Source organism: Rhizobium sp. SG2393 (assembly GCF_042610495.1).
Classification (GTDB): Bacteria; Pseudomonadota; Alphaproteobacteria; order Rhizobiales; family Rhizobiaceae; genus RU20A.
In genome coordinates this window covers 55,528-170,870 of record NZ_JBHGAP010000006.1, presented here as the reverse complement: position 1 = coordinate 170,870, position 115,343 = coordinate 55,528, and the positions used below count along the sequence as shown (strand labels likewise).

Below are 115,343 nucleotides of genomic sequence, written 5' to 3'. Positions count from 1 at the left end.
CAGGAGGTTTGCGGTTCAGTAGCCGCGCGAACGATCGATGAGACCGATCGGGTCGCGTCCGGAGAGATGCAGGCGGATATTGTCGATGACGGCGCGGGCCGCCGATTCCGGCTGGGTCACGCTGGCAATATGCGGGGTGAGAATGATCTTCGGATGCCGCCAGAGCGGATGATCGGCCGGCAGGGGCTCCGGATCGGTGACATCGATCATGGCGGCGGCGATGTGGCCGCTGTCGAGGGCCGCCAGCAGTGCTGCCTGATCGAGCTGCGGGCCGCGCCCGACATGGATGAGGGCCGCACCATGCGGGAGTTTCGCAAACAGCGCGGCGTCCAGAAACCCGCGCGTTTCTGCCGTCAGCGGCAGCAGGCAGACGAGAATGTCGGTCTGGGCCAGCATCGTCGCAAGCCCGGCCGCGCCGTGATGGCAGATCACGCCCTCCATGGCGCGGGGGCTGCGGCTCCAGCCGGCGAGCGGAAAGCCGAACGGCTTCAGCCGCTCAAGCACGGCCTCGGCCAGCATGCCGAGGCCGAGAATGCCGATGCGGCGGTCTTGCGCCTGCATCTGCGGCAGGGGCGACCACAGGCCCTGCCGCTGCCGGTCGAGATAGGCGGGCAGGTTGCGGTGCAGCGCCAGCGCGGCGAGCAGCACATATTCCTGCATCATCCGCACGATGCCGTCCTCGACCATGCGCACGACCTTCACATGCCGGGGAATGGCCGCCAGATCGAGCTGATCGACGCCTGCGCCGATGGAAAACAGGATGTCCAGATTGCGGTAGCGCGCCAGATCCGCAGGCGTCGTCCAGGTCAGCAGATAGCGCACCGCGTCGGGATCGACGGTCGCCGCATCCATGCGGAAGGGGATGTCGGGCAGGGCGCTTGCGAAGGCCTGCGAAAACACCGCGCCGCGTTTTGCATCCGAATTGAAGAGGAAGGTCATTGGTTTTGCTTCCTTATGCCGCGCAGTGTGCACCCAGCGCTTCGAGGAAGCGCTGGCAGGCAAAAAGTTCGCTTTCGAGAATGAACTCGTCCGGCTTGTGGGCGCGGCCGATATCGCCGGGGCCGCAGATCAGCGCGTCGATGCCGGCGGCCTGATAGAGCCCGGCCTCGGTGCCATAGCTGACGGCGCGAAGCGGCGTTTCGCCGGTCAGCTCTTCCACGAGAGCGGCGAGCGGGCTTTGCGGTGAAAGCGCCAGCGCCGGATAGGCGCTCATCTCCTCCCACGCGATAGCGAAGCCCTGCGCGCGCAGGGCCTCCGCCGCCGTGCGGATGGGGCCGAGCAGTTCGACGGGATTGACGCCGGAGATGGCACGCGCCTCCAGTTCCAGCGTGGCGAGGTCGGGCACGATGTTGACCGCCTTGCCGCCGGCCATCACGCCGGCCTGCAGGGACGAGTAGGCGGGCTCGAAGGCGGCATCGAAGGGCCCTTGCGTCAGGCGCGCCGCCTGATCGATTGCCGCATTCAGCACGTCTGCCATCGCGTGGATCGCGTTGAGGCCCAGATCGGGCCGCGAGGAATGGCCGGCGCGACCGCGGATCGTCACCCGCGCGGCGGCCTTGCCCTTGTGGGCGAGCACGGCGCGCATGTTGCTGGGTTCCCCGATGATGGCGCCGAGCGGTGGCGCGCACAGATCCGGCAGCCGCGCGATGAGATGCGGCACGCCCCGGCAGCCGGCCTCCTCGTCATAGGAGAAGGCGAGGTGGATGGGGCGCTTCAGCCCCAGCGCGGCGAGGCGCGGCACGGCGGCGAGCGCTGCGGCGAGGTAGCCCTTCATGTCGGTCGTGCCCCGCCCGAAGAGCCGGTCTCCCTCGCGGCGCAGGCGGAACGGCGGCGATGTCCATTCGCCGGGGGCGGCGGGCACCACATCCATATGGCCGGAAACGATGTAGCCCGGCACGTCGCGCGGTCCGAGCGTGGCGAAGAGATTGCAGCGGTCGCCTTCCGGGCCGGGCAGCACGGTGGCCGGAATGCCATGGCGGCCAAGATAGTCGACGATCCAATCGACGATTGCGCCGTTCGGCATGCCGACGACGCTGTCGAAGGATACCAGCTTTTCCAGAATTTCGGTTGCGGTCATGGTTTTCCCGATGCGGCCTCCGGCCGTCTGTGACATGGTTCGCCAGGTCGCCAGCATGGCGCTTTTCGGCGGGATTGCGTGCCGAAGCCGCGCGGGTTTTGGTTGAATCTTGTGTGTCGCGGTCGCTTTCGAGCAAATTCTGCGGCGCTTGCGGCTTTATCATCGGCGCATTGTCCGGCACGATCGCGGATAAGGCGACAGGCTTGAGCGTGCAGGAACGTCTTTCGAGGATGGATCGTGGTTGATACGGCAGGCCCCGGCGAAAAAATCCAGATCGATGCCTTCGCGATCGCGATCGGCGCGGTCGGGCAGGCCGATCTCGCGCAGTTGCACGCGCTGTCCATCTCGGTCGGCTGGCCGCACCGGGCCGAGGACTGGCAGTTCCTGCGCGCGGTCGGCGAGGGCGTGGTGGCGAACGACGAGATCGGCCGCATCATGAGCTCGGCCATGTGGTTTCGCCAGTCGCCGGAGCTGGCGACGATCGGCATGGTCATCACCTCGCCGCGCCTGCAGACGCAGGGAACCGGCCTGTGGCTGATGGAATATGCGCTGCGGGATCTTCACGGGTCGAACCTCAGGCTGAATGCGACGCGCGCCGCCCAGCGGCTCTATCTCTCGCTCGGCTTCAAGCCGGAAATGAAGGTCTATCAGTGCCAGGGTCTCGTCACCCGCGTGCCGGATGACGTGGCGGCCGCCGGCACGCTGCGCGCCCTGGAAAGCGCGGATCTGGCGGCGGCGGTGGCGCTGGATGCGACCGCCTTCGGCGTGCCGCGCGCCGCGCTCCTGGAAAAGCTCTTCGGCCAGTCGCGCGGCTACGGCCTGTTTCGCGACGGCCGGCTGGTCGCCTTCGCCCTGTGCCGCCGCTTCGGCCGCGGCCATGTGGTGGGGCCCATCGTTGCCGCCGACGATGCGGATGCGCTCTGCGTGGTCACGCCGCACATGCGCGACCACAAGGACACGTTCCTGCGCCTCGACACCCATTTCGGCAGCGGCGCCTTCGCCGTCGAGGTCGTGCAAAGCGGCCTGACCGTCTTCGACACCGTGCTGACCATGTCGCTCGGCAAAACGCTTGCGGATTTCGCACCGGAGGCGCCGGACGCCCCGCGCACCTACGGGCTGGTGAGCCAGACACTCGGCTGACGTGACGGGACGCCGCCGCGTCACGCCGGTCTCTCTGGAGAACAGACGCGATCGTGCCGCTTTTTCCGGCCCGACCAACGACCACGTCAACGCCAGGAACGCTCACGTCATCGACGAGGCGGGATGCAGCTTGAGATCCGTTTGCCCGAAGTCGTTGCCTTTGAAGAGCAGGGGCGCCTTGGCGATGGCGGAAACGGCGTAGGAAAAGCAGTCTCCCATATTGAGACTTGCCGGATGCTGCCCCTTGCCAAAGCGACGGAAAGCGTCTTCGGCGGCGCGGTAGTGCTTCTCGTCAAACACGACAGTCGTCACGTTCGCAGTTTTGGCAAGCTGCTCAACGATGCTGGCGGCACTCGCGAAACCTTTGCCCGTAAGAACCATTCGTGCCTCAAGCAAGGTTGGCCAACCGATAATCACCGGCTCACGTCCCATCAGTATTCTGAAGGTCTCCGCCTCTGGCTCCCTCATGGATATCGCAACAACGACAGAGGTATCGACGGCGATCATATCGGCAGACCGTTCTCGTCGTAAAACTCGTCGTGATTGGAGGTCGTGCCGGCTTTGATATTTGCCAGATCCTTGGCAGCCAAGTCCCACACAGCGTCCATGGGATAGCGGACGCTGCCGGCACGCAGTTCCTGATCATAGCGTTCAAGCGCAATTTCGACGAGCCGGTTGATCGGCTGGCCGGTACGGCGGGAAAGCGCATGGGCCAGCTCGCGCGCCTTGCTGCTGCGGATGGAAAGCTGCGGTTCGGACATCGCTCGTCTCGCTGTTTGGACCCGCTGAACATAGGTCTTCCGGACGGTGATGGCAACAATCACGCCCGAGCCATCTCATCATCGATAAGATTTAGTTATCGGCAGTGAATACCTTGAGCCACGGTCGGGTCGTCTGTTGAACTCTAAGTGGCACATGGATTTCGCTTAACGAATCCTTTACCATAATTTCAATGTCTTATGATCTCACGAAAATGCCCGTTCATGCACTCCTGCGGCCTGTCTCCGACGCCGCCGTGGCGCTTGTCCGGCTCGATGAGCGCCTCCATCGGTCCCCCGTCGGCGGAGGGCTTGTCGAACGGTCTCACTTTCTCGATGCGCATGCCTCGCTCTGGGTGGATGGCGAGCTCGTTCATCTCGAGGATCTTGTCCTGCATGATGCGCTGCGCGACATTCGTGCGCCGACCCACGAACTCACCATTGCCCGCGACATTCTGAAAACCCGACGGCGCATCGCCGCGCATCCGCCGGGCTGGGCGCTGTCGGCCGCCGGTCTCGCCTCGTTGCGCGGACGGGTGACGGCACCGGCATCGCCGGATGGCGATACGGTGCCCCTGCCGGAGGAAGAGATGGGCGTGTCCGCCGCACCGGCCGCGCATGGGCAGGTGCAGGATGCGGAGGCCGACGAACTGGATGACGCCTTCGCGGCAATCGACGCTGTGCTCGCCCGCTCCGATGCCGCCATCGAGGAGGCCAGGGCGCCGGCGGGCGCCCGAAGCGCAACCCACAAGGATCCCCTGGTCTACGACCTTGATTGGGATGAGGACGAGCGTCTGGAGGCGTGGCGGGACGTTCTGGCCCGCGTCCAGGATTTTCCGCCGGTGATGCAGGCGGTCGTCGCTCTCGATGCCTGGAACGAGATCGCGGTGCTTCAGCATGCGCCTTGGCTCGGGCGCCTGCTGGCTGCCTCTCTCCTGCGCGATGGCGGCCTCACGACCGGCGACCATCTCGCCGCCATCAATCTCGGGCTCAAGGCCATTCCCGTCGACCGGCGCCGGCATCGGGATCGGGAAACACGACTGCTGGCGATTGCCAAGGCGATGACGATCGCTGCCGAAACGGGGCTCAAGGAACATGATAGGCTGGCACTGGCGCGGCAGATGATGCAGCGAAAGCTCGCGGGACGTCGGACGTCGTCGAAACTTCCCGAGCTTGTCGACCTCGTCATGGCGCGGCCGCTGATCTCGGCCGGCATGGTGGCGAAGGCGCTGGACGTCACGCCACAGGCAGCGCGGCGGATCGTGCAGGAACTGGGGTTGAGAGAGATGACGGGCCGGGGGCGGTTCCGGGCTTGGGGGATCATGTAGGGCCAGCCGCCGCGCATCCTTGGTGGCGCGGACACATCAGGGCACAGGATCGAACATCACGCTGGCCGGATGGCGCAGCGCCGCCCGTGCCGGTTTGAGGGGCGAGGGCTTTCCCGTCGGGGATGGGCGCTGCCAAGCGGGTCTCGGCTGAAACGGGATGTGTGCCGCTGCTGTTGCAAAGATGGACGAACCCGTTGCAATGGGCCAGACTGCGATCTCGAAACAGGGGCGGAAAGCCCGTGGGGTGGGATGCAGGATCGGCCCGATGGGGTGTCCCTGATCCATTCTCCAGGGCTTCGACGCGGCGAAAGGAGACCCCATGGCGGGACGGCTTGACGGAAAGGTGGCGCTGATCAGTGGGGGCGCCGGCGGTTGCGGGCTGGCCGCGACGGAGCTTTTTGCGCGCGAAGGTGCCGCAGTCGGGATTGTCGATCTCCCGAAGAGCGAGGGTGCGGCGGTTGCGGCACGGCTGCGCGCCGACGGCTACCGGGTGGCCTTCGCGGCGGCCGATGTTTCCGATGAAGGACAGGTGGCCGCGGCCGTCGCGGCGATTTCGGCCGAGCTCGGCGCGATCACCGTGCTCTTCAACCATGCCGGCACCATCATCATCGGCCCCTTCCTGGAAACCAGCGTTGCGGACTGGGACCGGCTGATGGCCATCAATGTGCGCAGCATGTTCCTGATGACGCGCGCCGTTCTGCCGCAGATGATCGAGGCCGGCGGTGGTTCCATCGTCTGCACCTCCTCGATCTCGGCCGTCGCGGCGACCCCGATGGAGGTGGCCTACAACACGACGAAGGGCGCCTGCCATATGTTCGCCCGCGCCATCGCCGTCGAATTCCGGGATCGCAACATCCGCTGCAATGCCGTCTGCCCCGGCTTCATCCAGACCGCGCATGGCCAGCGCGAGGTCGAGGAACTCACCCGCCATGGCGTGGATGTCTCCGAGGCCGCCATTGCCGCCCAGCAGGGCCGCATGTGCCGGCCGGACGAGGTGGCGAAGGCCGCCCTTTATCTCGCCAGCGACGAGTCGAGCTTCGTCAACGGTGCGCATCTGTTCGTCGATAACGGCTTTACCGCGGTCTGAGGAGAAGACGATGGGTCTCGAAAAGGGTGGCATGTGGCGCAACTGGGTCGGCAACCAGTATTGCGTCTCGCAGTTCAGGGCGACGCCGGAGACGGAGGCCGAGGTGGCCGAACTCGTGCACGAGGCCAACCGGCGCGATCTTGCCGTGCGCGTGGCGGGATCGGGACATTCCTTCACGCCTGTGGTGGGCACCAACGGACTGCTTCTGTCGCTGGAAAGGCTGCGCGGCGTTCAGTCGGTCGACAAGGCGCGCCGGCAGATCACGGTCGCCGGCGGCACCCGCATCAACGAGATCGGCAGGACGCTGAAGGAACACGGGCTTTCGCTCACCAACCAGGGCGACATCGACAGCCAGGCGGTCGCCGGCGCCTTCACCACCGGCACGCACGGCACGGGCATCACGCTCGGCAATCTCGCCTCCTCCATTGCCGGCATGCGGCTGGTGACGGCGAGCGGCGATGTGCTCGACATCGATGGCACCGACTTGGACCTGCTGCATGCTGCCCAGGTCTCGGTCGGTTCGCTCGGCATCATCTCCTCCCTGACGCTGAATGTCATGGATGCCTACAATCTGCATGAAAGGCTCTGGCGCGACGATTTCGAGACCTGCATGGAGCGCCACGACGAACTGGCCGCCAACCACCGGCACTTCGGCTTCTTCTGGTGCCCGGTTCCCGAAAGCCGGCATCTCTACTGCCTGCCGGATACGTCGGCTGTCTCCTCGACCAGCAAGACCGCCGATGTCTGCGAGATGAAGGTGATGGACATCACCACGGCCGCGCCCATGGAAAGCGAATTCGAGAAGATCGCCTATAGTTCCGAGGTCTATCCGATCGAATATGTCCCGAACTTCGTGGAGCTCGAATATGCCGTGCCGCTGGAGCACGGCAAGGCCTCGATCCGCGCCGTGCGCGAGCTGATGCTGACCAAGCACACCAATTGCATCTACCCGATCGAATACCGCTTCACCGCCGGCGATCCCGCCTGGATGAGCCCGTTCCACAAGCAGGACAGCATCACGCTCTCGGTATCCGGCGGCCCCGGCATCGATTACTGGGCCTTCCTCAAGGATGTCGATACCATCCTGCGCGGCTACAATTCGCGTCCCCACTGGGGCAAGATGCACTTCCTCGACACGCAGGACGTGACCGATCTCTATCCGCGCGCCGATGATTTCCGCCAGCTGCGCCGCAGCCTTGATCCCAAGGGACGGTTCCTTAACGACCATCTGCGGATGCTGCTGGGGTAGGAGGTAGAAAACAAAGGCAGGAGCATTGCCCGCTGCCGCCTGCGTATGAACGAGCCCTCAACCTTAGGAGAACGCGTCCTTCGGCAGCCTTTTCACGAGGAAGTCGGTAAAGCGGCGGACCTTCGAGGCGATGTTCCTGTTGTCGGGATAGACGGCATGCACGGGAATGGAGCCAATCGTCCAGTCCTCCAGCAGGCGGACGAGACGGCCGGACCGGATTTCCGGCCCGATCTCGAACATCGGCAGCAGCGTGATTCCGGCGCCGGCGAGAGCCACGTCCCTGAGTGAGATTCCGTCATTGGCGAGATAGCGCGGCACGATGGGAATGCGCAGCGTGTGGCCGTCCTTCCTCAGGATCCACACATTGCCCCATCGCAGGCCGGAAAAGTGCAGGCAGGCGTGGCCCGGCAGATCCATGGGCTCGGCCGGCAGCCCGTGCTTCTCGATATAGTCGGGTGCGGCGCAGAGAACGAGCGGTGAATCGCCGAGATGGCGCGTGATGAGATTGGGCTCGAGGACGATGGTGCCCCGGATGGCGAGGTCATAACCCTCGTCGATCAGATTGACCGCGCGGTGGGAGAAGGTGACGTCGATCGAAAGCGACGGGTTGCGCTTCAGGAACTCGGCGATGATGGGAGCCATGTGGATCTGCGCGAACTCGGGCGGCACGGTCATCTTCAGCCTGCCGACGACTTCCTCCTGGTAGCTGAGCGCCGCTCGCTCCGCTTCGCGGACCTGGGGGATGATGCCGACCAGGGACTGGAAATAGGCCGAGCCCGCCTCGGTCAGCACGACGGCGCGGGTCGAGCGCTGCAGCAGCCGCACCCCGAGCTTGCGCTCGAGGGCCTGAACCTGCGCGCCGACGGTCGCGCGCGACATGCCGAGCTCCTCCGCCGCCCGGGTGAAACTCAAATGCTTGGCTACGGTAATGAAGGCGGCAAGGCCTTCCAGCGGATCGAGGGATCGCATGCTCGATTTTCCAACCAATGATGCTCGATGATCGGTCTTATCATTGCCGGGCCGCCTGATAAACCGGGCGCACCGAAACCGGGGGGCTTCGGACGATGGACATCAAGGGTTCCGGCGTTGCGGCGATGAGCGAAGCCTCAGGCGTTGCGCCCGGACTTCAGTCCGACACCCGGTTTCGCAACGTGCCTGCCGAACGCCGTTCAATCCCGAACCGCGCGGCCACTCACACGATCGATCCGACACACGAAAGGAAAAAGGGAAATGACCTCGAATGCCGAAAGTCTCTGGTTCATGACGGCCCATCTGCTGGTCCACCTGAAGCAGGCGGACAATGCCGACGGCATGTCCATCATCGAGCATCGCATGGCGAAGGATTTCGCGCCGCCGCTGCACGTTCACCACAAGGAAAGCGAGACCTTCTTCATCCTCGAGGGCCGGGTGCGGTTCCAGCGCGACGGCGAGGTCATCGAGACAGCAACGGGCGACACGATCCACATGCCCAAGGGCTGCGTGCACAGCTTCCGCGTCCTGTCCGACAATTGCCGCTTCCTCACCATCACCAACGGCGCCTTCGAGACCATGGTGCGCGCCGCCGCCCGCCCCGCCGCAACGGACGGCCTGCCCGAACAGCTGCCGCCGACGCCCGAACAGCAGCAGACGCTGGCGCAGATCTGCAGCGCACATGCGATCGATCTTCTGGGCCCGCCGATCGCGTGACGACGGCCGTACGCCTGTGGGGGACCGTGTTTGGGCTTTGGCCCCAAGATGCCGCCGCAGGCGCGGTCGCTTCGATGGTCTCGAACACGGGACCATCGGTGTCGGATGATCAGGCGTGCGAGACCGGGCCGAGGCTGCGATAGAGCATATAGGCCGCGACCACGAAAATCAGGGTGGCAAAGAGGCTGTTCAGCGTGCCCTTGCGCGCCGACAGGTGCCTGGCGAGAGCCGATCCTGCAAAGCCGCCAAACGTGCCGCCCACGATGAAAATGATCGCCAGCAGCCAGTCGACATAGCCCGAGAAGGCATAGTTCAAGGCCGTCGTGAGCCCGAAGGCCGTGACCGCCACAAGCGAAGAGCCGATGGCATAAAGGATTGGCATATTGGTGGAAGCGATGAGGCCCGGCACGATCAGGAAGCCGCCTCCAATGCCGAAAAAGCCGGAAAAGACGCCGGTCATGCTGCCGAAGCCAGCCACCTTGTGAATATTCCCGCGCGAACACTGGGCGCCGGGATTGCCCTGTGCACCCCGCGCACGGAACATGAGGGCTCCGACGACCAGCATCAGCAGGGCAAACAGGATCAGCAGCTTCTCGCCGTCGATCATCTTGCCGAAGGTGGAGCCGACGAAGGCGCCGGCAATTCCGGCGATGCTGTAGATCCCCGCGCAGCGCCATTTGACGTTGCCGAGCCGTGCATGTCCGATCAGATTGGTAAAGGCATTGGCGGCCACGGCAAAGGCGCTTGTGCCGATCGCCATGTGCGCACTCGGCACGCCGACGAGATAGACCATCAGCGGCACCGCCAGGATCGAACCGCCCCCGCCGAACAAGCCGAGCGTGAAGCCGACCAGGCCTCCCGACAGGGCGCCAAGACCATATTGCAGCGGTTCGAGCATCATGATGTTATCTCCCGCGTTCAAGCGGCCTTTTTCTGGAGGCTGGGGGTTGGTCACTCACCGGTCCCTGGGGGCTCCGCCTATGGTCACCGCGCCGAAACCATCCGGTAGGCCGCCATGCCGGCGAGCATGGCGAGCGTAAACAGCACCGTTTCCCAACGGCCGGTGACGAGAGAGGCGATCGCGGGGCCGGGGCAGAGGCCCACAAGCCCCCAGCCAAGACCGAACAGGATGGCGCCGCCGATCAGCGGGCGATCGATGACGCGGCTGGTCGGAACGTGAAAGGCAGTGTCGAAGACCGGACGGGTCCGCTTGCGCTTGATCGCGTAGGCAATGGAGGACGGGATCAGCGCCCCGCCCATGACAAAGGCCAGCGATGGATCCCACGCGCCGGTGACGTCGAGAAAGGCGAGGACGCGGGCTGGATTGACCATGTCGGAGATGACGAGCCCTGCGCCGAAGAGAAGGCCGGCGAGGATCGCCGCGAGGAGCCGATAGGCCATCACGCACCTCCTGCTAGATGGCGCATGACAGTGACCGTGACAGCCGCCACGATCATGAAGGTCGCGGTGGCGGCGATCGACCGTGGCGACAGGCGAGCCAGTCCGCAGACCCCGTGGCCGCTGGTGCATCCCGATCCGAGACGCGTTCCGAAACCGACCAGCAATCCGCCGGCGACGAGAAGCAGCGGTGACGCCGTGATCGTCAGATCCGGCTGCCGGATCCAGGTGACGGCCGCTGCAGCGCCGGCAAGGATGCCGCCAAGGAAGCCGAGGCCGAGAAGCCCGGGTCGCGGGCCGGACAGGCCGACCGCGCTTGCGGCAAGGCCGGATATGCCGGCAATGCGCCCGTTCAGCAGCAGGTAGAGCGCCGCCGAGAGGCCGATGAGAAGGCCGCCCGCAAGCGGCCAAAGGACATTGAAACTGGACATGGTTAAGACCGGACCGTTAGAGGGCGTTGACGGGGATCTTCAGGTAGCGGACCCCGTTTTCTTCCGCCGGCGGCATCTGGCCGCCCCGCATGTTCACCTGCACCGACGGCAGGATCAGCTTCGGCATGGCAAGTGTTGCATCGCGCGCGGTCCGCATCGCGACGAATTCGTCTTCGCTGACGCCGTCGTGAACGTGGATATTGCCGGTGCGCTCTGCGTCGACGGTTGTTTCCCAGGCATAGGTATCGCGGCCGGCCGCCTTGTAGTCGTGGCACATGAACATGCGGGCTTCGCCCGGCAATTGGTTCAGCCGCTTGATCGAGCGGTAGAGTGTGCGGGCGTCGCCCCCCGGGAAATCGCAGCGCGCCGTGCCGAAATCCGGCATGAACAGCGTGTCGCCGGGGAAGACCGCGTCGCCGATCACATAGGCAAGGCAGGCCGGCGTATGGCCGGGCACATGCAGCACCGTGGCATCGAGGTTCCCGATCCTGAAACGGTCGCCATCCTGGAAGAGCTGGTCGAACTGGCTGCCGTCGCGCTGGAACTCGGTGCCGGCGTTGAAAATCTTGCCGAACACCTCCTGTACGCGGATGATGTCACGACCGATCGCCAGCTGGCCGCCGATCTCCTTCTGGAGAAAGGGCGCCGCAGACAGGTGATCTGCATGGGCATGCGTCTCCAGAAGCCACTGGACTTCGAGACTTTCAGATTTGACGTAATCAATAAGGGACTGCGCCGAGGCGCTGACGGTCCGGCCGGACGCAGGATCGTAGTCGAGGACGCTGTCGATGATCGCGCAGGCCTTCGACTGGGGATCGCGAACGACATGGCTGACGGTAAAGGTCGCGGGATCGAAGAAGGACGTAACATGCGGGCGCTTCTCCGCATGGCTCAGCGCTTCGCGGACGATGTGCGATGCATGGGTGAGGTGGATATCTGTGCTCGCGGTCATGGGCTTCACTCCTGTCGATGATGTAAAATACATAATTACAATAATAATGCAACAATGAATTTCTGGTGACAAATCGCCTGTATGGCGCTAATCCATTCCGGCACGTTTCCAGGAGGATGGCGGATATGGATGGGGTTGACGTCAGCCAGCCATCGCAGGCACCGACCCTGCGCCTTCACGACCGGGCTCCCGGCTTCCGGGCGCGCTCGACCGCGGGCGATCTCTCGCTGTCGGATTACCGCGGGCGCTGGCTCGTGTTCTTCTCCCACCCGGCCGATTTCACCTCCGTCTGCACGAGCGAATTCATCGCCTTCGCGAAGGCGCAGCCGGACTTCGCAAAGCTCGGTTGCGACCTGCTCGCACTGTCCGTCGACAGTCTCTACGCCCATGTTGCCTGGCTACGGGACATCGAGCGCAGTTTCGGCGTCAAGGTCGGTTTCCCCCTGATCGAGGATTCCGCGATGGTGATTGCACGCGCCTACGGGATGCTGGATGCCGGCTCGCAAAACAGCGGCACGGTTCGCGCCACCTATGTCATCGACCCAGACGGCGTGATCCGCGCCATGGTCTCCTACCCGATGAATGTCGGGCGATCGGTTGCCGAACTGCTGCGCCTCGTCGCCGCGCTCCAGACGTCACAGGCGCAGCACGCCCTGACGCCGGAAGGGTGGCAGCCCGGTGGCGCGCTGATCGAGCCGGCGGCCGCGACGATTGAGGAGGCCGAGCAGATGGGTGACGGTCCCGCATGGTATTACCGGGAGCGCAAGGCATGACGGGCAAGCCTTTGTCCTTTGATGCCATGCAGGCAAAGGCGTCCGAGGCCGCCGAGTTCATGCGTCTGTTCAGCACGCCGAGCCGGCTGATGCTTCTCTGCCATATCGCCGGAAAGGAGCGCTCCGTCGGCGAAATACAGGAAGCGCTGGATTTCAAGCAGCCGGCCCTTTCCCAGCAGTTGGCCGAACTGCGCCAGGCCGGCGTGGTGCAGACGCGGCGCGCCTCGCGGCAGATCTACTACTCGATCGCCGATGCGCGGGTGGAGGCTGTCATGACGATGCTGATGCAGGTGTTCTGCGCCACCGAGCCCGATCCGCTTGCGCCGGCGCAGGCGGCGATGCCCGCCGCCGGCGATCAGGCGGTGAAAGCCCCCGGCTACCCTGGGGAAATGGTGCACTGGGCGCGCCTCGAGGACGGCTGACGCCTTCGCCCCGGCGCTCAATGACCGGCCGGTCGTGCGGCCTCCATGGAGCCCGCCCTTATGCGATCGGTAGCCGGTTGCCGGCCTTGTCGAAGATGTGCAGCCGCTCCTTCGGCAGCCCGATGGTCAGTTGTGTTTGCGACTGGATCAGCGCGCGATCGGTCGAGAAGAGCTTGAACGGTTCGCCGTGGACGAGGAGGTGGAGGATCACGCCGAGGCCGGTCGGCTCCACCAGTTCCACCGTCGCCGCGATGCCGTCCTGCTCCGGCACGACGCTGACGTGTTCCGGGCGGATGCCGAGCGTGACCGCCTCGCCGTCGGCGGCGGGAATGCGGACAGGAAGCGGCAGGCGGAAGCCCTTCGACAGGACGACGGTGCTGGTCTCCCCGCGCTGCTCGACGCGTCCTTCGAGGAAATTCATGCCGGGCGATCCGATGAAGCCGGCGACGAAGAGATTGGCGGGGCGGTCGTAGAGGTCGAGCGGCGCGCCGATCTGCTGCACCGAGCCGGCATTCATGGCGACGATGCGCGAGGCGAGCGTCATGGCTTCGATCTGGTCGTGGGTGACGTAGACGGAGGTGGCGCCGAGGTCGGCATGCATGCGCTTGATCTCGGCGCGCATCTGCTCGCGCAGGCGGGCGTCGAGGTTCGACAACGGCTCGTCGAAGAGGAAGGCCTTCGGCTTGCGCACGATGGCGCGGCCCATGGCGACGCGCTGGCGCTGGCCGCCCGACAGCGCTTTCGGCCGGCGGGCGAGGTAGGGGTCGAGGCCGAGCTTGGCGGAAGCTGCGCTGACGGCTTGCGCGATCACATCCTTCGGGCGGCGACGCAGGCGCAGGCTGTAGCTCATATTGTCGGCCACAGTCATGTGCGGATAGAGCGCGTAGGACTGGAAGACCATCGCGATGTCGCGATCTCTGGGCCGCCGCTCGTTCACCCGCTCGCCGTCGATCGTCAGCGTCCCCGTGGTGATGTCCTCGAGCCCCGCGATCATGCGCAGCAGCGTGGATTTTCCGCAGCCGGACGGGCCGACGAGCACGATGAATTCGCCGTCGCGGATGTCGAGATCGACCTCGTGGAGAACCGAGACCGGGCCGAAGGATTTGCCGACGCGGCTGAGCGCGATGGAAGCCATGGGATTACCCTTTCACCGCGCCGGCCGTCAGGCCCTGCACGAGATAGCGTTGAATGAGCAGGAAGAAGAGGCAGGCCGGGATGAGCGCCAGAACGCCCGCCGCCATCATCTGCCCGAAATCGACGGAGAATTTCGACACGAAGGTGAGAAGGCCGACCGGGAAGGTGGCGCTCGCATTGCCCGAGATCAGCATCAGCGCAAAGAGCAGTTCGCTCCAGGCGGCCGTAAAGACGAAACCGAGTGTCGCGGCAATGCCGGGCAGCGTCAGCGGCAGGATGATCTCGCGAAAGGCGACGAACCGGCTCGCCCCGTCGATCATCGCCGCTTCCTCCAGATCCTTGGGAATGCCGTCGAAGAAGGACTGCATGAGGAAGGTCGCAAACGGCACGTTGAAGGCGGTGTAGACGATGACGAGACCCGTCAGGCTGTTGGTGAGCCCGAGCGGCGAGAGCATCTTGAAGATCGGCGCGACCAGCATGACCAGCGGAAACATCTGGGTGATCAGCATCAGCGCGACGATGGCGTATTTGCCCCGGAAGCGGAAACGCGACAGGGCGTAGCCGGCAAGCGAGGAGAGCGCCGTCACCGCAAGGGAGGTGGAGCCGGCGACGATCAGGCTGTTCTTGAAGAAGGTCGGAAAAGCGCTGTTCTCGATGACGAAGCGATAGTGATCGAGCGTCGCCTGCGATGGCCACAGGCGCACGCCCTCGCTGTAGAGCAGGTCGTTCGGCGTCACCGACACCTTGAGGAGCCAGAAGAGCGGGAAGAGCGCAAAGACGATGTAGGCGAGGATCGCCAGCCGGTGCGCGATGGTGAGGACTAGTCTGCCGGACACGGGGCTCAATCCTTCTCGATCAGGCGCTGGCGGATGATGACGATCAGCATTGAATAGGCCAGCAGCAGGATGAGCAGCACCAGCGCGATGGCTGAGGCGTAGCCGAAATCGAGCCGGCGGAAGGCCTGCGTGAAGATGTAGCTCGCCACGATCTGCGTCCGGTCGGCCGGCCCGCCATTGGTCATGACGATGATGAGGTCGGCGAAATTGGCGATCCACACGGTGCGCAGCAGGATGGTGATGGCGATGGTGGGCGCAAGGAAGGGCAGCGTGATGGAGAGGAAGCGCTGCAGCGGCCCGGCGCCGTCGATCTCGGCGGCTTCATAGAGATCGCGCGGGATGGCCTGAAGCGCAGCCAGCAGCGTGATCGCGAAGAAGGGGATGCCCCACCAGACATTGGCGATGATCGGTCCCCACATGGCCAGATGCGGATCGGCGAGGATATTGTCGGGTGCCTGGAGAATGCCGAGCGCGGCCATCCAGTGCGGCAGGGGGCCGATCACCGGATTGAAGAGCCAGGCCCAGTTGAGGCCAGCCAGAAAGGTCGGCACGGCCCAGGGCAGGAAGACGAGCGCCTGCGCGAGGCCCCTGCCGGCAAAGGGCTTGTCGAGCAGCAGCGCGAGGATCAGCCCGAAGACGAATTGCAGGAAGACCGACGCTCCCGTCCACCACAGCGTGTTGCGCAGCGCCCGGTAGAAGGCCTCGTCCTCGGCCAGCGCCTTGAAATGATCGAGCCCCACGAAGCCGCCGGAGAAAGGGTTCAGGAGCTGGATGTCGCGGAACGCATAGGAAAGCCCGAGCACCAGCGGCACCAGCATGACGGCGACGATGAGCAAGAGCACCGGCGCGCTGTAGAACCAGGGTTCGGCCGCATCGGCAAAGCGGCGAAGCGCGGATTTTCCCGCAGGCCGGGATCGCCCGGTCGATGGGTGTGACATGGATGGCTCCTCGCGCAATGGTGACCGGGAGCGCTCACGCGCGCCCGTCATCGGGATCGGCCGCGACCCCGAGGCGGTGGCGGCGCTGACGGCAGGGATGCCCGGAGGCCAATGTCTCCGGGCATCGGGTTCAGGCAAGGCTTACTTGGTGGCCAGGAACTTCTGCTGGGCCTTGGTCATGTAGTCGGCCCACTGCTTGGCGAGTTCCTCGGGCGTGATGTCGCCGAGAAGCGCTTCCTGCGAGGTCTTGATGACGAGCGAATCCTTGAAGAAGGCGAATTCTTCCAGATAGGTCGGCATCTTCGTCGGCACGGCGTCCTTGTCGGCCAGTTCCTCGAACCAGCCCTTGAACTGCGGGCTGGCATAGAAGGGGTCCTTCTCGGCCGACAGGTGCACGGGCAGCGCGCCGGTCTTCTTGTTCCACTCGATGTTCCCCTCGGGCCCCTCCAGCGTTTCGATCAGCTTCCAGGAGAGATCCTTGTTGGCCGACGACGCCATCATCGACCAGCCGGCAAAGCCGATCGTCGGGAAGGTCTTGCCATCCGGGCCCTTCGGCATGGTCATGATGCCGAAATCCTCGGGCTTCATGCGCTGCGCGATGGCGATCAGCGCATCCGGATCCTGGTCGAGGAAGGCGCAGGTGCCGGAATAGAAGCCCGCGACGATCTCGTTGAAGCCCCAGTTGACGCTGTCCTTCGGCGCGTAGCCGTTCTTGTAGAGGTCGACGAGATAGGTGATGCCCTTGACCCAGCCGGGGCTGTCGAAGGTCGACTTGCCGTCTTCGGTGAAGAAGGCGTTGGAGCCGGCCATGGAGGCGCCGAACATCACCCAGCCGTTCAGCCCGCCCGGACCGCCGCGCAGGCAGTAGCCGTATTTGCCGGGCAGGGCGGAGATCTTCTTGGAGGCGTCCGCAAAGGCTTCCAGCGTCTTCGGCGGTTCCGTCACGCCGGCTTCGGCGAGCAGCTTCTTGTTGTAGAACATGGCGCGCAGGTAGAAGCCGTAGGGCAGCATGTAGGCCGTGTTCTTCACGTCGCGGCCGAGTTCCAGGGCGCGCGGGGTAAGGCCTGCGGTGTGCTCCCACTTGGCGAGATAGGGTTCCAGGCTCTCCAGCATGCCGTTATTGGCGTAAAGAGAAAGCCAGGTATCGGGCATTTCCATCACGTCGGGCACGTCTCCGGCCGAGACCATGGTCGCGAACTTCTGGAAGGCCTCGCTCCAGGGCAGCGAGATGATCTCGACCTTGGTGCCGGGGTTGGCGGCCTCGAACTTGGCGGTCAGGCTCTTCAGCGTCTCCGTGCGCTCGGGGCTGGTGATGACTTCCACCAGCTTCAGGGTGGTGTCGGCCAGTGCCGTTCCCGCCATCAGGGTCGTAAAGACGGCGGCTGCGATCAGTTTCTTCATTTTGCTGCTCCCGGTTTGTTATGGTGAAGTCTCAAGGTGATCAGGCGGCCTTGGTTGCCACCGCGACGGCGTCGGTGATGTCGGCCCACAGCGCTTCCGTGCCTTCGAGGCCGACATGAAGGCGCACCGAGCGCGCGTCGATGCCGAAGGTGTGGGCGGAATTGGGCTGCGCCTTCTGTTCCAGCACCACCTCGCCCGGCACGATCAGGCTTTCATGCCCGCCCCAGGAGACGCCCAGCTTGAAGAGCGAGAGGTGGTTGGCGAAGGCGCGGATATCGACACCGGGCTTGAAGATGAAAGAGAACAGGCCGGATGTGCCGGTAAGCCCCGGCGGCAGGCGGTTGGCAAGGCCCGGATGGCAGACGGTCTCGACCACGTCGAGCGCCTGCAGCCGGCCGGCGATCTCCAGCGCCGATGCCTGGTGCGCCTTCATGCGCAGCGGCAGGGTCCGCAGGCCGCGAATGAGCAGCCAGGCATCGAAGGGCGACATCTTGCCCCCGAGATAGGGGTAGGCCTCGGCGCGCAGCCGGTCGATCATCGCCTTCGAGCCGGCCACCACGCCGGAGACGACGTCGCTGTGGCCACCCAGATATTTGGACGCCGAATGCACGACGAGATCGACGCCGAGCGCGATCGGGTTCTGGAAGATCGGGCTCGCCCAGGAATTATCGATGACGGAGACCGCGCCGTGCTTGCGGGCGATCGCCGCGAGCGCGCCCACGTCATGGGCTTCCATGACCCAGCTCGTCGGGCTTTCGAGGTAGAGAAGCTTCGCGCCCGTCATCGCCTTGTCGATGGCTGCTTCGTCGCGCCCGTCCACATAGGTCACGTCGATCTTCAGGCGTTTCAGCAGCGTCCCGAACAGACGGAAGGCATCGGGATAGACGTGGCGGACGGCGACGATCCGGTCGCCGGGAGCGACGAAGGAGAGCACGGCGGCGGAAATGGCGGCCATGCCGCTCGCAAAGCCGAGCGCATCTTCAGCCCCCTCCAGCTTTGCCAGCATCTCCTCGAACATGCGCACCGTGGGGTTCAGGCCGCGCGTATAGACGGGACGGACCTTCTCGCCGCGATAGGTCTCCAGCATCTCCTCATAGGTCGAGAAGGTGAAGAGCGAGGTCTGCACGATCGGCGGCACCACGGCCTCGAAGGCGTGCGGGCCATCATGCGCCACGATGAGCGATGCGAGCTCTGAGGGGTCGAAGCCTTGGTTCATTGGGACATGTCCTTGATGTCTTCCTCGACGATCGAGAGGATCTTGAGGGTTTCCTCCCGCGCCGCCTCGGCATTCCCGGCCACGATCGCGTTGAACAGCGTGCGATGGAACGGAAAGGAGCGGGCCGCGAAATCGGGACGGTCGAAGGGCTTGGACCAGAAGCGCTCGAAACCCTCGCGCATCTGCTCCAGAAGCTGGCGAAACAGGGGGTTGTGGGTTGAATCATAGATGGAAAGGTGGAAGGCGAGGTCGGACTTGCCCGAGGTCCCCTCTGCGAGGTGGACAGTCTCCATTTCCACCAGCCGCGCCTCCATGATGGCGATGTCCGCCTGGGTACGGCGACGCGCGGCTGCCATGGAGGCTTCGATCTCGATGCCACGGCGCACTTCCAGCGTCATCAGCAGCGCATCGCGCAGGCTCTGGGCGTCGATGGAGATCGGCATGTGCACGGTGGCGGCCGAAATCGGCTTCAGCAGATAGGTGCCGCTGCCCTTGCGGCTTTCGATGACGCCGAGCGCCTGGAACTTGCGCAGAACCTCGCGGATCGTCGAGCGCCCGACATTCAGCGCCACCATCATTTCCCGCTCCGTCGGCAGGCGCGACCCGGGCGCGAGGCCGGCCCGCTCCACAAAGTCCGACAGCGCCTTTTCCACCTGCACCACCCGGTCGGCGGGCGGAAGCGGCTGGATCAACGCGTTGTCGGCGGATCGCACCATGGGACACGGGCCTTCATAAATTGGTCTGACATCTTACCTATGCACTGATTTCGGCCCATTTCAAGAGGGCTGCCCGACGCGCGACGATTGGATGGCGCTTTGCCGTCCCGGCACCTCCTGCGGCCGGCAGCACGGGGCATTGCAGCGGAAGCGTTCCAGCTTCGGCGGCAGACAATTCGGCAAAAACAGAAGCATAGAGCTTTGCAGGTGATCGCGTGATCACCCGGAAGGCTTCGATGGAAAACACAACACGGACGGGATGAACCGGAAGTATTATCTAAAGAAGATGAATTCGATAATTGACGGCATCACATTCGATCCGAATTCTGTCCCGAATATCAAAGCGATTCGGGGCAGCGATGACGCGGTGCAGGACTTCCAGCGTATTTGCTGTCGCATCGCGCCTGTCGCTTTCCCTTGCCGCCAGCCTGATGACCTCGACGGCGCTGGCCGATGGCGTTCTCAGCGCCTGCGCGACCAACGGGACGGGCATTGTTTTTCTGGGCACAGGCGGCCGTACCGGCCAGATGCTGGATGACCGCAGAGGCACGAGCGGAGGGACGGGCAGTGACGTGGCCTGCGCGACGCGCGATCTGTCGCGCGCCGTCAATGTCTGGGTCAGCGGGGGTGCCGGTGCCTCCGCCCCTGCGCCGGGCGACGGCGGCGCTGCAGGCAACGTTCGGCTGGAAGCCCATGGCACCGTCTCGGCCGATCATCTCTTTGCGGTCACGGCGAGAGGCGGCGCCGGCGGCGTGTCCACCGGCGGCGGGGACGACCGCAATGGCGGCTTCGGCAATAGAGGCGGTGCGGTCTCCATCACCAATTTCGCAACCGCCACCCTCTCCTCCAGCGGCATTCTGGTGACGAGCGAAGGCGGTCCGGGCGGGGCCACGACTGCCAGCGGCGGCCAGGGCGGATCCGGCGGCTATACCGGGGATGTCTCTGTCACGAACCAGGGCCTGCTGGAGACCGCCGGCACCGCCATCGGCGTGAGGGTGCGCGGGGGTGATGGCGGCGATTATACGCCGGAGGACAATGCGATCGGAAAGGCCGGTCATGGCGGCTTTACAGGAGGTGTCACGGTAGAAAACACCGGCCGGATCATTGCCCGCATGCGCAATGACATCAGCGATTCCTACGGCATCCGCATCGACGCCGTGGCCGGCAGCGCCGGCAACGTCAAGGCGGGCTATTCCAATATCGCTGGCGATACCCGCCCGATTTCCGTGAAGAACTTCGGGACGGTCGAGACCTATGGCGCGGGGCAGGATGCGCTGCGGATCGATGCCATCGCCGGCAACGGCACGAATGTCCAGCATCGCTCCGGCAACGGCGGCAATCCGGGCGTCACCGGCGATATCTCGATCGAGAACAGCGGGACGATGTCCACCGCGGAGGCCTCCGCCGATGGCGTCGCGGTGGAATCGCGGGCAGGCGATGGCGGCAGGGGTGGTGATGACGGCGGCCAGGGCGTTGGTGGTGGAAGTGCCGGCCAGATCGACATCAGCAATGCGGGCTCAATCGTCACGCAGGGCAACTTTGCCGGCGGCGTCTATGCCGCGTCCATCGCCGGCAATGGCGAGGCGGGCGGCAATGACAGCGGCCATCACGCGGTCGGCGGCAATGGGGGCAATGGCGGCAGGGGCGGCAACGTCACGCTGACGCAGACGGGTGACGGCCGCATCGCGACGAGCGGCGACCTGTCGGTGGGCGCCCATCTCCTGTCGATCGGCGGCGATGGCGGGCGCGGCGGCGATGCCAGCGCCAGCGGCCTTTTCACGTCGCTTGCCATCGGCGGCAATGGCGGCAATGGTGGCAATGGTGGCCAGATAACGCTGACCCTTCGCGACCGGGCATCCATCGAAACGACAGGCGACCTGGCGCACGCCGTGCTGATCGAAAGCATCGGCGGCGGCGGCGGCCTGGGCGGCAGCGCTTCCGCAACCTCGGTCTTTTCCGCGGTCGCCGTGGGCGGCAGCGGCGGCCAGGGCGGCAATGGCGGAGACGTGAGGGTCAATCTTCAGAACAACGCGACGATCAGGGCGACGGGCATGCACGCGGCCGGCGTGCTCATCCACACGATCGGCGGCGGCGGCGGGGTTGGCGGTCAGGCCAAGGCAACGGCCATCAGCCCCGGCATCAGCTCCACCATCGCGATCGGCGGTTCCGGCGGCGGCGGCGGCAATGGCGGGCAGGTGACCGTCACCCTCGACGCGGGAACATCGATCGTCACCGGCACCGAGACCGCCGGGCGTGCGGCGCCAGCGGCGAGCCTGCCGGCTGCGGATGCGGCGACGGCAGCAAACGCCGCGGCGATCGCCGCGCAGCAGGGAAGCAATTCGCCCGGCCTGCTCGTGCAGTCCATCGGCGGCGGCGGCGGGCAGGGCGGCACGGCCGTCACGCAGAGTTTTTCGGGCAATCCGGTCGGCAGTCTCTCGCTTGGCGTCGCCATCGGCGGCTCGGGCGGGCAGGGCGGCGCAGGCGGTGCCATCACGGCCACGAACGACGCAGCCGTGACCACCCATTCCGCCAACTCCGCCGGGCTTCTTCTCCAGTCGATCGGCGGCGGCGGCGGCAGTGGCGGCGCGGCCGCCTCGCTCAGCGGATCGGTGGGTGGCGAATTCTCGGCCGATCTCGGGCTGGTCATGGGTGGCAGCGGCGGTGATGGCGGCCTTGCCGGCGCCGTCAGCTTGGCCGGCACCGGCCGTATCCTGACAGAGGGCGACAATTCGGGCGCCGTCATCCTGCAATCCATTGCAGGCGGCGGCGGCAATGGCGGGCGCTCCACCCATATCGGCGTCTCCGCAAGCGGTGCCGTCTCGGCCAATGCCTCGGCCGCGATCGGCGGCAGCGGCGGGGTCGGCGGGCAGGCGGGAACGCTGACGCTGACCTTCAGCGGCGACGTGGAAACGCGCGGCGCCAATGCCACGGGCCTTCTGCTGCAGTCGATCGGCGGTGGCGGCGGCAATGGCGGCTCGGCCATCAATGTCACGGCATCGCTTGGCGGTGATACGGCGATCGGGGCGAGCGCGGCGATCGGCGGAGGTGCCGGTGCCGGCGGCTCGGGTGGCGTGATCCTCGTTCACGAGGCCGGAACCGCTTTGGGCAGGATCGTCACCGCCGGCGACAATTCCAGCGGTCTCGTCGCCCAGTCGATCGGCGGCGGCGGCGGCAATGGCGGCACGGCCATCGATGTCGGCATGACCGCAACGGGCGGCTCTGCCTTCAATGCCAATGTCGCCATCGGCGGTGGCGGCGGTGCGGGCGGCGCCGGACAGGCGGTGACGATCAAGCCAAGCGGCGGGTCGATCACCACGACCGGCAATCTCTCCACCGGCATCATCGCCCAGTCGATCGGCGGCGGCGGCGGCAATGGCGGCGCGGCGGTCACGGTGACGGCCGATCTGACAAAGGCCGCGCCCACGCCCGGCAGCACGTCCAACGTCTCGCTCGGCGGCGGCGTCGCCTTCGGCGGCGGCGGTCTGGCCGGCGGCACGGGGGGAACCGTCACCATCGACAGCGGCGCCAGCATCACCACGACCGGCAGCGGCTCGCTCGGCATTCTCGCCCAGTCGATCGGCGGCGGTGGCGGCAATGGCGGCGCGGCCATCGCGGCCTCGGCCGTCGTCACGCAGAATGCGCAGAAGACCTACAGCGCCAATATCGCGCTCGGCGGCGAAGGCGGTGCCGGGGCAACCGGCGGCACCGTCACCGTAACCAACCGCGCGGATATCCTGACGGCCGGCGACCACGCGCTCGGCATCCTCGCCCAGTCGATCGGCGGCGGCGGCGGCAATGGCGGCTCGTCCACGATTGCGGCCCTCAGTCTTTCCCGCGACATGCTGTCGAAGGGGCAGGGCAGCCAGACCGTTTCCGGCAATGTGGCGCTCGGCGGCCACGGCAGCGTGGGCGGCGCGGGCGGTGCCGTCACCGTCAGCAACAGGCAGTCGATCACGACGCTCGGCGACCACGCCGCCGCCATCATCGCGCAATCCGTGGGCGGCGGCGGCGGCAATGGCGGTGCATCGCGTGTGCTGAGCATCACATCCAGTTCCGCGGCCTCGACCGATGACGGGAAATCCAAGGCGCTCACCTCCTCGGCCGATGTCTCGCTTGGCGGCAGCGGCGGCAGCGGCGGCACGGGAGGCACGGTGACGCTCGACAATGCCGGCATCATCACGACCTTCGGCCACCAGTCGGCCGGCATGCTCGCCCAGTCGATCGGCGGCGGCGGCGGCAATGGCGGGACGAGCCTGCTTCTGTCCTACACCAAGGGCAGCAAGCCCAAGGTCGGCGATGGCCCGGCGGTCACCATCAAGAGCACGGAACTCGCCGTCGGCGGCAATGGCGGCACCGGCATGCATGGCGGCACCGTCAACGCCACCAATGCGGGCTCGATCCTGACGGAAGGGGCCGTTTCGGCCGGTGTCCTGCTGCAGTCCGTCGGCGGCGGCGGCGGCAATGGCGGCACCGTCTTTGAATATGACCGCGTCTCCAAGGATGATTCCGAGGACCGCAAGGCCGTGATGGGCGGCAGTGGTGCTGCGGCGGGCGATGGCGGCGCGGTGACCTTCACCGACATCAAGGACATGAAGACCGTGATCGTCACGAAGGGCCCCCGCTCCACCGGCATCCTGGCGCAGTCGGTGGGCGGCGGCGGCGGCAATTCGGGCGTGGTTCAGGTCGTCCAGCTGATCGACAAGAAGGATCCCGACAACGCCCCTTCCGAAGGTGATGTCGAGGCCGAGGCCGTCACGCGGCTCCTGGGCGCGACCGGGGCCGGCACCGGCGGCACGGGTGGCCCTGTTAAGGTGACCGAATACGGCACCGTGCAGACATACGGTGAAAACGCCCACGCCATTCTGGCCCAGTCGATCGGCGGCGGCGGCGGGACCTTCTCCGACGTGAAGACCTATGGCGCGCAGACGGCCGTGAACGCGGCGCGCGGCACCCTTCCGGCCGGGCCGGGGCAGAGCGGTCTGAACGCCTCCGGCACCTACCAGCTCGGCTCGCTGGACGGCGCGGCGGGCGGCGCGCGCGACGTCTCCGTCAGCCTGCTGGATGCCGCCCGGATCGCGACGGTCGGCGCCTTGTCCTCTGGCATCGTCGCGCAGGCGATCAGCCATGGCGGCGGCGATGTCGCAACAGTCAGCGGCGATGATCTGTCCTCGCCGCTTGCCGGCCTTCCGACCGCCCACGGCGCCACCACGCACACGCTCTCGGCCATTCTCGGGTCGCGGGCGGTCTCCTCGCTACTGGGCACCGGCATCGTCACGGTGAAGCTTGCCGACACCGTAGCCATCACGACACGCGGCGATGGCGCACGCGGGATCGTGGCGCAGTCGATCGGCGGCGGTGGCGGCCTGCTGAGCGCCAATCACGCCAGCGCGGCCATGGCATCCTCCATTCCCTCGGCCAGCACAACGCTGACGCTCGCAGGCTTCACGAATACGGGCACGCGCGCCGATGGCGGACAGGTGGACGTCAGCGTGACGGGCGCCGGCATCCAGACATCAGGCGATTTCGCCCACGGCATGGTCGGCCAGTCGATCGGTTCCGGCGGCGGTATTGCCGGCGTCGTCCATGACGATGGCATCACCATCGGCCAGCAGACGCTCGATGTCCTCTTGGGCAGCGAAAACGGCTATCGCGACGGGTTTGCCCAATATGGCTGGGGTAGCACGGTCACGATGGTCAATACCGGCCGGATCGCAACGGCCGGCGACCAGGCCATCGGCGTGATGGCGCAGACGATCGGCGGGGGCGGCGGCGAGGTCTTCTACGATGTCGCGAGCGGTCAAGCCATCCAGCTCAATCTCGGCCTTGGCCTGGGGCATGGCATCGATGTCCGTGCCGGAGACGCATTCGTCACCCATACGGGCCTGATTGCCACCAGCGGCGATCTCTCGCATGGCATTCTCGCCCAGTCGGTGGCGGCCGGCGGCGGTCTGATGTCCATCGGCGATCTCGATCGCGTCGCGGGCGGACAGGTTTCCGCCACCTTCGGCAAGGCGGATTTCCCCTATGGCGACGGCTATGGCTCGGCCAATGTGATGCTGACGGGCGGCGCCATCCGCACGACAGGCGATCTCGCCTTCGGCGTGCTGGCGCAGTCGGTGGGTAGCGGCGGCGGCATTCTCTCCGTCAATGGCGGGAAAACCGTCACGCCGCAGATCATCCTCAACAAGGGCACGACAGGCTATGGCAGCGGCCCGGTTACCGTCCGCATGGATGCCGCAAGCCTGATTTCGACGAGCGGCACCGGCTCGCACGGCATTTTCGCCCAATCGACGACGGGCGGCGGTCTCGCCCTGCTGAACGGAACGGACGGCTTTACGACCAATGCCTATGATCCCTCGCAGCATGCCGTTGCGGGGCGTGTCTCGGTCGAGGCGGACGGTACGATCGAAACGTCGGGCGCCGGCGCGCACGGCATCTTCGCCACCTCCTCGCTTGGCCCGAGCGTCGTCGTCCAGGCCGACGAGACGCTCTCCATTCTGGGCAACCTGCGGGATGGCCACGCGAACTATGTCGGCGCCGGCCAGACATCCACCGGCAAGATCTCCGTCAGCGGCGCCGGCGCCTCCGGTATCTACCTGGTCTCCAAATGGCGTGACGATGTCGCCGTCGATGTCAGCGTCGCCGGCACCGTTGAGGCATCGGGTGAACATGGCGCGGGCATCCGCACCCAGAACACCAATGCAATGGAAGAGACGGGCCTGACCGACCTCAGCGACAGCAGCACGACCGTGACCAACCGCATCGTCGTGCGCGACACCGGCAAGGTTCTGGCCCGGGACCCGAGGACGGCGACCGACGCCATCCATATCGTCAACGGTCTCGGCGCCTACCAGCTCTCCATCTTCGGCCGCGTGGCGGCCGTCGGCGCGAACGGGGAGAAGGTGCAGACTTTCGGGAGCCTCGACAATGCCGTCTGGGCCGCAGGCCGCGGCACGGTGGACATCGCGGCCGGCGGCGGCGTCGAGGGCAGCCTGCGCTTCACCGGCGCGACGACGGTCACCAATGCCGGCGTGATCGACGGCGCGGTCGAGGGGGCCGCCGCCTATACGCTGTCCGGTGCCGCCAGCGGTGCGAGGGAAGGCGCCTCGCATTATCTCGAAATCCGCCCCCAGCAAACGGCTGCCGCCGCGATCCGGGCCGGCGAGATCACGCTCCAGCAGGGGTCGCAGATCCGCCCCTATCTCGGCGAATTCGGCACGCTCGCCCGGCCGGTCGAACTCCTGTCGGCCAGCCGTTCGCTGACCGACGGTGGCGCCATCATCGATGATACGCCGGTGCTCGATTTCAGCGTCCGCCGGGCCGGAAACCAGCTGTGGCTGGACCGGGTGAGCGCCGATTTTGCCGGTGTGCGTGATCTCTCCGCCAATGCCCGGACGATTGCCACGCTCGCCGATCCGCTCGTCGATCGCTGGATGGCGGGCGAAGCCGTCAGCGCGGAAGACCAGGCACTCCACGCGCTCCTGCTGAACGCCGCGAACCAGACGACGGTGGCCGGCCTCGACAAGGTGATCTCCGACAACACCGATGCCTCCGGCCATTTCGGTGCGACCGGCGGTCATCATGCCGCAGCGATTTCCCATATCGGCAACATCCACAGCTGCGGCACCGAATACGGCCTCTACGCCGCCATCAGCGAAAGCGAATGCACCTGGCTGAAGGGCACGCAAAGCAACAGCGAGGATCTGGCAAGCGGCACCGTCACACGCACGCGCGGCGTTTCCCTCGGCCGGCAGGTCGCCCTTTCCGAAGACTGGCGCTTCGGCCTCGGCTTCGGCTACGACGTGACCAGCCTTTCCGGCGAGACCCTGAGCGCCGACCGGCAGGGCCTTCATGCCGGCGCGGTGCTGAAATATTCGAGCGATGGCTGGCTGGCCAGCGCCGCGCTTTCAGGCTCCTACACCTGGGGGGAAGGCGAACGGGGCATTCCCTTCGCCGGCCTGACGGCGCGTTCCGAACAGGAAACGCTCGGCCTCTCCGGCCGTCTCAGGCTGGCCCGCCAGTTCGATCTCGGATCGGTCTTCGCCATTCCGACCGTGGATCTCGACATGTCGATGATCCGTGATTTCGGTTACACGGAACAGGGGGCCGGAAGCCTCGACCTCAAGGTCGATGCCAACACCGAATTTTTCGCCGACCTCCACCCGCAAATCCAGTTCGGAACGCAGATCACGCTCGACGATGGCTGGCTGCTGCGCCCCTATGTCGAGGCAGGCGCGCTCGTTGCGCTCACCGATCAGACGATGACGCAATCCTTCGCCAGCGGCTCGCTGGCCGGCCTGAAGCACAGCGTGACCTCCGAGCGCGAGGACGTGAAGGCGACGCTCGCGGCAGGCCTGACCGTGTTCCATGACGAACGGCTGGAGGTGAAGCTGCGCTACGAGGGCACCTTCGGCGAGGAAACGCGTTCGCACGCCGGAAGCATCAAGATCGGCCTGAAGTTCTAAGGCATGTCTCCTGAAAGTGTGCAGCGGTTTCAGGAAAAAGACACGCGGAAACAAGATTCTACAGGATGTCGCGTGAATCCCTGATCACGCGACATCCTGTAGTGCATTTCCGGTGACACGAGATCACCGGAAATGCTCCATCTCTTTGTTTTGACGCAGTCCGGACGCAAAACCGCTGACGCACTTTTGCTGGACGTGCTCCAATTCCTGCTCGGCAACACCTTTCCGATGCCAAAGCGGCCATGCTTCGGCTGGACACACCCTAGTAGCCGGCCTTCATGATGGACCGCTCGCCGCTGAGGTGGCGGGTGGCGGCATCCTTCTGGTCCTTCTTCAACCGCCCGTTGGCGATGTAGCGGATGAGCCAGGGAATGCGCTTCGCCGTGCCCGCCGCGCTGTAGGCGAGAACGAAGGACTCCGCGCATTTTTCCAGGATCTCGATGTTGAGAAGCAGGCGCTCCAGCCCCATGCCGAAGCACAGGGCAAGATCGTCGAAGCAATAGGCGTTGGCGCCGTTGGCAAGGGTGGCGAGCGGCCAGTTCTCGCCGGACCGGAACGCCACCCGACGAGCCTCGACGCCGAGATGGCGGACCTGCTCGTCGAAGACCGCCGGAAGCGATACGTCGAGCCGGGCGAGGGCGCGTGTCCAGGTCATCTGGCCGCCCGCGATGGCCCCGACATCGGGCCGGGCGGCGTAGATGCGGTGGTGCAGCCCCTGCGGCTTTCCCGACAGATCCTGCCACACGACGCTGTCCGGAACATCCTGATTCCGGTTGATCGTCACGGCGACAAGCTTGTTCTGCTCGGGAATGCGTTGCGACAGCACGTCCCCGTGCGTCAGCAGTCCCTTGCCGGCAAGCCGGGCGGCGGCCATCGCCAGCGTTTCCTCGATCGAGGAGGGGTCGATCCGCGTGCCCATGTCACACCAGTCGGAAAACGGATTCGAAGCGGTTCAGCGCATCGTCGATCACCTCGTCGGTGTCGGCCATGCTGGTGTAGATGCGGCTGCCGGCCAGCGTGAGGATGCCGTGCGCCATGTAGGCCGCGCCCATCTCCTCCATCAGATGCTTGCGCGCATTGGCTTCCCGCATCAGCTTGAGCGGATTGCGCATGCTCATCAGGAGAACGGCCGAGGTCTGCAGGTGGACGATGGAGCCCATGTTGTAGACGACATAGGGCAGGCCAAGGCGGTTGAGGATTTCCTTGAGGCCTGCGGCGAGCCTGTCGCCGGCGCGGCCGGCAAGGACCGGTGCGTTGGTGCGCGCCATTTCTTCGATCGCATAGTAGCCCGCAACGCAGGAGAGCGGGTTTGCCGACAGCGTGCCGCCGACGAAGGCGCGCTTGCTGGACGTTCCGATGCCGCCGACCAGCGACATCATCACCGCCTTCGAGCCGCCGATGCCGCCTGCCATCAGATAGCCGCCGGTCAGGCACTTGCCGAACACGGTCAGGTCGGGCTTGACGTTGAAATAGCCTTGCGCGCCGCCCATGCCGACACGGAAGCCGGTGACGACCTCGTCGAAGATCAGCAGTGCGCCGAATTCGTCGCAGAGCTTGCGCACCTCCCTGTTGTATTCCGGCGTCACCGGGCGGGTGCCGCTTTCCGGTCCGAGCGGCTCGACGATGACGGCGGCGGTGCCGCCGCGAATCCGGTTCAGCATCAGCTTGCGGCGCAGCGTGCCGAGTTCGTTCGGAAACACTTCCTGCGTATAGGCGGTTGCCCCCTTCGGAATGCCCGTCGCCTCGCGGCGCCCCGTGCCGGGCACGCGCATGCCGTAGACCATCTGGTCGCTCCAGCCGTGATAGTCGCCGCCGACCTTGATCACCCATTTCTTGCCGGTATGGGCACGGGCGAGGCGGATGGCGCCCATGCAGGCCTCTGTGCCGGAGCCCAGCATGCGGAACATCTCGATGCCCGGCATGTACTGGCGGATGATTTCGGCCAGCTTGAATTCGTATTCGTGCAGAAGGCCCGTCACCGGACCGCATTCGTCGATCACCTCATGGGCCTTCTGCCGGACCGGCAGGTAGTTCGATCCGAGCAGGGTGGGGCCGCCGGCCTGGAGGAAGTCGATGTAACGGTTGTTGTCGACATCCCACATATGGGCGCCGTCCACCTTCGCCGCGGCAATCGGGAAGGGATAGTTGAAGGCGAGGTTGTGCTGCACGCCCCCTGGAATGACCTCGGCGGCGCGTTTGGCCCAGGCCTTGGAGGTCGTGCATTTCTGCTCGAAATACTCCAGCACCTTCGGCATGTTGGCCTTCGCGATCCCGCGGGGCGGCAGCTTCAGCAGGGCGCCGAGGCGGTCCATCAGCTCCTTGTTGTCCGGCCAGGCGCTGATGCTGTAAGCGGCTCTGCTGGCTTGCGTGGGTGTCACGTTCATGTTCATCGGGCTTCTCCCATTTTTCCGGCGTGTTCCAGGACGCTCGTGACGAGCGATTTCAGGTGGCGGTCGAGCGTGGTGCGCGTGCTGGCGAGATCGCGCAGATGGGCGGCGGCGGCCGCATCGATTCGGCGGATCATGTCCACGGCTTCCTTCAGGTCGCGGCCGGCGCAGATGACGCCGTGGCTCGCCAGCAGATAGGCATAGGTGCCGGGCTTCAGCGCCTTCTCGAAGGCCTTGGCGAGCATCCCCGTTCCCGAGGGCCTGTAGGGCACCAGATCGATCTGCGGACCGAGCAGTTGCAGGTCGCTGCCCTCAGGCCATTTGAGCGTTGCATGCAGGAGGGCGACCGCGCTGGCGATCGGCTGATGGGTGTGGACGCTGGCGTGACGATTGCGGTTCACCCGGAGCATCCGCGCATGCAGTCCCTTTTCGATGGTCGGTGTCTTCTCGCCTTCGATCACCTTCAACGTGTCGAGATCGAGCAGCACGATGTCCTCGGCGCGGATCGTGTAGTAGTCCGTGGCCGAAGGCGTGACTGCCATGACGGTGGTGTCGACGCGGACCCCGATGTTGCCGCCCGTTCCCGAAAAGTAGTTGTGGTCGGCAAGATAGCGCGACATGTCGGCCACGCTTTGCCGTTGTGCGAGATAGCTAGCCATGCGGATTGCCTCTCTTCCCGTTCAGCTGGTTGTAGAGCGGCGCAAGACGCCGGTGGAGTTCGCAGAAGACCCCGAAGCGATCGCCGTAGAGGGCCTGGTTGCCGGGCGTCGGCTCGTAGGTTTTCTCCAGCCGGGTAAGACCCGGCACATCCTCGAAGGCCATCAGCCCGAGCCCGACGCCGGCGATGAAGGCTGCGCCGCGCGCATTGGCCTTGACCGGATCGACGGGCTGGCGGATCCGCACGTTGAGGACATCGGCGAAGATCTGGCACCAGGAACTCGACATGGCGCCGCCGCCGATCATGGTCATCTCCTGCGGCCGGCGGCCGAGGAAGCGCGCCACCGGCTTCATCATCCAGCGCGTGTTGAGGGCGACCCCCTCGAAGACCGCACGGACCAGCGTCTCGCGGTTGTGCTGCATGCTCAGATTGAAGATCGCCGCACGCAGCGAGGAATCATCCACCGGCGCCCGTTCGCCGAACAGCCAGGGAAGATAGACGGCGCCGTCGGCGCCTGCCGGCGTTCGCGCCACGATCTCGTCGAGAACGCGATAGGTATCGGCGGAGGGCTCCGCATCGATCAGGCCGTCCTTGTGGAAGACGATCCGGTCCTTGAGGAAGGCGATGTTGGCCGCCCCGCTCGACTGCATCGCCATCATGAGGTAGCGCGAGGGCACCGCGCAGGGCACCGACCCGATCTGCGTCATGAGACTGGTCTTCTTGAACGGCACATGCGCCGCGATCCAGGAGGACGACCCCATGTAGAGATGGGCGTCGTAATCGGCGAAGGTGCCCGCGCCGATCGCCGCCGCCGTATTGTCGATGGCGCCGGCCACGACCGGCGTCTTGGGGCTGAGGCCGAGACTGTCCGCCACGGCCGGCAGCAGGGTTCCGATCACGTCCGTGCAGCGCACCAGCTCCGGAAACTTGTCGCGGTCTATGCCGCTCATCGCAATCAGCGTCCTGTCGTAGCGGATGTTGTCGCTGTCGCGATTGTCGGTCACCCAGGATGTCAGGATCGAGTCCTGCGTGGCGCAGAAGCGCCCGGTGAGCCGCAGATTGAAGAAATCGAGAACGTTCAGGAACTTGTAGGTCTTCTCGTAGATCTCGGGAAACTCGTTGCGGATGAGGAGCATGTGCGCGGCCGGATCCTTGCCCGACAGCGCAGGCGCTCCCCCGCACAGGCGCAACCATTTCTGCAGCTTGACGGCGTCATAGCCGGCGACCTTGAGCGATCCGCGCATCTGCTTCTTCAGATGCCGGGCGCCACGCATGTCGAGCCAGATGACGCCGTTCATCAGCGTGTTGCCGTCCCGGTCCACCGGGATCGTGCCTTCGCCCTGGGCAGACGTGCAGACGGCGACGACCGAGGAGGGGTCCGCACCATGCGCGGCCATCACCTCGCGGGCGGCCGCCAGAAAAGCGCTCCACCAGTCGGCCGGATTCTGTTCCGCGCCAATACCATCGACGACCATCAACTGAACAGGGCGGAAGGCCCAGGCAACAACGTCGCCTGACAGTGAGACCAACCCCACCTTGCATCCACTCGTTCCAAGATCGATTGATAAAATATACTTGTCGTGCCCGCTCATACTCTGGCAACCGCGTGCCCGCCTTGTGGCGGGTCATCCCCTTCTATTTTGTATTTCTCCGGATTTTACAGGGACGGTTTCAGGGGGATAAGCGGTAAAGCGGTCCTAATAGGGGTCTTTTCCGGTCAAAGCTTCGATATTTCGGCCCGGACCTCGCGGGGTGTCGTGCCGGTCCACCGGCGGAAGGCCCGGCGGAAATTGTGCGGATCGGTGAAGCCGACCGCATAGGCGATCTGCTCGACCGACATGTGGGGATTGGCCAGAAGCTCCATGGCCCGGTGCTTGCGCGAGCGCTCCAGGAGGGACTGGAACGAGACGCCGCTTTCGGCCAGCCGGCGGCGCAGGGTGCGTTCGCTCATGCCCAGTTCGCGCGCCACCTTGGCGGCGGAATGGTTCCTCTCCTGAAGCTTCTGGCGGAAGACCCGCTCCACGGATTCAATGATCTCGGAGGCCTCGCGCTTGCGCGCGCCGCTATAGGCGAGAAATTCCAGAAGCTGGCGGTGGGCAAAGGGGTCCGCACTGGCCAGGGGACGCTTGTACCAGGCGACATCGTAGACGAAGGCGTTCTCGATCTGGCCGAAATGCACCGGGCAGCCGAACACGGCGTGGTAGGCGGCGGCGTGGACGGGGGGCGGAAAGGCGAAGTCCACCCGCTGCGGCTTGAATTCGGAGCCTGCCAGAACCGTCGCGATGCCCATGAAGCTGGCAAAGGCTTCCTCTACCAGAAACACATGAATCTCGGGATCGGGGTAGCGGCTGTACGCGGTGACCGCGACACCGTCCGCCGACGTGCGGGCATCGAACTCCAGCATGCTGCCGGTGTCCTTCTGCAGTTCGAGGCCGAGCTTCACGGCATCGCCGATCGTCGCAGCCGTCAGCATCGCATAGCCGACGAGACCCACGGACGTGATCTTCTCCCTGCGACCCGTCTCCAGTCCCAGCGCCTGGCCGCGTGTCATCTTCAAGGCGCGGACGATAGCCTCGCGCCCCTGCCGGAAAGAGACGCGGCAGGCGGGATCGTTGAGATCCTCCACGGACAGGCCGAGGCCGACAAGGACCCTGGCCGGTTGGATGCCGAGATCGGCAAGCGCGGCGACCAGACTGCGGATCAGGAAAGCCGGTATGTTGGCCGTCACATACCTTGTATCGACTGCTTTCATGCTGTGTCCCCGAACAACACGGATCTCGTCGGCTGCAGATGCGACCGCCTCTCGCAAGGCCGGCCTCTGCAAACGGCAAGGCTGAAGGTGTCACTGGGGAGGCGGAGCCGCGAGCGGTCAACCGCTCCGGTCTCATCCGGCCGGACTTGGCCGGATTTGATACCAAACAGGCCCCATTTCCCTCTGTGTCTGCCGTCTTCCGCCTCATACATTAGCAGTCAACGTGGGCAAATTGAAACCGCGAACGAGAACGGGAACGCACTGGCGGGAAGACGCCGGGCTTCGAAGGGGAACGACCATGATCTGGTGGATTCTGGGTCTGAGTGCTGCCTATGCGGCGGCGCTTAACGGAACCATGGTGATGCCTGTCGTCGTGCTGGCGATCAGCAAGCTGCCGGGCTACGATGAAGGACTGGCAACGCTGGTTGCCAGTGCCGAACTGGCCGGCATTGCCATCTATGGCCTCTTCTTCCCGCGGCTGGCGCTGAAATCCTGGCGGATGGTGACCGGGCTCGGCGCTCTCGCCATCGTGGCCGGCCAGACCGCAAGCTTCCTTCTGCCCGATCCGGTGCCGCTTGTCGGTGCGCGCCTGCTCGCGGGGCTCGGCGAAGGTGCCATCTTCAGTCTCGTGGCCGCCAGCCTTGCCTCCAAGGCGGATGCCGAACGGCTCTGGGGCGAAATCAGCCTGTTCGGCGGTTCCGCCATGGGCCTGCTCCTGTTCATCATCTCGATCGTGCCGCAGCTTCAGGCCGGTTCGAACGTCTTCCTGACGATCGCCCTTTTCGCCGCGGCCATGGCGCCGCTCTTCTTCCTGATCACCCGCCGGGCCGCCGACAGCCAGCCGGTGTCGGAACAGGCCCATCTCGACCGCGACAAGATGCTGGCCGCCATGGGGATCGTCTTCCTCACCTATGCCGTGCAGGCTGCCCAGTGGGCGATCTGCGGCTATGTCGGCGAGCAGATCGGTTTGCAGAACAGTGAGCTCGGCATCTATCTTGCCATTTCGTCCCTGGCCGGTTTTGCCGGCGCGGTCGTTCCGGCCCTGACGACGGACAAGGGCAAGCGTCTGCCGCTGGTCATGGCGGGCTTCCTGATCATGGCGGTGTCGATCTACTGCCTGTTCAACTTTCCGACGCGGGCGGCGTTCATCACGGCCCAGATCCTGGTCAATGTCGGCTTCTACATCGTCACCCCCTTCGTCACCGGCATCATCACGGAGAACGACCGGGACGGTTCGCTCGTCTCGCGCACACTCGTCATCGCCATCATCGGCGCCACGCTTGGCACGGCCGCTGCCGGGCCTGCCTTCGCGGCATGGGGCGGGTCCGAATTCGCCTGGCTCTGCCTTGTCCCCCTCGCGCTCGGCGCAGGCGGTGCCATGGTCGTCTTCGGGCATCTGCACCGCGTCCGTTCTGTCGTGATGACGCCGAATGTCGCGGAATAAAGCGTTGGCTGATATGGACGACCAGCCGTTGCTTTCGACCCTTGCCAGCCAGAGGGCCGCCTTCCTGAAGGACGGCTTTCCGGATCTCGGCTTGCGACGCGACCGCCTCGCCCGCCTCGGCAGGCTGCTGACGGAATCGGCCGATGCCTTCAGCGACGTCATCTCCAGAGATTTCGGCTTCCGGTCGCATGAGGAAACCAAGTTGCTCGAGATTGCACCCCTGATGGGTGCCATCCGGCACGCAAGGGCCCATCTCGGCCGGTGGATGAAGGCCGATCGGCGCGGGCGTTCCTTCGAATTCGTGCAACTGAAGAACCATGTCCGCTACCAGCCGCTCGGCGTGGTCGGCATCATGGCATCCTGGAACTATCCGCTGTTCGTTGCGCTCGGCCCGCTGATCGATGTCCTGGCGGGCGGCAACCGGGCGATGATCAAGCCGTCCGAACTCCTGCCCGAAACCTCCCGCCTTCTGGCGGCGAGGATTGGCGCCTATTTCTCTCCCGACGAGGTGAGCGTCGTCGAGGGCGGCGTCAACCTGGCCGCGGCCTTTGCAAGGCTACCCTTCGATCACCTCGTCTTCACAGGCTCCACCGCCGTGGGGCGCAAGGTGATGGCGGCGGCGGCGGAGAACCTGACGCCCGTCACCCTCGAGCTCGGCGGCAAGTCGCCGGCATTGGTGGCGCCCGACTATCCGATCGAAGACGCGGCCCGCGATATCGCCTTCGGCAAGCTGATGAATGCCGGGCAGACCTGCATCGCACCCGACTACGTGCTGGTGGAGCGCCGCAAGCTCGGGGCCCTCGCCGAAGCCTTCATCGACCGGGCGCAGCGCTTCTATCCCGCCGGCACCACAGGGTCCGACTATTCGACGCTCGCCCTCCCGCGCGCCTATGAACGTCTGCTCAATGGCCTGCAGGAATGCCGGGAGCGGGGCGTGAAGATCCTGACGGCGGATGTCGCCCGCCCGCCACGCGGACTGGTGATCGCCCCCACCGTGGTGATCGATCCGCCGGCCGATTGCGCGCTGATGGCAGAGGAGATCTTCGGACCCGTCCTTCCGCTCGTGCCCTATGACGATCTCTCGGACGCGCTTGCCTTCATCAATGCACGGCCGCGTCCGCTCGCCCTTTACGCCTTCACGCACCAGAGCGCCACCGAGCGCCGGATCCTGAGGGAAACGATCTCCGGCAACGTGACCGTCAATGGCACGCTGCTGCACGTCACGCAGAACGACCTGCCCTTCGGCGGCGTCGGCGCCAGCGGCATCGGGGCCTATCACGGGCGCGAGGGCTTCGTGCGCTTCTCCCATGCCCGCGGCATCACGAAGGTGCGGCTGTTCAATCCGTCGCGGCTGGCACAGCCGCCCTACGGGGCCATCGCGGAGTGGCTGAAATGGCTTTTGATGAGACGGTGGTGAGATGGGGATCACGCCGGTGAAGCATGCGTTCAAAGAAAAGGGGATCATGTCGATGCAGATGATACGGGTAACTCGCGCTTCGGCGCTGGCGTCGGGGGTGGCGATCGGCGTGTGCCTTCTGGCTTCCGGGGCCGCAGCCGGTGGCTTCTCGCGGGCGGAGGCCGATACGGACATCCTGTTCACGCAGGGCACCGTCAGCCTGCGGTCGGGGGCCTTCGTGGTTTCGCCGAGCCGTGGCTATGCGACCCTCATGGGCGAGAAGGCCAATGACGGGCACTACGCCGATTCCTTCTGGGGCGTGGGCGTCGCCCTCAAGGCCAAGCTTGGCGACAATCTCTCCTGCGCGCTGACGCCCAACGAACCCTTCGGCGCTTCGGCGACCTATGGCGAGGGCGCGCAGAACGCCGAGTTTCTGACGGCCACCGCGCAGGGCATTCTCGCCAATCCGACCACCTCCATGTCCTTCGACAGCAAGGAATATGCCGGCACCTGCGCTGTCCGGATTCCGGTCGGACCCGGCAATTTTTACGCCATTGGCGGTGCCTTCTACCAGACATTCGACTACCGCGAAGATACATGGCTGGGCAATGTCCGCCTGAAGGACAAGGGCGAGTGGGGCTATCGTCTCGGCGCGGCCTATGACGTGCCGGACTATGCCATGCGGTTCCAGCTGCTCTACCGCTCCGCCGTCGAGCACACCGCGACCGGCGTCTTCACGCCCTCCGATCTGGCTGCCGGTCTCGGCATCATCGATCCGCTGTCGGCCGTGGGCGGCGGCAAGCTGCCGCAATCGCTGAAGCTTTCCGCCCAGACCGGCGTTGCTCCCGGCTGGCTCGTCTACGGCTCGGTCCTGTGGACCGACTGGAGCGTCCTGCCAAGCTTCGACTACACCGTCAGCAATCTCGCCTCCAGCCATCGCGTCTTCAATTACAAGGATGGCTACACGGTTCAGGTGGGTGTCGGCCATGAGTTCACCGATGCGCTTTCCGGCACGGTCAACCTCACCTGGGATCAGGGCGTCGGTTCCGGTGCCGATATCACGACGGACACATGGACGATGGGTCTCGGCGCGGAATACAAGACGTCCATCGGCACCTTCGGCGCGGGCGCGGCGCTCTCCTATCTGACGGGCGGTTCGCAAAGCGCCCTGCAAGGCGCGACCTATGATGCGACCGCCAAGGGTGACTGGGCCGTCGCCGGTGGCCTGACCTATCTCGTCGAGTTCTGAGACCCGATTGTCCGACACCGGGCTGCGCCGTCGCTTTCCGGCGGCGCAGCCTCGCCACCCGCACTTTTCCGGCATGTGCAGGCAACCGTAAATTAAAACATTCGACTTTAAGAATGCTCGTAAAGAGTGTTGTCGTGGCTTCCGATGCCGGCCGGATGGAGGCCAGTGGCCCGGGCGCTGCGGGGCGCCGTCTGCGGGGCCGTCATGTGTCTCATTGCCGTCGCAGGCAGCCAGATGACAGTCCCGACTGACCTTCGACCACGGCCATCGTGCCAGGATACGCGGCCAACCGGCCAGGGAGTTTTGAGCATGACGCGATGGACGATCGGCACGCTGGCCCTCGTTGCGATGCTTGTTGCGGGCTGTTCGGAGGAAAAGGCGGCGGAAAAGCCGCCGCGGCCGTTGCGTACCGCCGTCGTCGCGTTTCAGGAAATCGGCGAGACCATCGAGCAGACCGGCGAGATCCGTCCGCGCTTCGAGACGGCCATGAGCTTCCAGATCGACGGCAAGCTCGTCTTCCGCGTCGAGAACGGCGCCAAGGTCAAGGCCGGGGACGTGGTGGCGCGCCTTGATCGCCGCACCCGCGAAAACGGTGTCCTGACGGCACAGGCAGAGCTTGCGACCGCCAAGGCCGAGCGGGATCTGGCCGGGGTCAATGCCGAGCGTAACCGGGCCCTGTTTGAGAAGAACATCACCCCGCAGGCCCAGGTCCAGCAGACCGATGCGTCGCTGGCAATGGCCGAGGCAAAGGTCTCTGCCGCCGAGGCCTCGCTCGCGACCGCCGAGGAAACCCTGTCCTACACCGAGCTTCGCGCGGACCGCGACGGCGTGATTTCCGCTGTCGGATCGAACGAGGGGCAGGTCGTCGGCGCCGGGCAGATGGTCGTTACGCTGATTTCAGATGCGGAACGCGACGCCATCTTCGACGTGCCGGAAAGACTGATCCAGATGAACCCGAACACGCCATCGGTCGCGGTCATGCTGATTTCGGAGCCGACCGTCACGGCAAAGGGCCGGATCCGCGAGATCACGCCGTCCGCTGACCCGGCGACGCGCACCTACCGAGTCAAGGTCGGTCTCGATGCCGAAGGCAGTGCCATGCCCTTCGGCGCGGCCGTGCGCGGATCGATCATCCTGTCGCCGCAAAAGCTCGCCGTGCTGCCCTCATCCGCTCTGACGCAGGATCAGGGCCGGCCTGCGGTCTTCGTCGCCGATCCCGCGACGGGCCTCGTCAGGATCAGGGACGTGACGGTCGCCCGCTACACCGGCGACGATGTTCTCGTCAGCGCCGGGCTCAGCGACGGCGAGCGCGTGGCGACAGCCGGGGTGAGCAAGCTTCGCGATGGCGAAAAGGTCGCGGTCACCCAAGAGGATGCGAAATGACGGCCGGCAAGACGGAGCAGAAGGGCCGCTTCAACCTCTCCGCCTGGGCCCTCGACCACCAGTCCCTGATCATCTTCCTGATGATCGCCGCCATGCTGGGCGGCATCTGGAGCTATCAGCGCCTGTCGCGCAACGAGGACCCGCCCTTTACGATCAAGACCATGGTGGTCGCGGCCAGCTGGCCGGGCGCCAGCGTCACCGATACCGTCAATCTCCTGACCGACAAGATCGAGAAGAAGCTGTCGGAAACGCCGCATCTCGACTTTACCCAGAGCTACACCCGCGCCGGCCAGTCCGTCGTCATGGTCAACCTCAAGGATGACACGCCGCCGGGCGCGGTCAGCGACATCTGGTATCAGGTCCGCAAGAAGATTGGCGACATCGCGCCGACCCTGCCGCAGGGCGTGCAGGGGCCGGTCTTTGACGACGAGTTCGGCGATACCTTCGGCAGCATCTATGCCTTTACCTCCGATGGCTATTCGCTGCCCGAACTGCGCGATCAGGTCGAGACGGTGCGGTCCGAGCTTTTGACCCTGCCCGATATCGGCAAGGTCAACATCATCGGTGTTCAGGAGGAGGAGATCCTGGTCGAGTTCTCCTCCGCGCGGCTCGCCAGTCTCGGTCTCGATGCGTCAGCCGCCATCACGGCCATCCGCGCCCAGAACGCCGTGACGCCGCTCGGCGTCGTTCGCACCGACCAGGAAAAGATCTCGCTGCGCGTCAGCGGCGCCTTCACCTCCGAGAACAGCCTGCGCGGCCTGACGATCCCCCTCGGCGGGCGCTATGTGCGGCTGGACGACATCGCCACCATATCGCGCCGCCTTGTGGATCCGCCCGCGCCGTCGGTGCGCGTCAACGGCGAGCCGGTGATCGGCCTTGCCGTCTCCATGGCCGACGGCGGCAATCTCCTGGCGTTCGGCGAGGCGCTTCGCGACCGGATGGAGACCATCGCGGGGAAGCTGCCGCACGGGATCGAGGTTCGCCAGGTGGCCGACCAGACCACCGTCGTCGACGAGGCCGTCGGCGGCTTCGTGAAGGTGCTGGTCGAAGCGATCGTCATCGTCCTCGCCGTGTCCTTCGTCTCGCTCGGGACCCGGGCAGGGCTCGTCATCACCGCCTCCATTCCACTGGTTCTGGCCCTGACCTTCTTCGGCATGGAGATTGCCGGCATCGGCCTGCAGCGCATTTCGCTCGGGGCGCTCATCATCGCGCTCGGGCTGCTGGTGGATGATGCGATGATCACCGTGGAGACGATGGTCTCCCGGCTGGAGCATGGCGACGGCAAGTCGGTCGCGGCCAGCTATGCCTATGAGACCACCGCCTTTCCCATGCTCACCGGCACGCTGGTGATGATTGCCGGCTTCATTCCGGTCGGCTTTGCGGCTTCCAGCGCCGGCGAATACACCTTCTCGCTGTTCATGGTGGTCCTCATCGCGCTCATCGCGTCCTGGATCGTGGCGGTTCTGTTTTCGCCGCTTCTCGGCACCTGGATCCTGCCGGACCGCATGAAGCATGCCAGCCACGAGCCGGGACGGGTGATGAAGGCCTATCGCGCCTTGCTCGACTGGTCGCTTGCCCACCGCCTTGCCATCCTGTCCATCGCCGTCGTCGCGTTCGTGCTGTCGCTGTTCGGCGCCACCCGGCTGGAAGAGCAGTTCTTCCCGGCGTCCGACAGGCCGGAACTGCTGGTCAGCCTGACATTGCCGCAGAACGCGTCGCGCGATGCCACGGATGCGCGCGCCCGCCAGCTCGAGGCGCTGCTGAAGGCCGATCCCGACGTCGATCATTTCACGACCTATGTCGGGTCCGGCTCCATTCGCTTCTACCTGCCGATGGATCTGCTGCTCGAAAACGACAATGTGTCGGAGACCGTCGTGGTGACGAAGGGCGTGGAGCAGCGCGATGCCGTGCGCAAGCGCCTGGAGGCGGCCTTTTCCACCGACTTCGCCGACATCGTGACCCGCGCCTCGCCGCTGGAGCTCGGCCCGCCCGTCGGCTGGCCGCTGAAGTTCCGCGTCCTCGGGCCGGATTACCCGACGGTCCGGGAACTGTCGCTGAAGGTCGCCAATATTCTGGGCGAAGACCCGCACACGCGCGACATCAACATGACGGCCGGCGAACCGCAGAAGAACGTGTCCGTCGTCGTCAACCAGGTGGAGGCGCGCTCGCTCGGCCTCAGTTCCGAAGCCATCGCCGAGCAGGTCGCCTCCGTCTTTGCCGGAACGACGGCGACCACGGTGCGCGACGGCACCCGTCTGGTCGATGTCGTCATCAAGGGCATCGAGGCCGACCGGACCTCCATTGCAACGCTTGGAAACCTGTCGCTGCGCACCCCCTCCGGCGCATCCGTGCCGCTGCGCCAGGTGGCGACCATCGGCTACGGGCTGGAGGAGCCGATCATCTGGCGCCAGAAGGGCAAGCCGATGATCATCGTCCAGTCGGACGTGGCCCAGGGGGCTCTGGCGGCGACGGTCACGGCCGACGTCAACCGCAAGCTGGACGGGCTGCGCGCCTCCCTGCCCATCGGCTATGCGATCGAGACGGGCGGCGCGGTCGAGGAATCCGAGAAGGGAAGCTCTTCGGTCTTTGCGGTGATCCCGGTGATGCTGGTGGTGATCGTCGCGCTCCTGATGGTTCAGTTGCAGAGCTTCAGCCGCATGGGGCTGGCCGTGCTGATGGCGCCGTTTGGCGTGATTGGCGTGGTGGCCGCGATGCTGCCGACGGGAACGCCGATGGGCTTCGTCGCCCAGCTCGGCGTCATCGCCCTGTCGGGCATGATCATCCGCAATGCCGTCATCCTCATCCAGGAGGTGGATGTGAACGTGGCAGAGGGCCTCCCGCCGCTGGATGCGATCGTGACCGCAGCGCTGCATCGCGCCCGCCCGATCGTCCTAACCGCCTGCGCGGCCATCCTCGGGATGATCCCCATCGCATCGGAGATCTTCTGGGGCCCCATGGCCTTTGCGATCATCGGCGGCCTTGCGGCTGCAACCGTCCTGACTCTGCTGCTGCTGCCCTGCCTGATGCTGTGGTTGCTGAACGCGGAGGCGGCGAAGGCCCGCCGACGGACCGGCCCTGATGCCGACGGACAAACGGCCAGCGCCGCCTGAAACCGAAGCCATGCCCGCAGGCAGCGCCCTGCGGCCTGGCTGATACCGGCGGCTGGCCCCCAGGTCCACGCCGGTTATCTTTTGGATGATCCGCCCTGCGATGGCCGGCCGTCGCGCGGCGTCACGCCGGTCGCTGGCACCTGTCACGCCGTCCCCGGTCCGGTCGCCGATCATCAAAAGTTAGAATTTCTAAAACGTTTTCCCGTTCTTCTAAATTGAGCTAATCTCTTTCCGGTTCTAGTCTCTGCCTATCGGTCGCTGTGGGAGGCGGTCGAAGGATGCGGCCCGAGGGCGCGTGTCCGCGGAGGAGATCACTCGTTCAGGGCATGCCGAAACCGCAGGTTCATCGTCGAACCTGCGAGGGGCTTTGCTTGTCGTCGGTCCGGCCGCGCACCCATCGGATTTGCCCCTGTCGAGGATGAGAACATGAACCTTTATTCCCTGCTTTCCCTGCGTGCTTCGAATGGCCGCCCCGTGCGCGTCGGCCTCATCGGGGCCGGCAAGTTCGGCTCCATGGTGCTGGCCCAGGCCCAGCGCATCGAAGGTCTCCACATGGTGGCGGTCGCCGATCTCAACGTCGGCAAGGCGAAGGAATCGCTGGAGCGTGTCGGCTGGGCGGCCGAGCGCTATGCGGCCGACAGCTGCGGCGATGCGATCAAGACCGGCCGCACCTTCGTGACGGGCGAGGCCTCCGATCTCTTTGCCTGTGATGAGATCGAATGCATCATCGAGGCCACCGGCCACCCGATTGCCGGCACGCGCCATGCGCTGGGTGCGATCGACAGCGGCAAGCATGTGGTGATGGTCAATGTCGAAGCCGACGTGATGGTCGGGCCGATCCTGGCCGAGAAGGCCCGCAAGGCCGGCGTCATCTATTCCATGGCCTATGGCGACCAGCCGGCCCTGATCTGCGAACTCGTCGACTGGGCACGCGCCACCGGCTTCGAAGTAACGGCCGCCGGCAAGGGCATGAACTTCGAACCGCGCTATCGCTACTCGACGCCGGATACGGTCTGGGGCTTCTTCGGCTGGAGCGAGGAGGAAGTCGCCAAGGGCGATTTCAATCCGAAAATGTACAATTCCTTCACCGACGGCACCAAGGCCGCCATCGAAATGGCCGCCGTCGCCAACGGCACCGGCCTCGATTGCCCGGACAATGGTCTGGCCTTCCCGCCGGCCGGCCTGCACGATCTCGCCCGCGTCTTCCGCCCTGCCGCCGATGGCGGCCGCATGGACCGCTCCGGCCTCGTCGATATCGCCGCGAGCCAGGAGCCGGATGGCCGCGAGGTCTTCAACAACATCCGCTACGGCGTCTTCGTCACCTTCAAGGCGCACAATGAATATGCCCGCGCCTGCTTCAAGCAGTATGGCCTGTTGACCGATCCCTCGGGCTGGTATGCCTCCATGTGGCGTCCGTTCCACATCATCGGCCTGGAAACCTCCGTCAGCGTTCTCTCTGCCGTGCTGCGCAACGAGCCCACCGGTTGCTCCAAGGAGTTCCGTGGCGATGCGGTCGCCACCGCCAAGAAGGACATGGCCCCGGGCGAGATGCTGGACGGCGAGGGCGGCTACGCCGTCTGGGCCAATGCGATCCCGGCGACACGCAGTCTGGACACCAAGGCGCTGCCGATCGGCCTTGCCCACAATGTCAAGCTGAAGCGCCCGATCAAGAAGGACCAGATCGTTTCCTTCGACGACGTGGAAATCGTCAACGACCTCGATGTCGTCAACCTGCGGCGGGAGATGGAAGACCGTTTCCGCCCGACGAAGCTGGCCGCCGAGTGAGGGCGGGATGATGCCGAACAAGCCCTTTGTCGTGATTGCCGAGTTTCAGGTGAAGCCCGGCAGCATGGACGACTTCCTCGCTGCCGCCAGGGATGACGCGGCCCACTCCGTCGCCGACGAGCCCGGCTGCTGGCAGTTCGACGTGATCCGCCCTGAGGCAAGCGACGACACCGTGGTCTTCTACGAGGTCTACGAGAGCCGGGCCGCCTTCGATGCGCATCTCGCAACGCCGCATCTCGCCCGTTTCCGCGAGGCGTTCCCGCCGCTGATCGTCGTGGAGCGGCCCGTCCGCTTCGCCGATCGGCAATACCCCTGAGGCGTGCGGCAGATGAGCGGAGTGTCCTCACATCAACCTGTCGCGGTTCTCGGAACCGGCATCATGGGCGCTCCCATGGCGCTTCGTCTTGCCGGTGCCGGGTTCCGGGTCAGCGCCTGGAACCGCAGTGCGGAGAAGGCGGCGGCGCTCGCAGCCGGCGGTGTCGTGGCGGCAGCCACCGCCGCCGAGGCCGTCCGGGATGCGGATGTCGTCATCTGCATGCTGAGCTCCGGCCCGGTCTGCGACGAGGTTCTGTGCGGCGGGACGGGCGCGATCGGCGCGATGCGCGCCGGTGCCACGCTCGTCGTCATGAGCTCCATTCCCGTCGAGACGGCGGTTGCGATTGCGGGCGTTGCGGCGGCTCGCGGCATTGCCTGCATCGATGCGCCCGTTTCCGGCGGGGAGCTGGGCGCCAGGGAAGGCCGGCTGGCGATCATGGCCGGCGGGAAGGCCGACGAGATCGAACGCCTCTCTGCGGTCTTCGCGCCGCTTGGCCGGGTGACCCATGTCGGCCCGGCAGGCAGCGGATCGCTGACAAAGCTTGCAAACCAGCTGATCGTCGCATCGACGATCTGCGCCGTCGCGGAGGCCCTGACGCTGGCGGAAGCCGGCGGTGCGGACCCGGGGCGTGTCCGCGAGGCGCTGCTGGGCGGGTTTGCGGACTCCACCGTGTTCCGTCAGCACGGGCTGCGGATGGTGGAGGGTAATTTCAGGCCGGGCGGTCCGGCCCGATACCAGGTGAAGGATACGTCGACCGCGCTCGGCTTCGCGCGCCGTCACGGTCTGCGACTGCCGGTCGGCGAGGAGGTCGATCGACTGTTTCAGGCCATGGTGGACCACGGCGACGGTGACCTTGACCACAGCGGAGTCATTCTTGAGTTGAAACGGATGAATGCGGGTTGAACCCGTGTCACCCACCGATCATCGTGAATTTCAAACGGGAGGAAAACATGAAGTCTTTTGCAATCCGCAGCATCGTCGCGGCAGCGGCCCTGCTGGCCTCGAGCCTCGCCCAGGCCGAAACGCTGACGCTGTCGACGCCGGATCCGGACTCGTCCGAGATCACCGTTGCCGCCAACAAGTTCGCCGAACTCGTTTCGGCCAAGACCAATGGCGAACTGACCGTCAAGGTATTCCCGAACGGTACGCTCTATGGCGGCGATCCGTCCGGCGCGGTCAAGCAGCTGGCCGGCGGCTCGCTCGACATGCTGGTGCTGGCGACCTCGCTCTACGCCAATTTCAATCCGAAATTCTCGGCCATCTCCATCCCCTATCTCTTTGACGACGAGGCGCAGCTGCGCGGCTATCTCGCCGGTGAGCAGGGCAAGGAACTGATCGCCGATCTCGACAAGATCGGTATCAAGGGCATCAATCTCTGGCCGCGTCCCTTCCGCCAGATGACCAATTCCAAGCGCCCGATCGAAAAGCCGGACGATCTCGCCGGGCTCAAGTTCCGCGTGCCGAACAACCCGCTCTGGGTCGAGTTCTTCGGCAAGCTCGGCGCCGTTCCCACGCCCATGGCCTTTGCGGAGGTCTACAACGCCCTGCAGCTCAAGGTCGTCGATGGGCAGGAAAACCCGATCAACGTGCCGCTCTCGGCCAAGTTCTACGAAGTCCAGAAATATGTCTCCATCACCAACCACATGGGCGATGGATGGGTTCTGGGCATCAACCCGGCCAAGTATGATGCGCTGAGCGACGCCCACAAGAAGGCGCTCCAGGAAGCGGCCGTCGAGGCCGAGGCCTGGAAGGTCGAGAACGACACGGCCACCGCCGAAAAGACCATCGAGGAACTGAAGGGCCACGGCATGGAGGTCAACCGCCTGACGCCCGAGCAGCAGAAGGCCTTCGTTGCCGTTGCCAAGCAGCTCTATCCGGTCTTTGCCGGACTGGTCAAAGACCAGGCCTTCTTCGACAAGACGATTGCCGCCGTCGGCAAGAACTGACCGCTGCGAATGCCCGGACCGGCAGCCAACCTGCCGGTCCGGCCCATCAAGGGAGGAGACATCATGTCAAAGGACAGCTCTACATTCGCCAAGGTCCTGAAGGGGCTCAGCGATATGGCGGCGGGGCTCGCCGCCTTCGGCGTCCTCGCCGTCGTTCTGCTGCAGGTCTCGAGCCGCCTGCTCGGCATGTCGATTTCGTGGACGGAGGAAGCCACGCGCTACCTCTTCGTCTGGATGATCTTCCTCGGGCTTGCCGCCGGCTTCCGGACGGTGGAGACGGCGCGGGTCACCGTCATCCTGGCCATGTTCCCGCGGCTCATTCGCCGGCTTTCCGTGCCGATCTACGTGGCGAGCTCGGTGGTGTTCTTCGCCCTGATGGGATGGACCGGCTACAAGCTCGCCTGGCAGCAATACGCCATGAACGAGACCGCGGCGACCCTGCCCGTGCCCATGTGGCTGCTCGGCACGATCATGCCGCTCAGCGCCATTCTCGCCGTGCTCGGGATCATCGATTCCCTGAAGCGGCGGCGTCACCTCATCGAAATTCTCGAGCCGGAGGTCCAGATGCCCGAACTGCGGCAACAGGCCGTCCATGCCTCGCCTGCGGAGAAACTGTCATGAGCCTCGTCCTTCTCGCGCTCTTCCTGACGATGAGTCTCTTCGGCGTGCCGCTTGCCGTCGCGCTGGGTCTTGCGAGCGTTATCGCCATCGTCATGTTCACCTCCACGCCGGTGGATCTGATGGCCCAGAGCATGTTTTCGGCCATGAACTCCTTCCTGCTGGTCGCCGTCCCGCTCTTCATCCTCGTCGGCGTTCTCATGGAGCGCGGCCGGGTGGCCGAAAAGCTCTTCGACTTCGCCGAAGCCATCGTCGGCTGGCTGCCGGGCGGGCTCGGCCATGTGAACGTCGCTTCCTCGGTGATCTTCGGCGGCGTCTCGGGATCGTCGGTTGCCGACATCGCCTCGATCGGCGCCATCGAAATCAAGGCAATGGAGCGCCACGGTTTTCCGAAGGGCTATGCCGTCGGCATGACGCTGTGTACCTCGACCCTGTCGTCGATCATTCCGCCGTCGATCCTCATCGTGATTGCGGGCTCCATCGCCAATGCCTCGATCGGCACGCTGCTCGTGGCCGGCCTCATTCCCGGCCTCTTCATCGCCTTCGCCTTCATGGTCTTCAACCACTTCTACGCGGTGCGCTACGGCTTCAATCCGCCGACGCCCTTCAATTTGAGGCTCGTGATCAAGACCGGCATTGCAGCGATCCTGCCGATGCTGACGCCGGTCATCCTGCTCATCGGCATCGTGGACGGCTATTTCACGCCGACCGAGGCGGCGGGCATTGCGGTTCTCTACACGCTGTTCCTCTCGGTCATCCTCTATCGCACCATCGCGCCGAAGGAGCTGCCGGGGATCTTCATCGAGACCGCGCGCACATCGGGAACGATCCTCTTCATCGCCGCCACGGCCAAGCTGGCAGCCTGGGTCTTCACCTATGACGGTCTTCCGGCGCAGGTTGCCACCTTCCTCGGCACCATTGCCACCGGTCCGACGATGGTCCTCATCCTGATCTTCCTGTTCCTGATCGTGGTCGGCATGTTCATGGATGCGATCGCCGCCATGTTCATCCTCATCCCCGTGCTGCTGCCGCCGGCCGTGTCGCTGGGTGTCGATCCGATCCACTTCCTGATCGTCATGGTCATCACGCTGACGCTCGGTCTCGTCACGCCGCCGGTCGGGGTGTGCCTCTTTGCGGTGGCGCAGGTGGCGAAGATGTCGATCGAGGACGTGGTCAAGGGATCGCTGGCGCCCATGTCGATCCTCATTGCCGCGATTCTCGCCTTGGTGCTCTTCCCGGCGCTGACCCTCTGGCCGATCCAGATGCTGGGGCTTTACTGAGATGTCCACGCCCATCCAGCCCCCGGTTTCCTTCCTCGTCGTCATGGGCACGGCGGGAACCGGAAAATCGGAGATCGGCCGTCGCCTGGCGACGGCCCTCGGGGCCGCCTTCATCGAGGCGGACCTCTTTCACAGCCCCGGAAACGTCGAGAAGATGCGCGCCGGCATCGGCCTGACGGATGCCGACCGCGAACCTTGGCTCCATGCCGTCTGCAGCGCTGCGATCGAGGTTCCCTCCCGCCCGGTCGTCATCGCCTGCTCTGCGCTCAAGCGGCGCTACCGCGATCTCCTGCGCGACAAACTCGGCGCAGTCCAGCTCGTCTTCCTCGATGGTACGCGCGATCTCATTGCCGCCCGGCTTCAGGGCCGGCAGGGGCACTTCGCCTCCGTCGCTCTCCTCGACAGCCAGCTTGCAACGCTGGAACGGCCGGGCGCGGATGAGGCGCCGATCGTTCTCGACATTGCCCTGTCGCCGGATGCGCTCATGGATCGCGCCGTCAACGCCATTGCCGCCGCGCGCCCAGACGCGGCGTGAGGCCCTCTCGAGCTTTTGGCCCGTAGCCGGTCCATCCGCCTGCCCGGACGCAAAACGGACGGGACCAGCCACCGATCCGACCGGGTCTTAGCCCTGTCCCTGTAGCGCCTGCCAGGCATCGCGCTCCTCGCGCAGCCATTCCAGGAACTGGCGCACTTTCGTCTGGCGCAGGTGGTCGCGCGGGCAGACGATCCATTGGGTCGTGATACGCAGGTCCGGCGGGTTTGCCACCGGGCAGACGAGCCGGCCGCTCGTCAGCTCGTCCTGCATCATCAGCGTGCTTTCCAGCGCAATCCCCATGCCGCGCACGGCCGCATCGATGGCCATGTGGCTGCGGTCGAAGAGCACGCGCCGCCAGCGCCGTTCAGACGTCACCTCGGAGAGCTGGAACCATGGCCCCCACTGCGCCTGCGACTTGACGGAATGGATCAGCCGGTGGGCGGGAAGATCCTCGGCCGACAGCGAGGCCGCCGGCGCATAGGAGGGGGCGCAAACCGGCAGGAAACGCTCCTCCGCCAGTCCCTCCACGAAAAGGCCCGGCCAGCGGCCATTGCCGTGGCGAAGCTCGAGGTCGACCAATTCCTGGTTGAAATCCGTCGGCTCGTTGGTTCCGTCGAGTCTGACTTCCAGATCCGGATAGCGATCGAGCAGCCCGCCGAGCCGCGGCAGCAGCCACTTGTTGGAGAGCGTCGGCGTGGCGCGGATGGTCAGCGTCGTCACCGACCGGAAGCCGCGGATCGTGGCGGTCGATTCCTCGATGCGCTCGATCTGGTCGGAGATCATCGAGAAATATCGTTCGCCCGCCTCCGTCAGCGCAATGCCGCGCCCCGCCTTGGTCAGCAATGTCACGCCGAACTGGTTTTCGAGCAGCTGGATCTGCTGGCTGACGGCCGAAGGCGTGACGCTCAGTTCCTCGGCCGCGCGCGAGATGCTGCCGGCCCGCGCCGTGACGTGGAAAACGAGAATGGCTTTGATCGGCAGTTGCATGCGGCGTGCGGACCCTGGTGCGCTGTCAGACCTGATGGAGTGAGCCCGTTTCTCTGAACGCTTCCGTTCGAAGCATCATCGTGACGGTCCTCGTTTCACGCCGGTCGGACGATGCCGCAAAGCATAGGGCAGCCCGCGGCGAAGGAGAAGCGCAAACGGCTTTCACCGTGGTTCGAGCAGGGCAGCCATGCCCAATGCGTGCACCTTTTCTTGTGTTTTCGGGCGTATAAGGGGGCAAGTCACACGATAGGAGCCTATCATGAAGCGCGAACACGAAAAGGCCGCCCGCCGCGGCATCCTGAACACCATGTGGCAGGCCATCTGCCAGGAGCGCCACCGTCAGGTCGAGCGTGTTCTGAACGCGCGCCAGCCCTGAACACCCGCGATCCGTCCCGCGCCCGACGGCAGACGGTTTCGGTCGGCAGCGGCGTATCGCCGTAGCCTTCGGGCTTCAACAATCCTGAAAAGAAAAGCACACGGCATGGGTGGTGATCGCGCGGTCGCCCCCCATGCTTCAGGCGCTTGAAGCGCCGGGCATCGCTGTCAGAAGTCGGCGACCTTGCCCCAGGCCGAGGCGGCGAAGCGGGACGGGTGGTAGGGCCTGGGATCGACGATCGGCTCCGCGCCCGTTACGATGTCGGCGATCAGGTGGCCGGCGCCCGGGCCGATGCCGAAGCCGTGGCCGGAAAAGCCGGCCGCCAGAAGGAAGCCCGGCAGCGTCTCGACCTCGCCGATGGCCGGCACGCCGTCCGGGGTGGAATCGATATAGCCGGCCCAGCTTGCGGTGATTCTGGTCTTCTTCAGCTCCGGCAGCAGCGCCAGCGCCCGCTGATGGGTGAGCCGGATCGTCGCCTGGTCGGGTTTCGGATCGAGGATGCGCATGCGCTCCATCGGGGTCGGCCGGTCGAGCCGCCAGCGCGCCAGCGTCTCATGGCCGCTCCTCAAACCTTCCAGCGTGCCGGGGCCGACGCTTTTGCGCCGCTTGAGGAACATCGGCAGGAATTGCGGGGCGAAGCGGATCTGCTGCGGCGTGACATCCACCCGCCCGCGGCCGCTGATGGCCAGTGTGTGGCCGCCATCGCCGCGCGCGGTCAGCGAGATCTCGGCCGTATGCAGCGCCGGCGGAATGCCCTCCGCCCCGCCGGACACCGACAGGATGGAGGAGCGGATCGAGGCCTGCGGAAAGCGGATGCCAAGCTGCCGGCAGAAGGAGGAGGCCCAGGCCCCGCCGGCGAGGATGGCCGTTTTCGTGCGGATCGTGCCGCGCTCGGTCACGACGGCGCTCAAGCGCCCGCCCTCGGTCTCGATGCCGCGTGCCGCGCAGCTCTGGATCACCGCACCGCCAAGGGCCGCAAGGGCACGCGCCACGGCGGGTGCCGCACGGGCGGGATCGGCAATGCCGTCGGAAGGCGAGAAGACGCCGCCCTTCCAGCTGCGCCCCGTCGCCCGTCCCTTCTCGGCGGCTTCTGCTGCCGACAGCATGTGGGTGGTCACGCCCACGGTGCTGGCAAAATCCCGCCAGCGCGCCCAGCCGGCGATCTCGGCCTCGTTGTTGGAGAGATAGAGAAGCCCGCAGCGGCGAAAGCCCGTATCCTCGCCGCTCTCGGCGGCGAACTGCTCCCACAGGTCGAGGCTCTTGGTCGAGATCGGCAGCTCGCGCGCATCGCGGTTCTGCTGGCGGCACCAGCCCCAGTTCCGGCTCGATTGCTCCGCGCCGATCCGGCCCTTTTCGATCAGCACGGTCTTCAGGCCGCGCCGGGCCAGATGGTAGGCTGCAAAGACGCCGATGATGCCGCCGCCGATCACCACCGCATCGGCGGTTTTCGGCAGATCGCTGACGGTTTCGATAAGAGCAAGCGGCGCAGGCATGGCAGTCTCCGTTTTATCGGCAGCCTATGCGGTCCAGACCGGCACGCGGCACCAAAATCGCGTCTGGCGCAGCAGAAAATTCCTGTTGCCGCCGCCGCCTCCAAATCTTCTGCGCCGGCCGCTGAATCCATTGCCGCCAGCCGCCTGCGTTGGACAATCCTTCCGGCTGTGCTAACGTTACCGGCAGGACTGACAGCATTTTATGCTGCAAAGCACGAGGGAGCACGGCGGGCCGATGATGAAACTCGACAGGACGGATATCAGGATCCTCTACGAGTTGCAGAAAAACGGCCGCATCACCAACGTGGAACTGGCCGAACTGGTCCACCTGTCCCCGAGCCCCTGCCTGATGCGCGTCAAGCGGCTGCAGGCCGAGGGCTATATCGAGGGCTATTCCGCGCAGATCAACCTCGGAAAGCTCGGCCAGACCCTGACCGTCTTTACCGAGATCACGCTGAAGAACCACCGGCAGGTGGATTTCGCCCGCTTTCTCGCCGTGGTGGACAAGGTCGATCAGGTCATCGAATGCCACCTCGTCTCGGGCGGCTACGACTATCTGCTGAAATTCGTCTGCGCCGGCATCGGCGAATACCAGACGATCATGGAACGCCTGACCGACATGGATATCGGCATCGACAAGTATTTCAGCTTCGTCGTGCTGAAATCGCCGATCGTGAAGGCCCATCTTCCGCTGACGAGCCTGTTCTCGGTGTGACCTTCGGCGGGCGGCTGGCGGCGCTCATGACGCGGCCGCTCCCTGCACCCAGTCCGCAAACACCCGGCACGCCGCCTTGCCACGGCTACGTGCGGGAAAGACGAGGTAGAACGCCTCGCGCGGCAGCAGTTCGGCATCGGGCAGCGCGATCAGGCGACCCTCGCGCACGAGGTCGGCCGTGTTGGATTGCCAGCCGAGCATCACGCCCTGTCCGGCAAGGGCTGCCTGGGTCGCCTGAATGTAGTTGGTGAAGGTGCGGCCGGGCAGGCGGTTCGGGGGCAGGCCCTTACGCTCCAGATAATCGCTCCAGCCCAGCCATGTCCGGTCGCTCTGCACGACATTGAGCAGCGGCACGGCGGCGAGATCGGCCACCGTCCGCACCCGCTCAGCCAGGGCGGGCGCAAAGACCGGCACGACCCTCTCGTCAAAGAGCTTCATCGTCTCCCCGTCGCTCCACTCGCCCGTGCCGTAGCGGATGACGAGATCGACGCCGGGGGCGACCTCGGGGCTTGCCACCGTCGTCAGCACGTTCACGCCGATCTCCGGATAATCGTTGTAGAAGCCCGCCAGCCGCGGCATCAGCCAGTAGGTGGCGGTGCCCACCGTGCAGGCGACGGTGACGGATGTGTCGTCGCCGGCGCGAAGGCTGCGCACCTCCTCGATCGCCGCGCCGATGCGCGAAAGCCCCTCGGCAATGCCGGCGCGCATGATCTCGCCGGCCGGGGTCAGCGTCGCCGGCCGCGTGGCGCGGTCGAGCAGGCGGATGCCCACATGCTCCTCCAGCGCCTTCACCGCCTGGCTGACGGCCGGCTGCGTCACGTTGAGGGCGTTGGCGGCGCGCTGCGTCGAGCCGAGCCGGGTCAGCGTCTCGAACACGGTGAGAAGCCTGAGCGGGGGCAGGGGGTCGGACAAATATAACTCCAGTCTTATTTTGTGCGTAGTTTTTTCCGCATTCCGGCGCGGCGGCTTTCGCCGTATTTTCGTCGTGAGACGCCGGATTGCAAGGGATCAAACCGCTCCGGCGCCAGAGCTTTGCGGATCAACAGTATAACAGAGGCGTCGATCGCGATGAACGCACATGTCAAGCCGAACGGCACGGTCAACCTGAAGGAAAAGGGCCTGAGCCTGGTTCTCAGCGAGGGCCGCGAGGCCTACTTCAATTACTACTGGCTGCGCGACAACTGCCCGACCTCCTTCGACAGCAAGACGCGCGAGCGCAGCTTCGACATCTTCCACCTGAGCACAGCGCCGCGCGCCGAAAGCGCCGCCATCGAGGGCGATCACCTCGTCATCACCTGGGCCGGCGAGGGGCACGTCTCCCGCTATCCGACGGCGCTGCTTGCGCTCTACACCGAGGGCAGGCAGCGGCCGGACCCGGCCGATCTGCCGCGCAAGGCCTGGTTCAGCGACCATTACCCGGAGATCCCGCGCTTCTCGCAGCCCGAACTCCTGGCCAATCCGGCAAAGGTGGCGGAATGGCTGCGGGCCATGATCGTCGAGGGGCTCACCATCGTCACCGACATGCCCGACAGCAATGAGGGCCTGACGGAAACGGTGAAGCTGATGGGCCATGTGCGCCCCACCTTCTTCGGCGAATATTTCGACGTGAAGACCCACATCAACCCGACCAACACGGCCTATACGGCCAAGGCGCTCGAACTGCACACGGATACGCCGGCCGAGGAGCACGCGCCGGGCATCCAGTTCCTGCATTGCCGGGCCAATACGGTCGAGGGCGGGCTCAGCATCTATTCGGACGGCGTCGCCGTCGCCAACGAGTTCAAGCGCATCGATCCGGAAGGCTTCCGCCTGTTGTCGGAAATCGACATTCCCTTCTATTGCGAGCACGACACCTATGACATGCGCTCGCGCCAGCGCGTCATCGAGCTGGACAAGTATGGCGAGGTCGCGGGGCTCACCATCAGCCAGCACATGGCCGATCTCTTCGACCTCGACCAGACGCTGCTCGACGACTATTACCCGGCCTTCTGCCGCTTCGGCAAAATGCTGCAGGACGACCGCTTCATGATGCGCTTCATGATGAAGGGCGGCGAATGCATGGTGTTCGACAACCACCGCATCGTGCACGGGCGCCTGGCCTATTCCGCCACGAGCGGCGACCGCTACCTGCGCGGCTGCTATGCCGACCGCGAGGAAATGCGCTCCACCTATCGTGCGCTCGTCAGCGAAGGGCGGTTCAAGGCATGAACGTGATGACCCCCACCCCTGCAATCGCCGAGCCGGAGGCGCTTGTCGCGCTCCGGCAGGACCTCGCCGCCGCCTTCCGCATCTGCCACCGGTTCGGCTGGAGCGAATCGGTCGGCAACCACTTCAGCGCCGCCGTCTCGCCGGATGGGCGAAAATTCCTGCTCAATCCGCGCTGGCAGCACTTCGCCACGATCAGGGCGAGCGACCTGCTTCTGCTCGATGCCGACAATCCGGATGTGATGAACGGGCCGAATGCGCCGGATCCTTCCGCCTGGACCATCCACGGTACGGTGCATCGCCTGTTGCCGGAGGCGCGTGTGGTGCTGCACTGCCATTCGCCCTATGCCGTGGCGCTTGCCTGCCTCAAGGATCCGACCATGCTGCCGCTCGACAACAACACGGCGCGCTTCTTCGGCCGGATCGGCTACGATCTCGATTTCGGCGGCATTGCCGATGCGGCCGAGGAGGGCGAACGCATTGCCGGCATGATGCGGGGCAAATCCGTGCTGGTCATGGGCAATCACGGTGTCTCGGTCGCCGGCGAAACGGTGGCGGATGCCTTCGAAGACCTCTATTTCTTCGAGAAGGCCGCCCAGACGATGATCCTGACGCTGTCGACCGGCAAGCCGCTCGCCGTGCTCTCCGACGAGATCGCGAAGGCGACCTCCGACGGCTGGGGCCCCTATCGCGGCATGGCCGAGCGCCATTTCGCCTATCTCAAATCCTGCCTCGACCGCGAGGATCCGTCCTACAGGGACTGACGCGGTCGCCGCAGCCGGCCATTGAAATGCCGCCGCAATAAGTTTACTGCGATACTCATCTATTGAGTATCGAGGGCGTGGCGCCGTGCGCGCGCCCACAGAATGGCGAGAGGCGGCATGGCAGGCGGCGGTTCGGCCGGAAGGAAACAGGCGGCGACGACGCGCGGCCGGCGCGCGCGGGTCCCGACCTCACCCGTTTCGCAGCGTAGCTGGTCGGCTCGACTTTCCCGTTCTCATCTCTTCTCTCCTCGGGGAGAAGATGCCGGCAAGCAGGTGAGGGGGATTGTCTGCAGGCGCTTTGATGGCACGGGCGAAAGCCGCCACCAACACTCCCACAGCCGGGAGCGCTGAGCCATGGGCGCCTGCATGCTCGGCCGCTTCGTCGCCCTTGTCACCGCCATCCAGGATGCGCCGGATGCGCCGGAGACCAAGCTTGCGGCCGGTCTCGTCGCCGCTGCCCATCTCGACATGGCGCGCTCGGCACGGGCTTTCGCGCTGACCTTCGGTGCCCCGGAGGAGACCGTGCGCGCTGAGCTGGCGCGCATCGCAGGGCCGGATGCCCACCTCGTGCTGGAGGCGGTGGACGGAGCGACGGACGGGGCGGCGGGCGAGGGTTCGTTTGCCCTGACGGAGCGGGGCCGCGCGCTCGTCGCCGCCGTCGTGATCACGCCGCCCATCACACGCACTTGACGAATGCGTGAAGCTGCGTAATTAAACGGACGTTCCCGCGCATCGAGACATCGCAAGACAGCGCGGACGGAACCCGGTGCCGGGCCCCTCTGGCGAGAGTTTTACGGCGCTCTCGTGATGTCGGTACCGCCTGCATTTTCGGCCGGCGGAAAAAAAGCCAATGACCATCCTTTCCATGCGTTGTGCGCGTGCCTTTTCGGCTGCGCATCGTTTCACCCCTTGCGCCCTTGCCGGCACGGAGTGCGCCCGATGACCACGAAGGCCGCTCCCTCCACGCTCAGCTATTTCACCTGGGCCTTCATCGTCACCGTTCTCGGCCTCATCCTCGGCGCCTGGCTCGGCTGGCAGACCACCGGCACGCTGTCTGGCATGCTCACCGTCTTCTTCATCTGCTCGGTGCTGGCCGTTCTCGAAATCTCGCTGTCCTTCGACAATGCGATCGTGAACGCCAACAAGCTGAAGGACATGACGCCCGTCTGGCAGAAGCGGTTCCTCACCTGGGGCATCCTGATCGCCGTCTTCGGCATGCGCATCATCTTCCCGCTCCTGATCGTCGTCATCGCCGCCCATATCGGCCCGATCGACGCCGTCATCCTCGCCGCATCCCGGCCGGAGGAATATGCGCGCATCATGAACGAGGCGCATCTGCCGATCGCCGCCTTCGGCGGCACCTTCCTGATGATGGTCGGCCTCACCTACTTCTTCGACCACGAGAAGGACGTGCACTGGATCTCCTTCCTCGAAGCCCGCATGGCCCGCTACGCGACCATCAAGGGCGTCGAGATCGCCTTCGTGCTGATCCTCATCCTGGTCTTCTCGCGCTTCCTCGATGAAGCCGAATCGACCGCCTTCGTGCATTCCGCCATCTACGGCCTTCTGACCTTCCTGCTCGTGGAAGTCCTCGGCGGCTTGCTGGATGCGCAGCAGGAAACCATGAGTGCTGCGGCCAAGGGCGGCCTTGGCGCCTTCATCTACCTCGAAGTGCTGGATGCCAGCTTCTCCTTCGACGGCGTGATCGGTGCCTTCGCGCTGACGCAGAACCTCTTCGTCATCGCCATCGGCCTTGGCATCGGCGCCATGTATGTGCGCTCCATGACGATCATGCTGGTCGACAAGGGCACGCTTGCCGAATACCGCTACCTGGAACACGGCGCCTTCTACGCCATCCTGATCCTCTCGGTGATCATGTATTTCCAGACGCTGGTCCACATCCCCGAAGTCATCACGGGGCTCGGCGGCGCCGCCCTCATCGGCGTCTCGCTCTGGTCCTCGATCCGCTACAACAGGCGCGAGGCGCTTGAAGGGGCACACAGCCACGGCTGAGGCAGCGTCCTCACCTTTAAGACAAGTCGAAGCCCGCGGTCGCGATCGCGGGCTTTTTCGTGCTGGTGGATCGTCCTGCGGTCCCGTTGCCCGTTGGCCTGTCACGCGTGCTGCGAAACTTTCAATCGTTAAATGTCAGTTAAATGTCAGCTTGCTGTGGTGCCTTGTGCGCGACCGGACACGCCGTGGAGGCGGGGTGTCGCGGGCCGGGAGGACTGCCACACATCGCCGGATGCGCCGCTTCGCTCGAAGCGGGCCCGCGCCTGTTCTCCCGCATCATGGTTCATGACGCCGCACGTAGTGCGGCCAACGGAGGACACGACCTTGAAGCACTTCTTTCTCGCCTCGCTGATCGCCGGCGCGCTCTCGCTGCCGGCCTTTGCCGCCGACTACACCATCATCGCGCCCGCCAATCCCGGCGGCGGCTGGGACCAGACGGCCCGCTCCATCCAGCAGGTCATGCAGCAGGAAGGTCTGGCCGGCAATGTGCAGGTGCAGAACGTTCCGGGTGCCGGCGGCACGATCGGCCTTGCCCAGTTCGCCAGCCAGTCGGCCGGCAATCCCAATGCGCTCATCGTCGGCGGCTACGTCATGGTCGGCGCCATCCTCACCAACAAGGCACCCGTGACGCTGAAGGACGTGACGCCGATCGCGCGTCTGACCGGCGAATACGAAGCCATCGTCGTTCCCGCCTCCTCGCCCTTCCAGACCATCGGCGACCTCATCGCGGCGCTGAAGAAGGATCCGGGTTCGGTTTCCTGGGGCGGCGGCTCGGCCGGCGGCACGGACCACATCGCGGTCGGCCAGATCGCCAAGGCGGCCGGCGTCGATCCGACCAAGATCAACTACATCGCCTTTTCCGGCGGCGGCGAAGCGCTGGCGGCCATCCTCGGATCGCAGGTCTCGGCCGGCATTTCCGGCTATGGCGAGTTCGAAAGCCAGGTGAAGTCCGGCACGCTGCGCCTGCTCGCCGTCACCAGCGAAGAGCGCCTTGAAGGCGTCGATGCCCCGACGCTGAAGGAAGCCGGCCTCGACGTGGTGGTGCAGAACTGGCGCATGATCGCGGCAGCACCGGGCCTGACGGACGAACAGAAGGCCGCCGTCTCCGCAGACATCGAAAAGCTCGTCAAGTCGGCCGGCTGGCAGGAAACGCTGAAGACCAAGGGCTGGCAGGACACCTACCTCGCCGGCGCCGCCTTCGACGAACAGCTGGCAAAGGACATCGCCGCCACCGAGACGACCCTCAAGGATATCGGACTGGTGAAATGAGCGGTCACAACCCCTCTCACGCAACGCCGCGCCGCCCGGATTGGGCGGCGCTCGGGGCCGCCATCGTGCTCGCCGCCATTGCCGGCGTGATTCTGTGGGACACCTCCCACCTCGCAGCCCTCGTCGCCTACTCCCCGGTCGGGCCGACGACGGTGCCCTATGTGGTGGCGATCGGCCTGATCGGGCTTGCCATCTGGACGGTCGTCGCGGCCTTTCGCGGCGAGTTTCCCGAGCGCGAGCATCAGGAGATCGGTCCCGTCGTGTGGATCGTCGGCGGTCTCGCCGCGCAGATGCTGCTGTTGAAGACGGCCGGCTTTTCGATCGCGACCGGCGTGCTGTTTGCCGCAACCGCCGCCGCCTTCGGCCGGCGCAAGCTGTGGATCTCGGTGCCGGCGGGCATTCTGCTGTCGCTCGTCATCTGGTTCGTTTTCGCCCGCCTGCTTCAGCTGTCGCTGCCGGCCGGGCCGCTGGAACGCCTGCTGCCCTGAGAGGCGCCCGGGCCGCGTGCCACGCGGCCGACGCCCTTTCCGTCCTGTTTTGATGCCTGTATCCACCGCAGACACCCTGCGTGGCAGGCTTGAGGGTCACGCCTATGAACACCTTCGAATTCCTCCTGCAGGGGGTCGGCGTCGCCACGCAGCCGATGAACCTGCTCTATGCGCTGATCGGCGTGACGCTCGGCACCGCCGTCGGCGTGCTGCCCGGCATCGGCCCGGCGCTGACGGTGGCGCTTCTGCTGCCCATCACCTTCCAGCTCGATCCGGCGGGATCGCTGATCATGTTCGCCGGCATCTATTACGGCGGCATGTATGGGGGATCGACCACCTCGATCCTGCTGAACACGCCCGGCGAAAGCGCCTCGATCGTCACCGCGCTGGAGGGCAACAAGATGGCGCGCGCCGGGCGCGGCGGGCCGGCGCTTGCCACCGCCGCCATCGGCTCCTTCGTCGCGGGCCTCATCGCCACCATCGGTCTCGCCTTCATCGCGCCGTATATCGTCAAGCTGGCGCTGGTCTTCGGGCCGCGCGAATATTTCGCGTTGATGGTGCTCGCCTTCGTCACCGTCTCCTCCGCCTTCGGGGATTCGACGCTCAGGGGTCTCACCTCGCTCTTCATCGGCTTTGCACTCGCCATGATCGGCATCGACCAGCTGACCGGCCAGACGCGCCTCAGCTTCGGCGTGCCGGACCTGCTCGACGGCGTCGAGGTGACGACGCTGGCGGTTGCCATGTTCGCGATCGGCGAGACGCTCTACATCGCCGCGCAGGGCAATCGCGGCCCGGAGACGATCGAGGCGGTCAAGGGATCGCTGTGGATGACCAAGGCCGACTGGGCGCGCTCCTGGAAGCCCTGGCTGCGCGGCACCGCAATCGGCTTCCCGATCGGCGCCATGCCGGCCGGCGGCGCCGAGATCGGCACCTTCCTCTCCTACGCCACGGAAAAGCGCCTGACGAAGCATCCGGAAGAGTTCGGCAACGGCGCCATCGAAGGCGTGGCCGGCCCGGAAGCGGCCAACAATGCGTCGGCCGCCGGGACGCTGGTGCCGCTGCTCACGCTCGGCCTGCCGACCACGGCGACGGCGGCGATCATGCTGGCCGGCTTCCAGCAATACGGCCTGCAGCCCGGCCCGCTTCTCTTCGCAACCAATCCGCAGCTCGTCTGGGGCCTGATCGCCAGCCTGCTCATCGCCAACTTCATGCTGCTGGTGCTGAACCTGCCGCTGATCGGCCTGTGGGTGCGGCTGCTGACCATTCCCAAGCCCTGGCTCTATGCCGGCATCCTGTTGTTTGCGACGCTCGGCACGATCGGCGCCAATCCGTCGGTCTTCGAGCTCGGCATGCTGCTCGCCTTCGGCCTGATGGGCTACGTCATGCGGGTTCTCGGCTACCCGATCGCCCCCGTCGTCGTCGGCCTCATCCTCGGGCCGCTCGCCGAACAGCAACTGCGCCGGGCGCTCGCCATCAGCCAAGGCGACTGGAGCGTGCTCTTCACCTCGCCGATCGCCGCCGCGCTGCTCGCCATCGCAGCCCTTGCCCTCATCGTGCCGCTGATCATGCGGGCACGGGGTCGCGGCCAGGTGCTTTCGCAGCTTGCCGCCAACGAGGACTGAGCGGGACCCGCCAAACCGCCTGCAAAGAACAAAGCGCGCGCGTTCGGCCGAACGCGCGCGCTTTTCCATGTCGGGACGCTGGTGGCGCGATCAGCTCGCCAGGCGCTGCGGCGGGGTGTAGCGCGCGGGCGCGGCACGGCCGGTCTCGCCGGCCTTTTCGATGCGGAAGCGGCTGACGAGGCTGCGCAGCCGCTGGGTTTCCTCCGCAAGCCGGGCGGTGGCAGCGGTCTGCTCCTCCACCATGGCGGCATTCTGCTGGGTGGCCTGATCCATCTGGTTGACAGCCGTGTTGACCTCCTGGAGGCCGGTCGACTGTTCGCGCGAGGTGCCGGCAATCGAGCGGATCTGCTCGTCGATGGCGGCGACGTTGCCATGGATCGTGTCGAGGGCCGTGCCCGTCTGCGTGACGAGGGCGACGCCGGATGTCACCTCGGTGCTGGAGCGATGGATGAGTGCCTTGATGTCCTTGGCCGCGGTGGCGGAGCGCTGGGCAAGCTCGCGCACCTCCTGTGCGACGACGGCAAAGCCCTTGCCGGCCTCGCCCGCCCGCGCGGCTTCCACGCCGGCATTGAGCGCCAGAAGATTGGTCTGGAAGGCGATCTCGTCGATGACGTTGATGATCTGGCCAATGCCGGAGGAGGCCTGCTCGATGCGCTCCATGGCCTCGACGGCCTGGCGCACCACCGTGCTCGACTGCTCGGTGTTGCGGCGCGCCTCGGTGACCATCGTCGCGGCCTGCAGCGAGCGATCGGTGGAATTGCCGACGGCGGAGGTGATTTCCTCAAGCGCTGCGGCGGTCTCCTCCAGTGAGGCGGCCTGCTGCTCGGTGCGGCGCGACAGATCGTTGGCGGCGGCGCGCAGTTCGCCCGTGCCGCCATTGATCGTCTCGATGGCGAGAAGCACTTCGCTCATCACGGTGCGCAGGCTCTTCATCGCGGTATCGACATTCGACTGCAACTCCCGGAACGAGCCGCGGAAGCTGCCATTCATCGACTCGGTCAGGTCGCCATCGGCAAGGGCGGCCACGACGCGCTGCGTTTCCCGCACGCCCTCGTCGACCGAGGCCAGAAGATCGTTCACGCTGGCGGCGAAGGTGTTGAGATGCGGGTTCTCGTAGTGCTTTTCGATGCGCCGGGTGAAATTGCCGTCAACCGCCGAGGAGACGACCGCCGCGATGCTGCTCTGGAGGTCGGCATTCTGCGCCTGCAGCGCGGCTTCCTGCGCATTCATCTCGCGCACCTTCAGCGCATTGGCGCGAAAGACCTGCACGGCAGCCGCCATCTCGCCCACTTCGTCCTTGCGGCCGGCAAAGGGAATGGCCGTGTCGAGATCGCCGCCGGCAAGGCCGTTCATGCTGGCGGTGATGCGGCGGATCGGCTGCGCGATCACCTTGCGGCCGAAGAGCGCGGAGGCGACGAGCAGCGCGATCATCAGGCCCGACATGACGAGGCTGACGGTGGACGACAGGGACTGCAGGTCGCGCCGGTTCTGGTCGGCAGCCTCGCTCGCCGCCTTGGCCGCGTTGACGGCCTCGTCGATCAGATGGCCGATCTCCGTGAAGCTCGTCGAAAGCTTGGCGACGACGTCGGCCGTATCCGCCTTCGCGCGCAGTGCCGCTTCGAGCTGCTCGATCAGCACGTCGTCCGCCGCGATGATCGTCTCGATCTTCTCCGCCCGCTGCTTGTTTGCGGGGATCGTCATCGCCTCCTTGGCGAGGCCGATATATTTGAGAGCCGACTGATGACGCTTGCCCATATAGTCGATCGCCGAGTTCAAGTCGTCGTCCGACGCAGCGAGGCGGACCCAGGCGACCCCGGTTTCCAGCCCGCGGACGGACGCTTTCATGTCGATCAGGTTGCGGGTGATTTCGGCCTGGACGCGACCCCGCGTCACCGCAGCCGTGACAGCGTCGTTCAGCATCCACCCCGCCACCGCCACAACCAGCATGAGAAGAATGCCGGCACCGGACATCAGGGCAAGTTTGGTGCTGATGGAGAGCGAGCGTGAGAACATAAGAGCAGATCCTCGTGGGATGGGCGACGGTCATGCCTCGCGCGGAGGCCAGGGCAAAACGCCGGCATCATGGGCGTTGCGAAGGTGGTCAGGGCCGCCTCTGCTCGAATGTGAACAATTTATGACATGCGTAAAATTTCAATTAAGTGCTCATTAAAATCGAAGACTCGCAGCAACGAATATGGCTTTGGCACCCGTTTTGGTCGCGCGGCGCGCGATCTTGGCCCCGTTCCTGGCCCTGTCCCCGGCGCGGATGGCGCCGTCGCCGTTAACCCGCCCTGTCGCACCTGCATGGCTGGGCTGCTGACTTGGGCGTTGTGAAATGACCCGCTCGCCCCCATCTTCAATCCGTCAAGAGAGAGATGAAGAGGATGAATGAGATGAGCAAGACCACCACGACCCGCGGCAATGTTTTCACCCGCGCTTTCGCCGTCTTCGGTGCCGCCCGCAATGCCGCTGCCGCCGTCGAGGGCCATCGCCAGCCGGCCGCCCGCGACCTGCGCACGCTCGGCATCGACCCCACGACCTTCCCGGGCGCCTGAGCCCGATCGGTCCATCCGGACTGACATGATGCCTATGTTTGAAAGCCGGTCCCCTTGGGCCGGCTTCATGCTTTTCGGGGCTCTCGTTCTCGCGTTCCGGTCGGCTCACTCGGCAGCATGGCATGGCGACCGTCCTTAGCAGGGCGCCGGCAAACCGTCCTATCCGGGCATGGGCCTGATGCCGTCATCCATGATGGGGGGCTGCCATGCCCGTTGCCGGCGCCACCGCCCGCAGTCAGCGTGTCAATGCAGCCTGAGCGCCTCGTTCCAGCGGGCGATCAGCCGGGCGCGCTTGACCTGGTCCAGATAGACCATCAGGCCGGGGCTGACGGGCACTGGCTTCAACTGGGCGCCGAGCAGCGCCTGCAGGGTGACGGCCGTGTTGTCGCCGGCAACATCTGGGCTGACGGCGGGGATCTGCAATTGCGTGGCCAGCGTCTGCTGCCCCTCGCGCGACATGAAGAAATCGAGGTAGCGCCGCCCGAGATCCGGCCGTGCGGCGGCCTGCGGCACCAGCCCGATGCGCGACATGACAACGGTATAGTCCTTCGGCAGCACGATGCCGACATCCGGGTGCCGCGCCGCCCAGTCGGCCGCATAGGAGCCGAGGATGTTGTAGCCGATGGTGAAGCGCCCGTCGGCGACGCGTTCGAGGATCGCCTGGCTGGTGGAATAGAGCTTCACGCCCGCCTGCCCCATGGCCTGGATGACGCTCCAGATATCGCCGAACTGCTCCTGATCGCGCGCCATGAAGAGGAAGCCGACGCCGGAGCGCTCGATGTCATAGGTGCCGATCCGCCCGAAGACGCCATCGCCCATCTCCTTCAGATAGGCCACGAACTCGGCCCGCGTTTCCGGCGGCTTGCGCCCCTTGAAGCTCGGCTTGTGGTAGACGAAGACGGCCGGCTCGAAGGTCAGCGCATAGGCCGTGTTACGCCAGTTGGCCCAGGCCGGCCAGCGCCCGCTCATGGCAAGGTCGGAGCGCTGCGCATAGCCGTCATTGCTGAGCTTCACCTGCAGGTCCATGGCAGAGGAAAAGGCGAAATCGGCGGTCTTTTCGCCCGCATCCGTCTCCTTGACGATCCGGTCGTAGATCTCCCCCGTCAGCATGTCCTCGTAATCGACCGCCACATCCGGATTGGCCTTCTGGAACCCCTCGATCATCGGGCGGGCCAGATGCTCGTCCAGCGAGGAATAGACCTTCAGGATCGGCGCATGCTCATCCCCCGACCCGGCAGGGAAGAAGACCGGCGCCGCCAGCACAGCCCCCGGCCCCGCCGCCATCAAGCAGAGGAAAAGGAGGAGGCGAAGGACGGGAAGGACAGGCATGCCTCATCATGCCGGAGCGGGAGGATGGCGGCAAGGGCGGGTGGCAGCGGTTCCTCGCGCGGATTGACGGCCGAATGGGCCAGGAGTAGGGTTGGTGTATTACAAAAGGAGAGAAAAATGGTGTCTTCTCAAAAGATGTCTGATCCCCTGACACTTCGCCTGCCGACCGATGTGCTCGCCGATGTCGAAAAGCTCGCCGCCATCTGCGAGCGCAGCCGAAGCTGGATCATCCTCCGCGCCCTGAAAGCCTATCTCGCGGCCGAGGGGAAGGAGCTGATGGCGCTTGCCGAGGCGGACCGCGACATCGACGCGGGCCATGGCACGGATCTCGATGACGTCATTTCCGAGGTGGAGGCGCTCCTGAAGGATGCGGCGGCGTGAAAGTCACGCTGTCGCCGGCGGCCACGGCCTATGTGCGGCAGGAAGCTGCTTATCTCAAGGACCGCTAACCGCTTGCGGCACGTGCTTTTCTCGATGATCTCAAGCGCCTGCGTGCTCGTCTGGAGCGCTTTCCAGCGCTCGGTCACCTGTCGCCTGATCTTCCCTATCCCGGCATTCATCGTCTGGTGATGGGTGCCTATCTGATCGATTACCGCCAGCGGCCGACCGAAATTCTCATCCTCTCCATCCGTCACGGTCGCGAACGGCCGCCGGGTCTGCCTGTTGAGGACGAATTCGAGGACGACGGATAGGCCCGGCATCCGGCAGGACGAGCGTGCAACGCTTCATCCCATGTTCCAAAGCCGTGCGAACGTCGCGGCCTGGCTGTCTATATCACCGGAAGGAAGAAGCGGCAGGCCGGCGTCGCCGAGCGCGACAAGAAGGTCTGCGCTATCGCGCAATCCCGTTTGCTGCAATGTTTCCCGACGCGACAGCAGACCCCGGGAATAGGCCGCGAGCACATCGACCGGCTTCTCGTTGCGATCAGCCGAAGGGTTGGGTGAACCGCTATTGACCTTGCGTTTCAGCATCACGAGGCCTCCAAGTGCAGAGCATATCCCATATATGTTCGCCTACAAAGGCATGTGAGCGGCCACCCGCGCGGAACGATGTCGTCCTTTCTTGACCGCTCTGGTCACCGCCAAGCCCCTCATATAGGCTAAACGCTTGGGATGGAGTGCAGTACGCGTGCGGCTTTTGCTGGTGGAGGACAATGAGGCGCTGGCGGAAGGGTTGATGGTCCTTCTGCGGGGCAGCGGCTATGCGCTGGACCGGGTGGCGGACGGCGCTTCCGCGCTGGCGGCGATTTCCACCGAGAGCTTCGATCTCGTCGTGCTCGATCTCAACCTGCCGGAGGTGGACGGGCTCGATGTGCTCAAGGCCATCCGCGCCCGGCAGAACCGCACGGCGGTGCTGATCCTCACCGCGCGCGGCGCGCCGGAAGAGCGCATTCGCGGGCTCGATCTCGGCGCCGACGATTATCTCACCAAGCCCTTCGATGTCGGCGAGCTGGAAGCGCGCATCCGCGTGCTGCTGCGCCGGCAGGCCGGTCACCGCACCTCCTCGGTCTCCTTCGGCAAGGTCACGCTGGATCTGACCTCGCGCAGCTTCACGGTCGGCGGCCAGCCCGTCGATATCCCCGCCCGCGAGGTCGCGCTGCTCGAAACGCTGTTCCTGCGCGCCGGCAAGGTGGTGGCGAAGGAGGCGATCATGCAGTCGCTGACGGGCTTTGACGAGGATCTGAGCGCCAATGCGATCGAGCAATATGTCAGCCGCCTGCGCCGGCGCCTTGCGCCACACGGGCTGACGGTGAAGACCGCGCGCGGCATCGGCTATTACCTCGACAGGCTGCCGGAGGCGGATGGCGAGGGTGTCGCGCCCGCATGACGCTCGCCCTTTTCTCGCTTCGCCGGTCGCTGCGCCGCCGCCTGCTCGGCTGGCTCCTCATCGCCACCGCCATCATCGGCATGGTGGCGCTTGTCGATACCTGGCAGGAGGCCGTCAACACGGCCAATACGGTCTCCGACCGCGTGCTGGCCGGCTCCGCGCTGGCGATCGCCGAGCGTGTCGTGGTGGCGGAGGATGGGTCGCTCGAGGTCGATATTCCCTATGTCGCGCTGGAGATGCTGACCTCGGCCGCGCAGGACCGCGTCTTCTACCGCGTCGATGGCCCGCCCGGCACCTTCATCACCGGCTACCAGGCGCTGCCCGTCGTCGCCGGCAAGCCAGGGCAGGCGACCGCCTTTGCGGACGCGACCTTCCGAGGCGAGCCGATCCGTGTCGGCGCGCTGCAGCGCTCGGCCTCCACGGGCATTTCCTCCGTTCCCTTCGTGGTCACGGTCGCTGAAACCACCATTGCCCGGCGCCAGCTCGCTGAGGCCATCCTCCTGCGCTCCGCTGCCCGCCTTCTTGTCATGATCGGCGGCGCCGCCATCATCGTCTGGATCGCCGTCACCATCTCGCTACGCCCGCTGAACCGTCTCGGCGCCGCGATTGCCGAGCGCAATCCGGATGATCTCCAGCCGATCCGCGAGGAGGTGCCGCGCGAGGTGGAAGGGCTGGTCGAAACCGTCAATTCCTTCATGGTGCGGCTCTCGACCGCGCTGGAGGCGTTGCGCCATTTCACCGGCAATGCCAGTCACCAGCTGCGCACGCCCCTTGCCGTCATCCGCACCCAGCTCGCGCTTGTCACGCGCGCTTCCACGCTGGAGGAGGCGCGCGAGGCCGCTGCCAAGAGCGATGCGGCCGTGGCGCGGGCCGAGCGCGTGCTGGCCCAGTTTCTCACCCTTGCCAGGCTGAATGGCGCCACGTCGGGCGAGGCAGGCGCACCCGCCGATCTCGATCTCCTGCGCCTCGCCCAGGATGTCACGGCCGATCACGTTCCCGCCGCTGCCGCCGCTGGCATCGATCTCGGTTTCGAAGGGGAGGGCAGCGCCCGCATCGCCGGCGAGCCGCTGCTGATCAGCGAGCTCGTCAAGAACCTCGTGGAAAACGCCATCGCCTATGCCGGGCAGGGGGCCGAGGTCACGGTGCGGGTCACGCAGGAAGAGGGCGCCGTCCTTTTGTCCGTCACCGATGACGGTCCCGGCATCGCGCCCGAGCGGCGGGCCGACGTGATGCGCCGCTTCGTGCGCGGCGAACGCGAAAAGGCTTTCGGCTCCGGTCTCGGCCTGCCGATCGTCGAGGAAATCGCCATGCTTCACACAGCCACCGTCACGCTGGAAGACGGCGCGGCCCGGCAAGGCCGCGAGGGGCGCGGCCTGAAAGTCGCCGTCCGCTTTCCGCCCGCAGCGATGAGGACCGCCGGCGAGACGCCAGCCTGAAGGGCGGGCAGATCCGGTGGGACGTTGATAAAAGCGACCTCACCTCCCTGCACGACACCAATCGTGCTGAGAAAGAATCGATCGCCTCCACGCCGTCATTCTCATCCCGGTCGCGGAGGGCCGCGTGGATGCTCGGCTCACGGCCGAGCATGACGGAGCGAGGAGAAAATCGCGCGACCGATTCAGGCCGGTCAGAGGGATGTGTCCGTGCCCTGAAGGAAGCGACGCTCCGCCCTTGGCATCCACTCGACGAGAGACATTGCAGGGCAGGGGTCGGGTAACCGATCAAGCCACCCGCCGCCATCCCCGGGCTCGACCCGAGGATCCGCGCCTCAACCACGAAGGCTGCCCCATGGACCGGTCAAGCCCGCCTGGCACCGCAGGAAAATTGGCGTGTTCAACGACACCCGCCGCGCGTTCCTTCGAACACGCGGCCGATGATCATCACTGTGTATCGCGAGGGGGCTTGGTCAGCGCGTCAGCGGGGCTGGCGGGCGGGGGTGCTTCCGGTGTTACGGACCTGAACCATCAGGAAAGCGTCCACGATACGGCTGATGAACGAGCCTTCGCGGGAGTTCGCAGATTCGCGCTGCGTCGACATGAGGAGTGCTCCAGTTTGCTTTGCCGGGCGGTATGGCCGGGCATTGTTCACGGGCGGCGAGTGTTTGATCAGCGCACCGGGGACCTCTGTCCCTGCGCAGGCCGCAATATGCCGTGATGCGGCTCTCCTCTGCCGCATCCTTGGGCAAAAGGCCAGAGGGACACACGCATATCTGGTCTGCATGGTTTACACGCCATGAAAAAGTGCATGCCCAGGATTTGGGCAGGGGGCTGCGGCGGGCCGGCATTCGCCTTCCGAAGGGGTGGCCATCGGGGTCGGCTGGTGGCATGGTCCGCGGCAAAGACGGCTTCGGGAGACGAGACATGAGCGAGACGTTCAAGGCGGTGGTGATCGACGAGGTGGATGGCAAGCCGCAGGGCGCCGTGAAGGCGATCACGCTGGCCGATTTGCCGGACCATGAGGTGCTGGTCCAGGTCGCCTATTCCACGCTGAACTACAAGGACGGGCTGAACGTGACGGGCAGCGGCCGCATCGCCCGGCGCCTGCCGATGATTGCCGGGGCCGATCTCGCCGGCACGGTGCTGGAATCGAAGGACCCGGCCTTCAAGCCCGGCGATGCCGTGATCGTCAATGGCTGGGGCATGTCGGAAACCACCGGCGGCGGCTACACGCGCTACCAGCGCGTCAAGGCCGAATGGCTGACGCGCCTGCCCGCGGCCTTCTCGCTGAAACAGGCCATGGCGATCGGCACGGCCGGCTATACGGCCGCCCTTTCCGTCGTGGCGCTGGAGCGCTGGGGGCGCATTCAGCCGGGCGACGGCGAGGTGCTGGTGACGGGGGCGGCCGGCGGTGTCGGCTCGGTCTCGGTCGCGCTTCTGGCGCGGCGCGGCTACCGCGTGACGGCCGCGACCGGCCGGCCGGATACCCATGACTATCTGCAGCGCCTCGGCGCCACCGGCTTCGTGGAGCGCGCCGCCCTTGCCGAAAAGGGCGGGCCGCTGCAGAAGGAGCGCTGGACGGGCGCCATCGACAGCGTCGGCTCCACCACGCTCGCCAATGTGCTTGCCCAGACCGTGCGCGATGGTGCTGTGGCGGCCTGCGGCCTTGCCGGCGGCGCGGATCTTCCGGCCACCGTCATGCCGCATATCCTGCGCGGCGTGGCGCTGATCGGCATCGATTCCGTCATGGCGAGCCACGAGAAGCGTGCCGCCGCCTGGGCGCTGCTTGCCGAAAGCCTCGACCCCGCCCTGCTGGACGCCATGACGGAGGTGCGGCCCATGAGCGACATTCTCGGCCTTGCCGATGCCATCATGGCCGGCACGGTGCGCGGCCGCGTCGTCATCGACGTCACCGCCTGATCCGGCCCGCCTGCCGATGACCGGCCCCCTTGGCGATCCCCGGGCTTTCCTCAGCGGTCTCTTCGACCGCGCGGTGGCGGTGGCCGATCCCATGCGCGCGCTGGCGGCCTTCCTGCCGGAAAAGCCGCCGGGCCGTCTGGTCGTCGTCGGGGCCGGCAAGGCCAGCGCCCGCATGGCCGAAGCCGTGGAGGCCGCCTGGGGCCCGTGCGAGGGCCTCGTCATCACCCGCTATGGCTACGCGCGCCCCTGCCGGGGCATCGAGATCGTCGAGGCCGCCCATCCGGTGCCGGATGCGGCGGGGCTTGCGGTAACGGCCCGCATGCTCGCGCTCCTCAAGACGCTGGGCGAAGATGATTTTGTGCTGGCGCTGATTTCCGGCGGCGCCTCCGCCCTGCTGGTGCAGCCGGCCGAAGGGCTGACGCTTGCCGACAAGCAGGCGGTCAATGCAGCCCTTCTTGCCTCCGGCGCGCCCATCGACCGCATGAACACGGTGCGCAAGCATTTAAGCCGCGTGAAGGGCGGGCAGCTTGCGGCCGCCGCCTTCCCGGCGCGCATGCTGACGCTGATGATCTCGGACGTACCGGGCGACGATCCCGCCTTCATCGGCTCCGGCCCGACTGTTGGCGATGCCTCGACGCCGGCCGATGCGCTGGCCATTCTCGCGCGTTATGCCGTGCCGGTGCCCCAGGCCGTCCGCGCCGTCCTGTCGGGCCCCACCGGTGTCGTGCCGCCCGGCGATCCGCGCCTGTCGCGGGTCGAAAACGTCATCGTCGCCGCGCCGCGCCAGTCGCTCGACGCCGCCGCCGATCTTGCGCGGTCCGCCGGCTGCAGCGTCCGCCTGCTCGGCGATGCCATCGAAGGCGAGGCTCGCGACGTCGCCGTTGCCCAGGCCGAAGAAGCCCGCGCCATCCGCCGGACGCTCACACCCGGCGATGCCCCGGTCCTCCTGCTCTCCGGCGGCGAACTGACCGTGACGCGCCGTGGCGACGGCATCGGTGGTCCGAATGCCGAATTCTGCCTCGCGCTTGCCCTGGCGCTCGATGGCGCCGCGGGCATTCACGCGCTTGCCTGCGATACGGATGGCGTGGATGGCGCAGCCGAGGTGGCCGGCGCCGTGATCGGCCCCTCGACGCTCGCCCGCGTCCGCGCCGCCGGTATCGATGCCGCCGAGGCCCTGGCGCGCAACGACGCCCACAGCGTCTTCGCCGCCATCGGCGCCCAGGTCGTCACTGGCCCGACGCTCACCAATGTGAATGACTTCAGGGCGATCCTGATCCTGCCGCCGGCGTGAGGCGGGTTCGGCCCTTGCCCCTCAGCCGCCTGCCGGCCTGAACTCACGCCACCCGACGCGCACGGGCGAGCGCAACATATTCCCACACGCACACGCCAAGCAGCACGGCCGTTGCGTAGAACTGCAATCCCATATGGCTGGCGAGCGACACGGCCCCGCCGCCGACGGCCAGGAGAGCGAGCCCCGCCGCATGCGAATAGGGCAGCGCCGCACCGGCCGAAATCTTCATCCAGCCCACACCGATGAGGAAGATCGCGGGGCCGGCAAGGATCGCCGCTGCCTGCATCGGCGTCAGCGCATGCGGGTGCGAGAGCGCGAAATCCTCGCCCACCGCCGTCAGGATGATGCCCGCCACGATCGGCAGATGCGTGTAGGCAAAGAGCGTGCGCACCGTGCTCACGGGCTTTTCCCGTGCCGTCTCGGCGGCCTCCGCCTCTTCTGCCTTGTCGGCGGCCTGTTGCTGGCCGTCATGGAAATAGAGCCACCACATCAGCACGGTGTTCAGGAAAGCGCAGACGAGCACCGGCAGCGTCGTGGCGTCGTCGAAGCGTTCCGATGCGTTCTTGCCGGTGGTGAGGATGGTTTCGCCGAGCGCGATGATGACGAAGAGCGCGGCGCGTTCGGCCAGATGCTCGCCATTGATGTCCGTCTCTTCGTTCGCCCCGCAGCCGAGACCCGGCAGCCGGTAGCGCACGATCGGCGCCAGATATTCGGCGACAAGCGCGATCGCCCAGAGGAGGATGCGCGTTTCGCCCTCGGCCAGGCCGCCGGCCAGCCACAGCGCGGAACTGCCCGCCGTCCAGATCGTGATGCGGGTGAAGATGCCGGCCTGCTCGCTGCCGGCGCGCCGCAGGGCGAAGAGCGCGAAGAGGGAGCGTGTCATCTGCAAGGCGACGTAAGCACCGGCGAAGAGCAGGCCCTTTTCGCCGAAGGCATCCGGCAGCGCGATTGCCATCAGGATGCCGCAGAGCATGAGCGCAAAGAGCAGCAGGCGCACGCTTTCGTGCTCGGCGTTCAGGATGTTCGTCACCCAGGTCGTCTGGATCCAGAGCGACCAGAGCGCGAAGATGAACAGCAGCGCTTCCGCCGCGATGCCGAAGGAGAAGTCCTCGACCAGCGTTTCCGACAACTGGATCAACGCGAAAACAAAAACGAGGTCGAAGAAGAGTTCGGGAAAGCTCGCCTTGGAGGATTTCTGGTCGTCGCGCCGCAACAGGCCTTCGCCCGGTGCCGGCATCCGTTCGCTGTCGCTATCCAAGGCGTGATGTCCCCCGCGTGATGGCGCAGCAACGCGCGAGCCGCCAAAGGGTTCCGTCGGCGCGTCCCCCTCATACGACCCTTCCGGCCACCTTCTCTGCGAGGGCTGCTTTCAGATCTCTTCTCCCCTTGGAAAGAAGATGCCGGCAGGCAGATGAGGTGGGGTACGCCGACGTCCGGCCCCTTACGCGCCCCAGCGATCCCGCCAGCTCGCCTGCGCACCGTCCACCGCCAGCGCGTCGGCCGCATGCACGCCCCGGCCGATGGCGCGTGCCATGGTGCTGGCGGCGAGGTGGCAGAGTTCGAGGAAATCGGCCATTTCCGGCCGGCCCTTTTCGCCTGTCGCGGCGGCAAAGACCGTGTCGCCGTCGAGCCCCAGATGGGCGGGCAGGATGGCGCGGGCGATGCCGTCATGGCCGAGCAGCGACAGGCGGTGCGCCTCGGCCTTGGTCAGCGTCGCATCGGTCACGACGGCGCCGATGGTGGTTGCAATGCGGCCCGCGCCCTTGATGCGCAGCGCGACATGTTCCTCGAGCAGCGGATGCGGCAGGCCGAGCCCGCCATATTCGCCATCGCGCTCGAAGGGCGCCGCCCAGAAATGCGGACCGTCACCCACCGTCGGTGCGCCAAGCGCGTTGACGACGACGATCGCCGCCACGGTGAAGCCTTTCGAGGTCCGCGCGCTCGCCGAGCCCAGTCCGCCCTTGACGGTCGCCGTCGTCGCCCCTGTGCCTCCGCCGACCGTTCCGAGCTGAAAGGCGCCGGCTGTCGCGTTCCTGTAGGCCTCAAGCCCCATGTCGCGATAGGGCGAATGCAGTCCCCAGTCCTTGTCGCCACCGTTCAGCAGGTCCATGACGATTGCCTGCGGCACGATCGGCACGCGGGCCGGCCCCACGGCAAAGCCGCGCCCGTCGGCCCGAAGCCCGGCCTGCACGCCGCCCGCCGCGTCCAGCCCGAAGGCCGACCCGCCCGAGAGCACGAAGGCATCGACCTCCGACACCGTCATCGCAGGGTCGAGAAGTGCCGTATCCCGCCCGCCCGGCGCGCCGCCGAGCACGCTGCCCGAAGCGGTCGCGGGCCGGTCGAAGACGATGGCCGTCACGCCCGAACCCAGCGCCAGATCCGTGGCGTGGCCGACGCGCACCCCGGCAATGTCGGTCAGAAGGTTGTGCATGGATTTCGGTCTCCCCGGCCAGTTCCCGGCACCGGGACTATACCAGAACCGGAAAAATCTCAGTTACAAGGACAACGCAGTCCCTTAAATCAAGGCGAAAAGCTCTCTGCCGTCACCACCTCCGTTCGCGGACAGTCTTGCTTGAAGCCACTTCGTAATTCGCCGTCATCCTTGCGCTTGACCCGAGGATCCACCTTTCAAGCGCTTACGGGTGAGGCGATGGTTCCTCGGCTCGGGGCCGAGCATGACATGGAGGACGGGCTCGTCCACATCCGAAACGTCTTGCGGAGTGGGTTTGGTAGATCTCAGATGACAGAACACACGGCGAGCAAGGCATTGCGTTGCGTACCGTAAAGCTCGAGGAGGAATCAGCACCATGACACAGCCGAAGATCGCACTCGTCACCGGCGGCGGCACGGGCATTGGCAAGGCCATCGCAACGGCGCTCGCCCGCGAGGGCTATGCGCTCGTCATCAGCGGCCGGCGTCTTGCCGTGCTGGAGGAGGCCGCAGCCGCGATTGCGGCCGAAACCGGGGCCGACGTGCGCGCCATTGCCGCCGATGTCGGCGATCCCGCCTCTGTCGCCTCCCTCTTTGCGGGGATCGAGGCCGCCTTCGGCCGGCTCGATCTTCTCGTCAACAATGCCGGCATGGGCGCGCGCGCCGTGCCGATGGAAGAGCTTTCCTTCGACGAGTGGTCGTCGGTGCTGGCCGCCAACCTGACCGGTCCCTTCCTCTGCACCCGCGAGGCGATGCGGATGATGAAGGCCCAGAGCCCACGTGGCGGGCGCATCATCAACAACGGCTCGATCTCCGCCCAGACCCCGCGGCCCTTCTCCGCCCCCTACACGGCCACCAAGCACGCCATCACGGGGCTCACCAAATCCACCGCGCTCGACGGCCGCCCCTTCGACATCGCCTGCGGCCAGATCGACATCGGCAACGCCGCCTCCGACATGACCGCCCGCATGAGCGGCGGCGTGCTGCAGGCGAACGGGGAGACAAGGCCGGAACCAACCATCGATGTCACCCACGTGGCCCGCGCCGTCGTCTACATGGCGAGCCTGCCGCTCGACGCCAACGTGCTCACCATGACGGTCATGGCCACGCAAATGCCGCTCGTCGGGCGCGGGTAGTGCGTCTGCATGGGAAGGCACCCCGCCTGTTCAGGCAAGCGCGTCCCCACACCCTGCGTCGTCAGCTCTGTCTCGAATGTGCAGGCCGCTTGATTTGGGTGCAGCCGCCACCCCACCCTCCGTCATTCTCGGCCTCCGAGCCGAGGATCCACGGCCAGGGGCGCCGAGGGCCGCGTCGTCCCCGGGTCAAGCCCAGGGACGACGGTGAGCCACCCCACCGCTCGCTTCCCGAACACCGCCACGCGTCAGGCAAATGCCGGCGTCGCCGCCGTTGCCACCGCAGGCGCGACCACGGCCCCGCCAGCGCTGCTGCGCTTGTCCTTATGGCTGCCCGCGGTCATCCCGCCGGCCAGCGCCGTCAGCGCCGCCATGTCCTTCACCGTCACCACTTCGGGATGGTCGAAGGCAATCACATTGTCGCGCTTGAAGGCGTTGAGGCAGCGGCTCACGGTTTCCAGCGTCAGGCCCAGCCAGTCGGCAAGGTCGGCGCGGGTCAGGTAGAGCGTAAAGGTCACGCGCCGTGTGCTGGCATTGCGCGGACGGCGGCGGAACTGGGCGGCGAGGTCGATCAGGGCGGAAGCGACGCGCTCGGTTGCCGTCTTGCGGCCGAGCAGCGTGGCATGCGCCAGCGAGCGGGTCAGCATGTGGCGCAGGGCCGCTTCGATTGCGCCGCGCTCGGCCGCGCCGCTGGTGTCCAGCGCTTCAAGCCGCGTGAAGGTCAGCGTTTCCGCGCCAGACGGCGCGTCGCCCGTCAGCGCATTGCCGATCAGGCGGCCGGGGCCGAGCACGTCGATCACCTGCCGCCGCCCGTCCGGCAGCGCCTGGAAGACGCAGACGCAGCCTTCCGTGATGCGGTAGACGAAGGGGCAGGTGATGCCCTGGTGAAAGAGCGCGGTGCGCGGCGCGATCAGCGTGTTGCCGAGCGGGCGGGTGCAGAGCGGACGCTCGTCGCAGGCCGCTTGGCAGGCGGGTGCCAGCGCCAGGGCTTCGTCGGCAGTGTCCGCGGCCGGCGCGGCGGCAATCAGGATAGGGGTCGTCATGGGGTCAGCTTCCTTCGGCGACGGCGGCACGCTTCTTCGGCCGCACGGCGGATGGCATTCCCGCCGGGAACCCGGCAGGCGGCGACATCAGGCAGGAAGGAGGGACGGCGGACCGCGTGCCGAAAAAGCGCCGGCGCGCAACGCCACGGGCAGGGCGCCCGCAAAGGCCGGCATGCGGCCGAGGCTGACCAGATCCGGCGCGGCAAGCGCATGAGCATCCGGGGAGGGCAGGAGGAAGGTTGTCGGCAGGCAGCAGGAAAGGCACTTGCCGTGCCCGTCGCCGTGGTCGGGCTCGTCATCCCCGTCGAGGCAGAGATCGGGGAGCGTGCCGTCCGGCAGGGCGAAGGCGGCCATGGATGGCCCGGCCTTCACCGTGCGCGCCGCCACCGGCGGGCCGACAAGCGCCAGGCACAGGACCGCGACGGCGCAGACGATGCGCAGCCAGAGCGATCCCTTCGATGTCCTGTCGATCATGCCGTTTCCCGGGTTCCGTCCCAAACAGATAGGCGTTACGGTATCTTACCGCAATGCGGCAGTTTGTCGGCAAACGGCCGAGCCTGTTCATTTCGCCGTGAGCGTGCCCCAAGGAGTTCCACCATGTTCGATCTCTCAGGTAGCACCGCCCTCGTCACGGGCGGCGGACGTGGGCTTGGCCTTGAAATGGCCAAGGCGCTGGCGCGGGCCGGCGCGCGCGTCTTCATCAACGGCCGCGATGCGGCGGCTCTTGCCGAGGCCGTCGAGGCCGCAGCCGCCGGGGGAGTGCGCCTGGAGGCCGCAGCCGGCGATGTCGAGACGGAGGCGGAAGCGATCGTCTCGACGATCATCGCCGCCACGGGCCGGCTCGACATCCTCGTCCACGGCGTGGGCGTGCGTGACCGGCGCGGCATCCGTGATCTCCCGGCCGCCGATTTCTCGCGTCTCGTGCAAACCGATCTCGTCGCCGCCTATGGCATGGCGCAGGCCGCGCTGCCGCATCTGGAGCGCGCGCCGGCCGGGCGGCTGATCTTCGTCACATCGATTGCCGCGACCCATGCCCGGCCCGGCGATCCCGCCTATACCGCCGCCAAGGGCGGGCTCGAGGCGCTCACGCGCTCGCTGGCGGTCGAGGTCGGTTCGTCGCGGCTGACTGTCAACGCCATCTCGCCCGGCTGGTTCGCCACCGAGACCAACCGGCATCTGGCCGAGGACGAAGGGTTGCGGCCCTTTGTCGAGACCCGCATTCCGCTGAAGCGCTGGGGGCGGCCGGACGAGATCGCCGCTGCCGCCGTCTTCCTCGCCGCGCCTTCTGCCAGCTTCGTCAACGGCCACACGCTCGTCGTGGATGGCGGCATGACGGCGCAGATGTGAGAGCACGCCGGACGGTCTTCCGGGGCCGGCTTGATAAAGCGCAAATTTATAGTTTCCAATCTCGAATTATACTTTTAAGACACTGAACTTTTGGAATTTCCACCATGCGCCCTGTCTCACATCTGAGACGATGACCGCGAGTCGATCGATCGAGGTTCTCTCATATATCATTGAAAAATATCGTTTATTATCACTTTTCGATTGAACGGATAACGTCAGTTTCCTTAACGTTTTGGAAACCCTGTGCGTGAAACCTGCCCTTCAAGAAAGTCATGTCGATGACTTGATCTTTGGCAGGAAAGTCAAACGGGGTTCATCATGCAGTTTCGGTCGATAAAAGCAAAAATTGTTGTCCTCTCCAGCCTCAGCATGCTTGCCGCCAGCGGCGCTTTGCTTGCCTATGGCTTCGTCTCCTCGACAGCCAGCCAGACCTATGTCTCCGACAATGTCTCACAGATGACGCGGGACTTGACGAAGGAGAGCCTTCTGCGGCTCGGCGCCAGCCAGGCGGCCACCATCCGCGCCTCGCTGGACGGCGCCTTCGATTCGGCCCGCAACATGGCGCGATCCTTCGAGGCTGTGGTCAGCGGCGACAGCGCGACACCCGCCGCCCAGCGCCGCGTGCAACTGAATGGCATGCTGCTCAACGTCCTCAAGGACAATCCGCGTTTCAACGGCACCTACAGCGCCTGGGAGCCGGATGCGCTTGACGGTCTCGACAAGGAGCACCGCGACGACCATCAGGCCGGATCGGACGCCACCGGCCGCTTCCTGCCCTACTGGACGCGCGACGCGGCCGGCAAGATCGATATCCAGCCGCTGGTCGAATATGACAGCCGCGACCTGCATCCGAATGGCGTGATGAAGGGCGGCTGGTATATCGGCCCGCAGTCGGGCGGCGGCGAAAGTATCCTCGATCCGCTGCCCTACATCGTGCAGGGCAAGAAGGTGTATCTCGCCACCATGTCCGTGCCGATCACCGTCAATGGCCGCTTTGCCGGCGTGGCGGGCGCCGACTTCGACCTTTCCTTCGTCCAGAAGCTCGCCGAAGACGTCAAGGCCGGCATTTATGACGGCAAGGCATCGGTGGAAATCATCAGCAATATGGGCCTCGTCGTCGCCTCCAGCGAGCGGCCGGACACGATCGGCCAGCCGGCAGAGGCTGCCCGGTCCGCCATTGCCGGGCTGATGGAGACCATCAAGGCCGGCAGGGCCGTCGCGCTCGAAGCCAATGGCCGCGTTCAGGCGGTCTCTCCCATCGTCATCGGCCGCACCACCACACCCTGGGCGGTGCTGATCGACGTGCCGGAAGAGGTGGCGCTTTCCAAGGCGATCGCGCTCGACGGCGCGCTTGCCACACGCAACAGCCGCGACCAGTGGATGCAGACGCTGGTCGGCCTCCTCATCGCCGGCGCCGGCGTCATCGCCATGTGGTTCGTCGGTCGCTCCATTGCCCAGCCCATCAGCACCATGACCGGGGCCATGCGCCGCATTGCCGATGGCGCGCTCGACACCGAGATCCCTGCTGCCGACCGGGCCGACGAGATCGGCAGCATGGCAGGCGCCGTCGCCGTCTTCCGCGACAATGCCCGCGCCAATCTCGCGCTGGAACAGGAAGCCTCCGATCAGCGCCAGCGTGCGGAGGGCGAACGCCGCCGCGTCGCCGATATCGAAAAGCTCAAGGCCGAGGAGACCGCGCATGCCACCGGCCAGCTTGCCACCGGCCTCAAGCAGCTCGCTGCCGGCGACCTCGCCGTGCGCCTCGACGAACCCTTCGCCGCCGCCTTCGAGGAGCTGCGCGCCGACTTCAACCGCTCGGTCGCCCAGCTCGCCGACGCCATGACCGCGGTTGCCACCGCCGCCGCCTCCATCGATGCCGGCTCGGCCGAGATCAGCCGCGGCTCGGACGATCTGTCCAAGCGCACCGAGCAGCAGGCCGCATCGCTCGAAGAAACGGCCGCGGCGCTCGACGAGATCACCGCCAATGTCTCTTCCTCCTCGCGCCGGGCCGACGAGGCCCGCACGGTGGCGACCGAGGCCAATCGCAGCGCCGCCGAAAGCGCCCGCGTCATGGCCGGCGCCGTGGAAGCCATGGAGCGCATCGAGCGCTCCTCCACCCAGATCGCCAACATCATCGGCGTCATTGACGAGATCGCCTTCCAGACCAATCTCCTGGCACTGAATGCCGGGGTCGAGGCCGCCCGCGCCGGCGAGGCCGGCAAGGGCTTCGCCGTCGTCGCCCAGGAAGTGCGCGAGCTTGCCCAGCGCTCGGCCCAGGCGGCCAAGGAGATCAAGGATCTCATCCGCAACTCCGCAAGCGAGGTGGAGCATGGCGTGCGCCTGGTCTCCGACACCGGCGAGGCCCTGCGCACCATCGGCACCCATGTCGCCGCCATCAACGCGCATATGGAGGCGATCGCCACCTCGACACGCGAGCAGTCGGTCGGCCTGTCGGAGGTCAACACCGCCGTCAACCAGATGGATCAGGTGACCCAGCAGAACGCGGCGATGGTCGAGGAAACCAATGCGGCGAGTGCGGCACTTGCGAGCGAATCCAGTGCGCTGCGCGCCCTCATCGGCCAGTTCCGTCTGGCGCAGGGCACGGATCACGCCGTGAAGGCGCTGCGGGAGACGGCGCGCGGCATGGCGCAGGCTGCCCCGGCCGCTTCCGGCTCCGCCCGTCGCCTTGCCAATGCCCGCTCCGGCGGCTGGCAGGATTTCTGATCCTGCCCGGTATCGGAAGCCGAAGTCCCCCCTCCCGGCTTCCGCAAGAGCGTTTCAGGCGAACCGAACGCGCCTGAAACGCTCTGCTCCCTCCTCTGAGAATGGTAGATGCACTGCCGCACTTGCCCGCAGCCAGGCTGCGGGCCTTTTCGCGTCAGCCCATTTCGTAAGGCAGCGCCCCGCGCCGGTCGTGGTCGATGGTGAGCTTGCGCTTCAGCGGCGGCACGGCGCGTTGCGGGCAGCGGGTGCGTTCGCAGATGCGGCAGGAAATGCCGATCGGGTCGAAGGCGGTTCGGTTGGTGAGGTCGAGGTCGTCGGCATAGACGAAGCTTTCGGCATAGGAGATCTCGCAGCCGAGCGCGATGGCGTAGCGGAGTTGCAGCGCACGAAAGCCGCCGCCGCCCTTGGTGATCTGGGTGGCGATGCAGAGATAGCGTGCGCCATCGGGCGTTTCCGCCAGTTGCCGGATGATGCGGCCCGGCTGCTCGAAGGCCTCGTGCACGTTCCACAAGGGGCAGGCCGCGCCGAAGCGGGCGAATTGCAGCTTGGCGGCGCTGTGGCGTTTGGTGATGTTGCCGGCCCGGTCGATGCGGGCAAAGAAGATCGGCACGCCCTTCGAGCCCGGCCGTTGCAGGGTGGAGAGCCGGTGGCAGACCTGTTCGAGGCTGGTGCCGAAGCGCACGGCCATCAGCTCGATATCGTGGCGCAGCAGCCGCGCCGCCTTCAGGAAGGGCTGGTAGGGCATGATCAGCGCGCCGGCGAAATAATTGTGCAGCCCGATGCGGCAGATCTCCTGCGCCTCTACCGTGCGGAACCCGGCCTCCGTGACGATCGTCTCCACCAGCCGGCCGGCTTCCAGCTGCGCGATCTGCAGCGCCGTCTGGAAATCGCGCGTCGGCGCCGGCGCATAGGCATTCAGCGTCAGGATGCGCGCGGCCGGATCGTAGCGCCTCAGCGTCTCGTCGCCGGGCTCGGCTCGCACGACACGCACGCCATGGCGGCGTTCGAGGTGGGCTGCGAGCGCGCCCGGCCGCTCCCCCTCGCCAAGCCCGATCTCGGCCGCCAGCTGCTCGGCGGACAGGTCGAGCTCGTGGATGTAGTTGTCGACGAAGTGGAAGAAGTCGCGCACCTCTTCGTAAGGCGTCGTCTCGCCCGCGCCCGGCTGGCGGCCGAGGCGATCGTCGAGGCTCGCCAGCTCGTCCGAGGTGCGGCGATAGGCCTGGTGGCTGGCGATCAGCGCATGGGCCAGCCCCGGCGCGTTCTGCACCACCAGCTTCAGCTCCTGCAAGCCGGGCTCGTAGGCCGCAAAGAGCGGATCGGCGAGCGCTTCGGAAAGCGCCGAGAGCAGCCGGTCGTCCTCGCCGGAGGAGAGTTCCCCGATATCGATCTGGAACTTCTCCGCCAGCGCCAGCAGCACGGCGGCCGAAACGGGCCGCTGGTTGTTCTCGATCTGGTTGAGATAGCTGGTGGAAATGCCGATGCGCTCGGCAAACTGCGCCTGCGTCGCCTTCATCTGGTCGCGGAGCGCGCGCACCTTGCGGCCGATATAGAGCTTGCCGATCGCCATGTTGCAATTTCGCAATTTACTGTTTGCAATTTTATAAACCCCACACGCACACATAATCAAGCCTTCCGGCCTCGATCCTTTGTCGCTATTGCTCCCGTCACCAAATCCGGCGACAGTGCGCCGGAACGATGCGGACCAAACCGCATGAAAACAGAGAGATAGGCCGCGACCGCGCAGCATCGGACGCGCCTTTGGGAGGGCAGCATGCAATCGGTTCTGAAGGAACTGGAAGCCCGGCGCGCCGCGGCAAAGGCCGGCGGCGGCGAGCGGCGCGTGGCGGCCCAGCATGGCAAGGGCAAGCTGACGGCGCGCGAGCGCATCGAGGTGCTGCTCGATCCCGGCTCCTTCGAAGAATACGACATGTATGTCACGCATCGCTGCGTGGATTTCGGCATGGCCGCCGACAAGACGGCCGGCGACGGCGTCGTCACCGGCTGGGGCACGATCAACGGCCGCCAGGTCTATGTCTTCTCCCAGGATTTCACCGTGCTCGGCGGCTCGCTCTCCGAGACGCATGCGCAGAAGATCTGCAAGGTCATGGACATGGCGGTGCGCAACGGCGCGCCGATCATCGGCCTCAATGATTCGGGCGGCGCGCGCATCCAGGAGGGCGTCGCCTCGCTCGCCGGCTATGCCGAGGTCTTCCGCCGCAATGCCGAGGCCTCCGGCGTCATCCCGCAGATCTCCGTCATCATGGGCCCCTGTGCCGGCGGCGCGGTCTATTCGCCGGCCATGACCGACTTCATCTTCATGGTCCGCGACACGTCCTACATGTTCGTCACCGGCCCTGACGTGGTGAAGACGGTAACGAACGAGATCGTCACGGCCGAGGAGCTCGGCGGCGCCTCCACCCACACGAAGAAATCCTCCGTCGCCGATGCCGCCTTCGAAAACGACATCGAGACGCTGGAGCAGGTGCGCCTCCTCTTCGATTTCCTGCCGCTCAACAACCGCGACAAGCCGCCGGTACGCCCCTTCCACGACGATCCGGCCCGTCTCGAAGCCCGCCTCGATACGCTGATCCCCGACAGTTCCACCAAGCCCTACGACATGAAGGAACTGATCCACGCCGTCGCCGACGAAGGAGATTTCTTCGAGATCCAGCGCGATTTTGCAAAGAATATCATCACCGGCTTCATCCGCCTCGAAGGCGAGACGGTCGGTGTGGTCGCCAACCAGCCCATGGTGCTGGCCGGCTGCCTCGATATCGATAGCTCCCGCAAGGCCGCCCGCTTCGTGCGCTTCTGCGATGCCTTCTCCATCCCCATCCTGACGCTGGTGGATGTGCCCGGCTTCCTGCCCGGCGTCGCGCAGGAGTATGGCGGCGTCATCAAGCACGGCGCCAAGCTTCTCTTCGCCTATTCGCAGGCGACGGTACCGATGGTCACCCTCATCACCCGCAAGGCCTATGGCGGCGCCTATGACGTCATGGCCTCCAAGCATATCGGCGCCGACATCAACTACGCCTGGCCGACTGCCGAAATCGCCGTGATGGGCGCCAAGGGCGCCACCGAAATCCTCTACCGCTCGGAACTTGGCGATGCCGACAAGATCGCGGCGCGCACGAAGGAATACGAGGAACGCTTCGCCAACCCCTTCGTCGCCGCCGAACGCGGCTTCATCGACGAGGTCATCATGCCCCACTCGTCGCGCCGCCGCATCGCGCGTGCCTTCGCGAGCCTCAGGGGCAAGCGCAAGGAACAGCTGTGGCGCAAGCACGATACGATTCCCTTGTGATCCCTTGTCGGCTTTTGGGGCGGAAAATCGCCCGCGCCGGTCTATAATGACCGTAACGCCCGCTACCGCTGCGCCGTAGAAGGGCAGGAGCCAACGAGATCGAGGACCGAAGCCATGACCAGCAAACCGCCCGAAAACAATCTCCCCGCCGGCTATGTGGTGCCGGAAGTCTGGACCTGGGACAAGGGCAATGGCGGCCAGTTCGCCAATATCAACCGCCCCATTGCCGGCCCGACCCATGAGAAGGCGCTGCCGGTCGGCAAGCATCCGCTGCAGCTCTATTCGCTGGGCACCCCCAACGGCGTAAAAGTGACGATCCTGCTGGAGGAGCTGTTGGCGGCCGGCCACACGGGCGCCGAATACGATGCCTGGCTGATCAATATCGGCGAGGGCGACCAGTTCGGCTCCGGCTTCGTCGGCGTCAATCCGAATTCGAAGATCCCGGCGCTGATGGATCATCAACCGAGGGATGGCGGCCAGCCCTTGCGCGTCTTCGAATCCGCCTCGATCCTCGTCTATCTCGCGGAAAAATTCGGCGCCTTCCTGCCGACGGAGCTGCGCGCCCGCACCGAGACGATGAACTGGCTGTTCTGGCAGATGGGCTCTGCCCCCTTCCTCGGCGGCGGTTTCGGCCATTTCTACGCCTATGCGCCGATCCATATCAAATATGCCATCGACCGCTATGCGATGGAGGTGAAGCGCCAGCTCGACGTGCTCGACCGGCACCTTTCCGACAACCGCTATCTCGCGGGCGAGACCTACACGATCGCCGACATGGCGGTGTGGCCCTGGTACGGCCTGCTGGCGCTCGGCGAGGCCTATGGCGATGCCGGCCGTTTCCTGGAGGTCCAGTCCTACGCGCATGTGCAGCGCTGGACGGCCGAGATCGGCGCGCGCCCGGCGGTCAAGCGCGGCCGCATGGTCAACCGCACCTCCGGCACGCCGGAAAGCCAGCTGCGCGAACGCCACGACGCCGCCGACTTCGAGACGAAGACGGCCGACAAGCTGGCGAAGGGTTGAGGAGACGCACCATGGCCATCCTCCCCGACATGACCAAGCATCGCGGTTTCCCGGGCGGCATGCCCGGCACCGGCATCCAGTTCACCATCCGCCGCGCCAACCCGAAGGGCGTGACGCCGCTCAAAGCCATTCCCCGCCGGGCCCGTCCCGGCACCAAGGAGCATCTGGTGGACGCCGCCTTCCTCCACGCGCTCTGGCACCATTTCGGCACCGAGCCTTTTGAGCGCGGCAACCTCGACGCCGCCCGCCTCAACCTCCTCTTCGGCCGCGAGGTCATCCCGGCCGACAAGGATTTCGACCCGCTCTCCTACGAGGCCATGCTCGTCATCAACGAACGTGTGGCGCGCCAGAACTTTCCGGAGAGCTTTGACGACGTGTTCGAGGTGTGAGGAGAGGGGGCTGATTGGCCGTGGCTTCCCCCTCACCCTGCCCTCTCCCCGAGGGGAGAGGGGCCTGCCACAAGCGGGCCGCCAGCAGGGAAGCCGAGCGCCCGCCCCACGCGCTCTTCTCCCCTCGGGGAGAAGATGCCGGCAGGCAGATGAGGGGGCCGCTTCTGCGTCTGCCGCGCCGGACACGCCGCGCAAAAGACGGACACGGCGCCGAATACAAAGACAACACCGACACGAGACCCGGAAAGCCCGACTGATGTTCAAGAAGATCCTCATCGCCAATCGCGGCGAAATCGCCTGCCGCGTCATCAAGACGGCCCGTCGTCTGGGCATCGCCACCGTCGCCGTCTATTCGGATGCCGACCGCAATGCGCTGCATGTGGAGATGGCGGATGAGGCGGTGCATATCGGTCCGGCGCCGTCTTCCCAGTCCTACATCGTCATCGAGCGCATCCTGGAGGCGATCCGCAAGACCGGTGCCGATGCGGTGCATCCCGGCTACGGCTTCCTGTCGGAAAACGCCGCCTTCGCCGCCGCGCTGGAAAAGGAGGGCGTCGCCTTCATCGGCCCGCCGGTCGGCGCCATCGAGGCCATGGGCGACAAGATCACCTCCAAGAAGCTTGCGGCCGAAGCCGGCGTTTCCACCGTTCCCGGTCATATGGGGCTGATCGCCGATGCCGACGAGGCTGTGCGCATTTCCGCCGGGATCGGCTATCCCGTCATGATCAAGGCCTCTGCCGGCGGTGGCGGCAAGGGCATGCGCATCGCCTGGAACGACGCGGAAGCGCGGGAAGGCTTCCAGTCCTCGAAGAACGAGGCAAAGGCCTCCTTCGGCGACGACCGCATCTTCATCGAGAAATTCGTCACCGAGCCGCGCCACATCGAAATCCAGGTGCTCGGCGACACGCATGGCACCACGCTCTATCTCGGCGAGCGCGAATGCTCCATCCAGCGGCGAAACCAGAAGGTCATCGAGGAGGCCCCGTCGCCCTTTCTCACGCCCGAGACCCGCAGGGCCATGGGCGAGCAGGCCGTGGCGCTGGCGAAAGCCGTCGGCTACCACTCGGCCGGCACGGTGGAGTTCATCGTGGATGGCAAGGCGAACAAATTCTACTTCCTCGAGATGAACACCCGCCTGCAGGTGGAGCACCCCGTCACCGAACTCGTCACCGGGCTCGATCTCGTCGAGCAGATGATCCGCGTCGCGGCCGGCGAAAAGCTCACGCTTACGCAGGACGACGTGAAACTCACCGGCTGGGCCATCGAAAGCCGCCTCTATGCCGAGGATCCCTATCGCAACTTCCTGCCCTCCATCGGCCGCCTGACGCGCTATCGCCCGCCGGTGGAAGGTATCCGCGCCGATGGCAGCAAGGTGCGCAACGATACGGGTGTCACCGAGGGCGGCGAGATCTCCATGTATTACGATCCCATGGTCGCCAAGCTCTGCACCTGGGCCCCGACCCGCGAAGCCGCCATCGATGCCATGGGTGCTGCGCTCGATGATTTCGAGGTGGAAGGCATCGGCCACAACCTGCCTTTCCTCTCGGCCGTCATGCGCCATCCCCGCTTCCGCGAGGGGCGGCTGACCACGGCCTTCATCGCCGAGGAGTTTCCGGAGGGCTTCCACGGTGTTTCGCCCGATGCCGACGACGCGCGCGCGCTCGCGGCCGTCGCGGCCCTCGTCAACCACCGTATCCAGACCCGCGCCGCCGCCATCTCCGGCACGATCGGCAACCACCGCCGCATCGTCGGCACCGACTGGGTCGTCGCCTTCGCCGATCAGGACTGGCCGCTTGCGCTCGACGTGACCGGCGATGTGGCAACGGCCGTCTTCGAGGATGGCACGGCGCTGTCGGTGGCCGGCGACTGGCGCCCCGGCCGCACGCTCGGCACCTTCGCCGTCGATGGCCGCACCGTCAGCGTCAAGATCGACCTTGCCGGCCCCGCCATCCGCCTGCGCTTCCAGGGCATCGATATCACCGCGCGGGTGCGCGAACCGCATGTGGCAGCCCTTGCCCGCCTGATGCCGAAAAAGGCGCCGCCGGATACGTCCCGCCTCCTCCTCTGCCCCATGCCCGGCGTCATCACCTCGATCCTCGTCGCCGAGGGCGCCACCGTCGAGGCCGGCCAGGCGCTTGCCACCGTCGAGGCCATGAAGATGGAAAACGTCCTGAAAGCCGAACGCCGCGCCACCGTCAAACGCATCGCGGTCGCCGCTGGCGCCAGCCTCGCGGTGGACGATCTCATCCTCGAGTTCGCGTGAGGGGACGGGGGATGGCGAGCGGGTTTGCACCGGGGTTACCCCCCTCTGCCCTGCCGGGCATCTCCCCCGCAAGGGGGGAGATCGGCAGACCGGCACGCGCGTCATCCCCTCCGCTGCCCCTCTCCAGCCCGCGCCCCCACACCACATCCGAGATAACCCGCCAGCGGGCGCCCCAACCGATCTCCCCCCTTGCGGGGGAGATGTCCGGCAGGACAGAGGGGGGTAACACCACCCTATACGCCCCCCGCAAGCCGCGCCAGCATGTGCCGCTGGTGGTTCTGCCCGCCGAAGAACACGGCGAGGACGCGGATCTCGGCGCGCGCCTCATCCACGTCGAAATAGAAAATGGCCCGGTTCTTGGTCACGTGCCGGAGATTGCCCTCGATCCCGGTCATGATGGTTCCCTGAAACGGCGCTTTCCCAAGAGCTGCCATGTCGTCCTGAATGCCGAGAAGGCGCTGTTCCGCACGCCTGAAAGCATCGCGCAGGCTGTCACCCGTCTGCTGGTAGCTGTCGATCAGGTGGTCGAAAATAAGGTCGAGGTCGCGCTCGCAGGCGGCGGAGCGCACGACATCATAGGCCAAGGCGCGCCTTCTTTGCGGCCAGCATCGCCTCGATCTCGCGCCGGCTGTCGTCCATGGACACGGTCGGCCCCGCGCGGCGCTCCGCGATCAGCCGCCGAAGGGCCGCCATGTCGGCCTTTCCGTGCTCGGTCTCTTCGCGCACGAGCTCAAGACCTCGCTCCACCACCTCGCTCACGCTCGCAAAGCGTCCGTCCTCGACGAGTTGCCGCGCGAAGGCTGCCTGCTGCTCGGACAGCGATATCGAAGCTTTTGCGATCATATCGACGTCTCCCGGACCGGCTTCGAATGTGAGATGCGGTCCGGCCCCTGTCAAGATACGGGCTGCGGGCCATCGCTGCGCTGCCCCGTTCCTTGCACATCATCCCCTCGTTTCCCTCCACCCACAGGTGACCCCATGACCCCCAAAACCTTTGCCGACTGGGCAGCGCTCGCCGAGAAGGAAGTCAAGGCGCCTGCCGAGAGCCTCGTGTGGCAGACGCCGGAAGGCATTGCTGTGAAACCGCTTTATACGGCGCAGGATCTGGAGGGCGTGAACCATCTCGGCTCGCTTCCGGGCTTCTCGCCCTTCGTGCGGGGCCCGCGCGCCACCATGTATGCGGGGCGGCCCTGGACGATCCGGCAATATGCGGGCTTTTCCACCGCCGAAGCCTCGAACGCCTTCTACCGCAAGGCGCTCTCCGCCGGGCAGCAGGGCGTCTCGGTCGCCTTCGACCTCGCCACCCATCGCGGCTATGACAGCGATCATCCGCGCGTCGTCGGCGATGTCGGCAAGGCTGGGGTGGCGATCGACAGCGTCGAGGACATGAAGATCCTCTTCGAGGGCATTCCGCTGGACAAGGTTTCGGTGTCCATGACCATGAACGGCGCGGTGATCCCCGTGCTCGCCGCCTTCATCGTTGCCGGCGAGGAGCAGGGCGTGCCGCGCGCCGCACTCTCGGGCACGATCCAGAACGACATCCTCAAGGAGTTCATGGTCCGCAACACCTATATCTACCCGCCCGAGCCCTCCATGCGGATCGTCGCCGACATCATCGCCTATACGGCGAAGGAGATGCCGAAATTCAATTCGATCTCGATTTCCGGCTATCACATGCAGGAGGCGGGCGCGACGCTGGTGCAGGAGCTGGCCTTCACGCTGGCCGACGGGCGCGAATATGTGCGCGCCGCCATCGCCAGGGGGCTCGATGTCGATGAGTTCGCCGGCCGTCTCTCCTTCTTCTTCGCCATCGGCATGAATTTCTTCATGGAAGCTGCGAAGCTGCGCGCCGCGCGCCTGCTCTGGACCCGCATCATGGAGGACTTCCAGCCGAAGAAGGCGTCGTCGCTGATGCTGCGTACCCACTGCCAGACCTCGGGCGTCTCGCTGCAGGAGCAGGATCCCTACAACAACATCGTGCGCACCGCCTTCGAGGCCCTGTCGGCCGTGCTCGGCGGCACGCAGTCGCTGCACACCAATTCCTTCGATGAAGCGATTGCCCTGCCGACCGAATTCTCGGCTCGCATCGCCCGCAACACGCAGCTCATCCTCCAGCACGAGACGGGGGTCACGAAGGTGGTCGATCCGCTCGCCGGCTCCTATTACGTCGAAAGCCTCACCAATGAGCTTGCCGAAAAGGCCTGGGCGCTGATGGAGGAGGTAGAGGCGATGGGCGGCATGACCAGGGCCGTGCAGGAGGGGTTGCCCAAACGCCTCATCGAGGAAGCCGCCACGCGCCGGCAGGCCGCCGTCGACAAGGGCGAGGAGGTCATCGTCGGCGTCAACCGCTACCGGCTGGAAACGGAAGCCGAGATCGACATTCTCGAGATCGACAATTCCGCCGTGCGCACCGCCCAGGTCCGCCGCATCGAGGAAACCCGCCGCCGCCGCGACACGGCAGCTGTCGAAGCCGCGCTCGCCCGGCTGACGGAGATCGCCCGCAGCGGTGAAGGCAATGTGCTGGAGGCGGCCGTGGAGGCCAGCCGCGCCCGCGCCACGGTCGGCGAGATCTCCGATGCCATGCGCGTGGTCTTCGGCGATCACGCCGCCGTGCCGGAGGTCGTCCACGACATCTATGGGGACGCCTATCGCGACGAGCCGGAGCTGAAGGTGCTTGCCGGCCGCATCGCCGCCTTCGCGGAAGCGGCGGGCGCAAAGCCGCGCCTCATGGTCGCCAAGCTCGGCCAGGACGGGCATGATCGCGGCGCCAAGATCATCGCGTCCGCCTTTGGCGACATGGGCTTCGAGGTGCTGGCGGGTCCCCTCTTCCAGACGCCGGAGGAGGCGGCCGATCTCGCCGTCGCCGCGAAGGTCCATGTCATCGGCATGTCCTCGCTCGCCGCCGGCCACAAGACGCTCGCCCCGCAGCTGGTGGAAGCGTTGAAGGCGAAGGGCGCGTCGGATGTCATCGTCATCGTCGGCGGCGTCGTGCCCCGGCAGGATTATCAGTATCTCCTCGACCACGGCGTGTCGGCCGTCTTCGGCCCCGGCACCAATGTCATGGAGGCCGCCCGCGCGGTGCTCGACCTCATCGAGGGGCGGCGGCGCAACGCTTGAAACGCGGGAGCACGTCCAGCAAAAGTGCGTCAGCGGTTTTGCGTCCGGACTGCGTCAAAACAAGGAGATAGAGTATTTCCGGTGATCCCGAGATCATCGGAAATGCTCTGAAATTTTTCCCCGTCCGTCCCCGTGCCGCGCGCCCACCCCATACTGGCCGCGTCATCCCATCGGATACACCGGCAGGCGTGCCGGCGAGGGAAGGCCGGCGCGGAAGGGAACGGGGCAGACGCGGCCCCCTCCGGTCCGGGTCCGCAAAACGGCTGCAAGCCCGAGCGAAAACCGGGCGGAAGCTGGGCTTCAGGGAGGTGAATGGCGGCGGGTGAAACACCGCCGTCCCGCAAAACCCGGCTGTTGCGGCGTCAAAGCCGCGTCGCAGGAGCCGGACGAGGCACCGGGTCGAGCCGGGGTCATCACGCCCGAGCAGTCAGGCTTGCGGATAAAAACCGCCGAACGGGGCGCTGGAAGGCGTCACTTTCAACAACCACTTTCGCCACCGGCGGCTTCAAGCGCCCCGTCCGAAAGAACCGACAGAGGCAAAACCCGGCGGCCAGCCGCGCGGGATGCGTCCGGCTATTTGAAAACTGAGATCTTTCAGCCGAAGCATCACCGCCTCGGCGTTCCGCAGGGCGGCAAGACCATCCTCGCGAGTGCCCCTCTCCGCCGTCATCCTCGCTCTTTCCGCCGTCACTCCCCTCTCCGTCGTCACTCCCGCTCTCCTTCGTCATCCTCAGCCCTCTCCTCCGTCATCCTCGGGCTTGACCCGAGGATCCACATGCCACCCGGCAAGGCTTGAAAGATGGATCCTCGGGTCAAGCCCGAGGATGACGGGAGGATAGCCCGAGCGCGTTTCCAGACGGTCTGCAAAAGGCGCGTCCTGGGAACTTTGTCTCCGCAAGAACACTGGCATCGAGCATGGCTGGCGATCGCCGGGCGACCGGATCGTTCAGACTTGCGTTGCCGCCTGCGCAGCCCGGCGCTTCAGCTGCTGTTCGCGCAGCACGATATAGGTGCCCGATGCCATGATAAGCACCGCGCCGACAACGATGGAGGCGCGCGGCACGTCGCCGAAGAAGAGGTAGCCGAAGAGCACGGCCCAGAAGAGCAGCGCATATTGCAGCGGTGCCACCGTCGCGGCATCGGCCAGCTTCATGGCGCGGTTGACGAGCACATGGGCGAGCATGGCGACGATGCCGAGCAGGCCGAGAAGCGCAAGGTCGCCCACGCTTGCCACCGGCGCCCAGTCGAAGGGCACCCAGAGGATGCCGACGAGCGCCGCGCCGACGATCTGCCAGAACACCAGCACCGTATCCGGCGTGCCGCGCAGCGAACGCGCCGTCACCATCATGAAGGCAAAGCACATGGAGCCGATGACGCAGATCAGCGCCGGCAGGCCGAGCGCCTGGCCGGAGGGGTCGAGCGCGATGACGACGCCGATGAAGCCGACGAGAATGGCGCTCCAGCGCCGCCAGCCGACCTTTTCGCCCAGAACCAGCGGCGAGACGGCGGCGACATAGATGGGCGCGGCCAGCAGATAGGTCATGACATCGGCAAGCGGCAGGAATTGCAGCGCGGCATAAAACAGGAAGATCTCCGCCGTGGAGGCGACGACGCGCGCCACCTGAAGCCCCGGCCGCTCCAGGGCAAAGAGCGGCCGCCAGCCGGTCTTCATCAGGAAGGGCGCCAGCACGATCAGCGCCGCAACGCTGCGGATCAGCACCACCTGCCCGACCGAATAGCTCGCCACCAGCCACTTGCCCATCGTGTCGTTCAGCGAGAACATCAGCGTCGCCAAGAGCATGACGAAGGCACCGCTGCGGGCGGCAGAGGAGATCAAGGCGGGCATGAAAGGGTATCCTGACGCAATCGACCCGCATGTGCCACAAAGGACGCGCGCCGACCAGCCACCAATGCTGATGGATCGATCAATGCCGGTGGCCTTGGATGCGCGGCGAAGACCTCAGGAGGCCATGGCTCCGATGCTCTCCCGCTCGGCAATGAACGCCAGTGCGGCGTCCGCCGGCATGGGGCGGCCGAAGAGGTAGCCCTGGCCGATATCGCAGCCTTCGGCGAGGAAGTAGGCGAGCTGGCTGTGTTCCTCCAGCCCCTCGATGGTCATGGTGACGTTCAGGCTCTTGCCGAGACCCAGCATGGCGCGCACGATCTTCGCCTCGCGGCCTTCCGCGAGGTTCTTCGGCACCAGGCTCTTGTCGAGCTTGATCTTGTCGAACTGGAAGCGGGCGAGCTGGGCGAGGCTGGAATAGCCGGTGCCGAAATCGTCGAGTGCCATCTTCATGCCGAGGGCGCGAAAACCCTCGATCAGCGTGGCCGCCAGTTCCGGCTCGGTCATTAGCGCATTCTCGGTGATCTCCATTTCCAGCCGGGCCGGATCGAGCCCGGTCTTCTGGAGGATGCGGGCTATGCGCTCGCCGAGCAGGCGGTCTTCCAGTTGCAGCGGCGAGAGATTGAAGGAAAGGCCAATCTCGGCCGGCCAGTCGGCGGCGGTGCGGCAGGCTTTTTCCAGCAGTTGCTCGAAGAGCGGCGTGATCAGGCCGATTTCCTCGGCAACGGTAATGAAGTGCTGGGGCGAGATGAAGGCGCCGGTCTCGTCCTGCCAGCGGGCCAGCGCCTCGAAGCCGCGGATGTCGCCGGTCCTGAGGTCGATCAGCGGCTGGTAATGGCAGGTGATGCGGCCCTCGTCGATCGCCTGTCGCAGCCGGCTTTCCAGCCGCGCCTTGGCGCTCACCCGTTCCAGCATGCCAGCCTCGAAGAGGGCTGCGCGGTTCGGCCCCCCGTTCTTGGCCTCGTAGAGCGCGACATCGGCCAGATGGCAGGCTTCGCCGAAGGCGCTGGCATGCTCCGGCCAGCGGGCATAGCCGACGCTCGCGCCCACCTGGCTTGTCGTGTCGCCGGTCACCACAGGGCGCGTCAGCGCATGGATCAGCATGGCTGCGAACTTCTCTTCCTTGGCCGGCGTCAGGTCGCGGGCCACGGCGAGGAATTCGTCGCCGCCGAGCCGGAAGACGCAGCCCTTGTCCGTAAACGAGGAGAGCCGCCGCGCAATCTCCGCCAGCAGCATGTCGCCGCCGCGATGGCCGACGAGGTCATTCACCTTCTTGAAGCCGTCGAGATCGATCGCAAAGACGGTCGCCCGCTCGACCGGGCTGTCGCCGCCATCCATGTCGGCAACGGTAAAGCGTTCCAGCGCGTAGCGGTTCGGCAGGCGGGTCAGCTGGTCGTGGGTGGCGATGTGGTTGGCGCGTTCGGCGGCCTGCCGGCGGCGCAGCGATTCATCGCGCAGGTCGCGCACACGCAAGGCGGCATAGATGAAGCTCGCCAGCCCGAAAATGTTCAGGGTCGCCAGCACCAGCGTTACCGCAGGCCCGTCATTCTCGCGCAACTGGGCGTCGAGTTCGAACCGCATGACATAGGCTGCGGCCCAGGCCAGGCAGGCCAGGCACGCCAGAACGAGGAACTGCCGTCCCGCACTGCTGCGAATGAAATCCTGCACGGTACGATCCTCCCCGATCTGGGCCGGACACTACGGCCTGGGGTTCAAGGATCGCTTAATGCGCCCTCACTACTTCTTTGGATTTATGAAAGCATTCTCAGGTTCTTGCGTAAGATCAAGTCCGGCCAGGATCTCCTGCGTGTGCTCGCCCAGCCGCGGCGCGCCGCGCGTCAATGCAAGGCTCGCATCGGAAAAGACGATCGGCGTGCGCACGCCGGGTGCCGTCCTGTCCCTGGCTCCCGAATGCGGGAGATCGACACGCATCTTCCGGTGGACGATCTGGGGATCGTCGAAGACATCGGCCACCGTATTGATGGGCCCGCCGGGCACGCCCTCGGCTTCCAGAAGGGCGAGCAGCCTGTCGCGTTCGAAGCGCACCGTCTCGGCCGACAGCGCCTCGGTCAGCACGTCGCGGTTGGCGACACGCAGCGCGTTGGTCGCAAAGCGCGGATCGGCGCCGATGTCCTCGCGTCCCAGCAGGTTCGCGAACCGCACGAACTGCCGGTCATTGCCAACGGCGACGATCAGATGCCCGTCGGCGACAGGGAAGACCTGGTATGGCGCGATATTGGGATGCGCATTGCCGAGCCGCTTCGGCGCCTTGCCGGAAACGAGAAAGTTCAGCGCCTGGTTGGCGAGAACGCCGGTCATGCAGTCGAGCAGCGCCATGTCGATGCGCTGGCCCCGTCCGGTGCGTTCGCGGTGGGCCAGTGCCGCCTGGATGGCGATCACGCCGTAAAGGCCGGTGAAGATGTCGGCAAAGGCGACACCGATCTTCTGCGGCTCGCGCTCCGGCTCGCCGGTGAGATCCATGATGCCGCTCATGCCCTGCACGATATAGTCGTAGCCGGCGCGATGCGCGTAGGGCCCGTCCTGCCCGAAGCCGGTGACGGAGCAGTAGACGAGCCGCGGATTGACCGCCTTCAGGCTCTCGTAGTCGAGCCCGTACTTGTCGAGCCCGCCCACCTTGAAGTTCTCGACCAGCACGTCGGACTGCGCTGCGAGCCGCCGCACCGCTTCCTGTCCCTCGGGCGTGGTGAAGTCGAGCACGACGGACTTCTTGCCGCGATTGCAGGCGTGGAAATAGGCCGCATCGAGCCGCTCCCCGTCCTCGCCCTCCACGAAGGGCGGCCCCCAGGTGCGGGTGTCGTCGCCCTGCGGGCTCTCCACCTTGATCACCTCCGCGCCGAGATCGGCCAGCGTCTGCCCGATCCACGGACCCGCCAGAATGCGCGCCAGCTCCAGCACCTTCAGGCCGGCAAGGGGATGGGTCTCGCTCATGGTCTTGTCTCCGTGGGATGGGGGCGGGCACTTACGCCCTCCGCTGCCGTCATCCCGGCCCCCGAGCCGGGATCCAGCCAGACCAAGTCCTTGGTCTGAAAAGACTTCGTCCGGCCGCGCAGACGCGCGGCTCGTGTTCGCCTGGCTCGCCCTGCCCGCTGTCGGCCTGCGATACCCACCGTCAGCCTGCCCCTTCTCCGTCAGCCTGCCCCACCCTCCGTCATCCTCGGGCTTGACCCGAGGATCCATTGCGACAGCCGCATTCTTGGCTGTGGATCCTCGGGTCAAGCCCGAGGATGACGGAGAAGGGGGGCGACACTTAGTCAGGCGAGTGTCATGGGGCGAGGCGGGGACAGCGGCTTGCGGCAGGGTTGCACTCGCCTGCAAGCCCAGCGACGTTCTCTCAGAAAAACGCCTGCAACCCCGTCTGCGCCCGGCCGAGGATCAGCGCATGCACGTCGTGCGTCCCCTCGTAGGTGTTCACCGTCTCGAGGTTCACCATGTGGCGCATCACCTGGTATTCCTCGGAAATGCCGTTGCCGCCGTGCATGTCGCGGGCCATGCGGGCGATGTCGAGCGCCTTGCCGCAATTGTTGCGCTTGACGATGGAGATCATCTCCGGCGCCATGCGGTGCTCGTCCATCAGCCGGCCGACGCGCAGGGAGCCCTGCAGGCCGAGCGCGATCTCCGTCAGCATGTCCGAGAGCTTCTTCTGGAAGAGCTGCGTCTGGGCGAGCGGCTTGCCGAACTGCTTGCGGTCGAGACCATACTGGCGGGCGGCATGCCAGCAGAATTCGGCCGCCCCCATCACGCCCCAGGAAATGCCGTAGCGTGCCCGGTTGAGGCAGCCGAACGGACCCTTGAGGCCTTCGACATTCGGCAGCAGCTGCTCTTCGCCGACCTCGACATTGTCCATGACGATCTCGCCGGTCACCGAAGCGCGCAGCGACAGCTTGCCGCCGATCTTCGGTGCCGAGAGGCCCTTCATGCCCTTCTCCAGGATGAAGCCGCGGATGGCGCCGCCATGGGCTTCCGATTTTGCCCAGACCACGAAGACATCGGCGATCGGCGCATTCGAGATCCACATCTTCGAGCCGACGAGACGGTAGCCGCCCTCGGTCTTGATGGCGCGGGTCTTCATGCCGCCGGGATCGGAGCCGGCGTCCGGCTCGGTCAGGCCGAAGCAGCCGATATATTCGCCCGAGATCAGCTTCGGCAGGTATTTCTGCCGCTGCTCTTCCGAGCCATAGGCGTGGATCGGGTAGATGACGAGGGAGGACTGCACGCTCATCATGGAGCGGTAGCCGCTGTCGACGCGCTCGACCTCGCGGGCGATCAGGCCGTAGGCGACGTAGGAGGCGCCGACCCCGCCATAGGTGTCGGGCACGGTCACGCCCAGGAGGCCGACCTCGCCCATTTCGCGGAAGATGCCGGGCTCGGTCTTCTCCTCGCGATAGGCCTCGATCACGCGCGGCTGCAGCTTCTCCTGCGCATAGGCGCGGGCCGTGTCGCGGATCATGCGCTCGTCTTCGGTCAGCTGGTCCTCGAGAAGAAAAGGATCTTCCCAGACGAATTCGTTCTTGCCGGCCATGGTCAGCTCCCTGGTTGCTCGTGGCGCCGTTATCGCAGCCCGATCGCCGGGCGCCAAACGAAAAACCCTCACAGCCTCATGACGTCCGCGCATGGCCGCAACCATCGAGAGGCAACTTGACGATCGCCAGGTTCCTCATTTCGTTGGAATATCCGCGTTCTATTCATTCTTTCGAAATAAGAAACGCGGTAGCATGGCCACGTGTTGTTAGGCCACGTCAGGCACATCCCTGCCGGGAACGATCGCTCATTGAGGAGTTTCTACTCTATGTCCCTCAGACATTTGCTCGGTGCCCGCGAGCGTCTGGCCATGCTCGATGCCATCCACCGGTCCCAGGCGGTCATCGAGTTCGATCTATCCGGCAATATTCTTGCGGCCAACGAAAACTTCTGCAAGACCGTCGGCTATACGGCCGAAGAGATCGTCGGACGCCACCACAGCCTCTTCGTGACGGCAGAGGAGGCGAAGTCCGAGGCTTACCGCGCCTTCTGGGCAAGCCTCGGCGCCGGCAACTTCGATCAGGGCAAGTATCGACGTGTCGGCAAGGGCGGCCGCCATGTCTGGATCGAGGCCACCTACAATCCGATCTTCCGCCGCGGCAAGCCTTACAAGGTGGTGAAGTTCGCCACAGACATCACCGCCCAGCACCGCGCCGCCATGGACGAAGCCGGCAAGATCGAGGCCCTGTCGCGCGCGATGGCCATTATCGAGTTCACGCCGGACGGTCGTATCCTCGCGGCGAACGAGAATTTCCTCGAAGCCCTCGGCTACACCCTGCCCGAAATCGTCGGCAAGCACCACGCCATGTTCTGCGAGCCGTCCTATGCGGCCAGCGAAGACTATCGCACCTTCTGGCGCGACCTTGGCCGCGGCACATTCGCCTCTGATCAGTTCATGCGCATCGCCAAGGACGGGCAGCGTGTGTTCATCCAGGCATCCTACAATCCGATCATTGACGAGGACGGCAACGTCACCAAGGTGGTGAAGTTTGCGACCGACATCACCTCTCGCATGCATGCGGTCGAGGAGATCGGCGCCGGGCTGGAGCGCCTGTCGCAGTGCAATGTGCGCATCACGCTCGACAAGCCCTTCGTCGGCGAGCTGGAAAAGCTCAGACGCGATTTCAACATCTCGATCGGCGCCTTCCAGCGCACGCTGGAGCGGGTTCTGGCGCGCACCCGCCAGCTGAAGACCGACAGCCAGGACATGCACAGCTCCGCCGACGAGCTCGCCGAGCGCACGAAGCAGCAGGCGCGCGCGCTGGAAGCAACATCCACGTCGCTTGAGCAGGTCGCCGCCACCATCGAGCGCGCTGCGGCCAATACGACGGAAACGCGCCGGCTGGTGCAGGAAGCCCGGAGCTCGGCCTCCGAATCCGGTACGGTCCTGCGCGAGACGGTGGCTGCCATGCACCGCATCGAAAAGGCATCCGAACAGATCGGCACCATCATTGGCGTGATCAATGACATCGCCTTCCAGACCAACCTTCTGGCGCTGAACGCCGGCGTCGAGGCGGCGCGCGCCGGTGATGCCGGCAAGGGCTTTGCCGTCGTGGCGCAGGAAGTGCGCGCCCTCGCGCAGCGCTCTGCGAGTGCGGCCAGCGATATCCGCGCGCTGATCGGCAATGCCGGGCGCGAGGTGGTGGAGGGTGTGCGTCTGGTCGATGCCACGGGCCGGTCTCTGGAGGAGATCACGGCCTTCGTCGAAACGATCGACCAGAACATCGATGGCATCGCGACCGCCGCCATGGAACAGACCACCGGCATCAATCACATGAAACTGTCGATCCGCGACCTGGATGAGGTGACGCGCCAGAACGCCGAGATGGTGCATCGCACCGTCGCGATCAGCGAGAGCCTGGCAACCGGATCGGACGACCTTGCCGAACTGGTCGGCGACTTCAAGCTCAACCGCCGCAAGGTTCAGCGCGAGGATGGCTCCTCCCTGCCGTCCGAGTACCGCGGCCCCCGAAACCCGGCGGCAACCAACGTGGCGGCCTGAACCGGCACGGCTTTACACGAAAGCGGCCCGGGCGATTGCATCGCCCGGGCCGTTCCTTCATGCGGGATCTGTCCGTCTCAGGCCTTCAGCGCCCGGTCGAACAGTCGCGACAGGCGCTCGGCAAAGGCCTTGGGATCGGCCGGCTTGTCGCCGTCGAGAATGCGGGCCTGGTCGAGCAGCAGATGCGCCGCATCCGTCTTGAGATCCTGATCGTCCGGTCGCCCGGCCAGCGCCTTGACGAGATCATGGGCGGGATTGACCTCCAGCACCGGCTTCGCCGTCTCCGACAGGCGGCCTGCGCCCTGCAGGATCTTCTCGAGATGCCGGTCCGGCCCATGCTCGGGGGCCACGAGGCAGACGGCACTTTCGCGCAGGCGGTCGGAGACGCGCACGTCGGAGACGGCGTCCGAGAGCACGCCCTTCGCAAAGGTCACGAAATCCGTCACCGCCGGGGTCGCCTCGACCGGCTTCGTTTCGGCCTCGTCCGCACCGCCGATGGTCGCGAGATCGGCGCCGCCCTGCGTCACCGACTTGAACGCCTTGCCATCGAAATCCGGCACCGCCGTCACCCAGAAACTGTCGACGGGATCGGTGAGAAGCAGCACCTCGACGCCCTTGGCGCGGAAGCCTTCGAGCTGCGGCGAGGCGAGGATCTGCTGGGCATTGTCGCCGGTGATGTAGTAGATCGCCTGCTGGCCGTCCTTCATGTCCTTGACGTAATCGGCAAGCGAGCGCACGCCCTCGCCGGATGTCGTCGTCCTGAAGCGCGACAGCGAGAGGATCTGCTGGCGCCGCTCGAAGTCCTCGTAGATGCCTTCCTTCAGCACCGTGCCGAAGGTCTCCCAGACGGTCGCGAATGTCTCCGGCTCGTTCTCGGCCAGCTTCTCGATGTCCTTCAGCACGCGGTTCGTCACGCCCTTGCGGATCGCGCCGAGAATCGGGCTTTCCTGGATCATCTCGCGGGACACGTTGAGCGGCAGGTCGGCGGTGTCCACAAGGCCGCGCACGAAGCGCAGGTAGCGCGGCATGAGATCGGCATCGTCGGTGATGAAGACGCGCTTCACATAAAGCTTCATGCGCCCCTTGCGGTCGGGGTCGAAGAGGTCGAAGGGCCGCGAGCCCGGCACGAAGGCGAGCGCGGTATATTCATGCCGGCCCTCGGCGCGGAAATGCACCGTCAGCGCCGGATCGTCATACTGGCCGGAAACGCCGCGATAGAATTCGGCGTAGTCTTGCTTGCTGATGTCGCCCTTCGACTTCGTCCACAGCGCCGAACCGTCGGCGATCTGGCGGGCCTCCTCGCCGGGCTTGTCGATGATGGTGATCGGCACCGGCACATGGCCGGACTGGTCCTTGACGATCTTCTCGACCGTCCATTTCGACGTGTACTGCTTGGCATCGTCGAGCAGATGGAGCGTGATCCGCGTGCCGCGCGCCGGCGCTTCGGACGGGTCGATAGCGGCGACCGTATAGCTGCCCTTGCCGTCCGACGACCACAGGAAGGCATCGGAAGCCCCGGCGCGGCGCGTGGCGACATCGATGCGCTCGGCCACCATGAAGGCGGAATAGAAGCCGACGCCGAACTGGCCGATCAGCTGCGCGCCGGCCGCGCCGCCTTCCTTCTCCTTCTGGGCCGCCTCGATGCGCTCCATGAAGGCCTTGGTGCCGGAGCGCGCGATGGTGCCGAGCGCCTCCACCAGCTCCTCGCGGCCCATGCCGATGCCGTTATCCTCGACGATCAGCCGCTTGCCTTCCTCGTCCAGCGTCAGCGCGATCTTGGCCTGCGGATCGGTCCCGAGAAGGGCGGGATTCTCGATCGCCTCGTAGCGCAGCTTCTCGCAGGCATCGGCGGCATTCGAGATCAGTTCGCGCAGGAACACATCCTTGTCGGAATAGACCGAATGCACCATCAGGTGCAGAAGCTTCGCGACATCGGCCTCGAACACATGGTTCTCGACGGAACCCTTGGCGGCAGCAGTCATCGGCGGAAAACCTCCTTGGTTTACATGGCAGTGATGGAAGTGCGCCTCAGGTGGCGAAATCCGGCGGGGAATTCAAGGGGGTCGGGCTATTGTGTTTGCGCTTGAAGAAACGTCAGAGTTTCCCGTCATGCTCGGGCTTGACCCGAGCATCCATGCGGCATCCGCCGCACTTGTGGCGTGGATCCTCGGCTCGGTGGCCGAGGATGACGGAGACCGGAGTGATCGCCCTGCACTGCCGTGGGCTCATCATGGAAAAGAGCAGACGGCGTTCCTATAGTGGCGCTCGAAGCGGCACGCGAACTGGCGGGCATGGGCTGAACCGACACGGGCGCCACCGCACCGCCGCGCCGCCGGTCGTTCGATGATGCAGACGGCCATCAGGCGGCAGAATGATTCTGGTCGATCCGTCGATCTGAAGCTCACCACCCTCCGTCATGCTCGGGCTTGACCCGAGCATCCATGCGGCATCCGCCGCACTTGTGGCGTGGATCCTCGGCTCGGTGGCCGAGGATAACGGAGACCGGAGCGAAGGCCCTGCCCGGAAGCGAGGCCTTTCGCACATGAGCACGCGCTTGCCCTCACTCCAAACGAGCGATGGCATGCCCCTCATCAGCTCTCAAATATTCCCCATGCAGAGATACTTCATCTCCAGATAATCCTCCGCGCCGTGGCGGGAGCCTTCGCGGCCGATGCCGGATTGCTTGAGGCCGCCGAAGGGGGCGGCTTCCGACGACATGCGGCCGGTGTTGATGCCGACCATGCCGTATTCCAGCGCTTCGGCCACCCGCCAGACGCGGCTGAGGTCGCTCGCATAGAAATAGGCGGCGAGACCGTAGATCGTGTCGTTCGCCTCGCGGATCACGGCTTTCGCATCCGTGAAGGCAACGATCGGCGCCACGGGGCCGAAGGTTTCGTCGCGGGCGATCTGCATGTCCTGCGTCACCCCCGTCAGCACGGTCGGCGGGAAGAAGGTGCCGGCTGTGCCGAGCCGCTGGCCGCCGCAGCGCACGGTGGCCCCTTTGGCGCAGGCGTCGGCGATATGCGTCTCGATCTTGTCGAGTGCGCGCGCATCGATCAGCGGCCCGACCGTGCTCTTCGCATCGAAGCCGTCGCCGACCGTCAGCTTCGAGACCGCGGCCGCGAACTTCTCGGCAAATTCGTCATGCACGGCGGCGTGGACATAGAGCCGGTTGGCCGACACGCAGGTCTGGCCGGCATTGCGGAATTTCGCCTGGATCGCGCCATCGACGGCGGCATCGATATCGGCGTCGTCGAAGACGATGAAGGGCGCGTTGCCGCCGAGTTCCAGGCTGAGCTTCTTGATCTGGTCGGCCCCCTGCCGCATCAGGATGCGGCCGACTTCGGTGGAGCCGGTGAAACTCACCTTGCGCACCCGCGGATCGGTGCAGAAGACCAGCCCGATCTCCGCGCCGTCTGCGGCCGTCAGGATCGAGAAGATCTCGGCCGGAATGCCGGCTCGCATGGCGAGGTTGTGGAGCGCGAGCCCGATCAGCGGCGTCTGCTCGGCCGGTTTGAGCACCACGGCGCAGCCGACGGAAAGGGCCGGCGCCACCTTGCGGGCGATCATCGAGGCCGGGAAGTTCCAGGGCGTGATGGTGCCGACGACCCCGACCGGCTGCTTGATGACGATCATGCGCCGGTCGTCGGAGGGTGCCGGGAAGGTCTCGCCATAGATGCGCTTGGCCTCCTCCGCATACCACTCGACATAGGCTGCGGCATGCTGCAGCTCCGAGCGGCTTTCGGCGAGCGGCTTGCCCATCTCGGCCGTCAGCACGGCGGAGAGATCGTCGATATGGGCAAGGATCAGGTCGTGCCAGGCGCGCATGACGGCGGAGCGGTCCTTGGCGGGACGCCGGCCCCAGGCCTCGCGCGCCTCTTCCGCCCGCGCCACGGCCGCCGTCGCATCGCCGGCACCGAGATCGGCGACATCGGCAAGATGCTCGCCGGTCGAGGGGTTCACGACGGCAAAGGTCGCGGCACTGCCACGCGGTTCCGGAAAGATCGCGGCCGGGTCGGTCAGATGGCGAAGAAGCGCGGGGTGAAGCTGCATGGCGGATCCTGACATCGGGGCTGGGCAATCACGGAAGGGGTGATGTCCTCTGCCTGTCCGCCCGCGGCCCCGCAAGGGGGCCGGCGAGGGGAAATGCGATGCCGCCACCCGGCCGCCACCCGGGCGTCTTCCGGCCGGGTGGCGGGCGTATCGGATCAGGCGGCGGTGCGGGCCGCGAGGATCGAGGCTTCGAGAATGTCGAGCGCTTCGGCGAAGACCTCGTCCTGAATGGTGATCGGCGCGAGGAAGCGGATGACATTGCCATGCACGCCGCAAGTCAAGAGGATCAGGCCGCGCTCGAGCGCCGCAAGCCGCACGCGGTTGGCGAAATCGGCGCTCGGCAGGCTGGTCGTGACATCGTTGAACTCGACGGCATTCATGAAGCCGGGGCCACGGATATCGACGATCTCTGGCGCCTGTTCGCGGATCGCGGCCAGGCGCTGCTTGAGCCGGCCGCCGAGCTGTTCGGCACGGTCGCAGAGGTTTTCGTCGGCGATCACGTCAAGCACGGCGTGGGCTGCGGCAACGCCCAGCGGGTTGCCGGCATAGGTGCCGCCGAGGCCGCCGGGGCCGGGCGCATCCATGATCTCGGCGCGGCCGGTGACGGCGGCGATCGGGAAGCCGCCGCCAAGGCCCTTGGCCATGGTCACGAGGTCGGCCGCAATGCCGTAATGCTCCATGGCAAACAGCTTGCCGGTGCGGGCAAAGCCGGTCTGCACCTCGTCGGCGATCAAGAGCATGCCGTGCTCGTCGCAGATCTGGCGCAGCGCCTTCATCAGCGGCGCCGGCACCGGATAGAAGCCGCCTTCGCCCTGCACCGGCTCGACGATGATGGCGGCGACGCGCTTGGGATCGACATCGGCGGCAAAGAGTTTTTTCAACACCGCCAGCGACTGCTCTACAGTGGTGCCGTGCAGTTCGATGGGGAAGGGCGCATGGAACACGTCAGCCGGCATGGCGCCGAAACCAACCTTGTAGGGCACGACCTTTCCGGTGAGCGCCATGCCCATGAAGGTGCGGCCGTGGAAGCCGCCGGTAAAGGCGATCACCGCCTGCCGGCCGGTTGCGGCACGCGCGATCTTCACGGCGTTTTCCACCGCTTCGGCGCCGGTGGTCACGAAGATGGTTTTCTTGGCGAAGTCGCCGGGCACGATCGTGTTCAGCCGCTCGGCCAGCTCGACATAGTTTTCGTAAGGCACGACCTGATGGCAGGTGTGGGTGAAGCGGTCGAGCTGCTTCTTCACGGCCTCGATGACGCGGGGATGGCGGTGGCCGGTGTTGACGACGGCGATGCCGGCCGCAAAGTCGATGTAGCGGTTTCCGTCCTTGTCCCAGATTTCGGCATTTTCGGCGCGATCGGCGTAGATCTGCGTCGTCATGCCCACGCCACGGGAAATGGCGGCATTCTTGCGTTCGGTCAGCGTGCTCATCGGGGGCTCCGGGAAACGGTCGAGGTCAACAGGGCGAGAGAATAATTTGCATTTTTTCTGCAAGCTTTTATTTTGATAATCCGGCGGCGGGTGGAATTCAAATGAAAAATCGTGACGGATCGATCACGCCGTCTGTGGTAGCGAGGGGCAAAGGGGTGCGGCCCATCCGCCCCGTCGAAGAGGTCAGGCCATCCATGTCCGATGAGAGCGAGGTTCGTTACAAGGTCGCCGAGGCCGCCCGGCTCGCCGGCGTCTCGGCCTCCACCCTGCGCCTGTGGGAAAGCCAGCAGCTTGTCGTGCCGGTTCGGTCGCCGAGCGGCCACCGCCAGTACCTCGCCTCCGACATTGCGCGCCTGCGCCGCATCGCCTGGTATCGCGCCGAGCGCGGCCTGAACCCCGCCGCCATACGCGAGGCGCTGCTGACGGAAGACGAGGGCGACGCCGCAACCCCCGCGCCCGGCGGCGAGACCAACACGATCGGCCGCAAGCTCCGGGCACTGCGCCACGCGCGCGGCCTGACGCTGGAGCAGGTGGCCGGCGATGTCGGCATCACGGCCTCGGTTCTGTCCACGCTGGAGCGCACCTCGCAGGGCGTCTCGTTTGCCGTGCTGCACGCCATCGCCGCCTTCTTCGACACAACCGTCTCAAGTCTCTCCGGCGACGACGGCCTGCGCGATGGCTCGATGGTGAAATCAGGGGAATGGCGCACCTGGCCGCAGACGACGCCGGGGCTGACCGTGCAGATCCTCGCCGAAGGCCGCAACCAGATGGATTGCCACCGCTTCGTGCTCGCCCCCGGCGCCTCCAGCGAGGGCGCCTATCGCCATGAGGGCGAGGAGTTCATCCATGTGCTCTCCGGCCGTATCGAGATCATCCTCGACGGCCAGGAATTCCACGACCTGCAGCCTGGCGACAGCCTCTACTTCGAAAGCCGCCGCCACCACGCCTGGACCAACCGCCACGACGGCGAAACCGTGCTGCTCTGGATCAACACACCCCCGACGTTTTGATGGGGCGAGCAATGATCACCGGAATCGCAAAGCGGAAAGGCGGCCATGGCTCATCCGGCAGTTCCCGCGTCAGGCGGCTGAATGGCATCCCAGAGCATGCCGGGCGTAAAGTCATAGCCCCGGCGCATCCATTGCATCACATCGAACGGGTGCGCGACGATCAGGTCTGCACCGCCGATCTCATATCGCAGAGCCTGCAGCCGTCGCGGACCGGAGGAAGAGGAGTGCACCGTCTGCGTATCGACGACGGACGCATCCTTGCTGGCGAAATCCTTCAGATTATCCGTCACGAGAATATCGGCTCTCGCACCGAAGGCTGTAGCAAACACGCCTGCATCCTCCACGTCGGACAGGGCAAAGCGCTCCTCTCCGCCGAGGATGAGGTAGGGGTCGAGCGCATCCGGCCCATAGCGCATGATATCGACGATGGAGCCGCTATAGGCGGTGATGCGGTCTTCCCTGAAGTGCAGCCGCCGGAGAACCGTTTCGAGCGTATCGATCATCTTGAACGAGATCACGAGTTGAGACCGGTCACCTGTCCCCCATATGTGGCGGCTCACCATCGAGACCAGGGTCTGCGTTGCCGTGCCTTTGTGACCACGGTCCAGCGCGATGATGTTGCCGACGAAGATGTTGACGTCGAGCAGAACGCGGACGGGACGATCCATGACCTATCGGCGCTGGGCTGCCGGGCGGGCGAGGGCGGTCGCCTCTTCCAGCATGTCGATCTCGCCGGATGTGCCGTCTGGCCCCCCGAACCGATGCTCGGAGGCCAGGTCTCCGGCCGCCTTCTCGAGGCGAACCCGCGCTGCCGCTGCCATCATTTCGCGGCCGAGCCTGTTGATCGTGTCCTGATCATTATCGGCGTTCAACTCGAGCAGGAAGTCGCGCACTCCCTTGGGAAGTCCGACGAAAACGGTAATCGCACTCGAAACCGCGTTCGACACCGACCTGTTTTCCATCGAAGCAACCATCTTCAACTTGGCGACGGTGCTGCCATCGACATTCGCCGAAACCGTGGAGGACATCGCGAACTCCTATAGAAATGGATGATTTCTATATAGCCGGAGAGGCCGTGCTCGACAAGGCGAGGCGCCGACGCGAACCACCCGCTCCTCCCTTTGGAAGAGCGGGCCTTTGGAAGAGCGCGCCATGGGAAGACAGGTTATGTCACCACCTGTCGGCTTGCGACGGCTTGGCCTATCGCCCTGCGTCCGCCGCCTCGCGCCAGGCGGCGGCGTAGGCGTCGAGGCCCGGAATGACCTGCGGCGTGACCCGCGTGCAGGGATCTTTGAACGGTGAAGCACCAAAGGTTTCGAAGGCGAGGCTTGCGGCTCCGGCGGCGGTGCCTTCGGCGTCGGCATTGACGAGCACGGTCTGGTTGGGCCTGAGAGATGCGATCAGCGTGGCATAGACCGAGTTCAGCGCCAGTCCGCCATCGATGATGATCGTGTTGTCCGAGCCCAGCATGTCGAGCACCGTCGCCGTCATGCAGGCGAGGTAGAGCGAGCCGACGGCGGCGCGTTCGGCTTCGGTCACCGGCTCCGGGCCGACGAGGCGGCCGGCACTGTCCGGATAGGGGCCGCCCGGCGCGAAGCTCGGCAGCGCCATCTGGCCGCTGGCAATCGCCGCGCCGATCTCGCCAAGACCGATCTTCACGCGGGCATTGCCGCTGATGAGATCGAATTCGCGCCCGCCCATGAAGCGGGCCGTCACCACCGGCTGGCGGTCGACGGAGACGTTGGCGAGCATGTCGCGCGCGCCGTCCATCTGGTTGAGCGTCGCATCCGTGTTGAAGGCGATCACCCAGGTGCCGGTCGAGATCAGGCTGAAGGACGTGTAGCCGAAGGAGCGGTAGAAATAGAGCGAGGCATTGCTGTCATGCACGCCGTTGTGGATGGTCAGCTTTCGTGCGCTGCCGTCCGGCAGCGTCAGGTCGAGCGTGCCGACGGCTGCCCCGGCGCGTTCGAAGGCCGGCATCTTGCCGCGCCAGCCGAGCCTGTCCACCACGCCGGCATAGTCGTTGCGCTCCGGCGACCAAAGATGCGAGTGGCAGCCGACATAGCTGATCTCGGACTTCACCGCGCCGGACAGGCGCCAGTTCCAGAATTGCGGATAGGTCAGGATCGCGTCGGCCTTCGCGAAGGCGTCTGCCCATTCCCTGGCGCGCCAGTAGATATGCAGGCCGTAGTTCAGCCCGGCCGGAAGGTCGGGCGAGCCGGTTTCGGAAAAGGGTGATTTCAGCGCGCGGAATTCCCGCTCGATCGCGTCGGGTGCTGCATATTCGTAATCGAGGATTGGCAGCAGCAGTTGATCATCTGCAATCAGCGCAAAGGTGCAGGCGTGAGCGCTGATCATGACGCGGTCGCAGGCGAGTTCCGCGGCCGCGGCCGTCAGGCTGGCGCGCACCCAGCCATGCAGGGCCGCCTCGTCGAGGATGCGCGTTTCGCCGTCCATCACCCAGCGCGGCGCGCTGCGGGCGGTGGCGAGCAGCGAACCATCCTGGCCGTAGACCAGCATCTTGCTGTTCGTCTTGCCGAAATCGAAGACGGCCAGCGTGTTTCCCTGCCGGGATGCGGCGGCAGGCGTAAGGGACAGGGCGCTCATTCGGCCTCCGGTGGATTGACGGACGCGACGATGACATCGACGCCCTCATTGGTGAGCATGTCGTGATGCGCTTCGGAAATGCGATCATCCGTAATCAGCGTGCCGATGCGCGTCAGCGGCAGAACCGGGTAGCGCGCCCGCATCTCGAACTTGGAGCTGTCGGCGAGAACGATGATTTCGTCGGCGCGCTTGGCGAGACCGGTGATGATCGGCACCATCAGCGGGTGGGATTCCAGCATGCCTTCCGGCCCCAGCGCCTGCGCGCCGAGGAAGAACTTCGAGGCGAAGATATCGGGATCCTGCATCGCGGAGGAAAACACCACGCCCGGCTCGCGGTGCAATTCGCCACCGGCAATGGTGACGTGGCAGACACCGTTCTCCCACAGCCAGGCGGCCAGAGGCATCGAGTTGGTAAAAATCTTCACGCTGCGTCGCGCCAGCATCTGCGCGAAGATGAAGGAGGTCGTGCCGCCATTGATGATGAGGGAATCGCCATCCCGGCAGAGCTTTGCGGCCTCCATCGCGATCGCCGTCTTGGCTTCCACGTTCATCACGCGGTTTTCCGTAAAGGGTCGGGCATGCATGCGTTGAACATGCGCGCCCTCCGGCAGCGCGATGCCACCAAAGACCTTGCGGATGACGCCCGCCTGGTGCAGTTTCGCTATGTCGCGACGGATCGTCGCCGGGGATGCGCCGACAACGTCGAGCAGATCCCTCACGGTCGCAAATGGGCGCTCTTTCAGCGCCTCCTGTATGAGCCTGTGGCGCTCAGGCTCCGCGCCTTCTACCCGCATGATTAAAGTTCCTCTCTCCCTGACCGTATTTGATGCAGCATTCGCATCGATTTCGCAAGATGGATTAATTTTCAGCGGATATTGACGCTCGTTGATCGTTCATGCTTATATTTGATCAGCAAGGCCGCGGCGGTAGAGGAATCGACCGCGGTTTCATTCGCGCTGGGAGGAGTTACCGGTGCCTGAGACTGTTCAGCCGTTCGTCAGCCTGACGGGCGCAACGAAATCGTTTGGCGGCATTACGGTGCTGAAGGGCGTGGACTTCGATGTCCGTCCCGGCGAGGTGCACGCGCTTCTCGGCGAGAATGGCGCTGGCAAATCCACGCTGATCAAGATCATCTCCGGCCTCTATGTCCCGGATGGCGGAACGATCCGCATCGGCGGCGAGACGGTCACGCTGTCGTCGACGCGCGACGCCTCCAGGCGCGGGATTGCGACCGTCTACCAGGAACTGCTGCTCTTCCCGGAAATGACGATCGCTGAAAATATTTTTCTCGGCAATTATCCGAAGACGGCATGGGGCGGCATCGACTGGCCGGAAGCCCGCCGCCGCTCGCGCGAACTGCTCGACAGCCTCGACAGCCCCGAACTCGATATCGACCGCAAGGTGGCGAGCCTCTCCGTTGCCCAGCGCCAGCGCGTCGAAATCGCCAAGGCGCTGAGCCGCGATGCCCGTGTCCTCATCATGGACGAGCCGACGGCCTCGCTTGCCGAAGCGGATGTGCAGCGCCTCATGGAAGTGGTGCGGGCGCTGCGCCAGCGCGGCGTCGGCATCATCTATGTCAGTCACCGCATGCCGGAAATCTTCGCGCTCGCCGACCGCGTCACGGTCCTTCGCGACGGCGCCCTGATCGGCACGCGCGACATCGGCGAGGTCACGGAAGCGACCCTCGTCGCCATGATGGTCGGCCGTTCCATCGACCAGCTCTTCCCCAAGCCCGAGCCGATCATCGGCGAGACGCTGCTGGAGGTCGAAAACCTCGTCTCCGGCAAGCTGGTGAAGGGCCTGACCTTCTCGGTGCGCAAGGGTGAAATCCTCGGCATTGCCGGCCTCGTCGGCTCCGGCCGCACCGAAACGGCGCTCACCCTCTTCGGCATCACGCCCGCCCAGTCCGGCCGCATTCGCATCGCCGGCAAGGAGGTCACGATCCGCTCGCCCAAGGAAGCGCGCGACCTCGGCATTGCCTATGTGCCGGAAGATCGTGGCCTGCAGGGCCTCGTGAAATCCATGACCATCCGCCAGAACGTGTCGATGGCCTCCATCGACCGCCTGTCGCGCGGCCTCTTCATCCGCTTCTCGGAGGAAGCGGCGCGCGCCGTCAATGCCGTCAAGCAGTTCGGCATCCGCGCGCGGGCCGGCATCGAGCAGCCCGTCGGCCAGCTGTCGGGCGGCAACCAGCAGAAGGTCGTCATTGCCAAGTGGCTGGAAACGGCCCCGCGCATCCTGATCCTCGACGAGCCGACGCGCGGCGTCGATGTCGGCGCCAAATCCGAAATCCACGCCATCATGGGCGAGCTTGCCCGCTCCGGCGTCGCCATCATCATGATCTCGAGCGAGCTGCCGGAAGTGCTCGGCATGAGCGACCGCGTGCTCGTCATGAACAATGGCAATCTCGTTTCCATCATCGACCGTGCCGAAGCCAACGCCGAAAGCGTCGGCGCGGCCATGACGGTCGCCAAGAAAAGCAAGGACGCCGCCTGATGGCCAGCGCCAATCATCCGACCTCCGCCACCGGCCGCGCGCCGGCCGAGCGCGGCGTCATCGCCCGCTTCGCCTCCGCCTATGGCCAGGAAATCGTCATCTTCTTCGCGATGATCGCGCTGTTCGTGATCGTCACGGCAATCAATCCGCGCTTCATCAGCCCGGAAAACCTCAACACGATCTTCTCCGGCAACGCCTATATCGCGGTTGCCGCCATCGGCATGGCGATGATCATCATCACCGGCCATATCGACGTCTCCGTCGGCGCGCTGATCGGCGTGCTCGCCACCATTTCCGGCACGCTCGCCGTCTCCGGCTATCCGGTCTGGGTGGCGCTCGTCGTGCCGGTCTTCGTCGGCATGGCCGTCAATGCCGTCATCGGCGTCATGGTCGCCTATGCGCGCATTCCCTCCATCGTCGTCACGCTCGGCATGCTGTCGATCCTGCGCGGCGGCCTGATCACGGTCACTGGCGGCGCCTGGATCTCCGGTCTTCCGCCGGAATTCCTGATCGCCCAGGCCAAGCCGCTTGGCGTTCCCGCGCCCATCTACTTCATGGTGGCCCTAACCCTGCTGGCCGCCTTCTGGATGCGCTATTCCGAATTCGGCCGCTCGCTCTATGCCATCGGCGGCAATCCTGAAGCGGCGCGTGCCTCCGGCATCCCGATCGAGCGACGCACCGTCATGGTCTTCGTCATCCACGGCGCCTTCGCAGGGCTGGCGACCATGCTGTTTGCCACCCAGCTGCAGGTCATCCAGTCAACCGTTCCGCCGAATCTCGAACTCACCGTGATCACCGCGGCCGTCATCGGCGGCGTGTCGATCCTCGGCGGCACCGGCACCGTGATCGGCTCCACGCTCGCCGCCATCCTCTTTGCCGCCATCGGTTCGGCACTCATCTTCACCAACGTGTCGGCCTACTGGCTGCGCGCGGTCATCGGTGTCCTCATCCTCGTCACGGTGATGGCCGACATGATCCGCCGCAACCGTCAGGGCAGGGCGTGAGGAAACAGTCATGATCAAGCGTATCCTCCGGCACGAAACGATCCTCGCGCTCCTGGCCGTCATCGTCCTCGCCATCCTTGCCTACCAGTCCGACAAGTTCTTCACCGTCGACAACCTCCTGAACCAGGGCCGTCTGATGACGGAAGTGGGCCTCGTCGCCGTGCTCATGACCTTCGTCATCGTCACCGGCGGCATCGATCTCTCGGTCGGCTCCATCGTCGGCCTGACGGCGATCCTGACGGGTGTGTTCTGGAAATCGGTCGGCCTGCCGCTGCCGCTTGCCGCCTTCGCGGCCATCGCCTGCGGCACCTTCGGCGGCTTCATGAACGGCGTCATCATCACCCGCTTCAAGGTGCCGCCGCTGATCGCCACGCTCGCCACGCTCGCGCTCTACCGCGGCCTTGCCGAAGGCATCAGCCAGGCGCGCTCGGTGCGCGGCTATCCCGACTGGTTCTACGTGCTCGGCCAGGGCAATGTGCTGGGCGTTCCCACGCAGCTGTGGCTTCTGATCATCGTGGCGATCGTTGCCGGTGTCGTGCTCGGCTACACCCGCTGGGGCCGCACGGTCTACGCGATCGGCAGCAACGAGGTCGCCGCACGCTTCTCGGGTCTGCCGGTCGATCGCGCCAAGCTCGCCATCTATACGGCATCAGGCTTTGCGGCGGCGGTTGCCGGTGTCATTCTGGTCTCGCGCGTCTCCACCACCCGGTCCGACATGGGCACCGGGCTGGAGCTTGACGCCATCACGGCTGTCGTCCTCGGCGGCACCTCGATCTTCGGCGGGCGCGGCACGGTCATCGGCACGCTGCTCGGCCTGATCCTGATCCAGGCGCTGAAGAACGGCCTTTCGCTTGCCGGCATCAAGGGTGACGGCACCATCGTGCTCATCGGTGTGGTGCTCATCGTCACCATTCTGATCAGCAACATCGTTCACCGGGACGGCAACCGGTAGGGAGATAGACGCGGGCCTGCTTTGCCAGTGAAACCGGCAGCCGCGTCACAAGGAGGAGAAACGAGAATGAAGAAAGTTCTGCTTGCAAGCCTGGTGAGCCTGTCGCTCTCCGCGAGCTTCGTCCACGCCCAGTCGGCCTATACCGGCGGCGACGACCTGCCGACCAACCCGCTCGCCTGCGATGGCGCTGCCGGCGACGTCGCTTCCAAGCCCTATGACGGCGGCGAGCCGACCAATGCGCCGGACCGCAAGGGCAAGACGATCAAGGTCGTCGACGTGCCGAAGCTGGTCGGCATCGGCTACTTCAATGCCACCTCGAAGGGCATTGCCGACGCCGCCAAGGAAATCGGCACGATCGATGCCAAGACCGACGGTCCGACCAAGGCCAACATCGACGACCAGATCACCCTGCTCGACAACTACATCACGTCTGGCGTCGACGGCATCCTGTTCGCCGCCAACGACCCGGTCGCCATCGCACCGGTGCTGAAGAAGGCACTCGCCGCCGGCATCAACGTCGTCGGCTATGACGCCAACTCCGAGCCGGACGCTCGCCAGTGGTTCGTCAACCAGGCCGAGTTCAACGGCATTGCCAAGTCGGTCATCGACAGCCTCGCTGCCGAAATCGGCAAGGACGGCGCCTTCGCCATCGTGACCTCCACCTTCACGACGCCGAACCAGGCCCGCTGGATCGCCGAAATGGCTGCCTACCAGGCCAAGTGCTATCCGGACATGAAGTGGCTGGAAACGGTCGAAGCCCAGGAAGACAACATCCTGTCCTTCAACCAGGCCAACACGCTGATCAACAAGTACGGTCCGGAACTGAAGGGCATCGTCGGCATGACCTCGGTCGCAACGCCGGCTGCCGCCGACGCCGTGACCCAGGCCGGCAAGTGCGGCTCGATCGCCGTCGTCGGTCTCGCCACGCCGAACGCCATGAAGCCCTACGTTTCCTCCGATTGCGTCAAGTCCGTCGTTCTCTGGAACCCGGTCGATCTCGGCTATGCCGCGGCTTACGTGCTGCGCGCTGCCGCCGATGGCGACCTGAAGGCCGGCGCAACCTCGGTCAAGGCCGGCAAGCTTGGCGAACTGAAGGTCATCAACGGTTCGGAAGTCCTGCTCGGCTCGCCCTTCGTCTTCACGAAGGACAACATCAACAACTTCGACTTCTAAAGCATTTCCAGTCGAAGCGGTTCAGCACTGAACGGGAAGAGCCGGCCCAAGGGCCGGCTCTTCTGCGTTTGGGGTCGTGAACCCGGCTCGTCAGGCTCTATCAAAGCCGTTCCGCCACACCACGCGCTGTCATCCGCGGCCCCCGGGCCGAGGATCCACCGCTACCCGCCGGGCGGGCCGCACGGGTCCTCGGGTCAAGCCCGAGGACGACGGTGGAGAGGGTGGCGCCGCCGCGTCGCGCGGGCCGCGAAAGCTGCCCGACCTCAATGCGCGGTGTGATCTTCCGCGCCGGCGGCATCGCCATGGTGCTTGTGCTCTTCGGCCTTGGGGGTCGCGCCGTCCACCTTGAACTCGACATCCACCTTGCCGGCCTTCTCGAAGGTCAGCGTGGCCTTGATCATCTCGCCTTCCTTGAAGCCTTGGGGCACATTGACGAACATCAGGTGCAGGCCGCCGGGCTTCAGTTCCGTCGTCTGTCCGGCCGGAACGGGAAGGCCGTCCGGCAGGGCGCGCATCTTCATCACGTCGTTCTCCATGGTCATCTCATGGATCTGCACCTCAGGGGCGCGGTCGGAGGTGATCGAAATGAGCTTGTCGTCGGTGGTGCCGGTGTTCTCGATCTTCATGAAGCCGCCGCCAACCTTCTGGCCGGGCAGCATGGCCTTGGCGTAGGGGTGGCCGATCTTCAGGGGGCCGACCGTGTAGCCATGTGCAAACACGGCGCCGGCCGTGGCGAGCGTGAGGGCGACGGCGGTGAAAAGGGACTTGATGGTCGTCATGGCATGTCTCCTGGAACGGCCGGTGCGGGCGTCTCGGGCCTCGGCATCGACGGCGGTTCGTCGTCAAAGGGATGGAAGCGGATGGGGGTGATCAGGCCAGCGCCGGCGGCGCCCGCGGCCCCTGTCCGCCACGGCGCAGCGACAGGCCGGGCGCGGCATGCTGCACCGGCAGGTCCGCAAGAATGACGGGCAGGGTCAGGGCCAGCAGATGCCCGCCGGGCGGGGGTGGCAGAAGGCTCGCAGCAAGGCGGCAGGCCTCGCAGGTCTTGCCCGGAAGCTTGACCTTCCCGTCATCGCTGCCCGTGCTGCAGAGATCGGCGATCGTGCCGTCGGGCAGCGCATAGGCAAGCGCGGGATCGGTGCCGGCGCGAAGGGGAGGCTGGTGCGCAAGGCCGAGGAACAGGAGTGCGAGGACGCAGAGCGCCCTTGCCAGTCCAGTCCTGATCGAAACCCTGCGTCGCACGTCACGTCTCCCCGTTGCGACCGTGCTTAGCGCGCGCCGCCGGCCCGTGCAATGCGGCAAATTGGAGGGAGATGCCGGATACGAAAAGGGCAGGCGCGCCGCGCCTGCCCCCTTGATGTCGATGCCGTGGCGGTTACTCGCCGGCCGGCCGTTCCGAAAGCGCGTCCGGCTTGCGGGTCTTGATCAGGCTCCACACCACGCCGGCGGCGATGATGGCGAAGGTGATGCCGAGCGAGAGCGCGGCGGGGAACTTCTCCAGGCCGAGGAGGTCGGCGATGAAGATCTTCGAGCCGATGAACACCAGAACGATCGCCAGCGCCGGCTTCAGGTAGTGGAAGCGGTGGATCATGGCGGCAAGCGCGAAGTAGAGGGCACGCAGGCCGAGGATCGCGAAGATGTTCGAGGTGTAGACGATGAAAGGGTCGGTGGTGATCGCGAAGATCGCCGGGACCGAGTCGACCGCGAAGATCACGTCGGCCACTTCGATGACGACCAGCGCCATGAAGAGCGGCGTCATGAACCAGACCAGCTTGCCGGTCTTCGGGTCGGGCTTCTTGACGAAGAAGTGCTCGCCATGGTGCTCGTCGGTCACGTTGAAGCGGCGGCGCAGGAAGTTGACCAGCGGGTTCTTGGCGATGTCGGGCTCCTGGTCGCCCACGAACAGCATCTTGAAGCCGGTGAAGATCAGGAAGGCGGCGAAGAGATAGAGCACCCAGCCGAATTCGCTGACGAGCGCGGCGCCGAGGCCGATCATGATGGCGCGCAGCACGATCACGCCGAGAATGCCCCAGAAGAGCACGCGGTGCTGGTAGATGCGCGGAACGGCGAAGAAGGAGAAGATCAGGGCGATGACGAAGACGTTGTCGAGCGCCAGCGTCTTCTCGACCACGAAGCCGGTCAGGTAGTTGAGGCCGGCGTCGGAGCCGAGATACCACCACACCCAGCCGCCGAAGGCGAGGCCGAGCGAGATATAGAGAGCGGAGAGCCTGAGGCTCTCGCCAACCTCGATCTCCTTGTTCTTCTTGTGCAGAACGCCGAGGTCGAAGGCGAGAAGCGCGATGACGAT

The 115,343-nt window shown here is 65.8% G+C and carries 95 protein-coding genes and 1 pseudogene (1 of these 96 running past the window's edge); 49 read left to right on the top strand and 47 right to left on the bottom strand.

Annotation, left to right across the window (positions count from 1 at the left end; all coding sequences use genetic code 11):
- Positions 1 to 15: 15 nt before the first annotated feature.
- Both ACED18_RS14440 and argE read right to left on the bottom strand, forming a co-directional pair.
- Positions 16 to 939: a 2-hydroxyacid dehydrogenase gene (locus tag ACED18_RS14440; RefSeq protein ID WP_377293391.1), complete on the bottom strand. Its 924-nt coding sequence runs from the start codon at positions 937 to 939 to the stop codon at positions 16 to 18.
- Positions 940 to 952: 13 nt separating this feature from the next.
- Positions 953 to 2,077 (bottom strand): acetylornithine deacetylase, encoded by a 1,125-nt coding sequence (gene argE / locus ACED18_RS14435; RefSeq protein ID WP_377293389.1) that lies wholly within the window; start codon positions 2,075 to 2,077, stop codon positions 953 to 955.
- A gap of 237 nt (positions 2,078 to 2,314) precedes the next feature.
- On the opposite strand from argE, the gene ACED18_RS14430 reads away from it, so the two are divergent.
- Positions 2,315 to 3,217, top strand: coding sequence for a GNAT family N-acetyltransferase (locus ACED18_RS14430; protein ID WP_377293387.1), 903 nt, complete (start codon positions 2,315 to 2,317; stop codon positions 3,215 to 3,217).
- Between the two features lie 102 nt (positions 3,218 to 3,319).
- On the opposite strand, the gene ACED18_RS14425 is transcribed toward ACED18_RS14430, so the two are convergent.
- Complete coding sequence (locus ACED18_RS14425) at positions 3,320 to 3,724, bottom strand: type II toxin-antitoxin system VapC family toxin (RefSeq protein WP_377293385.1); 405 nt, start codon at positions 3,722 to 3,724, stop codon at positions 3,320 to 3,322.
- Positions 3,721 to 3,978: a type II toxin-antitoxin system VapB family antitoxin gene (locus tag ACED18_RS14420; RefSeq protein WP_377293383.1), complete on the bottom strand. Its 258-nt coding sequence runs from the start codon at positions 3,976 to 3,978 to the stop codon at positions 3,721 to 3,723. Before ACED18_RS14420 ends, ACED18_RS14425 begins: the two co-directional genes overlap by 4 nt.
- A 191-nt stretch (positions 3,979 to 4,169) precedes the next feature.
- Between ACED18_RS14420 and ACED18_RS14415 the strand changes: the two genes are divergently transcribed.
- The 3 genes from ACED18_RS14415 to ACED18_RS14405 all read left to right on the top strand — a co-directional run bounded on the left by ACED18_RS14415 (position 4,170) and on the right by ACED18_RS14405 (position 7,639).
- On the top strand, positions 4,170 to 5,303 hold the full coding sequence (locus ACED18_RS14415) for an RHE_PE00001 family protein (protein WP_377293381.1): 1,134 nt from the start codon (positions 4,170 to 4,172) through the stop codon (positions 5,301 to 5,303).
- Between the two features lie 319 nt (positions 5,304 to 5,622).
- Positions 5,623 to 6,390 (top strand): SDR family NAD(P)-dependent oxidoreductase, encoded by a 768-nt coding sequence (locus ACED18_RS14410; protein WP_377293379.1) that lies wholly within the window; start codon positions 5,623 to 5,625, stop codon positions 6,388 to 6,390.
- Between the two features lie 10 nt (positions 6,391 to 6,400).
- The gene (locus ACED18_RS14405; protein WP_377293377.1) at positions 6,401 to 7,639 is read left to right on the top strand and encodes a D-arabinono-1,4-lactone oxidase; all 1,239 of its coding nucleotides are present in this window, start codon (positions 6,401 to 6,403) and stop codon (positions 7,637 to 7,639) included.
- Between the two features lie 63 nt (positions 7,640 to 7,702).
- On the opposite strand, the gene ACED18_RS14400 is transcribed toward ACED18_RS14405, so the two are convergent.
- Positions 7,703 to 8,608 carry a LysR family transcriptional regulator gene (locus ACED18_RS14400; RefSeq protein WP_377293375.1) on the bottom strand — a complete coding sequence of 302 codons (906 nt, stop codon included), beginning with the start codon at positions 8,606 to 8,608 and terminating at the stop codon, positions 7,703 to 7,705.
- Between the two features lie 261 nt (positions 8,609 to 8,869).
- Here ACED18_RS14400 and ACED18_RS14395 point away from each other — a divergent pair, with 261 nt between their 5' ends.
- Positions 8,870 to 9,325: a cupin domain-containing protein gene (locus tag ACED18_RS14395; protein ID WP_377293372.1), complete on the top strand. Its 456-nt coding sequence runs from the start codon at positions 8,870 to 8,872 to the stop codon at positions 9,323 to 9,325.
- Between the two features lie 109 nt (positions 9,326 to 9,434).
- Here the strand turns inward: ACED18_RS14395 and ACED18_RS14390 are convergent, their stop codons facing one another.
- The 4 genes from ACED18_RS14390 to ACED18_RS14375 all read right to left on the bottom strand — a co-directional run bounded on the left by ACED18_RS14390 (position 9,435) and on the right by ACED18_RS14375 (position 12,106).
- Positions 9,435 to 10,226, bottom strand: coding sequence for a sulfite exporter TauE/SafE family protein (locus ACED18_RS14390; RefSeq protein WP_377293370.1), 792 nt, complete (start codon positions 10,224 to 10,226; stop codon positions 9,435 to 9,437).
- 83 nt (positions 10,227 to 10,309) lie between these two features.
- Entirely contained in the window at positions 10,310 to 10,726 is a 417-nt protein-coding gene (locus tag ACED18_RS14385; RefSeq protein WP_377293368.1) for a DUF6691 family protein, read from the bottom strand.
- On the bottom strand, positions 10,726 to 11,154 hold the full coding sequence (locus ACED18_RS14380) for a YeeE/YedE family protein (protein WP_377293366.1): 429 nt from the start codon (positions 11,152 to 11,154) through the stop codon (positions 10,726 to 10,728). The genes ACED18_RS14385 and ACED18_RS14380 overlap by 1 nt, the downstream gene beginning before the upstream one ends.
- A gap of 16 nt (positions 11,155 to 11,170) precedes the next feature.
- Positions 11,171 to 12,106, bottom strand: a complete 936-nt coding sequence (locus ACED18_RS14375; protein WP_377293364.1) for an MBL fold metallo-hydrolase — start codon at positions 12,104 to 12,106, stop codon at positions 11,171 to 11,173.
- Positions 12,107 to 12,231: 125 nt separating this feature from the next.
- Here ACED18_RS14375 and ACED18_RS14370 point away from each other — a divergent pair, with 125 nt between their 5' ends.
- Both ACED18_RS14370 and ACED18_RS14365 read left to right on the top strand, forming a co-directional pair.
- Positions 12,232 to 12,879: a peroxiredoxin gene (locus ACED18_RS14370; protein WP_377293362.1), complete on the top strand. Its 648-nt coding sequence runs from the start codon at positions 12,232 to 12,234 to the stop codon at positions 12,877 to 12,879.
- A complete protein-coding gene (locus tag ACED18_RS14365; protein ID WP_377293360.1) occupies positions 12,876 to 13,301 on the top strand; it encodes an ArsR/SmtB family transcription factor in 426 nt (141 codons plus the stop codon). The genes ACED18_RS14370 and ACED18_RS14365 overlap by 4 nt, the downstream gene beginning before the upstream one ends.
- A gap of 58 nt (positions 13,302 to 13,359) precedes the next feature.
- Here ACED18_RS14365 and ACED18_RS14360 read toward each other — a convergent pair whose 3' ends face one another.
- The 6 genes from ACED18_RS14360 to ACED18_RS14335 all read right to left on the bottom strand — a co-directional run bounded on the left by ACED18_RS14360 (position 13,360) and on the right by ACED18_RS14335 (position 19,542).
- Positions 13,360 to 14,436, bottom strand: a complete 1,077-nt coding sequence (locus ACED18_RS14360) for an ABC transporter ATP-binding protein (protein ID WP_377293358.1) — start codon at positions 14,434 to 14,436, stop codon at positions 13,360 to 13,362.
- A 4-nt stretch (positions 14,437 to 14,440) separates the two neighbouring features.
- Entirely contained in the window at positions 14,441 to 15,271 is an 831-nt protein-coding gene (locus tag ACED18_RS14355) for a carbohydrate ABC transporter permease (protein ID WP_377293356.1), read from the bottom strand.
- A gap of 5 nt (positions 15,272 to 15,276) precedes the next feature.
- Positions 15,277 to 16,209, bottom strand: a complete 933-nt coding sequence (locus ACED18_RS14350) for a carbohydrate ABC transporter permease (protein ID WP_377293354.1) — start codon at positions 16,207 to 16,209, stop codon at positions 15,277 to 15,279.
- Positions 16,210 to 16,350: 141 nt separating this feature from the next.
- Positions 16,351 to 17,610, bottom strand: coding sequence for an ABC transporter substrate-binding protein (locus ACED18_RS14345; protein ID WP_377293352.1), 1,260 nt, complete (start codon positions 17,608 to 17,610; stop codon positions 16,351 to 16,353).
- A 40-nt stretch (positions 17,611 to 17,650) separates the two neighbouring features.
- Complete coding sequence (locus ACED18_RS14340) at positions 17,651 to 18,826, bottom strand: PLP-dependent transferase (RefSeq protein WP_377293350.1); 1,176 nt, start codon at positions 18,824 to 18,826, stop codon at positions 17,651 to 17,653.
- Positions 18,823 to 19,542, bottom strand: a complete 720-nt coding sequence (locus ACED18_RS14335) for a FadR/GntR family transcriptional regulator (protein ID WP_377293348.1) — start codon at positions 19,540 to 19,542, stop codon at positions 18,823 to 18,825. Before ACED18_RS14335 ends, ACED18_RS14340 begins: the two co-directional genes overlap by 4 nt.
- A gap of 359 nt (positions 19,543 to 19,901) precedes the next feature.
- On the opposite strand from ACED18_RS14335, the gene ACED18_RS14330 reads away from it, so the two are divergent.
- The gene (locus ACED18_RS14330) at positions 19,902 to 28,007 is read left to right on the top strand and encodes a hypothetical protein (RefSeq protein WP_377293346.1); all 8,106 of its coding nucleotides are present in this window, start codon (positions 19,902 to 19,904) and stop codon (positions 28,005 to 28,007) included.
- A 262-nt stretch (positions 28,008 to 28,269) separates the two neighbouring features.
- Here ACED18_RS14330 and ACED18_RS14325 read toward each other — a convergent pair whose 3' ends face one another.
- From ACED18_RS14325 to ACED18_RS14305, 5 genes are all read right to left on the bottom strand, one after another.
- Positions 28,270 to 28,926 carry a hypothetical protein gene (locus ACED18_RS14325; RefSeq protein ID WP_377293344.1) on the bottom strand — a complete coding sequence of 219 codons (657 nt, stop codon included), beginning with the start codon at positions 28,924 to 28,926 and terminating at the stop codon, positions 28,270 to 28,272.
- 1 nt (position 28,927) lies between these two features.
- Positions 28,928 to 30,397 (bottom strand): aspartate aminotransferase family protein, encoded by a 1,470-nt coding sequence (locus ACED18_RS14320; RefSeq protein WP_377293342.1) that lies wholly within the window; start codon positions 30,395 to 30,397, stop codon positions 28,928 to 28,930.
- A complete protein-coding gene (locus ACED18_RS14315; protein WP_377293340.1) occupies positions 30,394 to 31,053 on the bottom strand; it encodes a class II aldolase/adducin family protein in 660 nt (219 codons plus the stop codon). Before ACED18_RS14315 ends, ACED18_RS14320 begins: the two co-directional genes overlap by 4 nt.
- Positions 31,046 to 32,644 carry an FGGY-family carbohydrate kinase gene (locus ACED18_RS14310; protein ID WP_377293338.1) on the bottom strand — a complete coding sequence of 533 codons (1,599 nt, stop codon included), beginning with the start codon at positions 32,642 to 32,644 and terminating at the stop codon, positions 31,046 to 31,048. Before ACED18_RS14310 ends, ACED18_RS14315 begins: the two co-directional genes overlap by 8 nt.
- A 125-nt stretch (positions 32,645 to 32,769) precedes the next feature.
- Positions 32,770 to 33,804, bottom strand: coding sequence for an AraC family transcriptional regulator (locus ACED18_RS14305; RefSeq protein ID WP_377293336.1), 1,035 nt, complete (start codon positions 33,802 to 33,804; stop codon positions 32,770 to 32,772).
- Between the two features lie 298 nt (positions 33,805 to 34,102).
- Between ACED18_RS14305 and ACED18_RS14300 the strand changes: the two genes are divergently transcribed.
- The 12 genes from ACED18_RS14300 to ACED18_RS14245 all read left to right on the top strand — a co-directional run bounded on the left by ACED18_RS14300 (position 34,103) and on the right by ACED18_RS14245 (position 48,866).
- The gene (locus ACED18_RS14300; RefSeq protein WP_377293334.1) at positions 34,103 to 35,248 is read left to right on the top strand and encodes an MFS transporter; all 1,146 of its coding nucleotides are present in this window, start codon (positions 34,103 to 34,105) and stop codon (positions 35,246 to 35,248) included.
- Positions 35,249 to 35,261: 13 nt separating this feature from the next.
- Entirely contained in the window at positions 35,262 to 36,665 is a 1,404-nt protein-coding gene (locus ACED18_RS14295; RefSeq protein ID WP_377293498.1) for a coniferyl aldehyde dehydrogenase, read from the top strand.
- Between the two features lie 46 nt (positions 36,666 to 36,711).
- Positions 36,712 to 37,893, top strand: a complete 1,182-nt coding sequence (locus tag ACED18_RS14290) for an outer membrane protein transport protein (protein WP_377293332.1) — start codon at positions 36,712 to 36,714, stop codon at positions 37,891 to 37,893.
- A gap of 309 nt (positions 37,894 to 38,202) precedes the next feature.
- Positions 38,203 to 39,276, top strand: a complete 1,074-nt coding sequence (locus ACED18_RS14285; RefSeq protein WP_377293330.1) for an efflux RND transporter periplasmic adaptor subunit — start codon at positions 38,203 to 38,205, stop codon at positions 39,274 to 39,276.
- Positions 39,273 to 42,386: an efflux RND transporter permease subunit gene (locus ACED18_RS14280; RefSeq protein WP_377293328.1), complete on the top strand. Its 3,114-nt coding sequence runs from the start codon at positions 39,273 to 39,275 to the stop codon at positions 42,384 to 42,386. Before ACED18_RS14285 ends, ACED18_RS14280 begins: the two co-directional genes overlap by 4 nt.
- Before the next feature lie 426 nt (positions 42,387 to 42,812).
- Positions 42,813 to 44,171 carry an NAD(P)H-dependent oxidoreductase gene (locus ACED18_RS14275; RefSeq protein WP_377293326.1) on the top strand — a complete coding sequence of 453 codons (1,359 nt, stop codon included), beginning with the start codon at positions 42,813 to 42,815 and terminating at the stop codon, positions 44,169 to 44,171.
- Positions 44,172 to 44,181: 10 nt separating this feature from the next.
- A complete protein-coding gene (locus ACED18_RS14270; RefSeq protein ID WP_377293496.1) occupies positions 44,182 to 44,487 on the top strand; it encodes a putative quinol monooxygenase in 306 nt (101 codons plus the stop codon).
- Between the two features lie 12 nt (positions 44,488 to 44,499).
- Positions 44,500 to 45,390 carry an NAD(P)-dependent oxidoreductase gene (locus tag ACED18_RS14265; protein WP_377293324.1) on the top strand — a complete coding sequence of 297 codons (891 nt, stop codon included), beginning with the start codon at positions 44,500 to 44,502 and terminating at the stop codon, positions 45,388 to 45,390.
- A gap of 47 nt (positions 45,391 to 45,437) precedes the next feature.
- Entirely contained in the window at positions 45,438 to 46,433 is a 996-nt protein-coding gene (locus tag ACED18_RS14260) for a DctP family TRAP transporter solute-binding subunit (RefSeq protein ID WP_377293322.1), read from the top strand.
- Positions 46,434 to 46,496: 63 nt separating this feature from the next.
- Positions 46,497 to 47,054 carry a TRAP transporter small permease gene (locus ACED18_RS14255; RefSeq protein WP_377293320.1) on the top strand — a complete coding sequence of 186 codons (558 nt, stop codon included), beginning with the start codon at positions 46,497 to 46,499 and terminating at the stop codon, positions 47,052 to 47,054.
- On the top strand, positions 47,051 to 48,331 hold the full coding sequence (locus ACED18_RS14250; protein ID WP_377293318.1) for a TRAP transporter large permease: 1,281 nt from the start codon (positions 47,051 to 47,053) through the stop codon (positions 48,329 to 48,331). Before ACED18_RS14255 ends, ACED18_RS14250 begins: the two co-directional genes overlap by 4 nt.
- Before the next feature lies 1 nt (position 48,332).
- Positions 48,333 to 48,866 carry a gluconokinase gene (locus ACED18_RS14245; protein ID WP_377293316.1) on the top strand — a complete coding sequence of 178 codons (534 nt, stop codon included), beginning with the start codon at positions 48,333 to 48,335 and terminating at the stop codon, positions 48,864 to 48,866.
- A gap of 87 nt (positions 48,867 to 48,953) precedes the next feature.
- Here the strand turns inward: ACED18_RS14245 and ACED18_RS14240 are convergent, their stop codons facing one another.
- Positions 48,954 to 49,853: a LysR substrate-binding domain-containing protein gene (locus tag ACED18_RS14240; RefSeq protein WP_377293314.1), complete on the bottom strand. Its 900-nt coding sequence runs from the start codon at positions 49,851 to 49,853 to the stop codon at positions 48,954 to 48,956.
- Positions 49,854 to 50,396: 543 nt separating this feature from the next.
- Entirely contained in the window at positions 50,397 to 51,722 is a 1,326-nt protein-coding gene (locus tag ACED18_RS14235; RefSeq protein ID WP_377293312.1) for an NAD(P)/FAD-dependent oxidoreductase, read from the bottom strand.
- A 238-nt stretch (positions 51,723 to 51,960) separates the two neighbouring features.
- On the opposite strand from ACED18_RS14235, the gene ACED18_RS14230 reads away from it, so the two are divergent.
- Positions 51,961 to 52,437, top strand: a complete 477-nt coding sequence (locus tag ACED18_RS14230; protein WP_377293493.1) for an Lrp/AsnC family transcriptional regulator — start codon at positions 51,961 to 51,963, stop codon at positions 52,435 to 52,437.
- Positions 52,438 to 52,461: 24 nt separating this feature from the next.
- Here the strand turns inward: ACED18_RS14230 and ACED18_RS14225 are convergent, their stop codons facing one another.
- On the bottom strand, positions 52,462 to 53,349 hold the full coding sequence (locus ACED18_RS14225; protein WP_377293310.1) for a LysR substrate-binding domain-containing protein: 888 nt from the start codon (positions 53,347 to 53,349) through the stop codon (positions 52,462 to 52,464).
- Positions 53,350 to 53,505: 156 nt separating this feature from the next.
- Here ACED18_RS14225 and ACED18_RS14220 point away from each other — a divergent pair, with 156 nt between their 5' ends.
- The 7 genes from ACED18_RS14220 to ACED18_RS14190 all read left to right on the top strand — a co-directional run bounded on the left by ACED18_RS14220 (position 53,506) and on the right by ACED18_RS14190 (position 60,798).
- Positions 53,506 to 54,645, top strand: a complete 1,140-nt coding sequence (locus ACED18_RS14220; protein WP_377293308.1) for a TauD/TfdA family dioxygenase — start codon at positions 53,506 to 53,508, stop codon at positions 54,643 to 54,645.
- Complete coding sequence (locus tag ACED18_RS14215; RefSeq protein WP_377293306.1) at positions 54,642 to 55,406, top strand: class II aldolase and adducin N-terminal domain-containing protein; 765 nt, start codon at positions 54,642 to 54,644, stop codon at positions 55,404 to 55,406. Before ACED18_RS14220 ends, ACED18_RS14215 begins: the two co-directional genes overlap by 4 nt.
- A gap of 354 nt (positions 55,407 to 55,760) precedes the next feature.
- Positions 55,761 to 56,096, top strand: a complete 336-nt coding sequence (locus ACED18_RS14210; RefSeq protein WP_377293304.1) for a hypothetical protein — start codon at positions 55,761 to 55,763, stop codon at positions 56,094 to 56,096.
- Positions 56,097 to 56,345: 249 nt separating this feature from the next.
- Positions 56,346 to 57,419: a DUF475 domain-containing protein gene (locus ACED18_RS14205; protein ID WP_377293302.1), complete on the top strand. Its 1,074-nt coding sequence runs from the start codon at positions 56,346 to 56,348 to the stop codon at positions 57,417 to 57,419.
- A gap of 324 nt (positions 57,420 to 57,743) precedes the next feature.
- A complete protein-coding gene (locus ACED18_RS14200; protein WP_377293300.1) occupies positions 57,744 to 58,688 on the top strand; it encodes a Bug family tripartite tricarboxylate transporter substrate binding protein in 945 nt (314 codons plus the stop codon).
- A complete protein-coding gene (locus tag ACED18_RS14195) occupies positions 58,685 to 59,176 on the top strand; it encodes a tripartite tricarboxylate transporter TctB family protein (RefSeq protein WP_377293298.1) in 492 nt (163 codons plus the stop codon). Before ACED18_RS14200 ends, ACED18_RS14195 begins: the two co-directional genes overlap by 4 nt.
- Positions 59,177 to 59,280: 104 nt before the next feature.
- Positions 59,281 to 60,798 (top strand): tripartite tricarboxylate transporter permease, encoded by a 1,518-nt coding sequence (locus ACED18_RS14190; RefSeq protein WP_377293296.1) that lies wholly within the window; start codon positions 59,281 to 59,283, stop codon positions 60,796 to 60,798.
- A 90-nt stretch (positions 60,799 to 60,888) separates the two neighbouring features.
- Here ACED18_RS14190 and ACED18_RS14185 read toward each other — a convergent pair whose 3' ends face one another.
- A complete protein-coding gene (locus ACED18_RS14185; protein ID WP_377293294.1) occupies positions 60,889 to 62,811 on the bottom strand; it encodes a methyl-accepting chemotaxis protein in 1,923 nt (640 codons plus the stop codon).
- Between the two features lie 380 nt (positions 62,812 to 63,191).
- Here ACED18_RS14185 and ACED18_RS14180 point away from each other — a divergent pair, with 380 nt between their 5' ends.
- Positions 63,192 to 63,353: a hypothetical protein gene (locus ACED18_RS14180; RefSeq protein ID WP_377293292.1), complete on the top strand. Its 162-nt coding sequence runs from the start codon at positions 63,192 to 63,194 to the stop codon at positions 63,351 to 63,353.
- Between the two features lie 243 nt (positions 63,354 to 63,596).
- Here ACED18_RS14180 and ACED18_RS14175 read toward each other — a convergent pair whose 3' ends face one another.
- The gene (locus ACED18_RS14175) at positions 63,597 to 64,637 is read right to left on the bottom strand and encodes an ABC transporter substrate-binding protein (RefSeq protein ID WP_377293491.1); all 1,041 of its coding nucleotides are present in this window, start codon (positions 64,635 to 64,637) and stop codon (positions 63,597 to 63,599) included.
- A gap of 162 nt (positions 64,638 to 64,799) precedes the next feature.
- On the opposite strand from ACED18_RS14175, the gene ACED18_RS14170 reads away from it, so the two are divergent.
- Positions 64,800 to 65,063, top strand: a complete 264-nt coding sequence (locus tag ACED18_RS14170) for a CopG family ribbon-helix-helix protein (protein ID WP_377293290.1) — start codon at positions 64,800 to 64,802, stop codon at positions 65,061 to 65,063.
- Positions 65,060 to 65,374: pseudogene (locus tag ACED18_RS14165) on the top strand (type II toxin-antitoxin system RelE/ParE family toxin). Before ACED18_RS14170 ends, ACED18_RS14165 begins: the two are co-directional and overlap by 4 nt.
- A gap of 33 nt (positions 65,375 to 65,407) precedes the next feature.
- On the opposite strand, the gene ACED18_RS14160 reads toward ACED18_RS14165, so the two are convergent.
- Positions 65,408 to 65,653, bottom strand: coding sequence for a hypothetical protein (locus ACED18_RS14160; RefSeq protein ID WP_377293288.1), 246 nt, complete (start codon positions 65,651 to 65,653; stop codon positions 65,408 to 65,410).
- A 157-nt stretch (positions 65,654 to 65,810) separates the two neighbouring features.
- On the opposite strand from ACED18_RS14160, the gene ACED18_RS14155 reads away from it, so the two are divergent.
- The 4 genes from ACED18_RS14155 (at position 65,811) to ACED18_RS14140 (ending at position 71,156) form a co-directional block, all read left to right on the top strand.
- A complete protein-coding gene (locus tag ACED18_RS14155; protein WP_377293286.1) occupies positions 65,811 to 66,509 on the top strand; it encodes a response regulator in 699 nt (232 codons plus the stop codon).
- Positions 66,506 to 67,945, top strand: a complete 1,440-nt coding sequence (locus ACED18_RS14150) for a sensor histidine kinase N-terminal domain-containing protein (RefSeq protein WP_377293284.1) — start codon at positions 66,506 to 66,508, stop codon at positions 67,943 to 67,945. Before ACED18_RS14155 ends, ACED18_RS14150 begins: the two co-directional genes overlap by 4 nt.
- Positions 67,946 to 68,869: 924 nt before the next feature.
- Positions 68,870 to 69,865, top strand: a complete 996-nt coding sequence (locus ACED18_RS14145; protein ID WP_377293282.1) for an MDR family oxidoreductase — start codon at positions 68,870 to 68,872, stop codon at positions 69,863 to 69,865.
- Between the two features lie 16 nt (positions 69,866 to 69,881).
- On the top strand, positions 69,882 to 71,156 hold the full coding sequence (locus ACED18_RS14140; protein WP_377293280.1) for a glycerate kinase: 1,275 nt from the start codon (positions 69,882 to 69,884) through the stop codon (positions 71,154 to 71,156).
- 43 nt (positions 71,157 to 71,199) lie between these two features.
- Here ACED18_RS14140 and ACED18_RS14135 read toward each other — a convergent pair whose 3' ends face one another.
- Entirely contained in the window at positions 71,200 to 72,393 is a 1,194-nt protein-coding gene (locus ACED18_RS14135) for a low temperature requirement protein A (RefSeq protein WP_377293489.1), read from the bottom strand.
- A 204-nt stretch (positions 72,394 to 72,597) separates the two neighbouring features.
- On the bottom strand, positions 72,598 to 73,587 hold the full coding sequence (locus tag ACED18_RS14130; RefSeq protein ID WP_377293278.1) for a P1 family peptidase: 990 nt from the start codon (positions 73,585 to 73,587) through the stop codon (positions 72,598 to 72,600).
- 376 nt (positions 73,588 to 73,963) lie between these two features.
- Between ACED18_RS14130 and ACED18_RS14125 the strand changes: the two genes are divergently transcribed.
- Complete coding sequence (locus ACED18_RS14125; RefSeq protein ID WP_377293276.1) at positions 73,964 to 74,722, top strand: SDR family oxidoreductase; 759 nt, start codon at positions 73,964 to 73,966, stop codon at positions 74,720 to 74,722.
- Positions 74,723 to 74,967: 245 nt separating this feature from the next.
- On the opposite strand, the gene ACED18_RS14120 is transcribed toward ACED18_RS14125, so the two are convergent.
- On the bottom strand, positions 74,968 to 75,762 hold the full coding sequence (locus ACED18_RS14120) for a Crp/Fnr family transcriptional regulator (protein WP_377293273.1): 795 nt from the start codon (positions 75,760 to 75,762) through the stop codon (positions 74,968 to 74,970).
- Between the two features lie 87 nt (positions 75,763 to 75,849).
- A complete protein-coding gene (locus tag ACED18_RS14115) occupies positions 75,850 to 76,236 on the bottom strand; it encodes a hypothetical protein (protein ID WP_377293271.1) in 387 nt (128 codons plus the stop codon).
- A gap of 123 nt (positions 76,237 to 76,359) precedes the next feature.
- On the opposite strand from ACED18_RS14115, the gene ACED18_RS14110 reads away from it, so the two are divergent.
- Positions 76,360 to 77,109: an SDR family oxidoreductase gene (locus ACED18_RS14110; protein WP_377293269.1), complete on the top strand. Its 750-nt coding sequence runs from the start codon at positions 76,360 to 76,362 to the stop codon at positions 77,107 to 77,109.
- Between the two features lie 369 nt (positions 77,110 to 77,478).
- A complete protein-coding gene (locus tag ACED18_RS14105) occupies positions 77,479 to 79,833 on the top strand; it encodes a methyl-accepting chemotaxis protein (protein WP_377293267.1) in 2,355 nt (784 codons plus the stop codon).
- A gap of 154 nt (positions 79,834 to 79,987) precedes the next feature.
- Here ACED18_RS14105 and ACED18_RS14100 read toward each other — a convergent pair whose 3' ends face one another.
- The gene (locus ACED18_RS14100) at positions 79,988 to 81,400 is read right to left on the bottom strand and encodes a short-chain fatty acyl-CoA regulator family protein (RefSeq protein ID WP_377293265.1); all 1,413 of its coding nucleotides are present in this window, start codon (positions 81,398 to 81,400) and stop codon (positions 79,988 to 79,990) included.
- 204 nt (positions 81,401 to 81,604) lie between these two features.
- Here ACED18_RS14100 and ACED18_RS14095 point away from each other — a divergent pair, with 204 nt between their 5' ends.
- From ACED18_RS14095 to ACED18_RS14080, 4 genes are all read left to right on the top strand, one after another.
- Positions 81,605 to 83,137 (top strand): acyl-CoA carboxylase subunit beta, encoded by a 1,533-nt coding sequence (locus tag ACED18_RS14095; protein WP_377293263.1) that lies wholly within the window; start codon positions 81,605 to 81,607, stop codon positions 83,135 to 83,137.
- Positions 83,138 to 83,251: 114 nt separating this feature from the next.
- Complete coding sequence (yghU, locus tag ACED18_RS14090; protein WP_377293261.1) at positions 83,252 to 84,157, top strand: glutathione-dependent disulfide-bond oxidoreductase; 906 nt, start codon at positions 83,252 to 83,254, stop codon at positions 84,155 to 84,157.
- A gap of 11 nt (positions 84,158 to 84,168) precedes the next feature.
- Entirely contained in the window at positions 84,169 to 84,546 is a 378-nt protein-coding gene (locus tag ACED18_RS14085) for a hypothetical protein (protein WP_149740055.1), read from the top strand.
- A gap of 256 nt (positions 84,547 to 84,802) precedes the next feature.
- Positions 84,803 to 86,809 carry an acetyl-CoA carboxylase biotin carboxylase subunit gene (locus ACED18_RS14080; RefSeq protein WP_377293259.1) on the top strand — a complete coding sequence of 669 codons (2,007 nt, stop codon included), beginning with the start codon at positions 84,803 to 84,805 and terminating at the stop codon, positions 86,807 to 86,809.
- Between the two features lie 233 nt (positions 86,810 to 87,042).
- Here the strand turns inward: ACED18_RS14080 and ACED18_RS14075 are convergent, their stop codons facing one another.
- Both ACED18_RS14075 and ACED18_RS14070 read right to left on the bottom strand, forming a co-directional pair.
- Positions 87,043 to 87,393, bottom strand: coding sequence for a type II toxin-antitoxin system RelE/ParE family toxin (locus ACED18_RS14075; protein WP_377293257.1), 351 nt, complete (start codon positions 87,391 to 87,393; stop codon positions 87,043 to 87,045).
- On the bottom strand, positions 87,383 to 87,652 hold the full coding sequence (locus ACED18_RS14070) for a type II toxin-antitoxin system ParD family antitoxin (protein ID WP_377293255.1): 270 nt from the start codon (positions 87,650 to 87,652) through the stop codon (positions 87,383 to 87,385). Before ACED18_RS14070 ends, ACED18_RS14075 begins: the two co-directional genes overlap by 11 nt.
- 135 nt (positions 87,653 to 87,787) lie before the next feature.
- Between ACED18_RS14070 and scpA the strand changes: the two genes are divergently transcribed.
- Positions 87,788 to 89,926: a methylmalonyl-CoA mutase gene (gene scpA, locus ACED18_RS14065; protein WP_377293253.1), complete on the top strand. Its 2,139-nt coding sequence runs from the start codon at positions 87,788 to 87,790 to the stop codon at positions 89,924 to 89,926.
- 946 nt (positions 89,927 to 90,872) lie between these two features.
- Here scpA and ACED18_RS14060 read toward each other — a convergent pair.
- From ACED18_RS14060 to ACED18_RS14045, 4 genes are all read right to left on the bottom strand, one after another.
- Positions 90,873 to 91,772, bottom strand: a complete 900-nt coding sequence (locus ACED18_RS14060; protein WP_377293251.1) for a DMT family transporter — start codon at positions 91,770 to 91,772, stop codon at positions 90,873 to 90,875.
- Positions 91,773 to 91,886: 114 nt separating this feature from the next.
- Positions 91,887 to 93,437 carry a putative bifunctional diguanylate cyclase/phosphodiesterase gene (locus ACED18_RS14055; RefSeq protein WP_377293249.1) on the bottom strand — a complete coding sequence of 517 codons (1,551 nt, stop codon included), beginning with the start codon at positions 93,435 to 93,437 and terminating at the stop codon, positions 91,887 to 91,889.
- Positions 93,438 to 93,506: 69 nt separating this feature from the next.
- Positions 93,507 to 94,718, bottom strand: a complete 1,212-nt coding sequence (locus ACED18_RS14050) for a CaiB/BaiF CoA transferase family protein (RefSeq protein WP_377293247.1) — start codon at positions 94,716 to 94,718, stop codon at positions 93,507 to 93,509.
- 403 nt (positions 94,719 to 95,121) lie between these two features.
- Positions 95,122 to 96,309: an acyl-CoA dehydrogenase gene (locus ACED18_RS14045; protein WP_377293245.1), complete on the bottom strand. Its 1,188-nt coding sequence runs from the start codon at positions 96,307 to 96,309 to the stop codon at positions 95,122 to 95,124.
- A gap of 267 nt (positions 96,310 to 96,576) precedes the next feature.
- On the opposite strand from ACED18_RS14045, the gene ACED18_RS14040 reads away from it, so the two are divergent.
- Positions 96,577 to 98,310: a methyl-accepting chemotaxis protein gene (locus ACED18_RS14040; RefSeq protein WP_377293243.1), complete on the top strand. Its 1,734-nt coding sequence runs from the start codon at positions 96,577 to 96,579 to the stop codon at positions 98,308 to 98,310.
- A 77-nt stretch (positions 98,311 to 98,387) separates the two neighbouring features.
- Here the strand turns inward: ACED18_RS14040 and htpG are convergent, their stop codons facing one another.
- From htpG to ACED18_RS14025, 3 genes are all read right to left on the bottom strand, one after another.
- A complete protein-coding gene (htpG, locus tag ACED18_RS14035; protein ID WP_377293241.1) occupies positions 98,388 to 100,292 on the bottom strand; it encodes a molecular chaperone HtpG in 1,905 nt (634 codons plus the stop codon).
- Positions 100,293 to 100,908: 616 nt separating this feature from the next.
- On the bottom strand, positions 100,909 to 102,363 hold the full coding sequence (locus tag ACED18_RS14030) for an NAD-dependent succinate-semialdehyde dehydrogenase (RefSeq protein ID WP_377293239.1): 1,455 nt from the start codon (positions 102,361 to 102,363) through the stop codon (positions 100,909 to 100,911).
- Positions 102,364 to 102,518: 155 nt separating this feature from the next.
- Positions 102,519 to 103,793, bottom strand: coding sequence for a 4-aminobutyrate--2-oxoglutarate transaminase (locus tag ACED18_RS14025; RefSeq protein WP_377293237.1), 1,275 nt, complete (start codon positions 103,791 to 103,793; stop codon positions 102,519 to 102,521).
- A gap of 194 nt (positions 103,794 to 103,987) precedes the next feature.
- Between ACED18_RS14025 and ACED18_RS14020 the strand changes: the two genes are divergently transcribed.
- The gene (locus ACED18_RS14020; protein ID WP_377293235.1) at positions 103,988 to 104,803 is read left to right on the top strand and encodes a cupin domain-containing protein; all 816 of its coding nucleotides are present in this window, start codon (positions 103,988 to 103,990) and stop codon (positions 104,801 to 104,803) included.
- A gap of 50 nt (positions 104,804 to 104,853) precedes the next feature.
- Here the strand turns inward: ACED18_RS14020 and ACED18_RS14015 are convergent, their stop codons facing one another.
- From ACED18_RS14015 to ACED18_RS14000, 4 genes are all read right to left on the bottom strand, one after another.
- Complete coding sequence (locus tag ACED18_RS14015) at positions 104,854 to 105,471, bottom strand: PIN domain-containing protein (protein WP_377293233.1); 618 nt, start codon at positions 105,469 to 105,471, stop codon at positions 104,854 to 104,856.
- A gap of 3 nt (positions 105,472 to 105,474) precedes the next feature.
- Entirely contained in the window at positions 105,475 to 105,831 is a 357-nt protein-coding gene (locus tag ACED18_RS14010) for a hypothetical protein (RefSeq protein ID WP_377293231.1), read from the bottom strand.
- Positions 105,832 to 106,003: 172 nt separating this feature from the next.
- On the bottom strand, positions 106,004 to 107,410 hold the full coding sequence (locus tag ACED18_RS14005; RefSeq protein WP_377293229.1) for an FGGY-family carbohydrate kinase: 1,407 nt from the start codon (positions 107,408 to 107,410) through the stop codon (positions 106,004 to 106,006).
- Positions 107,407 to 108,204, bottom strand: coding sequence for a DeoR/GlpR family DNA-binding transcription regulator (locus ACED18_RS14000; protein WP_377293227.1), 798 nt, complete (start codon positions 108,202 to 108,204; stop codon positions 107,407 to 107,409). Before ACED18_RS14000 ends, ACED18_RS14005 begins: the two co-directional genes overlap by 4 nt.
- A gap of 178 nt (positions 108,205 to 108,382) precedes the next feature.
- Between ACED18_RS14000 and ACED18_RS13995 the strand changes: the two genes are divergently transcribed.
- The 4 genes from ACED18_RS13995 to ACED18_RS13980 all read left to right on the top strand — a co-directional run bounded on the left by ACED18_RS13995 (position 108,383) and on the right by ACED18_RS13980 (position 113,035).
- Positions 108,383 to 109,906 (top strand): sugar ABC transporter ATP-binding protein, encoded by a 1,524-nt coding sequence (locus ACED18_RS13995; RefSeq protein WP_377293225.1) that lies wholly within the window; start codon positions 108,383 to 108,385, stop codon positions 109,904 to 109,906.
- The gene (locus tag ACED18_RS13990; RefSeq protein WP_377293223.1) at positions 109,906 to 110,910 is read left to right on the top strand and encodes an ABC transporter permease; all 1,005 of its coding nucleotides are present in this window, start codon (positions 109,906 to 109,908) and stop codon (positions 110,908 to 110,910) included. The genes ACED18_RS13995 and ACED18_RS13990 overlap by 1 nt, the downstream gene beginning before the upstream one ends.
- A gap of 10 nt (positions 110,911 to 110,920) precedes the next feature.
- Positions 110,921 to 111,862 (top strand): ABC transporter permease, encoded by a 942-nt coding sequence (locus tag ACED18_RS13985; protein WP_377293221.1) that lies wholly within the window; start codon positions 110,921 to 110,923, stop codon positions 111,860 to 111,862.
- A gap of 66 nt (positions 111,863 to 111,928) precedes the next feature.
- Positions 111,929 to 113,035, top strand: a complete 1,107-nt coding sequence (locus ACED18_RS13980; RefSeq protein WP_377293219.1) for a substrate-binding domain-containing protein — start codon at positions 111,929 to 111,931, stop codon at positions 113,033 to 113,035.
- Between the two features lie 263 nt (positions 113,036 to 113,298).
- On the opposite strand, the gene ACED18_RS13975 is transcribed toward ACED18_RS13980, so the two are convergent.
- The 3 genes from ACED18_RS13975 to ACED18_RS13965 form a co-directional block, all read right to left on the bottom strand.
- Entirely contained in the window at positions 113,299 to 113,814 is a 516-nt protein-coding gene (locus tag ACED18_RS13975; protein WP_377293217.1) for a copper chaperone PCu(A)C, read from the bottom strand.
- 91 nt (positions 113,815 to 113,905) lie between these two features.
- Positions 113,906 to 114,277 carry a hypothetical protein gene (locus ACED18_RS13970; RefSeq protein WP_377293215.1) on the bottom strand — a complete coding sequence of 124 codons (372 nt, stop codon included), beginning with the start codon at positions 114,275 to 114,277 and terminating at the stop codon, positions 113,906 to 113,908.
- Between the two features lie 133 nt (positions 114,278 to 114,410).
- Positions 114,411 to 115,343 carry the 3' portion of a TerC family protein gene (locus ACED18_RS13965; RefSeq protein ID WP_377293213.1) on the bottom strand. Its footprint extends 69 nt past the window's final position, so the window shows 933 of its 1,002 coding nt (coding positions 70–1,002); its start codon lies beyond the right edge, outside the window; the stop codon is at positions 114,411 to 114,413.

Coding starts and splice junctions, on each gene's coding strand:
- ACED18_RS14005 (WP_377293229.1), bottom strand. CDS start 107,410: ATGAGCGCCCTGTCCCTTACGCCTGCCGCCGCATCCCGGCAGGGAAAC.
- ACED18_RS14400 (WP_377293375.1), bottom strand. CDS start 8,608: ATGCGATCCCTCGATCCGCTGGAAGGCCTTGCCGCCTTCATTACCGTA.
- ACED18_RS14195 (WP_377293298.1), top strand. CDS start 58,685: ATGAGCGGTCACAACCCCTCTCACGCAACGCCGCGCCGCCCGGATTGG.
- ACED18_RS14350 (WP_377293354.1), bottom strand. CDS start 16,209: ATGTCACACCCATCGACCGGGCGATCCCGGCCTGCGGGAAAATCCGCG.
- ACED18_RS14095 (WP_377293263.1), top strand. CDS start 81,605: ATGCAATCGGTTCTGAAGGAACTGGAAGCCCGGCGCGCCGCGGCAAAG.
- ACED18_RS14305 (WP_377293336.1), bottom strand. CDS start 33,804: ATGAAAGCAGTCGATACAAGGTATGTGACGGCCAACATACCGGCTTTC.
- ACED18_RS14025 (WP_377293237.1), bottom strand. CDS start 103,793: ATGAGCACGCTGACCGAACGCAAGAATGCCGCCATTTCCCGTGGCGTG.
- ACED18_RS14170 (WP_377293290.1), top strand. CDS start 64,800: ATGGTGTCTTCTCAAAAGATGTCTGATCCCCTGACACTTCGCCTGCCG.
- ACED18_RS14275 (WP_377293326.1), top strand. CDS start 42,813: ATGAACCTTTATTCCCTGCTTTCCCTGCGTGCTTCGAATGGCCGCCCC.
- ACED18_RS14365 (WP_377293360.1), top strand. CDS start 12,876: ATGACGGGCAAGCCTTTGTCCTTTGATGCCATGCAGGCAAAGGCGTCC.
- ACED18_RS14440 (WP_377293391.1), bottom strand. CDS start 939: ATGACCTTCCTCTTCAATTCGGATGCAAAACGCGGCGCGGTGTTTTCG.
- ACED18_RS14045 (WP_377293245.1), bottom strand. CDS start 96,309: ATGGCCGGCAAGAACGAATTCGTCTGGGAAGATCCTTTTCTTCTCGAG.
- ACED18_RS14230 (WP_377293493.1), top strand. CDS start 51,961: ATGAAACTCGACAGGACGGATATCAGGATCCTCTACGAGTTGCAGAAA.
- ACED18_RS14285 (WP_377293330.1), top strand. CDS start 38,203: ATGACGCGATGGACGATCGGCACGCTGGCCCTCGTTGCGATGCTTGTT.
- ACED18_RS13985 (WP_377293221.1), top strand. CDS start 110,921: ATGATCAAGCGTATCCTCCGGCACGAAACGATCCTCGCGCTCCTGGCC.
- ACED18_RS14380 (WP_377293366.1), bottom strand. CDS start 11,154: ATGTCCAGTTTCAATGTCCTTTGGCCGCTTGCGGGCGGCCTTCTCATC.
- ACED18_RS14000 (WP_377293227.1), bottom strand. CDS start 108,204: ATGCGGGTAGAAGGCGCGGAGCCTGAGCGCCACAGGCTCATACAGGAG.
- ACED18_RS14240 (WP_377293314.1), bottom strand. CDS start 49,853: ATGCAACTGCCGATCAAAGCCATTCTCGTTTTCCACGTCACGGCGCGG.
- ACED18_RS14105 (WP_377293267.1), top strand. CDS start 77,479: ATGCTTGCCGCCAGCGGCGCTTTGCTTGCCTATGGCTTCGTCTCCTCG.
- ACED18_RS14385 (WP_377293368.1), bottom strand. CDS start 10,726: ATGGCCTATCGGCTCCTCGCGGCGATCCTCGCCGGCCTTCTCTTCGGC.
- ACED18_RS14150 (WP_377293284.1), top strand. CDS start 66,506: ATGACGCTCGCCCTTTTCTCGCTTCGCCGGTCGCTGCGCCGCCGCCTG.
- ACED18_RS14080 (WP_377293259.1), top strand. CDS start 84,803: ATGTTCAAGAAGATCCTCATCGCCAATCGCGGCGAAATCGCCTGCCGC.
- ACED18_RS14320 (WP_377293342.1), bottom strand. CDS start 30,397: ATGAACATGAACGTGACACCCACGCAAGCCAGCAGAGCCGCTTACAGC.
- ACED18_RS14130 (WP_377293278.1), bottom strand. CDS start 73,587: ATGCACAACCTTCTGACCGACATTGCCGGGGTGCGCGTCGGCCACGCC.
- ACED18_RS14340 (WP_377293350.1), bottom strand. CDS start 18,826: ATGAACCAAGGCTTCGACCCCTCAGAGCTCGCATCGCTCATCGTGGCG.
- ACED18_RS14140 (WP_377293280.1), top strand. CDS start 69,882: ATGACCGGCCCCCTTGGCGATCCCCGGGCTTTCCTCAGCGGTCTCTTC.
- htpG (WP_377293241.1), bottom strand. CDS start 100,292: ATGACTGCTGCCGCCAAGGGTTCCGTCGAGAACCATGTGTTCGAGGCC.
- ACED18_RS14280 (WP_377293328.1), top strand. CDS start 39,273: ATGACGGCCGGCAAGACGGAGCAGAAGGGCCGCTTCAACCTCTCCGCC.
- ACED18_RS13990 (WP_377293223.1), top strand. CDS start 109,906: ATGGCCAGCGCCAATCATCCGACCTCCGCCACCGGCCGCGCGCCGGCC.
- ACED18_RS14425 (WP_377293385.1), bottom strand. CDS start 3,724: ATGATCGCCGTCGATACCTCTGTCGTTGTTGCGATATCCATGAGGGAG.
- ACED18_RS14220 (WP_377293308.1), top strand. CDS start 53,506: ATGAACGCACATGTCAAGCCGAACGGCACGGTCAACCTGAAGGAAAAG.
- ACED18_RS14015 (WP_377293233.1), bottom strand. CDS start 105,471: ATGGATCGTCCCGTCCGCGTTCTGCTCGACGTCAACATCTTCGTCGGC.
- ACED18_RS14135 (WP_377293489.1), bottom strand. CDS start 72,393: ATGCCGGCACCGGGCGAAGGCCTGTTGCGGCGCGACGACCAGAAATCC.
- ACED18_RS14375 (WP_377293364.1), bottom strand. CDS start 12,106: ATGACCGCGAGCACAGATATCCACCTCACCCATGCATCGCACATCGTC.
- ACED18_RS14250 (WP_377293318.1), top strand. CDS start 47,051: ATGAGCCTCGTCCTTCTCGCGCTCTTCCTGACGATGAGTCTCTTCGGC.
- ACED18_RS14310 (WP_377293338.1), bottom strand. CDS start 32,644: ATGAGCGGGCACGACAAGTATATTTTATCAATCGATCTTGGAACGAGT.
- ACED18_RS14190 (WP_377293296.1), top strand. CDS start 59,281: ATGAACACCTTCGAATTCCTCCTGCAGGGGGTCGGCGTCGCCACGCAG.
- ACED18_RS14245 (WP_377293316.1), top strand. CDS start 48,333: ATGTCCACGCCCATCCAGCCCCCGGTTTCCTTCCTCGTCGTCATGGGC.
- ACED18_RS14335 (WP_377293348.1), bottom strand. CDS start 19,542: ATGGTGCGATCCGCCGACAACGCGTTGATCCAGCCGCTTCCGCCCGCC.
- scpA (WP_377293253.1), top strand. CDS start 87,788: ATGACCCCCAAAACCTTTGCCGACTGGGCAGCGCTCGCCGAGAAGGAA.
- yghU (WP_377293261.1), top strand. CDS start 83,252: ATGACCAGCAAACCGCCCGAAAACAATCTCCCCGCCGGCTATGTGGTG.
- ACED18_RS14030 (WP_377293239.1), bottom strand. CDS start 102,363: ATGCAGCTTCACCCCGCGCTTCTTCGCCATCTGACCGACCCGGCCGCG.
- ACED18_RS14120 (WP_377293273.1), bottom strand. CDS start 75,762: ATGACGACCCCTATCCTGATTGCCGCCGCGCCGGCCGCGGACACTGCC.
- ACED18_RS13980 (WP_377293219.1), top strand. CDS start 111,929: ATGAAGAAAGTTCTGCTTGCAAGCCTGGTGAGCCTGTCGCTCTCCGCG.
- ACED18_RS14255 (WP_377293320.1), top strand. CDS start 46,497: ATGTCAAAGGACAGCTCTACATTCGCCAAGGTCCTGAAGGGGCTCAGC.
- ACED18_RS14070 (WP_377293255.1), bottom strand. CDS start 87,652: ATGATCGCAAAAGCTTCGATATCGCTGTCCGAGCAGCAGGCAGCCTTC.
- ACED18_RS14345 (WP_377293352.1), bottom strand. CDS start 17,610: ATGAAGAAACTGATCGCAGCCGCCGTCTTTACGACCCTGATGGCGGGA.
- ACED18_RS14235 (WP_377293312.1), bottom strand. CDS start 51,722: ATGCCTGCGCCGCTTGCTCTTATCGAAACCGTCAGCGATCTGCCGAAA.
- ACED18_RS14325 (WP_377293344.1), bottom strand. CDS start 28,926: ATGGGCACGCGGATCGACCCCTCCTCGATCGAGGAAACGCTGGCGATG.
- ACED18_RS14160 (WP_377293288.1), bottom strand. CDS start 65,653: ATGCTGAAACGCAAGGTCAATAGCGGTTCACCCAACCCTTCGGCTGAT.
- ACED18_RS14405 (WP_377293377.1), top strand. CDS start 6,401: ATGGGTCTCGAAAAGGGTGGCATGTGGCGCAACTGGGTCGGCAACCAG.
- ACED18_RS14270 (WP_377293496.1), top strand. CDS start 44,182: ATGCCGAACAAGCCCTTTGTCGTGATTGCCGAGTTTCAGGTGAAGCCC.
- ACED18_RS14315 (WP_377293340.1), bottom strand. CDS start 31,053: ATGGCTAGCTATCTCGCACAACGGCAAAGCGTGGCCGACATGTCGCGC.
- ACED18_RS14060 (WP_377293251.1), bottom strand. CDS start 91,772: ATGCCCGCCTTGATCTCCTCTGCCGCCCGCAGCGGTGCCTTCGTCATG.
- ACED18_RS14410 (WP_377293379.1), top strand. CDS start 5,623: ATGGCGGGACGGCTTGACGGAAAGGTGGCGCTGATCAGTGGGGGCGCC.
- ACED18_RS14260 (WP_377293322.1), top strand. CDS start 45,438: ATGAAGTCTTTTGCAATCCGCAGCATCGTCGCGGCAGCGGCCCTGCTG.
- ACED18_RS14185 (WP_377293294.1), bottom strand. CDS start 62,811: ATGTTCTCACGCTCGCTCTCCATCAGCACCAAACTTGCCCTGATGTCC.
- ACED18_RS14020 (WP_377293235.1), top strand. CDS start 103,988: ATGTCCGATGAGAGCGAGGTTCGTTACAAGGTCGCCGAGGCCGCCCGG.
- ACED18_RS14050 (WP_377293247.1), bottom strand. CDS start 94,718: ATGAGCGAGACCCATCCCCTTGCCGGCCTGAAGGTGCTGGAGCTGGCG.
- ACED18_RS14115 (WP_377293271.1), bottom strand. CDS start 76,236: ATGATCGACAGGACATCGAAGGGATCGCTCTGGCTGCGCATCGTCTGC.
- ACED18_RS14265 (WP_377293324.1), top strand. CDS start 44,500: ATGAGCGGAGTGTCCTCACATCAACCTGTCGCGGTTCTCGGAACCGGC.
- ACED18_RS14100 (WP_377293265.1), bottom strand. CDS start 81,400: ATGGCGATCGGCAAGCTCTATATCGGCCGCAAGGTGCGCGCGCTCCGC.
- ACED18_RS14010 (WP_377293231.1), bottom strand. CDS start 105,831: ATGTCCTCCACGGTTTCGGCGAATGTCGATGGCAGCACCGTCGCCAAG.
- ACED18_RS14180 (WP_377293292.1), top strand. CDS start 63,192: ATGAGCAAGACCACCACGACCCGCGGCAATGTTTTCACCCGCGCTTTC.
- ACED18_RS14085 (WP_149740055.1), top strand. CDS start 84,169: ATGGCCATCCTCCCCGACATGACCAAGCATCGCGGTTTCCCGGGCGGC.
- ACED18_RS14040 (WP_377293243.1), top strand. CDS start 96,577: ATGTCCCTCAGACATTTGCTCGGTGCCCGCGAGCGTCTGGCCATGCTC.
- ACED18_RS14210 (WP_377293304.1), top strand. CDS start 55,761: ATGGGCGCCTGCATGCTCGGCCGCTTCGTCGCCCTTGTCACCGCCATC.
- ACED18_RS14370 (WP_377293362.1), top strand. CDS start 12,232: ATGGATGGGGTTGACGTCAGCCAGCCATCGCAGGCACCGACCCTGCGC.
- ACED18_RS14175 (WP_377293491.1), bottom strand. CDS start 64,637: ATGGCGGCGGGGCCGGGGGCTGTGCTGGCGGCGCCGGTCTTCTTCCCT.
- ACED18_RS14395 (WP_377293372.1), top strand. CDS start 8,870: ATGACCTCGAATGCCGAAAGTCTCTGGTTCATGACGGCCCATCTGCTG.
- ACED18_RS14300 (WP_377293334.1), top strand. CDS start 34,103: ATGATCTGGTGGATTCTGGGTCTGAGTGCTGCCTATGCGGCGGCGCTT.
- ACED18_RS14205 (WP_377293302.1), top strand. CDS start 56,346: ATGACCACGAAGGCCGCTCCCTCCACGCTCAGCTATTTCACCTGGGCC.
- argE (WP_377293389.1), bottom strand. CDS start 2,077: ATGACCGCAACCGAAATTCTGGAAAAGCTGGTATCCTTCGACAGCGTC.
- ACED18_RS13975 (WP_377293217.1), bottom strand. CDS start 113,814: ATGACGACCATCAAGTCCCTTTTCACCGCCGTCGCCCTCACGCTCGCC.
- ACED18_RS14360 (WP_377293358.1), bottom strand. CDS start 14,436: ATGGCTTCCATCGCGCTCAGCCGCGTCGGCAAATCCTTCGGCCCGGTC.
- ACED18_RS14125 (WP_377293276.1), top strand. CDS start 73,964: ATGACACAGCCGAAGATCGCACTCGTCACCGGCGGCGGCACGGGCATT.
- ACED18_RS14110 (WP_377293269.1), top strand. CDS start 76,360: ATGTTCGATCTCTCAGGTAGCACCGCCCTCGTCACGGGCGGCGGACGT.
- ACED18_RS14290 (WP_377293332.1), top strand. CDS start 36,712: ATGTCGATGCAGATGATACGGGTAACTCGCGCTTCGGCGCTGGCGTCG.
- ACED18_RS14420 (WP_377293383.1), bottom strand. CDS start 3,978: ATGTCCGAACCGCAGCTTTCCATCCGCAGCAGCAAGGCGCGCGAGCTG.
- ACED18_RS14215 (WP_377293306.1), top strand. CDS start 54,642: ATGAACGTGATGACCCCCACCCCTGCAATCGCCGAGCCGGAGGCGCTT.
- ACED18_RS14145 (WP_377293282.1), top strand. CDS start 68,870: ATGAGCGAGACGTTCAAGGCGGTGGTGATCGACGAGGTGGATGGCAAG.
- ACED18_RS14390 (WP_377293370.1), bottom strand. CDS start 10,226: ATGATGCTCGAACCGCTGCAATATGGTCTTGGCGCCCTGTCGGGAGGC.
- ACED18_RS14415 (WP_377293381.1), top strand. CDS start 4,170: ATGTCTTATGATCTCACGAAAATGCCCGTTCATGCACTCCTGCGGCCT.
- ACED18_RS14295 (WP_377293498.1), top strand. CDS start 35,262: ATGGACGACCAGCCGTTGCTTTCGACCCTTGCCAGCCAGAGGGCCGCC.
- ACED18_RS14330 (WP_377293346.1), top strand. CDS start 19,902: ATGACGCGGTGCAGGACTTCCAGCGTATTTGCTGTCGCATCGCGCCTG.